The 115,343-nt window shown below is 47.5% G+C and carries 105 protein-coding genes (2 of these 105 cut by a window edge); 58 read left to right on the forward strand and 47 right to left on the reverse strand.

The genetic code is table 11. The features are described 5' to 3' along the window. Positions 1–39 carry the 3' portion of a hypothetical protein gene (locus QXU03_00295; GenBank protein MEM2170188.1) on the forward strand. The gene continues 231 nt to the left of window position 1, outside the view, so the window shows 39 of its 270 coding nt (coding positions 232–270); its start codon lies off the left edge, out of view; it ends in the stop codon at positions 37–39. Here QXU03_00295 and QXU03_00300 read toward each other — a convergent pair. Genes QXU03_00300 through thpR form a run of 3 tightly spaced genes read right to left on the reverse strand, consistent with a single transcriptional unit; the run spans position 2 to position 2,737 of the window. Then, a complete protein-coding gene (locus QXU03_00300) occupies positions 2–805 on the reverse strand; it encodes a serine/threonine protein kinase (GenBank protein MEM2170189.1) in 804 nt (267 codons plus the stop codon). The genes QXU03_00295 and QXU03_00300 overlap by 38 nt on opposite strands. Continuing rightward, positions 748–2,157: a CCA tRNA nucleotidyltransferase gene (gene cca, locus QXU03_00305; GenBank protein ID MEM2170190.1), complete on the reverse strand. Its 1,410-nt coding sequence runs from the start codon at positions 2,155–2,157 to the stop codon at positions 748–750. Before cca ends, QXU03_00300 begins: the two co-directional genes overlap by 58 nt. 13 nt (positions 2,158–2,170) lie before the next feature. Then, positions 2,171–2,737 (reverse strand): RNA 2',3'-cyclic phosphodiesterase, encoded by a 567-nt coding sequence (gene thpR / locus QXU03_00310; GenBank protein ID MEM2170191.1) that lies wholly within the window; start codon positions 2,735–2,737, stop codon positions 2,171–2,173. A gap of 135 nt (positions 2,738–2,872) precedes the next feature. On the opposite strand from thpR, the gene QXU03_00315 reads away from it, so the two are divergent. Continuing rightward, positions 2,873–3,436, forward strand: a complete 564-nt coding sequence (locus tag QXU03_00315) for an AAA family ATPase (GenBank protein ID MEM2170192.1) — start codon at positions 2,873–2,875, stop codon at positions 3,434–3,436. Then, entirely contained in the window at positions 3,417–3,815 is a 399-nt protein-coding gene (locus QXU03_00320) for an RNA-binding domain-containing protein (GenBank protein MEM2170193.1), read from the forward strand. Before QXU03_00315 ends, QXU03_00320 begins: the two co-directional genes overlap by 20 nt. Positions 3,816–3,859: 44 nt before the next feature. Here the strand turns inward: QXU03_00320 and QXU03_00325 are convergent, their stop codons facing one another. The 3 genes from QXU03_00325 to prs are packed head-to-tail and all read right to left on the reverse strand — an operon-like array spanning position 3,860 to position 6,542. Further along, entirely contained in the window at positions 3,860–4,612 is a 753-nt protein-coding gene (locus QXU03_00325) for a ribonuclease Z (protein ID MEM2170194.1), read from the reverse strand. Next, positions 4,612–5,586, reverse strand: coding sequence for an RNA methyltransferase (locus tag QXU03_00330; GenBank protein ID MEM2170195.1), 975 nt, complete (start codon positions 5,584–5,586; stop codon positions 4,612–4,614). Before QXU03_00330 ends, QXU03_00325 begins: the two co-directional genes overlap by 1 nt. A 47-nt stretch (positions 5,587–5,633) precedes the next feature. Then, on the reverse strand, positions 5,634–6,542 hold the full coding sequence (gene prs, locus QXU03_00335; GenBank protein MEM2170196.1) for a ribose-phosphate diphosphokinase: 909 nt from the start codon (positions 6,540–6,542) through the stop codon (positions 5,634–5,636). 55 nt (positions 6,543–6,597) lie between these two features. Here prs and amrS point away from each other — a divergent pair, with 55 nt between their 5' ends. The 6 genes from amrS to QXU03_00365 all read left to right on the forward strand — a co-directional run bounded on the left by amrS (position 6,598) and on the right by QXU03_00365 (position 13,771). After that, positions 6,598–7,689, forward strand: coding sequence for an AmmeMemoRadiSam system radical SAM enzyme (gene amrS, locus QXU03_00340; protein MEM2170197.1), 1,092 nt, complete (start codon positions 6,598–6,600; stop codon positions 7,687–7,689). A 3-nt stretch (positions 7,690–7,692) separates the two neighbouring features. Continuing rightward, entirely contained in the window at positions 7,693–8,478 is a 786-nt protein-coding gene (locus QXU03_00345) for an ATP/GTP-binding protein (GenBank protein MEM2170198.1), read from the forward strand. A gap of 150 nt (positions 8,479–8,628) precedes the next feature. Beyond that, complete coding sequence (locus tag QXU03_00350; protein MEM2170199.1) at positions 8,629–10,452, forward strand: adenine deaminase C-terminal domain-containing protein; 1,824 nt, start codon at positions 8,629–8,631, stop codon at positions 10,450–10,452. A 6-nt stretch (positions 10,453–10,458) separates the two neighbouring features. Then, complete coding sequence (locus tag QXU03_00355) at positions 10,459–11,865, forward strand: IMP dehydrogenase (protein ID MEM2170200.1); 1,407 nt, start codon at positions 10,459–10,461, stop codon at positions 11,863–11,865. Positions 11,866–12,013: 148 nt separating this feature from the next. Further along, entirely contained in the window at positions 12,014–13,393 is a 1,380-nt protein-coding gene (locus QXU03_00360) for an ATPase domain-containing protein (GenBank protein ID MEM2170201.1), read from the forward strand. 39 nt (positions 13,394–13,432) lie between these two features. Beyond that, positions 13,433–13,771 carry a hypothetical protein gene (locus tag QXU03_00365; protein MEM2170202.1) on the forward strand — a complete coding sequence of 113 codons (339 nt, stop codon included), beginning with the start codon at positions 13,433–13,435 and terminating at the stop codon, positions 13,769–13,771. Between the two features lie 38 nt (positions 13,772–13,809). On the opposite strand, the gene QXU03_00370 is transcribed toward QXU03_00365, so the two are convergent. Beyond that, positions 13,810–14,403: an HAD hydrolase-like protein gene (locus QXU03_00370; protein ID MEM2170203.1), complete on the reverse strand. Its 594-nt coding sequence runs from the start codon at positions 14,401–14,403 to the stop codon at positions 13,810–13,812. Continuing rightward, complete coding sequence (locus tag QXU03_00375) at positions 14,393–15,382, reverse strand: isoaspartyl peptidase/L-asparaginase (GenBank protein MEM2170204.1); 990 nt, start codon at positions 15,380–15,382, stop codon at positions 14,393–14,395. Before QXU03_00375 ends, QXU03_00370 begins: the two co-directional genes overlap by 11 nt. 60 nt (positions 15,383–15,442) lie before the next feature. Between QXU03_00375 and QXU03_00380 the strand changes: the two genes are divergently transcribed. Beyond that, positions 15,443–16,855 carry a hypothetical protein gene (locus QXU03_00380; GenBank protein MEM2170205.1) on the forward strand — a complete coding sequence of 471 codons (1,413 nt, stop codon included), beginning with the start codon at positions 15,443–15,445 and terminating at the stop codon, positions 16,853–16,855. On the opposite strand, the gene QXU03_00385 is transcribed toward QXU03_00380, so the two are convergent. The 4 genes from QXU03_00385 to QXU03_00400 are packed head-to-tail and all read right to left on the reverse strand — an operon-like array spanning position 16,794 to position 21,222. Beyond that, complete coding sequence (locus QXU03_00385; GenBank protein MEM2170206.1) at positions 16,794–17,792, reverse strand: ROK family protein; 999 nt, start codon at positions 17,790–17,792, stop codon at positions 16,794–16,796. The genes QXU03_00380 and QXU03_00385 overlap by 62 nt on opposite strands. A gap of 1 nt (position 17,793) precedes the next feature. Continuing rightward, positions 17,794–19,326, reverse strand: coding sequence for a methionine--tRNA ligase (metG, locus tag QXU03_00390; protein MEM2170207.1), 1,533 nt, complete (start codon positions 19,324–19,326; stop codon positions 17,794–17,796). 45 nt (positions 19,327–19,371) lie between these two features. Continuing rightward, positions 19,372–20,850 (reverse strand): radical SAM protein, encoded by a 1,479-nt coding sequence (locus QXU03_00395; GenBank protein MEM2170208.1) that lies wholly within the window; start codon positions 20,848–20,850, stop codon positions 19,372–19,374. A gap of 36 nt (positions 20,851–20,886) precedes the next feature. Further along, complete coding sequence (locus QXU03_00400; protein MEM2170209.1) at positions 20,887–21,222, reverse strand: hypothetical protein; 336 nt, start codon at positions 21,220–21,222, stop codon at positions 20,887–20,889. A 122-nt stretch (positions 21,223–21,344) separates the two neighbouring features. On the opposite strand from QXU03_00400, the gene QXU03_00405 reads away from it, so the two are divergent. After that, a complete protein-coding gene (locus QXU03_00405; protein MEM2170210.1) occupies positions 21,345–22,052 on the forward strand; it encodes a DUF357 domain-containing protein in 708 nt (235 codons plus the stop codon). Here QXU03_00405 and QXU03_00410 read toward each other — a convergent pair. Next, positions 22,018–22,767: a flavodoxin family protein gene (locus tag QXU03_00410; protein ID MEM2170211.1), complete on the reverse strand. Its 750-nt coding sequence runs from the start codon at positions 22,765–22,767 to the stop codon at positions 22,018–22,020. The two genes, QXU03_00405 and QXU03_00410, sit on opposite strands and share 35 nt — an antisense overlap. A gap of 93 nt (positions 22,768–22,860) precedes the next feature. Between QXU03_00410 and QXU03_00415 the strand changes: the two genes are divergently transcribed. Further along, the gene (locus QXU03_00415; GenBank protein MEM2170212.1) at positions 22,861–23,343 is read left to right on the forward strand and encodes an NUDIX hydrolase; all 483 of its coding nucleotides are present in this window, start codon (positions 22,861–22,863) and stop codon (positions 23,341–23,343) included. A 109-nt stretch (positions 23,344–23,452) separates the two neighbouring features. Here QXU03_00415 and QXU03_00420 read toward each other — a convergent pair whose 3' ends face one another. Beyond that, the gene (locus tag QXU03_00420) at positions 23,453–23,881 is read right to left on the reverse strand and encodes a hypothetical protein (protein ID MEM2170213.1); all 429 of its coding nucleotides are present in this window, start codon (positions 23,879–23,881) and stop codon (positions 23,453–23,455) included. 284 nt (positions 23,882–24,165) lie between these two features. On the opposite strand from QXU03_00420, the gene QXU03_00425 reads away from it, so the two are divergent. Together QXU03_00425 and QXU03_00430 are read left to right on the forward strand one after the other, a co-directional pair. Beyond that, complete coding sequence (locus QXU03_00425; protein ID MEM2170214.1) at positions 24,166–24,555, forward strand: hypothetical protein; 390 nt, start codon at positions 24,166–24,168, stop codon at positions 24,553–24,555. Positions 24,556–24,745: 190 nt separating this feature from the next. Next, positions 24,746–25,273, forward strand: a complete 528-nt coding sequence (locus tag QXU03_00430; protein MEM2170215.1) for a DUF488 family protein — start codon at positions 24,746–24,748, stop codon at positions 25,271–25,273. 34 nt (positions 25,274–25,307) lie between these two features. Here the strand turns inward: QXU03_00430 and QXU03_00435 are convergent, their stop codons facing one another. After that, the gene (locus QXU03_00435; protein MEM2170216.1) at positions 25,308–26,408 is read right to left on the reverse strand and encodes a M42 family metallopeptidase; all 1,101 of its coding nucleotides are present in this window, start codon (positions 26,406–26,408) and stop codon (positions 25,308–25,310) included. A 529-nt stretch (positions 26,409–26,937) separates the two neighbouring features. Here QXU03_00435 and QXU03_00440 point away from each other — a divergent pair. Continuing rightward, positions 26,938–27,075: a hypothetical protein gene (locus tag QXU03_00440; protein MEM2170217.1), complete on the forward strand. Its 138-nt coding sequence runs from the start codon at positions 26,938–26,940 to the stop codon at positions 27,073–27,075. On the opposite strand, the gene QXU03_00445 is transcribed toward QXU03_00440, so the two are convergent. The 5 genes from QXU03_00445 to gcvPA all read right to left on the reverse strand — a co-directional run bounded on the left by QXU03_00445 (position 27,069) and on the right by gcvPA (position 33,117). Then, positions 27,069–28,004 (reverse strand): trypsin-like peptidase domain-containing protein, encoded by a 936-nt coding sequence (locus tag QXU03_00445; GenBank protein MEM2170218.1) that lies wholly within the window; start codon positions 28,002–28,004, stop codon positions 27,069–27,071. The two genes, QXU03_00440 and QXU03_00445, sit on opposite strands and share 7 nt — an antisense overlap. Before the next feature lie 46 nt (positions 28,005–28,050). Continuing rightward, a complete protein-coding gene (locus QXU03_00450; GenBank protein MEM2170219.1) occupies positions 28,051–28,707 on the reverse strand; it encodes a hypothetical protein in 657 nt (218 codons plus the stop codon). A 72-nt stretch (positions 28,708–28,779) separates the two neighbouring features. Then, a complete protein-coding gene (gene lpdA / locus QXU03_00455) occupies positions 28,780–30,150 on the reverse strand; it encodes a dihydrolipoyl dehydrogenase (protein ID MEM2170220.1) in 1,371 nt (456 codons plus the stop codon). Beyond that, on the reverse strand, positions 30,147–31,706 hold the full coding sequence (gene gcvPB / locus QXU03_00460; GenBank protein ID MEM2170221.1) for an aminomethyl-transferring glycine dehydrogenase subunit GcvPB: 1,560 nt from the start codon (positions 31,704–31,706) through the stop codon (positions 30,147–30,149). Before gcvPB ends, lpdA begins: the two co-directional genes overlap by 4 nt. Further along, positions 31,699–33,117, reverse strand: a complete 1,419-nt coding sequence (gcvPA, locus tag QXU03_00465) for an aminomethyl-transferring glycine dehydrogenase subunit GcvPA (protein ID MEM2170222.1) — start codon at positions 33,115–33,117, stop codon at positions 31,699–31,701. The genes gcvPB and gcvPA overlap by 8 nt, the downstream gene beginning before the upstream one ends. An 83-nt stretch (positions 33,118–33,200) precedes the next feature. Between gcvPA and QXU03_00470 the strand changes: the two genes are divergently transcribed. The 5 genes from QXU03_00470 to QXU03_00490 all read left to right on the forward strand — a co-directional run bounded on the left by QXU03_00470 (position 33,201) and on the right by QXU03_00490 (position 37,854). Further along, a complete protein-coding gene (locus tag QXU03_00470; protein ID MEM2170223.1) occupies positions 33,201–34,316 on the forward strand; it encodes a glycine cleavage system aminomethyltransferase GcvT in 1,116 nt (371 codons plus the stop codon). 71 nt (positions 34,317–34,387) lie between these two features. Further along, entirely contained in the window at positions 34,388–35,731 is a 1,344-nt protein-coding gene (gene glyA, locus QXU03_00475; protein ID MEM2170224.1) for a serine hydroxymethyltransferase, read from the forward strand. A gap of 43 nt (positions 35,732–35,774) precedes the next feature. Next, a complete protein-coding gene (gene gcvH / locus QXU03_00480) occupies positions 35,775–36,200 on the forward strand; it encodes a glycine cleavage system protein GcvH (protein MEM2170225.1) in 426 nt (141 codons plus the stop codon). A 95-nt stretch (positions 36,201–36,295) separates the two neighbouring features. Continuing rightward, positions 36,296–37,006: a deoxyribose-phosphate aldolase gene (gene deoC, locus QXU03_00485; GenBank protein MEM2170226.1), complete on the forward strand. Its 711-nt coding sequence runs from the start codon at positions 36,296–36,298 to the stop codon at positions 37,004–37,006. A 5-nt stretch (positions 37,007–37,011) separates the two neighbouring features. After that, on the forward strand, positions 37,012–37,854 hold the full coding sequence (locus tag QXU03_00490; GenBank protein MEM2170227.1) for a methyltransferase domain-containing protein: 843 nt from the start codon (positions 37,012–37,014) through the stop codon (positions 37,852–37,854). Positions 37,855–37,860: 6 nt separating this feature from the next. On the opposite strand, the gene QXU03_00495 is transcribed toward QXU03_00490, so the two are convergent. Beyond that, positions 37,861–39,234, reverse strand: a complete 1,374-nt coding sequence (locus tag QXU03_00495; GenBank protein ID MEM2170228.1) for an NfeD family protein — start codon at positions 39,232–39,234, stop codon at positions 37,861–37,863. Further along, positions 39,231–39,980, reverse strand: coding sequence for a slipin family protein (locus tag QXU03_00500; protein ID MEM2170229.1), 750 nt, complete (start codon positions 39,978–39,980; stop codon positions 39,231–39,233). Before QXU03_00500 ends, QXU03_00495 begins: the two co-directional genes overlap by 4 nt. A gap of 265 nt (positions 39,981–40,245) precedes the next feature. Between QXU03_00500 and QXU03_00505 the strand changes: the two genes are divergently transcribed. The 8 genes from QXU03_00505 to QXU03_00540 all read left to right on the forward strand — a co-directional run bounded on the left by QXU03_00505 (position 40,246) and on the right by QXU03_00540 (position 52,479). Then, complete coding sequence (locus QXU03_00505; GenBank protein ID MEM2170230.1) at positions 40,246–41,565, forward strand: MATE family efflux transporter; 1,320 nt, start codon at positions 40,246–40,248, stop codon at positions 41,563–41,565. 102 nt (positions 41,566–41,667) lie between these two features. Further along, positions 41,668–42,795, forward strand: a complete 1,128-nt coding sequence (locus QXU03_00510; GenBank protein MEM2170231.1) for a hypothetical protein — start codon at positions 41,668–41,670, stop codon at positions 42,793–42,795. Positions 42,796–42,902: 107 nt separating this feature from the next. Then, positions 42,903–43,529 carry a mechanosensitive ion channel gene (locus QXU03_00515; protein ID MEM2170232.1) on the forward strand — a complete coding sequence of 209 codons (627 nt, stop codon included), beginning with the start codon at positions 42,903–42,905 and terminating at the stop codon, positions 43,527–43,529. A 115-nt stretch (positions 43,530–43,644) separates the two neighbouring features. Continuing rightward, positions 43,645–45,030, forward strand: a complete 1,386-nt coding sequence (mgtE, locus tag QXU03_00520) for a magnesium transporter (protein ID MEM2170233.1) — start codon at positions 43,645–43,647, stop codon at positions 45,028–45,030. A gap of 372 nt (positions 45,031–45,402) precedes the next feature. Then, positions 45,403–46,689: a metallophosphoesterase gene (locus QXU03_00525; GenBank protein MEM2170234.1), complete on the forward strand. Its 1,287-nt coding sequence runs from the start codon at positions 45,403–45,405 to the stop codon at positions 46,687–46,689. Continuing rightward, positions 46,686–48,011 (forward strand): hypothetical protein, encoded by a 1,326-nt coding sequence (locus QXU03_00530; GenBank protein ID MEM2170235.1) that lies wholly within the window; start codon positions 46,686–46,688, stop codon positions 48,009–48,011. The genes QXU03_00525 and QXU03_00530 overlap by 4 nt, the downstream gene beginning before the upstream one ends. Before the next feature lie 2 nt (positions 48,012–48,013). Next, a complete protein-coding gene (locus QXU03_00535) occupies positions 48,014–50,071 on the forward strand; it encodes a DUF87 domain-containing protein (protein MEM2170236.1) in 2,058 nt (685 codons plus the stop codon). Continuing rightward, the gene (locus QXU03_00540) at positions 50,068–52,479 is read left to right on the forward strand and encodes an SMC family ATPase (protein MEM2170237.1); all 2,412 of its coding nucleotides are present in this window, start codon (positions 50,068–50,070) and stop codon (positions 52,477–52,479) included. The genes QXU03_00535 and QXU03_00540 overlap by 4 nt, the downstream gene beginning before the upstream one ends. 47 nt (positions 52,480–52,526) lie before the next feature. On the opposite strand, the gene cdd is transcribed toward QXU03_00540, so the two are convergent. The 4 genes from cdd to lysS are packed head-to-tail and all read right to left on the reverse strand — an operon-like array spanning position 52,527 to position 58,605. Then, the gene (gene cdd, locus QXU03_00545; protein MEM2170238.1) at positions 52,527–52,940 is read right to left on the reverse strand and encodes a cytidine deaminase; all 414 of its coding nucleotides are present in this window, start codon (positions 52,938–52,940) and stop codon (positions 52,527–52,529) included. Between the two features lie 13 nt (positions 52,941–52,953). Next, positions 52,954–56,130, reverse strand: a complete 3,177-nt coding sequence (gene ileS / locus QXU03_00550; GenBank protein ID MEM2170239.1) for an isoleucine--tRNA ligase — start codon at positions 56,128–56,130, stop codon at positions 52,954–52,956. Positions 56,131–56,176: 46 nt separating this feature from the next. Further along, positions 56,177–56,965 (reverse strand): polyprenol monophosphomannose synthase, encoded by a 789-nt coding sequence (locus tag QXU03_00555; GenBank protein MEM2170240.1) that lies wholly within the window; start codon positions 56,963–56,965, stop codon positions 56,177–56,179. Continuing rightward, on the reverse strand, positions 56,962–58,605 hold the full coding sequence (gene lysS, locus QXU03_00560) for a lysine--tRNA ligase (protein ID MEM2170241.1): 1,644 nt from the start codon (positions 58,603–58,605) through the stop codon (positions 56,962–56,964). The genes QXU03_00555 and lysS overlap by 4 nt, the downstream gene beginning before the upstream one ends. Before the next feature lie 93 nt (positions 58,606–58,698). Here lysS and leuS point away from each other — a divergent pair, with 93 nt between their 5' ends. The 8 genes from leuS to QXU03_00600 all read left to right on the forward strand — a co-directional run bounded on the left by leuS (position 58,699) and on the right by QXU03_00600 (position 71,891). Continuing rightward, complete coding sequence (gene leuS, locus QXU03_00565; GenBank protein ID MEM2170242.1) at positions 58,699–61,626, forward strand: leucine--tRNA ligase; 2,928 nt, start codon at positions 58,699–58,701, stop codon at positions 61,624–61,626. Between the two features lie 65 nt (positions 61,627–61,691). Further along, the gene (locus QXU03_00570; GenBank protein ID MEM2170243.1) at positions 61,692–62,306 is read left to right on the forward strand and encodes a MarC family protein; all 615 of its coding nucleotides are present in this window, start codon (positions 61,692–61,694) and stop codon (positions 62,304–62,306) included. Positions 62,307–62,788: 482 nt separating this feature from the next. After that, positions 62,789–63,031, forward strand: coding sequence for a ferredoxin (locus tag QXU03_00575; protein ID MEM2170244.1), 243 nt, complete (start codon positions 62,789–62,791; stop codon positions 63,029–63,031). Between the two features lie 56 nt (positions 63,032–63,087). Continuing rightward, positions 63,088–64,305 (forward strand): M20 family metallopeptidase, encoded by a 1,218-nt coding sequence (locus QXU03_00580; protein ID MEM2170245.1) that lies wholly within the window; start codon positions 63,088–63,090, stop codon positions 64,303–64,305. 76 nt (positions 64,306–64,381) lie between these two features. After that, on the forward strand, positions 64,382–65,944 hold the full coding sequence (locus QXU03_00585; protein MEM2170246.1) for a biotin carboxylase N-terminal domain-containing protein: 1,563 nt from the start codon (positions 64,382–64,384) through the stop codon (positions 65,942–65,944). A gap of 125 nt (positions 65,945–66,069) precedes the next feature. After that, complete coding sequence (gene ppsA, locus QXU03_00590; protein MEM2170247.1) at positions 66,070–68,592, forward strand: phosphoenolpyruvate synthase; 2,523 nt, start codon at positions 66,070–66,072, stop codon at positions 68,590–68,592. A 278-nt stretch (positions 68,593–68,870) separates the two neighbouring features. Next, the gene (locus QXU03_00595; GenBank protein ID MEM2170248.1) at positions 68,871–70,199 is read left to right on the forward strand and encodes a cyclic 2,3-diphosphoglycerate synthase; all 1,329 of its coding nucleotides are present in this window, start codon (positions 68,871–68,873) and stop codon (positions 70,197–70,199) included. Positions 70,200–70,298: 99 nt separating this feature from the next. Next, complete coding sequence (locus QXU03_00600; GenBank protein ID MEM2170249.1) at positions 70,299–71,891, forward strand: PINc/VapC family ATPase; 1,593 nt, start codon at positions 70,299–70,301, stop codon at positions 71,889–71,891. On the opposite strand, the gene hjc is transcribed toward QXU03_00600, so the two are convergent. Beyond that, positions 71,881–72,336, reverse strand: a complete 456-nt coding sequence (hjc, locus tag QXU03_00605; GenBank protein ID MEM2170250.1) for a Holliday junction resolvase Hjc — start codon at positions 72,334–72,336, stop codon at positions 71,881–71,883. The genes QXU03_00600 and hjc overlap by 11 nt on opposite strands. Before the next feature lie 106 nt (positions 72,337–72,442). Between hjc and QXU03_00610 the strand changes: the two genes are divergently transcribed. The 5 genes from QXU03_00610 to QXU03_00630 all read left to right on the forward strand — a co-directional run bounded on the left by QXU03_00610 (position 72,443) and on the right by QXU03_00630 (position 81,313). Continuing rightward, positions 72,443–74,644, forward strand: a complete 2,202-nt coding sequence (locus tag QXU03_00610; GenBank protein MEM2170251.1) for a metallophosphoesterase — start codon at positions 72,443–72,445, stop codon at positions 74,642–74,644. Positions 74,645–74,713: 69 nt separating this feature from the next. Further along, positions 74,714–75,994 (forward strand): hypothetical protein, encoded by a 1,281-nt coding sequence (locus QXU03_00615; protein MEM2170252.1) that lies wholly within the window; start codon positions 74,714–74,716, stop codon positions 75,992–75,994. 99 nt (positions 75,995–76,093) lie between these two features. Then, positions 76,094–77,866, forward strand: a complete 1,773-nt coding sequence (locus QXU03_00620; GenBank protein MEM2170253.1) for an ABC transporter substrate-binding protein — start codon at positions 76,094–76,096, stop codon at positions 77,864–77,866. A gap of 122 nt (positions 77,867–77,988) precedes the next feature. Next, positions 77,989–80,220, forward strand: a complete 2,232-nt coding sequence (locus QXU03_00625) for an iron ABC transporter permease (protein MEM2170254.1) — start codon at positions 77,989–77,991, stop codon at positions 80,218–80,220. A gap of 10 nt (positions 80,221–80,230) precedes the next feature. Further along, complete coding sequence (locus QXU03_00630) at positions 80,231–81,313, forward strand: ABC transporter ATP-binding protein (GenBank protein ID MEM2170255.1); 1,083 nt, start codon at positions 80,231–80,233, stop codon at positions 81,311–81,313. Between the two features lie 3 nt (positions 81,314–81,316). Here QXU03_00630 and QXU03_00635 read toward each other — a convergent pair whose 3' ends face one another. Both QXU03_00635 and QXU03_00640 read right to left on the reverse strand, forming a co-directional pair. Continuing rightward, the gene (locus QXU03_00635) at positions 81,317–81,907 is read right to left on the reverse strand and encodes a YfcE family phosphodiesterase (GenBank protein MEM2170256.1); all 591 of its coding nucleotides are present in this window, start codon (positions 81,905–81,907) and stop codon (positions 81,317–81,319) included. A gap of 87 nt (positions 81,908–81,994) precedes the next feature. After that, entirely contained in the window at positions 81,995–82,717 is a 723-nt protein-coding gene (locus tag QXU03_00640; protein MEM2170257.1) for a serine/threonine protein kinase, read from the reverse strand. Positions 82,718–83,026: 309 nt separating this feature from the next. Here QXU03_00640 and QXU03_00645 point away from each other — a divergent pair, with 309 nt between their 5' ends. Further along, entirely contained in the window at positions 83,027–83,356 is a 330-nt protein-coding gene (locus QXU03_00645) for a hypothetical protein (protein ID MEM2170258.1), read from the forward strand. 5 nt (positions 83,357–83,361) lie between these two features. On the opposite strand, the gene QXU03_00650 is transcribed toward QXU03_00645, so the two are convergent. Further along, on the reverse strand, positions 83,362–83,745 hold the full coding sequence (locus QXU03_00650; GenBank protein ID MEM2170259.1) for a helix-turn-helix domain-containing protein: 384 nt from the start codon (positions 83,743–83,745) through the stop codon (positions 83,362–83,364). Positions 83,746–83,996: 251 nt separating this feature from the next. Here QXU03_00650 and QXU03_00655 point away from each other — a divergent pair, with 251 nt between their 5' ends. Next, a complete protein-coding gene (locus QXU03_00655) occupies positions 83,997–84,653 on the forward strand; it encodes a DUF47 family protein (protein MEM2170260.1) in 657 nt (218 codons plus the stop codon). A gap of 4 nt (positions 84,654–84,657) precedes the next feature. After that, positions 84,658–85,275, forward strand: a complete 618-nt coding sequence (locus QXU03_00660) for a nucleotidyltransferase family protein (protein ID MEM2170261.1) — start codon at positions 84,658–84,660, stop codon at positions 85,273–85,275. A gap of 5 nt (positions 85,276–85,280) precedes the next feature. On the opposite strand, the gene QXU03_00665 is transcribed toward QXU03_00660, so the two are convergent. From QXU03_00665 to QXU03_00675, 3 genes are all read right to left on the reverse strand, one after another. Continuing rightward, on the reverse strand, positions 85,281–87,032 hold the full coding sequence (locus QXU03_00665; GenBank protein ID MEM2170262.1) for a decarboxylase: 1,752 nt from the start codon (positions 87,030–87,032) through the stop codon (positions 85,281–85,283). A gap of 36 nt (positions 87,033–87,068) precedes the next feature. Then, positions 87,069–87,290, reverse strand: a complete 222-nt coding sequence (locus QXU03_00670; GenBank protein ID MEM2170263.1) for a hypothetical protein — start codon at positions 87,288–87,290, stop codon at positions 87,069–87,071. 132 nt (positions 87,291–87,422) lie between these two features. Further along, complete coding sequence (locus tag QXU03_00675) at positions 87,423–88,127, reverse strand: thioredoxin family protein (GenBank protein MEM2170264.1); 705 nt, start codon at positions 88,125–88,127, stop codon at positions 87,423–87,425. A gap of 72 nt (positions 88,128–88,199) precedes the next feature. On the opposite strand from QXU03_00675, the gene QXU03_00680 reads away from it, so the two are divergent. Continuing rightward, positions 88,200–88,937 (forward strand): winged helix-turn-helix transcriptional regulator, encoded by a 738-nt coding sequence (locus tag QXU03_00680; GenBank protein ID MEM2170265.1) that lies wholly within the window; start codon positions 88,200–88,202, stop codon positions 88,935–88,937. A gap of 2 nt (positions 88,938–88,939) precedes the next feature. Here the strand turns inward: QXU03_00680 and twy1 are convergent, their stop codons facing one another. Next, positions 88,940–90,025: a 4-demethylwyosine synthase TYW1 gene (gene twy1 / locus QXU03_00685; GenBank protein ID MEM2170266.1), complete on the reverse strand. Its 1,086-nt coding sequence runs from the start codon at positions 90,023–90,025 to the stop codon at positions 88,940–88,942. A 163-nt stretch (positions 90,026–90,188) separates the two neighbouring features. Between twy1 and QXU03_00690 the strand changes: the two genes are divergently transcribed. After that, positions 90,189–90,713, forward strand: coding sequence for a biotin/lipoyl-containing protein (locus tag QXU03_00690; GenBank protein MEM2170267.1), 525 nt, complete (start codon positions 90,189–90,191; stop codon positions 90,711–90,713). Here QXU03_00690 and QXU03_00695 read toward each other — a convergent pair. After that, positions 90,708–92,261, reverse strand: coding sequence for an acyl-CoA carboxylase subunit beta (locus QXU03_00695; protein MEM2170268.1), 1,554 nt, complete (start codon positions 92,259–92,261; stop codon positions 90,708–90,710). The genes QXU03_00690 and QXU03_00695 overlap by 6 nt on opposite strands. Before the next feature lie 2 nt (positions 92,262–92,263). Then, positions 92,264–93,439: a beta-ketoacyl synthase N-terminal-like domain-containing protein gene (locus tag QXU03_00700; GenBank protein MEM2170269.1), complete on the reverse strand. Its 1,176-nt coding sequence runs from the start codon at positions 93,437–93,439 to the stop codon at positions 92,264–92,266. A 138-nt stretch (positions 93,440–93,577) separates the two neighbouring features. On the opposite strand from QXU03_00700, the gene QXU03_00705 reads away from it, so the two are divergent. Further along, positions 93,578–94,309 (forward strand): HDIG domain-containing protein, encoded by a 732-nt coding sequence (locus QXU03_00705; protein MEM2170270.1) that lies wholly within the window; start codon positions 93,578–93,580, stop codon positions 94,307–94,309. Positions 94,310–94,411: 102 nt separating this feature from the next. Here the strand turns inward: QXU03_00705 and QXU03_00710 are convergent, their stop codons facing one another. The 5 genes from QXU03_00710 to QXU03_00730 form a co-directional block, all read right to left on the reverse strand. Then, the gene (locus QXU03_00710; protein MEM2170271.1) at positions 94,412–95,104 is read right to left on the reverse strand and encodes a hypothetical protein; all 693 of its coding nucleotides are present in this window, start codon (positions 95,102–95,104) and stop codon (positions 94,412–94,414) included. A gap of 5 nt (positions 95,105–95,109) precedes the next feature. Then, on the reverse strand, positions 95,110–95,682 hold the full coding sequence (locus tag QXU03_00715; GenBank protein ID MEM2170272.1) for a DUF998 domain-containing protein: 573 nt from the start codon (positions 95,680–95,682) through the stop codon (positions 95,110–95,112). A gap of 9 nt (positions 95,683–95,691) precedes the next feature. After that, entirely contained in the window at positions 95,692–96,456 is a 765-nt protein-coding gene (locus QXU03_00720) for a competence/damage-inducible protein A (GenBank protein ID MEM2170273.1), read from the reverse strand. Between the two features lie 13 nt (positions 96,457–96,469). Then, complete coding sequence (gene gyaR, locus QXU03_00725; protein ID MEM2170274.1) at positions 96,470–97,489, reverse strand: glyoxylate reductase; 1,020 nt, start codon at positions 97,487–97,489, stop codon at positions 96,470–96,472. 63 nt (positions 97,490–97,552) lie between these two features. Then, positions 97,553–98,080, reverse strand: coding sequence for a nicotinamide-nucleotide adenylyltransferase (locus tag QXU03_00730; GenBank protein ID MEM2170275.1), 528 nt, complete (start codon positions 98,078–98,080; stop codon positions 97,553–97,555). Positions 98,081–98,680: 600 nt separating this feature from the next. On the opposite strand from QXU03_00730, the gene QXU03_00735 reads away from it, so the two are divergent. The 4 genes from QXU03_00735 (at position 98,681) to QXU03_00750 (ending at position 103,906) form a co-directional block, all read left to right on the forward strand. Beyond that, positions 98,681–100,663, forward strand: a complete 1,983-nt coding sequence (locus QXU03_00735) for a hydantoinase/oxoprolinase family protein (GenBank protein ID MEM2170276.1) — start codon at positions 98,681–98,683, stop codon at positions 100,661–100,663. A 6-nt stretch (positions 100,664–100,669) separates the two neighbouring features. Beyond that, complete coding sequence (locus QXU03_00740; GenBank protein ID MEM2170277.1) at positions 100,670–102,229, forward strand: hydantoinase B/oxoprolinase family protein; 1,560 nt, start codon at positions 100,670–100,672, stop codon at positions 102,227–102,229. 140 nt (positions 102,230–102,369) lie between these two features. Further along, the gene (locus QXU03_00745; protein MEM2170278.1) at positions 102,370–103,065 is read left to right on the forward strand and encodes a phenylalanine--tRNA ligase beta subunit-related protein; all 696 of its coding nucleotides are present in this window, start codon (positions 102,370–102,372) and stop codon (positions 103,063–103,065) included. Positions 103,066–103,144: 79 nt separating this feature from the next. Continuing rightward, entirely contained in the window at positions 103,145–103,906 is a 762-nt protein-coding gene (locus QXU03_00750; protein ID MEM2170279.1) for an alanyl-tRNA editing protein, read from the forward strand. On the opposite strand, the gene QXU03_00755 is transcribed toward QXU03_00750, so the two are convergent. Beyond that, positions 103,889–104,533, reverse strand: a complete 645-nt coding sequence (locus tag QXU03_00755) for a hypothetical protein (GenBank protein ID MEM2170280.1) — start codon at positions 104,531–104,533, stop codon at positions 103,889–103,891. The genes QXU03_00750 and QXU03_00755 overlap by 18 nt on opposite strands. A 331-nt stretch (positions 104,534–104,864) precedes the next feature. Continuing rightward, complete coding sequence (locus QXU03_00760; GenBank protein ID MEM2170281.1) at positions 104,865–105,191, reverse strand: hypothetical protein; 327 nt, start codon at positions 105,189–105,191, stop codon at positions 104,865–104,867. Between the two features lie 144 nt (positions 105,192–105,335). Between QXU03_00760 and QXU03_00765 the strand changes: the two genes are divergently transcribed. Beyond that, positions 105,336–106,532: an aminotransferase class I/II-fold pyridoxal phosphate-dependent enzyme gene (locus QXU03_00765; GenBank protein ID MEM2170282.1), complete on the forward strand. Its 1,197-nt coding sequence runs from the start codon at positions 105,336–105,338 to the stop codon at positions 106,530–106,532. Positions 106,533–106,543: 11 nt separating this feature from the next. Then, positions 106,544–107,509: an NAD-dependent epimerase/dehydratase family protein gene (locus QXU03_00770; protein ID MEM2170283.1), complete on the forward strand. Its 966-nt coding sequence runs from the start codon at positions 106,544–106,546 to the stop codon at positions 107,507–107,509. 369 nt (positions 107,510–107,878) lie between these two features. Here the strand turns inward: QXU03_00770 and QXU03_00775 are convergent, their stop codons facing one another. Beyond that, on the reverse strand, positions 107,879–109,135 hold the full coding sequence (locus QXU03_00775) for an ABC transporter permease (protein MEM2170284.1): 1,257 nt from the start codon (positions 109,133–109,135) through the stop codon (positions 107,879–107,881). Further along, a complete protein-coding gene (locus tag QXU03_00780; GenBank protein MEM2170285.1) occupies positions 109,132–109,848 on the reverse strand; it encodes an ABC transporter ATP-binding protein in 717 nt (238 codons plus the stop codon). Before QXU03_00780 ends, QXU03_00775 begins: the two co-directional genes overlap by 4 nt. Before the next feature lie 76 nt (positions 109,849–109,924). Here QXU03_00780 and QXU03_00785 point away from each other — a divergent pair, with 76 nt between their 5' ends. The 4 genes from QXU03_00785 to panB are packed head-to-tail and all read left to right on the forward strand — an operon-like array spanning position 109,925 to position 113,217. After that, a complete protein-coding gene (locus QXU03_00785; protein MEM2170286.1) occupies positions 109,925–110,623 on the forward strand; it encodes a hypothetical protein in 699 nt (232 codons plus the stop codon). Next, positions 110,559–111,440 carry a thiamine-phosphate synthase family protein gene (locus QXU03_00790; protein ID MEM2170287.1) on the forward strand — a complete coding sequence of 294 codons (882 nt, stop codon included), beginning with the start codon at positions 110,559–110,561 and terminating at the stop codon, positions 111,438–111,440. The genes QXU03_00785 and QXU03_00790 overlap by 65 nt, the downstream gene beginning before the upstream one ends. Continuing rightward, positions 111,430–112,368 carry a 2-dehydropantoate 2-reductase gene (locus QXU03_00795; GenBank protein ID MEM2170288.1) on the forward strand — a complete coding sequence of 313 codons (939 nt, stop codon included), beginning with the start codon at positions 111,430–111,432 and terminating at the stop codon, positions 112,366–112,368. Before QXU03_00790 ends, QXU03_00795 begins: the two co-directional genes overlap by 11 nt. 39 nt (positions 112,369–112,407) lie before the next feature. After that, complete coding sequence (gene panB, locus QXU03_00800; protein MEM2170289.1) at positions 112,408–113,217, forward strand: 3-methyl-2-oxobutanoate hydroxymethyltransferase; 810 nt, start codon at positions 112,408–112,410, stop codon at positions 113,215–113,217. Positions 113,218–113,220: 3 nt separating this feature from the next. On the opposite strand, the gene QXU03_00805 is transcribed toward panB, so the two are convergent. Both QXU03_00805 and QXU03_00810 read right to left on the reverse strand, forming a co-directional pair. After that, the gene (locus tag QXU03_00805) at positions 113,221–114,489 is read right to left on the reverse strand and encodes an ABC transporter permease (GenBank protein MEM2170290.1); all 1,269 of its coding nucleotides are present in this window, start codon (positions 114,487–114,489) and stop codon (positions 113,221–113,223) included. Between the two features lie 3 nt (positions 114,490–114,492). Then, a complete protein-coding gene (locus QXU03_00810; protein ID MEM2170291.1) occupies positions 114,493–115,236 on the reverse strand; it encodes an ABC transporter ATP-binding protein in 744 nt (247 codons plus the stop codon). A 61-nt stretch (positions 115,237–115,297) separates the two neighbouring features. Here QXU03_00810 and QXU03_00815 point away from each other — a divergent pair, with 61 nt between their 5' ends. Next, on the forward strand, positions 115,298–115,343 hold the 5' portion of the coding sequence (locus QXU03_00815) for an alkaline phosphatase family protein (protein ID MEM2170292.1). It continues 1,253 nt past the right edge of the window; the window shows 46 of its 1,299 coding nt (coding positions 1–46); it begins with the start codon at positions 115,298–115,300; its stop codon lies beyond the right edge, outside the window.

The following is a 115,343-nucleotide window of genomic DNA, read 5'->3' on the forward strand; positions in this document are numbered from 1 at the left end:
ATTAGCGCTCGGGAAGTAGAGAATGTAATAGCTCATTGAAGGCCTCTCTGCTATAGGTAGTTTTGTACTCTCTAAGAGCCTTTAACACCCTGTCTCTGCTATACCCTAGTAGCTTTTCGAGACCCTGTGCGTACTTGAACCTGTAGAGGAGGTATGAAGTAAAGGACGTGAGGTTGGTGGGCCTTTCGGTAATCTTCGCGCTCTCCCAGTCAAGCACCTTTACCTTACCATCACAGTAGAGCACGTGCCCGTGGGGCCTATTTATCTCCGTGTGATCTATTCTAAGGGAGTCTAATGCATAGAGTAGCGTAAAGGTACTCCTGAGTAGATTCACCAAGCTTTCTAAACCACCACTAAATATGAGTTCTTCGAGCACGCGCGTATATGACTTACAGGTGTGCGGTGGTAGAAGCTCGTAGAAAACGTAGAAATCCCTGTAGAGGTAGAGATTTGGTGGTAGTCCAGAGGGTTGGGCATTCTTTAACATCTCTGCTTCGTGGACAAGGCTATTACGCCTACTGTCAGTCCTAAGAACTTTTAGCGCGCCAATGCCGTATTTTGCATGATAGGCTACTACGGTAACGGCGCTGTAACCACGTCCCAGGATTCTAATCCCGAAAACGTTCTTACCGGTTTCGAGGAGGTAGATGAAGCCGTCGTTTAAAAGCATCTTCAACCTTTCTTCGAAGCCTCTACACGCTCTACTCGGGTAGCAGAGTACTCTATTAATGTAGGTACTTGGGTTTCTCAAAAAGTGCACTTCTCCATCCAGCTCGGGGTTTTGAGAATGAAGTCTCTGAGCCATCTACCAGCGCCTTCTTCAAGGAGCTTCAAGATCAGCCCTCTGCTAGCTACCCCTATACTTGGTTTTACCGCCTTCAAGTGTGGTGCTACGGTATACTCGCTCCACCTAGACTCGAGCAATTTAACGATGTCGACTTCGCTACGAATGTCCATGGACTCCAAGCAACCTTCGCTCGTGATCCAGGGTCCATAGCCCTTACCTACGTGTTTACGGATGAAGTTCACCAGTCTTTCGTCATCATGAACTATGCAGGGTCCACGATAATGCTTGTAATTCCAGAGAATGCAAGACCCTAATTCAACCACCACCACTCCTACGTCTTTCTCATTAGTCCACGACGAATAGTCTACTACATTTACGCCGAAAACTTCCAGTAGTTTAACGAGCCTAGAAGAAACTCTCTGTACCTCACCCCATATTACGTCCGGTGGTAGCTTTTCCTCCAGGTTATAGGTTAGGAAAAGCACACACCTGTTCTTCAACGCCTTAAGTAGCTCATCCACGCCCAGCTCGGAGGGTTCCTCGAAAAAGACCATGTCGGGGCTCTTCAAGTAGCACTTAGACGCTATAATCAGTGTTGCGAGGCTCCTTAAGCTGACACTAGCTGTAACATTCCTCAACGGGTCTACCGGGTCCGGCATGTAAATGCATGAATCGGGGTACTTCGACCTTAGTGCCCTAATGAAGTCGTCTGAAAAAGCGGTTTCCAGGGTGTTAATAAAGACCGGTGGTTTCCACCTCGACGCTGCTTCTAAAACTTCTCTGAAGCCGCCATGAGCCACGACTAATAGTTCAGTGGCGTAACCACTAAAGCCCCTAGTCTTAACTTCTGCCCCGTATACTCCAATAGCCTTCATGAACTTTTTGAGCAGCCTTATATGATCCCTGAGCTCATCTGTTAAAACGCTGTTAAGGTACTTCGTGTGAAAGGGAGTCCTATCAACAGCCGTTTTAGCTAGTGTGGGGTCTTGTAGCCTTAATCCGGGTACTACATCGATTTCGATATTTTCGACTACTACGTGAATGTAGGGGTGTTCGGCGTATCTTAATTCGTGTTGACCTAGTTCCCGCGTGGCTTCGAGTAGTAGGGGGAATCCCTTCCTCTCGATATCCTCTCTACTCCACTCTTCGGGGAATAGCACAAATACGTCTACGTCTCTGTCACCTGAAAGCCAGGTATCGTGTGCCACGCTACCTTGAATGGTTACTTCCACGTCTATACCGTGCTTCTTTAACGCCGCGTTAAGCACATTGACTACTCTTCTACAAGTACTCCAAATGAGCTCGTACTCTTCACGCGCGGGCCTAATTCTAGAGAGAACTCGTAGCTCTAGCTCCGTAAGCTTGCTCATTATCCACCACTAGCTAGAACAGCTTAACGCTACATAGGTTACTGTATACTGGTCCACTGGGCGTTAGAACACTCCTCTTTACGTAGACCTCTGTCACATTGGAATACCCGAAGTCCGTATCGAGGAGGCTGTTCATTACCTTGAGTAACCTATCCACGTTTCTAGGGCCCTTTACTCTTATGAGTGTTATGTGTGGTACGAACTCCTCTCTTTCGGGCTGTACTCCGAGCTTTCTAGTAATGGTCTCCACGAGTCTGTATAGCTCTACCAGCTTATCCGATCCTTCGCTGACGCCAGCCCATATTACACGTGGCCTAGTGGGCGAAGGAAACGCGCCCAAACCTTTAACGTGTATCTGGAATTGCTGGAACTTCAAACCGGAAATCTCGTTACATAGAACTTTAACGAGTCCAGCGGGTACTTCGCCTATAAATCTAAGAGTCAGGTGTATGTTTTCGTCTTCAACGGGTTTTAAGTCCGTCCCTGTAGCCGCTAGCTGGTCCCTAACCTCTATTAGCTTCCTCAAGACATCTTTATTCTCTACTTCTACTGCTATGAACGTTCTAATGAGCTCGCTCAACTAGACCTCCCTTAGCAGTACCCAGATGTATGTGAACAAAACGGTCTTAAAATAGGTTTAAAAACCATGCTAAGGTTATTTTACGCCTGAACCCCCCATAAGCGTGCGTTGTAAATAGCGCAGTTGGTGCTTAATGTGCCTAGAACATTCATACTTGTCACGGGCATGCCTGGTTCTGGTAAGAGCATAGTAGTGAGCGTTGCAAAGGAGCTTGGTATACCCGTTTACACGATGGGTGATGTTGTTAGAGATGAGACTCTAAGGATGTATGGCACAATTACGCCGGAATTAATGGTCGAGACGTCCAGGCTTCTCAGGGAGCGGTTCGGCGAGGACATAATCGCGTTAAGAACGCTTGAAAGGGTGCGAGAAGATCATCGCGTAGTACTGATCGACGGCGTTAGGAGCCTTAAGGAAGTGGAACTCTTCCAGAAGTACGGCGACGTGGTAATAATCGCAGTACACGCATCCCCTAAGACGAGGTTTAAGAGACTACTAGAGAGGAAGAGGCCTGGAGATCCTTCAAGCTACGAGGAATTCGCAAGACGGGACTTGGCGGAACTGGGCTTCGGCCTTGGTCACGTCATAGCATTAGCAGACCATGTTATTATAAACGAGGACACGCCTGAAAAAGCCCGCGAAGAAGCTAGAAGAATACTGACCAGCCTGGTGGGACCTCATGGTAGAAATTGCTGTTGAAGCCGAGGTAAGGCCCACGGAGGACGTAGAAAAGGTAAAGAAAGCCCTGTCAACTGTGGTAAATGCGAGTGAATTCGTAATAGAAGAGATCGCAGCAGGCTTTAAGGTCATTAGAACTAAGTGCGATAGGATCGAGTGCATGGAGCCACTTAGAAACACCATTAAAATCCAACAAATAGAGCCGGCCGTGAGAGCCTACCTGTACAAGTATAAAAGCAAGGGCGTGTTAACGGTGATGTTACATAAGCAAGTAGCTTACGTAGGTAAAATCTCGCTAGTAGATGATGCACGGGAATCCCCGCTGGGTCCGATAAAGGTCGAAGTCTCGGGTACCGAAGAGGAGATCGAGGAATTAATAGATTACCTAACAGGCAAGTAATGCTATGCCCTTTACGAAGTTAAATAAGGGCCGCGACGGTATTACTATAGCATCACCATCATCCCATCAACCGCCACTACCGTATTTTTGAAAATCCTATAGGCATCGAAAAACGTTTCCTCGACGCCGTGCCTTGCACTAATGTGGAATAAAATCAACATTTTGGCCCCGCACTCGAGGGCGACCTTTGCTGCGTCTACAGAAGTTGAGTGCTTTTGCTCGTGGGCCTCTTTCTCGTATATACCTGTAAACGTAGCTTCGTGTATCAGAATATCTACGCCTTTACAGCTCTCTATCACACTCCGCACTGGTGCCGTGTCGCCGGTATAACATAGTGTCTTTTTGCCCACAGTGATGTGGAAGCCATATGCTTCCACGCCATGATCTACTGGGAAGGGCTTTGCAGAGATCTTCGGATCGACGTAAATGAAGTTCTCGTCTATGCCCAGAAGATCCAGCTTGAAGCCCGGCTTTACGAGCCCGCTCTTAAGCACTGCAACCAGTGCATCCTTAAGTTGCTTCGGCACAGCTATAGTGAGGGGCTCTTTTCTATTTGATAAAGTCATTGACTGCAGTAATCCAGGTAACCCTAAGTAGTGGTCTCCGTGGCCGTGCGTTATGAAAACAACCTTGACCTTTAATGGACTAAGGCCTGTTCTGAACATTTTTGCCTGGCACCCTTCACCGGGGTCCAATAAGTACACATCAGAGTCTACTTTAAGGGCTATGCAGGGTAGTAACCTCGTAATGGGCATTGCTGCACCTGTTCCCAGGAAGTATATCCTGGCATTCACCATTACCACTTCACCACGTTAATAACCCTCGTGAGGGCGCTGTGCACGTAGTCGTAGTATCTTCCAGCTAGCTTTAACCCATGGGTACTTATTATTTCGTCTACGTAGTCCTCGAGCCATAGTGGCGCCATGAAGCACGCATAACCGTTTTTTGATAAGTACTCTGAAAGCCTTTCAACGAACGAGCTGTAAAGCTGCTTGATTTCAGTTCCATGCGTGCTAGCGCCCTTACCATAAGGTAGGTCGGTAGCAACGTGATCCACCGCTTCGTAGGAGAGGTACCGGGAATCGCCTATTATCACTATGGAATTGGACTTGAAGTATTCAACGTTAAAAGACATGCCCTTAACGAGTTTCCAGTCTAAGTCCACGCCAATACCTCTCACGCCCATGGACCACGCCTCGACTAGGATCACTCCTGTACCGGCAAACGGATCTAGAAGAACCTCTCCTTCACGGGCTCTTGAAAGATTGATAAGCACCCTCGCGATATCGGGCGTTAACGCTATGCTTCTCTTAAATGGCATGTTTCTAGTCCTTATAAGCATTGACTTCCTGCTTTGTACGTACTTCTTAATACCGACGAAAACCAGTCCACTGGAAAATATGAGTCTTTTTTCTTCTCCAATCCGGGTACCTTGCTTAAGGCCCACTGCGTCTAGGAATTCCTTGACTGCCCTACTGCTAACGGTAGACTTGTACACGGATAGATGTATAACCCTGTCCCCAACAACTTCAGCAACTTCTTTAGCGCCTGTGAGAGAGTAGGCACTGTAAACGCCGAGAAGTAAGCCGCTCTCTTTAATAAAACCGGCTCTTCTCATGATCTTGGCGGCTACGTCTAGCCCTGCCGTAGATGAGCATATCATCGTGTAGCACTCTAAACTCTCATGTGGACTGTACACTTCGAGGAGTGCTTTTAACTCGCCTTCTGCGAGGTGCTCGTTGCCACCACGTAGTACGAAGTACGTTTTCAAAGGAAAACACCCTCGGCGCGCTTAGCCAGCGTAGCCGCTGTTCTCTATTAAAGGACCTTTTTTAACTCCTCTACTACTCTATGAGTCACGCTAACGTACTCTATTAACCTGTGCTCGTGTCTTATTCCCAGCGTATCTGCTAGTAAAACTCTAAGTGCGCCGGAAGCCTCTAGCTTCTTCACGGCATCGCCGACTAGTAATCCGTGAGTGGCCGCTACGACTACTTTCCTGGCACCGTTTTCGAGCAACATCTTTGAGGCTTCTGAAATTGTGCCACCGGTACTTATAATGTCATCTACCATAATTACATCCCTGCCCTTAATGCTTAGCTCCCTGGGAGTATACATTACTGTTCCCGTGACTCTATCACGTTGCTTAATAAGGTAGTCGTAGTCGAGCCCGTGAACTCTCGCCGCAATAAACGCTCTTTCCAAGGCGCCTTTATCCGGTGCAATTATAACCGGTTTTTCGAGGTAGCTCAAAGCCCGAGCTACCAGAACATCTGATACCACGACGTTAATTACAGGACCTTCAAAGCACTCTAGTACACGTGTACTATGAACATCAACCGTAATTAGCACGTTGGCACCCGCTACTCTGAGCGACTTGGTCACTAGACATGCTGAAATGGGTTCGCCGGGTAGGAAGACCTTGTCTTGCCTAGAGTACGCGAGGTAGGGGATTAACGCGATGACCTTTTTAGCGCCTGCATTTTTAGCGGCATTAATTATTAGCAACGTCTTAAAAAGCCTTCTATCCTGTTCCGGGAACAGCGTTGACACCACTATGACGTCCTGTGAAGCGATTTTCTCGGGAGCTGTTAACTTAATGTATAGTTCACCATCGGGAAACACTTTTTCCTGGACAGTTAAGAGGTCGGCTTCAATGGCCCTTGACAACTCCTCCGTTAACCAGTAACCAGGATAACCAATTATCACTACCAAGTACTTCACCATGAAAATATAACGGGCTAAAGAAGGTTAAATAAGTAATGAGGTGCGGCATTGAGTTATGTACAGACCCGAAGCATTCGATCCTAGTAGACCGGGTATTGCGCTCGCACGGCTATGGAGGGGCTTAGAAGGGGGCAGAGTAACCTGCGATCTTTGCCACAGGAGGTGCATCATAGTGCCCGGTGCCTTCGGTGCTTGTGGTGTCCGCTACAACCATAACGGGGCACTCTACACTACCGTATACGGCATACTCACAGCCGCGAACGCTGACCCCATAGAGAAAAAGCCATTAATGCACTTCCACCCCGGTGCATGTGTATTTTCCATATCGACGGCTGGTTGCAACTTCTACTGTAAGTTCTGCGATAACTGGGTTCTAAGCCAAAGCAGGAGGGACAGGATATTCGGTGAACCCTATGAACCAGAGGATGTGGTAGAACAAGCTAAACGCAGTGGATGCCATGGATTGAGCTACACCTACAACGAGCCAACAATATTCTTCGAGTTTGTACAAGACACAGCTAAGATAGCGAAGAAAGAAGGGCTTTTCAACACTATGGTCACGAACGGCTACATCACCCCAGAGGCGATTAGGGAGCTAAAAGGGCTCATGGATGCCGCCACGGTAGACTTCAAGAGCGGTGGCAACAAGGAGTTCTACAGGAAGTACATGGGTGTACCAGACCCGGAACCCATATTCGAAAGCTTACTAGAAATGAAAAAAGAGGGTTTATGGATCGAAGTAACAAACCTTGTTATACCAGAAGTGGGTGATAAGGTCGAGGACGTTAAAAAGCTCGCAAAATGGATTGCTGAAAATCTCAACGAGGAAACACCGTTCCACCTACTGCGATTCCATCCAGACTACCTATTACGAGACTTGCCATCAACACCTATCTCAACCTTAGAGAAGCTCGCTAAAACGGCCATGGAGTGCGGCTTAAAGCACGTATATGTGGGAAACGTGTGGGGACATCCACTTGAAAACACGTACTGTCCTAAGTGCAGAACGCTAGTCGTAGAAAGGGCCGGTTTCTTCGTGTCCAAGTGGAAGTTAAAAAACGACTTTACATGTCCTAGTTGTGGTTACAGGCTTAATTTCCGTGGGGAATTCCACGGTGTGAGGTATAGGAGCCTACTCTGGTGGTAGTGGATGCCCTACTTCATCGTCGTTCTAGGCACGGCAGGTAGTGGCAAGACGTCGCTGTCAAGCGTGCTACACACGTACTTAACTAGCCACCAGCTAGATGCGATAATCGTTAACTTAGATCCTGCCGTTGAAGAGCTACCATACGACCCTGACATTGACGTAAGAGATTACGTTGACGCGAGGGATATAATGAAGAAAACGGGACTAGGACCCAACGGCGCCTTAATAGCATCCATAGACCTACTCCTGGTAGACATAGAGGACATTAAGGAAGATGTATGGAGCTATAAAGCGAACTACGTGATCATAGATACCCCGGGCCAGATGGAGCTCTTCGCGTTCAGGCACACGGGACCGCTAGCACTTAGAGCTATCATCGGCGATGCCAAAGCAGTCGCCACCTTTCTAATAGACTCAACGTATACGACCGAACCTTCAAATCTCTTCTCCGCATTACTACTGGCAGCATCAACGCACGTGAGGCTTAAACTCCCACTAATAAACGTCTTGACTAAAATAGATCTGCTCCCGCCGGGTGAACTCGAAAAAACCATGGAAATGCTCGAAGACCCGGACGTGCTAGCTGCTAGTATAGCCAATGAAAAAGACCCTAGGTTGATATGGGGGTTTAACGAGGTATCAAGCTTGCTGGATAAGTTACTAGTATTTAGCATAATACCCGTATCTAACGTAACAGGCGAGGGCATAGACGACCTCTACGCATTAGTGCAGAGAGTAGTTGCAGGAGGCGAAGATTACTATACAGAAGAGCCTAGTCCTGTTTTATGATGTAGAACGTAGTCGAAGCCGCTGGTTGCGAAGCCTCCAAGCTACCGGGCAAAAGCCTATTACAGCTGAAGGCTCTGCATCCCGGGACAGGAAGTAAGCTAGTGTAACTAATAGTAAACGCTTTAAATAACCTCTTACTATACTTAACACATGGCTTGTTCTAATCTAATTAGAAACCCGGATTACAAGATCATTAAGGGTTTAATCAGTGTATCTAGAGGGCTGGAGAAGGCCGATATCCTAGTTAAGAACGTCAAGCTCGTTAACGTGTTTACCGGGGAAATACTAGAACCTGTAACCATCGCCATTAGCCGGGGACTAATAGCCACCACGACGAGAAGTATTGAAACGGATAGGTTCACAGGTCAAAACACGCTCGTAATCGACGGTAATGGCGAGCTCTACGCCGTACCGGGATTCATTGACGCGCATATCCACATAGAGTCGAGCTTTCTAAACCCCTTGGAGTTCTCCAAATTAGCTACTTTGCATGGAACGACAACCGTGGTCGCAGACCCTCACGAGATAGCCAACGTATGCGGCCTAGAGTGCCTGGAATGGTTTATCAACGCCTCCCGAAACCTCCCCATGAAAATACTAGTGCAGGTTCCATGCTGCGTTCCACCAGTACCTGAAGAGCTGGATAACCCTGGTGTTACAGTACCGCTGGATACGGTGAAGAAGCTCCTTTCAAGCAGAGAATACTTTGGCTTGGGAGAGTTAATGAACTACTCCGCTGTAGTAGAGGGGGATGAAGGGTACCTTGAAACATCACTTTTTACCATAAAACTAGGTAGTAGAGTCTACGGACACATCCCCTCAATCGATGAAACTCACCTGAACACCTACGCGCTCTCATATGCTTCCTCTTGCCACGAAGTGACCACACTGGGAGAGGCCCTGGAAAAGCTTAGACTTGGATACTACGTCATGCTGAGGACCGGTGGGGCGTGGCGGAACGCCGATGAAGCGCTACCGCTACTTAGGCTTGCGAGGGTGAATATGAGTAGGCTAATGCTGGTAGTCGACGATACTACGGTCTCCCACCTCGTTGAACTGGGTTACATGGATTTCGTGGTGAGAAATGCTATAGAACTCGGGCTCGACCCCATTGAAGCGATACAGCTCGTAACGATAAACCCTGCACAATACCTCGGATTGGATAGTTTCGTGGGTTCGATAGCCCCAGGCAGGATAGCCGATATAGTACTGGTTGATGACTTGGAAAGTATGCGAATAAGGCGGGTAATTTCGTGCGGTGAGATCTACGACGAGGACAGAGTTGGTGAAGTTTACGGGAGGGTTAACATCGTTCCAGCCGTTACCAGGGTCATGGAGATCTCAAACCTAACTTCATGGAGGCAGCTAGTTCTTAGCATCAATGATGGGAGTTACGTAAGGGTAAGAGTGATAGAAGTTACACCGGGAACACCGGTAAGCAAGGAGAAAGAAGCCGTTCTACCAGTAGTAGACAATTATGTAGCGTCTTCTCCCAGCGAAGACGTCATCCACGTAGCTTCTATTGACAGGTACAGGGGCGGCAGGTACATTGGAGTGGGGTTCTTGAAGGGCCTAAACCTGGTTAAAGGTGCCGTTGCACAAACAATAGCGCACGATACACACAATGTACTAGTTTATGGTGACAACCCTTACGACATGTTCACGGCCGTACAAGCGTTAAAGGAGCTTGAAGGCGGAATAGTCGTTGCGTCCAGCGGTAGGGTCTTGGCGAAATTGGGATTGCCGATAGCCGGGCTAATGAGCACTAAAAGCTACAGCGAGGTTTACGGAGAGTTTAACGAAGTAGCAAGAGCTATAAAGGCCTTGGGCTTTACAGGGGACATTCATTCCTTTATACTGACGACCTCTGTAGTATCGTTACCGGTCATACCGGAGATACGGATAACTCCCAAAGGCCTTGTTAATGTTACTGAAAATATAATTGTCCCGCCCCTCAAAGAGGTCTTAGGGTAAGCGCTCATGGCGTTTAAGGATAAGCTTCTCAACGCCGTAAAAATTCCCGACTTCAACGAAGTTTATATCTTACCTTCACTAGCGCCGGTGGAACCCGGTGCTGTTGACTTAACCACGAAGCTCACCACTAACATAACTTTAAAGATACCGCTCGTTTCGTCACCCATGGATACCGTCACTGAGCTAGATATGGCCGTAGCCATGGCACTCCTAGGGGGTATAGGCATCGTCCATAGAAATATGGAACGCGAAAAGCAAGTGGAAATAGTAAAGAAGGTTAAAGAGCACCCTCCGGTTAAACTGAGATTGCTGTACTTGGAGAGCAATGATACGTGTGGTAAGGCACTAGAAGTCTTAAAAAGAACTGGTATTAGAAATATTCCCGTGGTCGAAGGTGGGGTATTTCTCGGCTACGCGAGCGTTGATCTCCTCAGGCAATGCAACCCACTTGAACCTGTAAGGCACGCCGTTAGGCCCGGCAAGGGCTATAGCGTAGAAATGGTAAAAGAAGCCGTGGAAAGCGCTCTCCGTGGAGTTTATGACGCCATCGCAGTGATAACCAGAGACAGCCTGTACTTGGGCACGCTTGTTTACATAGACGTGCTAGAAGACATCACCCCGGCATTAGACCATGAAGGCAAGCTACTAGTGGGAGCCGCAATTTCACCTTTTGATATCGAAAGAGCTAAAATGCTAGACAAGCACGTTGACGTGCTAGTATCCGATGTAGCTCATTTCCACAACATGGAGGTTTTAACAAGTGCTAAAAAACTCGTAGCAGAGATCTCCACCGACTTCGTCGCTGGTAATATAGGGTCCGAGGAAGCCGTTAAAGACACCATAACAGTCATCGAAGAGGTATCGGGGTTCAGGGTGGGCATAGGGGGAGGGTCCATTTGTACCACACCAGAGGTAACGGGAGCATACGCGCCAACGCTCTGGGCCGTCGCATCGGTAAGAGATGCACTTGAAGAGCTAGGACTAGATGTGCCCATCATAGCTGATGGCGGTATTAGGACTGCAGGCGATGTCGTCAAGGCGCTAGCTGCTGGCGCCAATACGGTAATGCTTGGCTACATGCTAGCCGGAACGGATGAGGCAGCATCACCTTTAATAGCTATAGGGAATGAGTACTACAAGCTGTATAGGGGCATGGCTAGTAGGGGTGCAATTGAAAGAAGGTTTGCCGTAGACCGGTACGCTAGGACGGGTAAACGCGTCCCAGAAGGCGTGGAAGGACTTGTACCATATAAAGGTAGCATATACAACGTTGTAAGAGGCCTCGTAGAAGCCGTTAGAGCGGGGCTAGGGTATGCCGGGGCCCGTAACATAAAGGAACTATGGGTCAAAGCAAGGTTCATATCATCGCGTCGCGGTGAACGAGGCATCATTTACAGAGCTCTAGGAGAGTGAGGGGTTATACAGAGTACCTGGAATACGGTTAGGTTATATCGCTAAAAGGTGCGTTGTTTTCAAGATTCATAAGACTGTTTTTAAGATTTATAAGATTCATGTTAGTACTTTATGTACAGCTTTTAGAGTAATTAAGGGTGCACAATGCGTGAAGGGCTTTACTACTGGTAGTAGCGAGCTCGACAAGCTTATTGGTGAAATACCGCCTCGTACGATGCTTTTAATAGTCGGACACCCTGGCTCCGGCAAAACTACGTTAGCATCCCAGATATGCTACGCTAATGCTGTAAGAGGGCACAAATGCCTCTATATGACGTTCTACGAAGACAGGGAAAAGCTGTTTAGAAACATGGGTAGACTTAAAATAAATCTCGCAGAAGTGGAGAATAAGGGGTTTTTAACGTACGTTAAGCTACCTGTAGCGTCCGCAGAGGAGCTCATGGATATCGTGGCGAAGCTCGTTGCCAGCGATCACTACAATGTAGTCGTTATCGACTCGATAAACCCGGCTCTAGAACTAGTTGAAAGGGAAGAGTCTAAGAGGGCTATTGTGCTGAATTTCTTCTACCAGTTAGTAGACATCATTGACGGGTTGCTAGTAGCTGTGGCCGAGATGCCCATCGGAAAAGAGACACTAGAATACGGTTCCATAGAGTTCGTCGCCGACCTAATACTATACTTGAAGCACAGGATAACTCGCGGACTAAGGTCAAGGATACTCGAAGTAAGGAAGGTGCGGGGGGCCCCGTCATCGGTAATCGAGGTACCCTTTGCAATACTCAACGACGCAGGTTTCAAAGTCTACCTACCTCCTAGACCGGAGAGAATGATGAGGGGCAGGGAACATGCAATAAGTACAACAATAAGCTTTATCACCAAGCTCGCTGGGCCTATATACAAAGGCGATACCATTGATATCAGCTTCCCGCCACATGCGAGAGAAGCTTTAACAATCGTGCCTTTGGTAGACATCGCTGTTACAAATAACCTGAAGGCATTGCTCATATCCTATAAGTACTCTCCCGATGAGGTCAAGGAGCTGTTCATCGAGGTATTCGGATCGTACTTCAACCTAGGTAAAGACGTTGTTTTAAGTATCTTAAACAGGCATTTTACCATAGAATCGTTTAACCCAGCCAGTTATGCCTTAACACACCTATACGCAGTAGAAGTAGAACTAATAGAGGATTTAAAACCTGACATGGTCGTACACCACGGGACTGAAATTTTTAGCGCTGTCGCAGATCCCTCGGAGTACTGGACGCTACTCATTAGCATGCTCACTTGGCTTAAAAACAATGGTAAGCTAGTAATACGTTATAGTGCTAGAATAAGTCCTCAATGGACGAGAATAAACGAAATATTGGCAGATATCGTAGTTAGAGTTTACTATAAACGCGAAGGAGGGGCCCTCAAACCGGTATTTTACATTTGGAGGCGGGGCAGGACCCCTCTACTCTTCGACTTCACAAACGAGGACATAACTCAGGCCGCCTTGGAGGCTTCAGAAACTAGCCGCCCTTATTAAAACCAACTCCCAAGAGCTAAACACCGCTGGTAATAATTAATGGCATGCCATCCCGCGGCGGCCGAGATCAAGGAATCCATCAGGAATTACGCGAAGAGCGTGGTGCCCGGGCTTTTCTACACGATCGATCTCTACTGTCGCAAGCTAGCGGGCAAGGACTGCGTTACAATCCTGCTCGAAGAGCCAAAAACCCTGAGAGATATCCTCGTGAGAGTATATGATCTGTCGCCCACGGTCAACCTGGTTGCGAGAGTGTTCCTATACCCTGTAGTGATCGAAACCAATACAGACATACCCGTTGAAGGCCTCGTTAGCTTATTCATGAACAACCCAGACGAGTTGCGGAGAGTTTTAAGCGATATACTATGTAGAAAGTGATTGTAAAGTACGACAGTAACTATTAACGATATACATCGCTACACCGGTGCTTTACATTCTTCAAGCGCCCTGCTAACCGCTAACGAGAACTCTTTATAGTCTGCTACTTTAATGAATGGTATGTGAAGATCCTTTGCAGCTTCCTCGTCGTAGTGAGTATCACCTATAAACACCGGTCGCGCGTTTTGAGAGCTTCTCAGTACCCATTCCAGTTGCTCTCTTCTACTAAGATACTCATCCCTAGTGATAACGTAGCTCACTGCATCGATTAAACCGAGCTTTGAAAGTAGCGGTACAGTTGATGCACTACTCCTCATGGTTACAAGTACTACCTTAACGCCTATTGAAGCAAGGTGCTTCACTAACTCAATGTTTTCTTGTACATCTTCTACTTTTAACCTACCTATTGAATCAAGTTCTGCCCGCTCTACGAGATCCCATGCCTTTCTCTTCAACCCGTCTTCCGCTTGTAGCTTAGCTAGGCTCTCGCCAAGCGGTCTCAATGGGTGATCTACGCCGAGTAGACGCCTTATCTCTGCTCTCAGCTTTTCAAAATCTAGCAGTATGGGTATTAGTGTCCCATCTATGTCCACTACTAGGGTACAACGAGCGCTGGCGTCTCTACTCGGCATTTATAACAGCCACTTTCGGTTCTGGCTTCAGCTCCACCATTACCTCCCCTTTCTTAACGTAGCCTATCAGCATGGCTTCGGTGTTGTACGCGTAAAACATTCTCCCACTCTCGTCCACGCCTATAAAGCCCAGCGTATTCACGCCAACCGTTTTCTCGACGAACTTCACTACGGAATCCAGCGCTTTGTTTAGATCACCATTTCTATACCCGTACTCTAGGTCTATTCTGAGACAGGGCATTGTTCTGACTATGAACTCACCTATGCCTGTGGCGCTACAAGCCACTCTACTAGTGGCGTAAAATCCCGCACCAGGTATAGGCGTATCACCCACTCTACCGGGTAGCTTTAATATCACGCCACCGGTACTTGTAGCTGCGGCTAGGATGCCCCGTTCATCGAGGGCTACCGCCCCAACGGTGTCGTATACGTCTATAATTCTACGTACGAGCTCGGAGTACACGGTATTGCTATCAACAAATTCCCTTATTGCCCTATAGTAGAAGTCCGCTGGTAATTCCTCTTTAAATACTTTCTTCAAGACGTCGCGGTATCTCTCCATGACTAGTGGTGGAGGTGGCGGTAATGGGGGTAAGCTGTAAAGTAGTGCGAGTCGGTCAGCATTTTCGCCTACCAGTAGGAGGTGTGGTGTCTTCTCCGCGACTATCCTTGCAAGCAGTATGGGATTCCGAGTAGACTTGACCGCTGCAACGGCACCAATTAAACCCGTAGAAGTCATTAAACCGGCGTCTAGTTCCCTTTCACCAAGTAGGTTTGGTGCCGAACCGTAACCTGCATTGAGGTACCCGGAGTTCTCCATGCACTTTACCGCGTTAACCACCGTTTCGAGAGAGCTATTTGTGTCGTTGAGTACTCTCCATCCGTACTTCGTGCACTTTTTAACGGCTTCAATGGCGTTCTCTACACCGGGCCTGGGTTTCCAGGCCCCTGCACCCCCGTGAAGCATTAACGCCTTCAACGCATAGTCACCATGTTAGTTTTAAATCTCTAAGCTAATTAAAACTAGTGGTGCATTTACATGGAGACTGGACAAGGTGGCCAGACAACACCGCACTATTTACAGGAGCTAATTAAGACGTTCAGGTTCAGTAAAATGAGCCCCGGCCTGTTACTGTTACCCTCCCTTTTCGCATTCTTATCCCTAGTACTCTTCACAATCGGTTTTTCGCAACTGCTCAAGCTAGGTGAAGAGGCAGTAAGTGGGGGGATTTCACCACTAGAATCACTCTACATTGTGCAGCCAATATTATGGGGCGTAGTAGCCTTACTCGGGTTCACTATAGCGTCGATGATAGCCGTCTATAACCTGTTAAAGAACCTCAAAGACCACTTTTACCAGAGTGGTGTAACGGTATATTACTTCACGGGAGGTCCTAGTTTTGAGGGCGCAATGCAGTACTTAAGATCCATTCTCGTAAGGTCCACGCTACCATCCCCCGTAACGGGCATTTTGCTAATGTTCTTAACCAGTGGGGTGGCCTATCCAGTAATATTGTGCTTCGCGGAAAAGGCTGTGAGAGAGCACGCTATTGTCGAGGAGGAAGCACTGTTTAGGACGAAGTTTACCAGCGAGTACAAGTGGTTTAACATGTTAATAGACTTCGCACTGGTACCCCTGACCCTTGGCCTTTACCTGGCGTACATGGGCCATAGAGTTGCTAAGGTGTTTAACGCGCACGTAAACGCCATTCACAGCTCCCATCCTAACCCACCTACTTTACCCCCGCACGGCACTACCGTTCAGGAGCTAAGGCCCACTTCAAGCTTGCTAATAGGACTTCTCTTGCTATCAATAGGCCTTAACATAGTTACTAGTTACATCGGGCTGTTCACGGCCAGTTACGTTGCCTATTCGTGCGGCATATTACTAAGCGCACTTGTCTTAGCTAGGAGAACAAAAGGGACGTCAGCTTCCAGCGTACTGGTAGTGCTGATACTGCTATACCTACTGGTATTTGGAGGGTTACTGGCCGGCATGACCGGTTACGAGACGTACAGGGTTTTAACCGATACCATACGTAGACAAACGAATGTAGCGAGTTCTATGAAAATGCTGGATCTTGCAACCTACATCTTCGTAAATAACCTCGTAATCTCGCTTCCATCAATTGTACCGTATGTTGGAGGAGTGCTAGTGGCCCAGGGAGTGTACAATGCTGGTTTAGTAGTGGGTACGATAGTCGGTAGCGGGTTAAGGAGCCCCGGTGATGTCGTTTTGGTCCTGGTATACCCGCACTCCATACTAGAGCTCTCCGCCTACGCTATACTACTGACATCGTCTTCGTTCTTAGGTGAGTGGAGGAGATACACCGTGCTAGCTGCGACCGGTATATTGCTCCTCTTCACCGCTGCGCTTGTGGAAGCCCTAACTATAAAGTACCTTCAAGGATCCTCTTTATTAGAGGGCCTTGCACCTCTACAAGGTTCCTAGGAGTTTCAACGGCTATGGCTAACGCGCCGTAGAGACCGGCATCGTCTCCGAGCCTAGTAGGCTTTATCGCAGGCATTCCCGTGACGACGTTTAGCTTAGTTAACGTCACAATCGGCTCGTATAGCACGTCAATGTTATTTAAAAACACACTACCACCAATTATTACGAGTTCCGGGTCATACGCGTTTATCATCGACGCTATGCCTGCTGCTGTTGCCTTGACGTAAAGCTCTATGACCCTTCTAGCTAGGGCGTCCCCCCTCCGGTAGTAGTCGAATACGTCTTTCGCGACGATCACCGCGCCGGAGAGGACGATCCTCGCTAACTCCGAGTCTACGTGCTCTTTTTCGGCAATGTACTTGGCTACTCTAGGTAGGTTAGCAGCGCCCGCGTAGGTTTCCCAGTGCCCTAGACCACCACACCCGCATCTCAGCTCCGAGTCAAAGTCTACTACGATATGCCCCACTTCGTGCGCATTACCCATTTTTCCCATGAGGAGATGCCCGTCTACTACTACCCCGGCCCCCACGCCCGTGCTCAACGTTAAGTAAACGAAGTTATCGGCGTTTCGCGCATCTCCGTAAAGTCTCTCCCCCCATGCAGCTGCTACGCAGTCATTTATAACATAAACGGGCTTTCTGAGGCCTTTTACCAATGGTTTTAATAGTTCGAAGGTGTGCACTGGGATGTTAGGTGTGTACGTGACCTTGCCTTCGGTGATGTCAAGGGGCCCTATACTGGCTACACTCACCGTTACGACTCTTCTTAGAAGATCATGCCACTTGGCCCTAACAGTTTCCAGTATAGAGTTGGCTATTGTAAGCTCATTCCCCTGTCTAGGAGTACTGTACGTTTCTTTCTCTACTATGCCCTCACGGGTGCATAGCGCAATCCTTGTTTTGGTGGCCCCGAGATCTACTGCTAAATAGTACTCCACCCTACTGGGCCCCTTTAATGTTTTCTACCTTTCCTTGGGGCTTCTTGAAGAGTATTGGCGCACCGGTTACATTATATCTCTCAACGGCTTCTAAGCCCGACTTTACCGGGTTTTCAATCGCGAAGCCGAAGGAACGCGCCACCATGGTAGATGCCCTCGGCGTGAAGGGATACAGTAATATGGTGGCCAGCCTAATTGCTTCCAGTACTGTATACAGCTCTTTGCTTGGATCGCTTTTTTCCCACGGCTTAGTTTCGTTTAAGTACTGGTTGGCCAATCTAGCGATGTCCATTGCGTGAACCGCCGCCTTAGTGACTTCGAAATTTTCCATGTTGTCTACGTATGCGTGAAGCTTTTCATTTAGCATCTCAGCTAGGCGCGTTTCGACACTCCTTCTATAGACCTTACCGCCTGTTTTCTTCTGCGCTAATACGCCAACTCTTCGAACTAGGTTACCGTACGTGTCTGCAAGCTCGGTAGCATATATGTTATCGAGGAGCTCGAAGTCAAATTCGCTGTCCTTGTCCATGTTGAATATCCTCATGATCACGTACCTAGCGCCGTCAGAGCCCCCATACCTTTTAAGCATATCCTCTATGGAGACGATGTTACCCACGCTTTTACTCATTTTAGTACCTTTCGACGTGAGGAACGCGTGTACAATCACCTTCCTGGGCGGCTCTAAGTCTAGTGCCCTTAATATCGAAAACCAGACTACAGTGTGAAACCACAGTATGTCCTTGCCAATAATGTGATGTACGTTAGCCCAGTAGTGGTTGAATTTTTCCCGGTCCTCTAAGTAACCTATTGCACTGACGTAGTTGAGTAAAGCATCAAACCACACGTATATGACGTACTTCTCGTCGAAAGGTACCGGTATACCCCACCAAACTCTTTCAATGGGCCTGGCTATTGATACGTCTCTCAACCCTTCCTTCTCGACCTTCGATATTACCTCTTCCGCGTAGCCACGGGGATGCACTATGTCCCTGTTCTTTAAGACCTCGAGTAGGTAATCCTTGAACTCACTTAACTTGAAGTAGTATGTTTCCTCCTCCATGTACTCTAGAGGTTTATTGTGAAGGGGGCAGTAAGGCTTGTTTTCCACTTCCACATATTCTCCGGGACTGTAGTACTTTTCGCAATCAACGCAGTAGAGCCCGGTGTACTTTGCCCTGTAGATCAAGCCTTTCCTGTAGATGTAGTTGAATGCTTCCTTCACCGTCCTTTCATGATAGCTATCCGTTGTTCTAATGAAGTGGTCGTACTCTACGTCAAGGCTCTTCCAGTACCTCTTGAAGACCTCGGCCATCTCATCTGTGAACTCTTTCGGGCTTTTACCCTGCTTTTCCGCAACTTTTTGTATTTTTAATCCATGCTCGTCATTACCAGTTAGGAATAGAACCTTGTAGCCGAGGAGTTTCTTATACCTTGCCATTACATCTGCAAAGACGGTTGTATACGCGTGTCCTACGTGTGGTGGCGCGTTCGGGTAATATATCGGTGTTGTTATGTAAAAGGTTTCCACTTTCATACACCAATAGTATCGAACGCCTCTTCTAAGGGGGTTTAGTTCGCTTCACTTTTTAACCATTTTTTCGAGTAATCCTACGTACTTTTTAACTTTTCTGTCAACATACCAGGTAAAATAGCCAAGAAGGAACCTTATTGGAGCGTATATCGGTGATGACATGTAAATTCCTACTATATCCTTCATCCAGTAAGTGGTGTGCTCGTACATCTTCTTTAAAGCTTCAATGTGTTCCTGCTTTATGTGCTCCCTCATAAACCACTTATTTTTCTTAAACGCGCCCATGGGTACGAAGAACATCGGCACTATGACACTCCTATAAGGCTTTAACCTATCAACGAGCTCGATGGTTTTAACGACGTCATCGGGGGTCTCTTCGGGCATCCCTAATATCACTGTCGCAGCCGGTATGATCATGTTCTCGTGCATCACCCTAAAGGCATCTTCAACCACGCTAGGCCATTGCTCAGGAGGATAGGGTAACGACTTGGCGACCATGATTTTCCTCGCGAGTGCGGGGCTTCCGGTTTCTATACCGACCTCTACGCCGACGAACTTCCTATGATCGTTCAGTATGTATTCCTGCATGAGCTTGGATATTAACCCGTATTTTTCTTCGGCGTACTTCAATGCTGCGAGGCTTACGTGAGCCCACGCTATGTGCTTTTTCTCACCTATTTTACTGAGCACTTCCTTGTGAAGCTTTAAGACGGGCTCTGGCCTGGGCTTTATTCCATCAGCGTAGTAAAGTAGTACGTCCTCGCTGTGAAGTATTATACCGCGGACACCGGCCCTTAGATTCACTTCCACCTCCGCTAGTACTTTTTCTAGCGGTATGAACCTCAAAGGCCTGAGCGTCACGCTACAGAACTTGCAACCTCGTGGACAACCTCTCATCACCTCTACTAGCCCGTTGACACTGGCACCTTTAATAGTAGGTATTTCTTCTATGCGCGGTACGTTATCAACGCCTATATATACGTACCTCGGAAGGCGTTCTCCTTTTAATGCTCTCTCGACGAGCTCTACTACTATCTTTTCTCCTTCTCCATCTACAATTGTATCCACTCCCCACTTGTCCATGTACTCGAGCTCGTAAAGCCATTGCCATGCCGCTGGTCCGCCTGCTATGATCTTCACACCGCGTTCTTTGGCCCTTCTCACCGCTGGACTGTTCATGAACCTGATAAAGCTTCGCCTATTTACAGGCTCTACGCCCGTTAAGCTCCACCACTCACTGCTCGGCGGTCCATATGCAAAATAGTCATGATGGCCTATCATCATCACTTTCATGGTACTTAAGTGCTTATCGATGTGATCCGGGTCTACCACCGCGGCATTAAAACCAGCATCTTGGAGTGCGGCCTCGATCTTCCTCAAGCCATAAGGCGCTTCAACGGGCCTGCCAAGCTCATCTACTTTCACTTTTGGCGCGCAGATCGCCATCCAGAGCCATTCCGGCATGCCTATCGGCGGGCCGGTTGCAACGAAGCCTAGAAACTCCTTACCGTGGTGGTTAGACATCATAGTCCTGTCGGTCGTAATTACTATTTCAAAAACCACTTACAGCACCTCAACAAGCCCTTTCAAATGCCCGGGTAAGTCGTCAAGGAGGACATGCTCGGAAGCGAGCACGCTTACGATGCTACTACCTTCGCGCTCATATATCTGCTTAGCCTGATCGCCACCTACGGTGTAGACCTCAACCGTGAAGGTATAGTTACTGAGTATAAAATCTCTGAGGGCTTCAAGAACCTTCGCGGACGCCGTAGACACCAGGTATATTCTCAACCCACGGGATCCGTAGACCCTGAGTATGCTTTGAAGCCGAGTGACCACTTTCTCGGTTACGTGTCCGAGGATTATTACAGATGAAGATGGATTTCTATAGGTAAGCAACACAGGCCCCTCTCCGTCGTGAACATAGTAATGTAGCCCGGTATATAAGTCTTATTGAAAGCTCTCAACGCACTAAATCCGTAAAAAGCTTTTACATAGTAAGAATGTATAGGGTCTCAGCCGTGAAAGCTACGCTTGCCGAGAAAGTAAGAGCATACATACTGAACGTGGAACAGTTTATCAGTAAAGTGAACGTGGAAGAGCTCGAATCGAACCAAGAGAGGATACTTGAGCTGGCAAGGTCTTACTTAAGTGACGCTAAGTACTACTACGAGGAGGGAGACTACATTACTAGTCTTGCCTGCATCGCGTATGCTGAAGGACTCTTAGATTCGCTGAGAGTCGCGGGCTACGTTAAAGGAATTGAGTGGAGGCCTCTAAGCGAATTACTTAAGAGGCCGAAAGTACTGGTTACGGGGAGCTTTGAGCTAATTCATCCAGGACACCTAGCACTACTAAGAGAGGCGTGGAAACTAGGCGAAGTCTACGTTATCGTGTCCAGGGATAAAAATTTCGAAAGATTTAAGGGCCGGAAGCCCGTCTTAAGCGAGAATGATAGGCTCGAAGTAGTGAGAGGCATTAAGTACGTCTCCAAGGCAATCCTAGGAGATGAAAATGACCTGTTAAAACCACTTGAGGACTTAAAACCAGACATTGTTCTCCTCGGGCCTGATCAGTGGATTCAACCGGAGGAGCTCTCGAGCAGGCTCAAAGAACGAGGGTTAAGCAGCGTGAAGGTGTTAAGGCTAGAAAAACGAGTTGGAGAGTGGAGTTCATCAAGTATATTGAATAGAATTAAGAACGAGGCTTACCCCGCCCGATCCCCCTGAATAGCATCGCTTCCATTGAAGAGACCCTCCTTAATCGCTCCTCCCGCATATTTGCACGGTACTTTTCAACCACCTCCGCTAGGTTTCTCACGTTGACGTCCGCTCTATAGCCCAGGTGCCCACCATAGCTTCTTATAGCCTTAATTGTTTCAGTAACGAGGTAGCCTACATTGTAGGCGTCTTTTAACGCCCCCTCATCCTTAGTTACGTCGTCTAGGTGGGTGTATGCCATACTCCATGGTGCAACTACAGCACCCATGCTGTTTAAAACGGACATCAAATACGCTACTGCCATGAAAACTCCACTGTCAAGTCCTGTGACTATGAAGCCTACAACCTTGCCTTCGAGCAGGCTCCTACCGGCGTGGAAGATCATGTTTTCCATGCTAGTTAACCGGTCGATGAAGTTTTTAAGCATACCGCTCGGTGCATACCAGTAAACTGGAGTCGAGATGATTATGCCATCTGCTTCAAGGGTTTTTTCCGCTACCCCGTTGAAGTCGTCATCTTCTATAATGCATGGGAATTTGCAATACTTCACGTTGTCGGAAACGCAACCTATACACGGCTTAATGTTGTAGTCGTAGATGTGTATTACTTCAGGCGTGCCACCAGCCTCTTTAATGCCGAGTACTGCCACCTCTGCTAGCTGGGCTGACGAGCCGTACTTTCTCGGTGAGCCGTTTATGATTAGTACCTTGGGCTTATACTCCACGATCACCACCTAAGCAAAACCGTGAATACCTCTTATAAGCTCAAGCACTTAAACTTATTTTACTAATTTTTTTACTAAAAAGGGTGCAACAACGTGGAGAGAATCTACCCGCGCCACGCCATAGCGGCCGTTGCGGCTGTCTTAATAAAAGAGGGGAGAATTCTCCTGGTTAAGCGTGGCTATCCACCTGGCCTCGGTAAGTGGTCTATTCCAGGCGGAGTAGTTGAAGCAGGTGAGAAGTTAGTAGACGCAGCTAAACGAGAACTCAAGGAGGAAACCGGACTTGAAGCAGAGCCTCTCGGTATACTCTGGGTACTTAACAACATTGTATATGATGGAGGGAAGAGGGTCATGTATCACTACTTAATAGTAGACATACTATTCGACTCCACAACGACTAGAGGGGAGCTGAGGCCGGGTAGCGATGTTCTAGACACATCTTGGTTCGATCTCGGCGAAGCGTTGAGCTCTCCGAACGTGTCAAGAACGACGAAGAGGCTTATTAAAAGAATTGAAAGATACGGAATTCAGGTGCTACCACTAGAAGATGTAGACCATGAGTCCGTGCAACAATAAGCTTCCTAACCGGCTTTCTGAAAGCTCTCCAGCGACCAGCCCAGTTCACGCGCCGTTCTGACTCTTGGGAAACCAGTGCGGTGCCCGCTAACGAGAATGGTGCTCGAATTTAGAGGGAGCCCTTGCTCTTTTTTGATATTCTTTCTAGGCATCCATCTCTGTATGGTCTAATGTAGCTGTAGTCTCTCTCGAAAACCAAGTTGGGATCTAGCTGTCTCAAGACGTATTTGCAAACGGTTTCGGAAATAACTTTACAAGTGAACTTCGTATCGAGCCCTAGTAGTAGCGTTAACCTCAGTATTGGGCAAGGATTGCGCGAGATCGTTACCAGCTCACTATCAGTTAATTTGATTACCTCTACGTGTTCTGGTTTAAGCCTTAAGAAATCGTAGTAGAATAACTGTAAAATACCCTTCATCGATGAAACTCTTCTGGATATACGCGTCCAGAGAAAACCATAGATGTAGAAGACCACGAGCCCCATGTACACGGGCACAAGCCTAACGACTTGGACTAATTTCCCCCTCACGAGTTTCAATACTACGCCACCCCCGATGGAACCCCGTTAAAGTGATCAAGGCTCTGCCGATCTCCCTTCAATATTTCATTACTGAGCTCCTAATAACCATGCACCTGGGCAGTCTTCTAAGCATCTGGCACGATACGTGCCGAGCTCCTCGCATTCCCTTACCCTGTACGCCGTCGTATAGGCATGTTAGCACGGGTTCTGCGATCTACACATACATAGGCGCGCTGGACATCGTTACTGAAATATAAGGGACTATGACCATTTCAATTGTTGTAATGCTCGGTGCTGTAACCTTGAATAAGTTGCGTTTAATACTGGTAGTCTCTTGGCTTCTGGTGTTCATGGCGTACTTAGCGCCTTGGAGCGAATCTAATAGAGGATTACACAGTGGCTTAGGCTTACTGCCCTTCACTGCCCCGTATTTAGTGGGCTTAGTACTGGGGTTGCTTGCAGTATTTACGAAGACTCGTAGGTTTTCGCTAGTCATTGCACCGAGCATCCTGATGTTCACCGGTATACTGCTTGTCATTTCTTGGTGGTACGGGCTGGCATTACACTATGTCGCCACCGGCGGCGGCATCGCTGAACTTGAGCCGGGAATATGGCTTGCAACAGCAGCTTCATTGGTGTACTTATTATTAAGCATCTACGTACATGCATCCAAGAAGCCAAAGGTAGTCTAGTCACGTATGCTTGGCTACCGGAAACGCGAATACCGTATAAACCGCTACAAGTGGGGTTGAAAGCGCGTGTTCCAGTAGCTGTCAGAGGCCTCACTACACACAACTACGTGTTTCAGATACACGACATCGGGCTTGGAGACTTAGTAACGAGGATTTAGAGAGGAGTGTAATAGTAAGCGGTGGTACGGAGTTGAAGGTAGTTTACAGCGTTGGTTATGGTGGTAGGTCGCTTAGCGAGTTACTAAACCTGCTGAAGTACTACGGCATCGAAGTGGTAGTGGATGTGAGGAGGTGGAATAGGTCTTTAAAAGTCCCAGAATTCTCCGGCAACAACCTCGAGTCAGCCTTGAAAAAGCACAATGTAAGATACTACTGGTTACCCGTACTTGGTGGGTATAGAAAGTTCGGTGTTGACGTAGAAGACCTCGGCATGGCTAAGTGCTTCGAATCCGAGGGTTTTAGAGCTTACGCTACTTATATAGCTACCAAGCCCGAGGTAGTGCCATTCCTGGAAAAACTACTAGAGCTAGCATCTAACAGCACCTCCGCAATCCTGTGTAGAGAAAGATATCCTTGGCTATGCCATAGGAAAATCCTATCGGACTACCTCGTGATTAAGGGACTTAAAGTGCTACATATCGTTGAAAGAGATAAGCTAGTAGAGCACAAGTTAAGTAAATGCGCCGTAGTAGATGGTGGGGAGCTTAGATACATCTAACTAAAAAAAGTATGAAAAGAGAAGACGTTTCCAGCTACTTCAGTACTAGGCCTTTAACTTCTCTAAGCCATTCCGGTGTAACTTCCTCTGCAAAGTGCTTAACTAGCAGTGCAGCGTTGTAAACGTCGTTCAAATCAACTACCTCGACTGGGCTGTGTATATATCTTGTTGGAATGGACACCGTGCCCGCGGGAACCCCCTCCTTGTTCAATGCTATAGCACTAGCATCTGTCGTACCACCTGGTATTATCTCTACCTGGTATGGTATCCTGTACTTTTCCGCAACTTGCACTAGAAAATCGACAACTTTAGGATGGGCTATTAGACCCGATGCGCTTCTACCATCGGCTATTTTTATTGCCGGCCCCTTGCCCAGCTTAGTGTACCACTCACTCTTAGCTACGCCGGGAACGTCACTCGCTATCGTGACGTCAATTGCTAGTGCCACGTCCGGGGAAATGGCGAATGCCGACGTCCTAGCGCCCTTTAGTCCCACCTCCTCCTGCACGGTAGCGACGAAGTAGACGTCTACTCTCGGCCTCTCAAGCATTTGTGCAGCCTTGACCAGCGTTGTAACCCCTACGCGGTCATCAAAAGCCTTACCTGTAACTCGGTCACTGGTTAACTCGACTACTTCCCGGTCAAAGACGAGAATATCACCTACACGGATACCCATCTTATCCGCCTCTTCTTTCGAGGATGCCCCCACATCTACGAACAGCTCCCTGAGTTCTGGCACCTTCTGGAGTTCCTCGGGCTTGGCTACATGTAGTGGTTTTAGACCAACCACTCCACGCAGGAGCTTTCCATCCCGAGTCTTTAACATAACTCTTTGGTACAGTAGGGATCTCTCAGCCACACCACCTATTGGAACTACCCTTAGAAAACCATCATCCTCGATATGTGACACGAAGAGGCCTATTTCGTCCATGTGCGCCGCTATCATTAACCTGCCCTCACCACTAGACCCCTTCTTCAAGCCAACGAGGTTGCCCCAAGTGTCTATCCAGAGCCTGTCTACATGAGGCTTTAGGTACTCCGATACGATCGCCCTTACCGAGTCTTCACGCCCACTAGGGCCAGGTACTTCAGCTAGTTGCTTTAAGAGGTTTAGAACCTCCTGCTTTGCATTCACACGGAACCACCCTTTTACAGTATTAAGCCAGCCGAGTTATAAGCTATGAATAGCCTGCTTGAAATCCACATGGTCTGCACATTAAGTGGCGATACCGTGAACGAGACGCTAATATTTACGGGATTAGTAGCCGCCTGAACGGGTGGAGACCGATGACATGGACACCGATGAAATGGTGCTCCGAGGTCTGTAAAGCCAAGAGTTGGCAACAAACCATACCAACCAACATGAAACTCAAACCCCTTACTTAGACGGATTAATGCCGTAGCCGTATTCGGTGTCTTAACGATGGGATTGTTTCATCCTTGTTCCCCTGCATCCCGCTCGGGTTTTCATCGGGTTTAGGGGCGTTCAGGGTGACTCCTGGTACCTCACGTCTTGAGCATCTCGGGGAGAGCCTTAATGGGCCCTCAAACCCTCATCGAACAACCTCCACATAATACCACATACAGAGTACTTACAAGCATATCCATACACATCAACCAGTATTAACAGACATAAAAACTCAAAACAACTACATGAGGCTGTCATGAACACCATATTCGCGGAAAAGTACAGGTGGAATCCCGAAGCGGTAGCGCTACTAGTACTAGTGGCGTTACTTACAGCAATATTTCTAGTGGTAGTGTTTCCCGTATTTCACCTTGCTTTGCATTTCCTTTACTGAATTTCCTCTACGGCGACTTCCACTTCGACCGTGAACTTGCGCCTACCTCGAACTAGGTCCAGCACAATGTAGCCTCTCTCAATGCTATCTTCAATTACCTCTCTTAATTCGCCTGTTCTCTTCACGGGTTTGCCATTAGCTGCAACTATTATGTCTCCTTCGGTGATTCCGCTCCTCTCAGCTGGGAAACCAGGCACTACTTTTACTACGATAAGCCCTTCCGATAAGGGTAGTTTGTAAAGTGCTGCCATTGTAGGGTTTACCGGGGCCACGTATACTCCGATCCAGGCCCTTAAGGGCCTACCATACTTATTAACCATCTCAATGAAGCGTTTTACGGTATTTATCGGTATAGCAAAGCCTATACCCTGCGCGAACGGGATAATAGCTGTCGTAACCCCTATCGCCTCACCTTCTATGTTCACTAAGGGACCACCACTATTTCCTGGGTTTATGGCGGCATCCGTCTGTATAACGTCCTCTAAAATGATGTTCTGTGACGTTATGGTCCTTCCAGCGGCACTTACAACCCCCATCGTTACTGAGTTTTCCAGTAAGCCTAGCGGCGATCCTATAGCGAGCACGAGTTCCCCTACCTCGAGCTTATTTGAGTCCCCCAACTTTATGGGGGTGCCATGCTCAGCCGTCTCCAAGAGTGCTAGGTCTCTGTGAGGGTCAGCTGCAATTATTCTGGCATCGCTTACGTATCCATCACTAAATATCACTGATACCTTTGAAGCGCCTCGTATCACGTGAGCGTTCGTGACAACGTAGCCCGGTACTACTACAAAGCCTGAGCCATAGCCTCTTACGGGCTCGTAGCCGAAGAAGAGTAAGGGGTGTGGAATCTCGGTGGAAATCGTGACTACGGATGGTTTTACTTGCTTTACTACGGTTGCTATTTCTCTACTAAGGTCTTTAATGCTCAAAACCTCTCACCTCGAAGCACTAATAAACCGGTCTTCGTTATTAAGCTTATGGTGAGGTCTCGAGCGCCTTTAGAAGGGCGTTTAAATTAACCATCTTGCTGTGCGCGTTGAGTTTAACGCTCTTATCGCGGATAAGCGCCGTGAATGCCTTTTTAGACAAGTCCACGCTGTGAAGCACATAAACGGCTTTAACGTTAGCCTTTAAAGATCCACCTTCGTAGCCCAGTCTCGACACCATTTCATCTAGAATGCTCCTTTTAACTAGTAAACCATAGTATACGCCCCGCGCAACGGCCCTATCCGTACGTGCAGGTATAATGAAGCGTAAGAACTGCTCTTTTCCTGAGGGCCTTGCTACGAGGGATCTCGCCTCCTCGACCATCTCGTCTATTGTCTTAAGCGTATTGCGGATGTAGCTTTCAACCTCTTCTTTATCACATGCTACCTCGGGGAGTCTTTTATAATGTAATTGGCTGGCAAAGTGAAGCTGGTATAGAGCAATAGGGCTTTTGAATGCTAAGAGTAACCTCGCATCCGGGTATTCCTCGAACTCTGTCTTTAACAGCTTGTAAAGAGCACAATCAAAGATATATGTGTCGTCACTACCAATCGGGTTTATTAGAACGACGTGATTCCAAAAACATATCTTGTCGTCAGAACAGTGCTTTCTCAGCAACTTTTCATCTACATCAATATAGCTCACAAGACGACACCATGGTAATAGATGAACTTAGTTTCTTAATAAATTGAGCGCCCTCGAGGCCGCCCCCAAGCTCTACTTTTTCAGTAGATGTATAGGTTCTCCAATTATATATTCCGCGAAGTCCCTTAGAGACTCTGATACCGTTAAGTGGGGATACGGTATTCTCGCGGCATCTCTAATAGAGATCCTGTTGAGGTAGAGCGGTAAGTACGCCGATATCACCTCCGATGCGTTTGGGGCGACTATGTGAATGCCATATACCATTTCGTGCTTTTCATCTAGCAGTATCTTGGCAAAAGCGCCCTTGAAGCCCTTGATCTTCACTGCCGAGAGGAAGTATAATGGAATTCTATACTTAGCGTATTTCACGTTCATGGCCGCGAGTTCCTTTTCAGTATACCCTATTGATGCTATTTCAAGCCCGGTAAAAATGGTCATTGGTACGAGTTTGTAGTCTACTTTGAAGGATTCTTCACCGGCAATATTCTTGGCCGCGGCTATGCTCTCTAAGAGCGCTTTGTGCGCCAAAAGAGGACCACCTACTACATCTCCTGTAGCGTAAACATTAGCTGCACTCGTTTTGAGGTCTTCATTCACCTTTATGTACCCCCTCTGATCGAGTTGCACATTAGCGTTTTCGAGGCCTACATTTCCCGTTTTCGGCCTCCTTCCAACGGCAACTACAACCCTATCTACATCCAACTTCTCACCAGTAGACAGCTCTACCAAGTACCTTCCACTAGAGGCTTCTACTTTCTTAATTGTTGTTTTTTCAAGTATTCTTACATTCCTCTGGGTGAGGTGGGCTTTCAGCGCTAACGCTATATCTTTATCGGTAAATGGGAGGATGTGATCCAGAAGTTCCACCAGCACCACTTCGATTCCAAGTGCCGAATAAGCGTTAGCCAGCTCTACGCCAATGACACCGCCTCCCACAATTAAAATCTTCGAGGGCTTTTCTTCGAGAAATAGCGCTTCCCTGTTACTGATAATGCCTTTACCATCAAATCTAGCTACCGGTATGTCGGCTGGATCTGTGCCCAGTGCTAATAGTATCTTGCCCGTTTCCAGCTCAAAGTGCCTCTCTTCCGTGATCACTTCAATTTTGTGCGTGCTTAGAAGCCTCCCCCTACCTCTATACAATGCTATTTCACGTGATTCGAGGAGGTACTCTAAACCCTCTCTAGCATCTTTGACAATTCCCTTAACCCACTCTACGAGGTTATACCACTTGTACGATGTCGTACCGCCAACTTTTTCAATGCTTTTCAGCGACTCTGCGAACTGGTATAAGGCCTTGCTCGGCACGCAACCATAATTTGTACATTCTCCTCCTACGAGGTGCTCCTCGATAACCGCTACTTGCAAGCCCTTATCAGCGAGGTATAGAGCGGCTGGGTAGCCGCCTATACCTGAGCCTATGACCACGGCATCATACTTCACTGTATTTCCCCTTTCACCCTCTTAACATATACTCTCCACGTAGGGGCAACGTACTTCGGGTGATTCGCTTTCACTATGTCTACTCTCTTAACGCTAGTATTTTCAGGAGATTTCTTGAGTTCCTCGGGCTTTTCATAAGCTAAATTACTTATTTCTTTAAGCTTCTCAGCATATCTCTCGATGTTCTCGGGTGTCTCGGTCTCCGTGAACTCTATTTGGAGAGCCTCTTTGACTATTAGTGGGAAGTACATCGTAGGTGCGTGAAGCCCGGCGTCGAGGAGCGCTTTTGCGACATCCTCGGCTGTTATCCCTGTTTCGTCGGCCATAGGCTTAGCGCTGAGAACAATTTCGTGTTTCCTAAACCGGCCCTTACCGTAAGGTATTTCGAAACCCCGGATGTTTTCTACGAGCTTAGCGAAGTAGTTTGTTACTAGTACAGCGTGCTCCGTGGCTTTTTTCAGACCCTGAGGACCCATCATTAGTATGTACACATAAGCCCAGAGCAACGGTACGGTGTTGGCGAAGAACGATCTTAGTAGCCCTGGACTGTGGGGTCCTGGCCACTTCAGCTTGTAAACACCGGTTTTCTCGTCATAGATCACTATTATCCCCGGTACGATGTCCCTTAACCATATATTCCTCTCGGGGTCAACAAGCCTGTCTCTAATGCATATAGGACCAGCACCTGGACCTCCACCGCCGTGAGGTGAACTGAAAGTCTTATGTATGTTTATGTGTGCTATGTCGAATTCCATGTCACCGGGCCTCGCATACCCCATGATGCCGTTTAGGTTCGCGCCATCATAGTACAGTAATGCATCGTATTCATGTACAAGATTGGCTACTTCGAGTATATGCTCTTCGAAGAGGCCTAGCGTGCTGGGATTGGTGATCATCAGGCCGGCCGTGGACCTCCCTATAACGGATTTTAGTGCATCCATGTCTACATTACCGTCACTTGCTGAAGGCACCTCTATAACTCTAAAGCCAGCCATTGCTGCGCTTGCGGGGTTTGTTCCGTGAGCACTATCGGGCACTATGATATCCGTCTTCGTGCTTATTTGCCCCTTCAGCTCGTGGTACTTTCTTATAATTAATACGCCCGCGAGCTCTCCGTGAGCTCCTGCAGCCGGATGTAGAGTGCATACATCCATACCAACTATACTGGCTAGCCACATTTGGAGTTCATACATAATTTCAAGTAATCCCTGAACGGTCTTCTCGTCTTGTAGTGGATGGATTAGGCTTATATCGCTGTTAAACGCTACATCCCACGAGATCCTGGGATTATACTTCATCGTGCAAGAGCCTAGTGGGACTGGCCCGTTGTCCACGCCGTAGGCCATCTGAGTTAGCCGTGTAAAGTGCCGGATCACCTCTACTTCGCTCAGTTCCGGTAGGCTGGGTGGACTGCTTCTCCTGATGCTTTTGGGTAGCCTGATCTCACCTACGAGCTTTTTCACGTTGTCTTCTACTTCAGGCAGTGATATCCCGACCCTGCCTGGAGCTCCGAGCTCAAATACCAGTGGTTCTGTCCACTTTGCTTGCCTAAACATCCTCATCCCCGTTACCCGTAATCTCTGCTAAGCTCTTGACTAAGAAGTCTATGTCATCCTTGAGGTGGAGCTCTGTAAAGGCGAAGAGAGCCGTTTCACCCAGCTCCGGGTAGAAGTCCTTAATGTAAAGTCCTCCATGAACTCCACGATGGAGTAGCTTTTCGTGCACGTTAGTGTACGATAGCCCAGTTTCATTAAATGAAACGAGGAACTCGTTGAAGAAGTCTTCTTCAAACACTTCCACGTTAAGCCCTACCTCTTTCATTTTTTTCCACGCGTAATGCGCTATGTAGTAGTTCGTTTCTGCTAGTTTTACAATACCGTTTTTACCCAACATTGAAAGGTAAACGGCTGCAGCTATCGCTACTAACGCCTCGTTCGTGCATATATTGGAGGTTGCTTTTTCTCTCCTAATGTGTTGCTCTCTTGTTTGCAATATCATCGCGAAGGCTCTCTCACCATCTCTAGACTCAGCCAATCCCATGATCCTGCCCGGCATCTGCCTTAGGAGGTTCGTTTCAAACCGCGTTGCGAAAATGCCTAAATAGGGGCCACCATAGTTAAGCCCTAGACCTAGCGGCTGTCCTTCGCCAACGGCTATGTCTGCGCCGAGCTCTCCCGGGGATTTAAGCAGGCCTAAAGCTATTGGGTACACTCCTGTGATAAACAGAGCCTTCTTCTCGTGAGCAATTTCACCAACCGCCTTGGCCTCGGACTCTACCACCCCGAAGAAGTTAGGGTACTGGAGGTAAATAGCTGCTGTGTCTTCATCCACCAGCTTCTTCAGCTCTTCTAAATCAACCACCCCACGGTGCCTATCGTAAGGCACTGTAACGAGTATAATACTGTGAGGGTGTGTATACGTTTCAACCACTTTCCGATGAAACGGGTTCATGTTCGCCGGTAAAATGACTTTTTTTCTACCCTTGTTCACCCTCAAAGCCATTAACACCGCTTCAGCCGCGGCCGATCCCCAATCGTACATTGAGGCGTTGACCACGTCCATTTCCAACAGCTCTGCGATCAGGCTTTGATACTCGAAAAGCGCTTGCATTAGTCCTTGCGATATTTCAGCCTGGTATGGAGTGTAGGCCGTTAAAAACTCACCACGTGACACGATATACTTTACCAATGGCGGAACGTAGTGCGGGTAGACTCCACCACCCATAAATGGAGGCGAGCGGAGATTCGCGTTCTTGGAAAGCTTCTTTTCAATAATCCTCCTCGCCTCGATCTCGGATAGGGGCCTACCGACACCTATATTCAGCTTTTCCCACAGCTCCCTCGGGATTCTTACTTGTACGGGGACATCGCTAAAGAGCTCTTCAACGCTCTTAACGCCTACTACTCTAAGCATTTTTTCAACTTGTTCACGCGTGAACGAGGGTATCCAGGGGTGTGTGCCATTCAACTCTATGGCACCGTGCTGTTATACGCTGGTTGGAATAAAATATTTTTACTTTCTCACCGTTTACATAGAAACCGGTGTAGTTTATGCCTAGAATAGCTCTACTAGATTTCTACGTCGAGAAGCTGGGCGCGGAGTTGGGCTTGTTTGGGGACTGGGAGGTACCGATGAGGTTTACGAACGCGATAGAAGAACACCTGGCTGTTAGAACCAGCGTAGCATTCTTCGACGTTTCACATATGGGTAGGGTCCTGTTAAGGGGGCCCGATGTCGTACCATTCATACAGTACATTTACACGAAGGATCTTTCTAAGACCAAGCAGAGCTTTATGAGCGGCCCTACCCTGGCCTTAACCGGGTTGGCGAGAGTTCGGGACGACGAGATGTTATATAGGGTTAGTGACGAGGAGTGGCTAGTCGTACCTAACGCGCTTGCCAGGGAAAAGATGTTGAAGTACTTCAACTGGATAATAAACGAGAAGAACTACAAAGTCGAGGTCGTAGACATGACTGACAAGTACTCCATGATAGCGATCCAAGGGCCCGACTCGCCAGGAACATTGGAATCTCTTGGAGCAAGGTGGACCGGTGATCTGAAACCGCTTGAATTCAGGTTAAACGAGGAAATAGGAAATTCGAAGGTATTCTTGGTAAGTAGAAGTGGGTGGACCGGTGAAGACGGGTTTGAAGTATGGGGTGAACATGGAGAGATCAAGAAACTCGTAGATGCATTGTTAGCTAGGGGCGTCAAGCCTGCTGGCCTCATAGCTAGGGATACCCTTAGAGTTGAGATGGGGTTCGTTCTAGGCGAACACGAATACGGCGAAGACCCCTTAAAGTACCCCTGCGCGATCTCACTTAGATACGGTATGGGGGCTATCTCCTGGGAGAAGCGCGGATTTGTGGGCGAAGAGGCTCTAAGGGCCTGTAGAAGGGAAGGCGTTAGATGGATCAGGATTGGGTTAAGGATGGGTAAGGAGGCTGGTAGGCTATTTCCGCGGCCAGGACATGGCGTGTACGTGGACGATGTATGGATTGGCTGGATTACCAGTGGGTGCTATTCTCCGGTATTGAACCGGGGTATCGCGATGGCGTACGTTGACACAAGGTATTCAGTGTTCGGCGAGGAAGTGAGCGTCGAAATACATGGAAGGCGGTATCCGGCTAAGATCGTGGACTTTCCGTTCATAGACAAGAGGTAATCGTGCTCAACTACTGGTGCCTCGAGGATAGATATTAAATTCCCTGTGCTAGCTTAACTTGGGGATTTTAGATGGCGGAATATGGAGAGTCGCCGGGCTTAAACGCGCTAATAGACCTCTACCCAGACCTCAAGGAGGTGGTTGAACTTACAGTAAATCACACGCTATGGAGGAAGAGAGACTGTATCAACATGATTGCGAGTGAAAATGTCATGTCTCCGTTAGCTATGTTGCTGTACATGAATGACTCTATGCACAGGTATGCTGAAGGTAAGCCGTATAAGAGGTTTTACCAGGGCCTGAGATACGTTGACGCCTTAGAGGTCAAGGTGCAAAAACTCGTAGGTGAATTACTCGGAACAGAATATGTGGATTTAAGGCCTATTAGCGGTACAACTGCTAACGCCTCAGTGTTCAGGGCCTTCACCAAGCCCGGTGACAAGGCCACAGTAGCACCTGTACAGGCAGGCGCGCACGTAAGCCACACTAGGTTTGGTACTCTGGGAGCACTTGGAATAGAGCAAATAGAGCTACCGGTGGATCTTGAAAACTGGAACATAGACGTGGAGAAAGCAGTCAAGCTCATTGAGCAGATCAAGCCGAAGATCGTCACGCTGGGCGGATCGCTATACCTCTTCCCACACCCGACAAAAGAGATTTCCGAGGTAGCACATGCTGTCGGCGCCAAGGTAATACACGACGTAGCGCACGTGTTAGGGCTCATAGTAGGCGGGGTGTGGGAAAACCCACTAAAGCTAGGTGCGGACGTCATAACATCATCTACTCATAAGACATTTCCCGGACCGCAGGGAGGTCTAATAGCTACCTCTAATGAGGGAGATTACAAAGAGGTCGGTAAAGTGGTGTTCCCCATGTTCGTGTCGAACCACCACTTACATAGGTTAGCTGCAACGGGCGTAACAGCCATTGAGATGAAGATCTGGGGAAGGGATTATGCCCAACAGGTAGTTAGGAATTCAAAGGCGCTTGCCGAAGCCCTCGCCGCTGAGGGTTTCAAGGTCGCACTAGAGCACCTCGGTTACACGTCAAGCCACCAGGCAGTGATAGACGTCTCGCAGCTGGGTAGGGGAACGAAGTGCGCTATATTACTAGAAGAGGCGAATATCATCGTTAACAAGAACATGCTACCCTATGATAGACCCGAGGACGTTAAAGATCCCAGCGGGCTTAGATTAGGAACGCAAGAGCTCACCCGGTGGGGCATGAAAGAGGGTGAAATGCGCGAAATAGCGAGGTTTATGAAGATGATTTTAATAGACAAAAGGGACCCCGCTGAAGTGAGGCGCAAAGTCATTGAATTCAGAAAGGAATTCCTGGAGGTGCACTACGGTTTTAAGATCACTAGAGAGGATGAAGTCAGGTTGCTAAAAACAATGCTACACGCCGAGGAATAGCTTTTTTATGCGCATCATGCATTTACTCGCACGGTGACGCCCATTGAGCGACATACTGGTCAAAGTGAAAGGTAAGGAGTACGTTGTGAAGGTGGACAGAAAATATACCGAGACGGATGAATGGGCGCTTCTAGAAGGTAGAAGAGTCCGCTGTGGCATAACGGACTACGCTCAGAAGGAGCTTAAAGACATCGTGGCGGTAGAGCTACCCACAGTGGGAAGAGTAGTTAGAAAGGGAGAGGAGTTAGGTATGATAGACTCCGTAAAAGCTACTGCACCGTATTGTGCACCGGTATCTGGAAGGATCGTCGAAGTGAATAGACAACTGGAAACATCACCAGAGCTCCTCAATAAGGATCCCTATGGAGAGGGCTGGATCATCGCGATAGAGCCCACAGACCTTTCAGAATACGAGTCTCTACTTACACCCGAAAAGTACGCCGAGAAGATTAAGGAGAGTAAGAGGTAGCTTTTTACCCACACCCCCCTTCTTAGCTAAAAGCCAATTGCACAGGAAAGGCGTACTTAAGTCGCCTCTACAGTAATACGTAGAGGTGGAAGTGTATGTTGTGGAGCATCACGCACGCTCCAAGTCCAGGGGAACTCGCGAAGGTAATAGATCACACTTTCCTACGGCCTGATGCAAGCTACGAAGCACTGGAAAAATACATCGAAGACGTTAAGAAGTACGGGTTTAAGCTGTTAATGGTTCCGCTATCGCTTGCCGAGAAGGTGCTTGAGATCGCAGGTAGAAGCATTGATTTAGGGGTCGTCGTAGGCTTTCCGCTGGGCAACACTTCCACGAGGGCCAAGGTCGCGGAGGCCATCGAGGCGGCAGAGCTAGGCGTAAGTGAAATAGACATGGTTATGAACATCAATGCCTTTAAATCCGCTGATTACAACCGGGTCTTACTAGATATTAAGAGCGTAGTACAAGCCGCTAAAAGCCGCGGCGTTAAAGCCGTCAAGGTGATCATCGAGACCGGTCTTCTCGGAGACGAGGAGAAGGTTAAAGCCGTAGACATGATTGTAAAGGCGGGGGCTGACTTCGTCAAAACATGTACAGGCTTTTTAGGGCCGGTTGTAACCGTTCACGATGTATCGTTGCTTGTCAGGGCTAGTAGAGGCAGGATAGCAGTTAAGGCGTCGGGCGGCATTAGGCATGCATTAGATGCACTAGTGATGATCAGTGCAGGTGCTAATAGGATTGGGACTAGTAACGGAGATAAGATTATGGAAGAGTACATTAGATTGAGAGAAGAATTAGGGGGATAGTAGACATGGAGGGAGTATACGTAATAGAGCCCGCTGGCATGCACTTAAAGCTGTTGCTTAAGGTTAACAGAGTATTTGCGTTAGAGAAATCGCCCTACCAGGAAGTAGTGTTCGCTGAGATCGAGGGTTTTGGCAAGAGCTTACTACTAGATAAGTTCATACAAAGCACAGAGAAGGATGAGCACATATACCATGAACTCTTGGTACACCCCGCCATGGCTCTCCACCGAAACCCCGAGAAAGTACTAATACTAGGCGGTGGAGAAGGTGCTACTCTAAGAGAGGTTTTAAAGCATAATACTGTTAAGGAAGTGGTGATGGTCGACATAGACCCGGTCGTGGTAGAATTCTCGAAGAAGTACCTTGAACACATGCATCAAGGTAGTTTTGACGATCCCCGTAGCAAGGTCATTATAATGGACGGTAAAGACTACATTAAGCGGGGACCGAGTAGCTACTTCGACGTCGTAATCATGGACTTGACGGACCCCTACGCGAGCGAAGTCGCCCGACCGCTTTACAGCTCGGAGGCGTTTGCCGAGATTAAGAGGATATTAAAGCCTGAAGGCGTCGTGGTAACTCAAGCTGGTAGTAGTTACTTCTACCCAGGAGAATACAAGTACGTGCTAAACAATGTTAAAAGCTCGTTTAAGCACGTTTCGGAGTATTGGTTCTGGATACCGAGCTTTGGGTTAAACGTAAATTTCATCGTGGGATCTAATGCATACAGATTGGAGGATGCCGTAAACTACATCGATGAAAGGTTAAGAGAACGTGGTGTCGTAACGAAGCTGGTTTCAGGTAGGCTTATTGAAGGGCTGTTAAAGATCGGGGTCCTTTACCCGTAAGACTCCTTACTCCATAGTTTTCTTTTCCACAACTAAAACGCCATCGGATTTCATGGAGACAACCACCACTCTCTCCCCCGCATTGATCTCCTTGCTGGATGTAGCCCTCCAATACTCACCTTCTATTTTAACGAAACCCACCTTCCCCGGCTTTATGTCTTCCACTACTATGCCTTCCTTCCCCTCCGGGGTGTACAATATTGGTTTCTTGCGCTTCACTTGAATCACTTTGAATAGTACTATGCCGAGAAATGTGCCCAGAGTTGTCGCCATTCCAAATATAAATGCCCTTAAAGCCATTAAGTACTCTCCTTGCGGCACTACACCGGTTGGTATATACATGGGTAACAGCGCGAAGCCGAGCGTTATCAGTACAATACCGCTTATTCCAACTACGCCGAAACCTGGCAGTATAAAGAGCTCTACTGCTAGTAAAATAGCACCTAGCAGCATGAAGAACACCGATACCAAGTTGGGGTTTACTCCCGTGCCCACGAGTCCAAGTAGTATCAGCGCTACTGCGAGTGGGAGTACAACAAGCCTACCTGAGGCTAGGGCAAAGATGGCTGCCAGAACACCTACACTTAGCAGGGCATTCGCCAAGTAGGCGTTAGATAGTAGTGACAAGAATCTAGACCTAACGCTACACGTATAGCCTTCAATGAAGCCTTCAGGCACCTCGAGACGGTACCTTACCCCTCTCTTTTCGATTACAAGCCCATTTAACCTCGAGATGAGCTCCTCGAAATTAGCAACTTCAAAGTCCCCGACTCCGAGCGAGGTAGCCGTAGAAGAGTCTACGACCTTTGCGTTGACAATGAAATCCATTATCAATGTAACATTGCGTCTTCTCGGCTCACTGTAAACTTTGGCTTTACCAATGATCGGCTCAAGTATTTTCGACTCATTTACAAACGTTACTTCTCCGGTAACAGGGTTCACCATTATGGGCTTCATTGCCCCTATAATTGACCCCCTTTGAAGCGCAATGATGTCTGCTGGGAGGATTATTAGCGTACCTGCGCTGAGAGCCTTATTTTCAACGTAAGCAACTGCTGGCACGTGAGAGTAGTAGACTGCATCCCCCATGGCGAAAGCTGCATCGAGATATCCACCGTAAGAGTTAACCTTGTACAGTAGCATAGCACCTGCAGACTCCGCGTACTTAACAGCGTCAAGGAAGCACTCCGCCGCCCCGCTGTCAATGGTATCCCACGGAGGGGCTATCTCGACGACAACCGCCTTAGAAACCACCCTCTCCTCGCCGAAATCGCTAGAGGAGTATGTTAAAAAACCGAAGTTTGAGGCTAGCGTAAAACAGGCTAGAACGCTCAGAACCATGAAAGCCGATAGCACTACCGCTAAAAGAGGTATTTTCACCCAGTACCACCGGTTCTCTTTTCATGCTCCTTTAGCGCCTTCTGAGCCGCCACAACTTCGCCGAAAAGTCTTCCACCTGCTTCTGTTACCACGACGAGAGACTTTTCCCTCGCAACTTCGATCAGTGTTTGAAGCTCCCTGAGTCTCAGCGCAACGGGGTGCTCTTCGTAAAGTCTAGCAGCCTCCGTTAGTATCGTTGATGCTTGCTTCTCTCCTTCAGCCTCGATTATCCTAGCCCGCCTCCACCTCTCCGCTTCAGCCTGCTTGGCCATGGCCCGCTTCATTTCCTCCGGTAATTCAACCGTCTTAATCGTTACAGCTGCAATTTTTATACCCCATGGAATGGTCATTTCGTCTAGAATCCCGGTTATCTTCTTATTTAGCTCGTCTCTTCTCTGTAAAAGATCATCGAGGTCGGCTTGCCCGAGAATGTCTCTTAAAACGGTCTGCGCTAGTAGACTCACGGCATAGTGGTAATTAGCTAGCCTGGTTACGGCAGCTATGGGGTCTATGACCCTGTAGTAGACAACAGCATCTACAGTCACGCTCACATTGTCTCGCGTAAGTATTTCTTGCTTTGGTACGTCAACTGTGACCACCCTTAAGTCAACCTTGTTAACGGTGTCTACGAAAGGCATGACAAAGACGAGTCCAGGGCCGATCGCGCCACGTAGCCTTCCCAGCCTGAAAACCACGAGCCTTTCGTACTCTTTGACGACTTTAATAGCGGACACCAGTATAGGCATGCCTATCAGTAAGACAACGAGTAGGAGTACTAATTGCCATAGCTCGGGCAAGTTTAACCCACCACTTGTAGATAACGTGAAACGCTGTTATATACGTATTACTTGTTACGTGCACACACATATACAGCACTCCTCGACACCAAGCACGGTGATAAAAACACGCAGAAGCCCCTAAGGGCACGTATTTCGTGGACCTTTGAGGAGAGTTAGGGCCTGGTGACGCTTTTAATTATCATCTACGTAAAGTAACTGGTGTGGCGGGATCTTGAAAATTGATAGCGAACTCCGAGGTATTTTGAAAACAAGCTTACCATTAGTAGTTGTGGAGCTGGTTGCGAGCTTATATTCTCTCACCGACACGTACTTTGTTAGCGGGCTCGGTGCAGAGGCGCTTGCCGCGCTCGGAATATCGGGCTACATCATCATGCTCCTTCAGACGTTTAACACGCTCTTCGTAGTGCCTCTCATGGTTTTCACGTCGCAGTGTATTGGCGCAGGTAAACGCGATCTGGCCAGGCTAGTAACTGGTGAGGTGATTTTTCTCGGACTCGTTACGGTGATAGTGCTTTCTCTTGCATGGTTCTCCTTGGGGGATAAGATAGTAAAGCTTCAATCGGGTGCCAGCGGTCTTACATTCATGTACGCTACGAGCTACCTGCGCATAAGGATTGCTGGTTTTGTTGCCTTATACCTAACGATGTCGTTCGACTCCATGATCATAGCTTCGGGAGCCACGGTTTACTCCATGATAGCGAATAGTGTGGGACTCGCACTAAACGCTGTATTAGATCCGCTAATGATCTACGGTTACTTCGGGCTACCTGCACTAGGTGTGAACGGCGCCGCCCTGGCGACAGTGGTATCTAATGCTGTTAGCATACCAATACAACTCTACTTCCTAAAGGGCCTGAAGCTAGTACCGCTATTCTCCATGCAGCCATCTACGTGGAGGAAGTCACTCGACCTAGGAATACCCGCCTTCATAGAAAGAGCAGTGTTTGCGCTAGGCAATAACGTATACGCGGGTATAATTGCAAGGCTAGGTAGCGTTGTAATGGCCGCACATAATATAGGTTTAAGGATTGAGAGCCTCATATACATGCCGGGTTTTGCATTCTCCATGACGGCATCCGCACTTGTAGGCAAGTACGTGGGGTCTGGACAATTAAGTGAAGCTAAAAGAGCAGGGTGGAAAGCTATAGTTCTTGGCACACTCGTTGTGGGCGTTCTAGGCGTCATAGTAGGTCTAACTGGTTACTACCTCGCGCAGCCCTTCTCACCGAGTGAAGAGATCAGAAAACTAGCTTCGCTGTACCTAGCACTAGCAGGGTTCAGCGAGTTCGGCCTAGGTGCGGCAATGATCACTAGCGGGGCTTTCCGCGGAGCGGGCAATACACGCATACCAATGCTCGTTAACGTATCTTCCCTGCTCCTAATTAGAATAACCCTATCGCTACTTCTTGCAGGGCCTCTGGGAGCACTAGGACCCTGGTTAGCGATGTTCATAGACGTCTACGTAAGGGGCGCAGGGCTACTTACCCTCTACAAATGTACATTCGAAAAGCTCGCAAAGAAAATTGTTTAATTCCATTAATTCCATAGCAGTAGCCTTCCGTAGCGACATTGCACTGAATTTATAGGCGTGTAGCAGATATTAAAGAGATAGTGCACTCGAGCAGGGGTTCGTATGGGGCTTCTACGCAGTTCACGCACAATACTGTTCGCCGTGCTGGTAGCTCAACTAATACTTCTGGGCTTGTTAACGCAACTCGTCGTAGTCGGTAGCGGAGACTGCCTATCAACCACTTTCTTCTACGTTTACGGCTCTACTCAGTGTCCTTATTGCAGGTCCCTTGACGCCTTCTTCAACCAGAGCTTCCCAGAAAAACACTACTTCTGCCCGGTGAACCTTGACGAGAAGTGCTATAAGGAGTACGAGGTGCTTGTAACGTCCATAACGGGGAGAGATGCTGTACCTCAAACACTGGTTTTAAGGAATGAGTCGGGGAGACTTGTAGCAACGGCAATAGTTATTGGGGCCGTGATGGAGCAGTCCTTCTGGGAGCAACTGGCGTGCGGTAAGCCGGTTAACGAGATACCCATATATAGCGGTGTAAAGCAAGTTGCATCCGCACCAGCTAATAGCGTTATCAACTTCATTGACACGATAAGTGGTTTAAGCTATAGTTATAGTAAACCGGGAATCAGTGGCACATCCACTACAGTCAATACTGAAGGATGCCTTTCAAACGTGTTATTTTACATGTATGGCCAGACTACTTGTCCTCACTGTAGTAGCCAGGATAATTTCTTCAAACAATACTTCCCCCACAATTACTTCTACTGCCCGATAGATAAGTACCGGGAATGCTACGATGCCGCTTCGCGGTTTGTCTCATTTTTGGCAAGTAAAGGTGTGCCTTTAGATATTGCTAGAAGCATACCCCAAATTGTAGCCTTAAAAAACGACACGGATTCACCTTCAATACTCGCAGTAGTGGTTGGCGAGCTCAGGGAGAGGTCCTTCTGGCTACAACTAGCGTGCTCTGCGCCTAGTACCGTGATCCCCGTATACGTAAGCACTGGTTCAAGTGGGTCTCCAATAGCGATGATAGATGTTAATACAATGAACCATTCCGGATTAATCAATAATTACATAGTGTTTCCAACAACCCACAGCGAGGCGCTAAACTCACAGACCTTGGGAGTTATAGTTGTGGTTACCGTGCTCACCGTGACGCTTGGAGGTTACACGATCTACGCGCGTACTCGTAGGCGCGTGAAAAGGCCGGCTTCTAGTAGAAGGGGTTCCTGAAATTTGCCTAGAGGATCACCTCATCTATATGAGTCATCACTACTTAGCGTCCTCTCTGAAGTTTTTAAGATAAGCTGTAATATTCAGTGATGAGAAGGTGGGTTTACGTGAGCACAAAGGATACTGTGAGGAAGGCCCTTGCAAAGGTAATACTATACGCGGTACTAGTAGCGGTTATAATGGGCGTATTACAGTGGTTCTTCTCGCAGGGACTAGATTTAATAGTGGTGTACACCAAGCTCGAAGGGCTATTAGTGGCTAAGGACTACGCGGTGTACGTTTACATCATTGTGCTACTAGTGCTTGGCTGGTTAGTGGTAAACGCTATTGCATCAATGTTCTACACCATGCTGAAACCAAAATACGGGTCTCAAACAGCTGTGGCCGTTAAGAGCATGATCAGCATATTAGGGCTCGGCGCGCTTCTAGCCGGCATCGCCGGTGGAGTGGCCGGTGGCGCGGCAGGGGTGGCGTTAGGTGGATTTATAGGATTAGTCATAGGGTTTGCCACGCAACAGGTGCTCGGCCAAGCGGTGGCGGGAATGTTCATCCTACTAGCGAGGCCCTTTAAGATCGGCGACTTGATAGACATTGCTGGCGAGAGTGAAGTTCAAGTAAGGGACATCACCACGTTATTCACCACGGTAAGCAGGAAAGACGGATTAGATGTTCTAATACCTAACTCTGCGATTATTGGCCAGAAAATAGTGATTAGGCGGCGCAGTGAGAAGTAGCTTAGACATGTAATTACCTGTCTATTAGCCTGCTTCCCCCGTTCAGCCCTTCTCCATATTAACCCTTCTTTTAATTCAGTGTTCAAGAAGACCTAGACAGCAAAGGTGGTTACCGGTGAGTGCTAATAGCTTATCTGAGAAGCTCATTGAACTCTTAAGTGCAGGTAGGTTGAGCGAGACCGTTGAACTACTAAGGTCGCTTCCATCACACGAGGTGGTAGAAGCCCTGCTAAGGCTAAGCAGCGGGGACAGGACTCGATTATTGACCGTACTAGACCTCGATACGATCTCAGAAGAGCTCGCCAAGCTACCCGTGGAAATAATTCACGAAATCGCACGTGTCAAGGGCTTAGACGACATAGTAAAGGTTATTAAAAAGCTCCCAGTAGATGAAATAGCTGACATCGTCGCTAAATTGCCGCACAAAATGAGGATTGAAGTCCTAAGGTCTATACCCGGCGATCTCGCGCAAACCGTTGCTAAGCTTGCAAAGTTCCCTCCTGAAAGTGTTGGCGGTGTGATGACAACCATGGTACCCGTCTTTAGCGGCGACCTAGCGGTTGGTAACGCCATTGAGGAGTACATACATAAGTCTAAACAGGGGCTTTACGAGAGTAGCCACTACGTTTACGTAGTCGACCACGACGGTAAATTAATAGGTTATACTGATGTGAAGACCCTGCTTACAAAGCCACGAGATACTAAGCTTTCTAAATGCACTCTACCGGTTAAGGTGACTGTAACGCCTTTTGACGACCGCGAAGTCGCCGCTAAGGTTGCCATAAACTATGACTTGATGGAAGTCCCCGTTGTAGACTTCGATGGGAGGTTTATGGGCATAGTCACGCTAGACGACCTACTTGACGTTGTCGTGAGCGAGTACTCGGAAGACCTGCTAAAGTACGCCGGTTTCGTTGAAGCAGTTAAGGGAAGTTACGTCACCGAAAACCCACTCAAGCTTGCACTTAAACGAGTTCCAGTACTCATCTACCTGTACCTAGTAAACACTATTACAGGCAGTGTAGTGGCGTCCTTTACTACCGTAATCGAAAGGGTTGCCGTGTTGGCTGCCTTCATGCCGATGTTGGCGGATAACTCCGGTAACATTGGTGCGCAGGCATCGGCGCTTGTACTAAGAGGCCTTGTAACCGGCGAAATAAGGCTCTCTAGAAGGGACTTAGCCATGTTACTCATAAAGGAGTTTACGGCAACTACGGTAATGATTACCATACTAGCGCCGATAGCATTCGCTATAGGGTTTTTAATACCCTTCCTAGCGGTTGGAGGGCTGTTCAGCGCGATTAGAGTGGCTAGTGTGGTCGCGATTGCACTAGTAGTATCCTGTTACGTAGCAGATGTTGTGGGAGCGTTTCTTCCAGTAGTATTGGCGAAGCTTAGAATAGACCCGGCCACAGCGTCAGCTCCACTCGTTACCAGCATAGCAGATATAATAACGGTAACGGTGTACTTCATGACAGCTGCTCTACTGTTCATGGTTTAATGGCCTGAATATAGACTGTAAATAAACATTAACAAGGAAGGTGGTGCACCGCTCGCCCTGAATGTTTACCCCGGGGACCTCCACCACCCAGCACCCCCCGAAAACACTGAGAAAAATGCCCTTCAACTTGTGTAGCTCTATTTTGGGGCCGAGCAGGGAACGTCATTATGGTACTGTAACTAAGTGGTTAATAGAAGTGTGCGGCTCTTCCGGAGATGTCGTGATCAGTCAAGGCCGATCATATCACCAGTCAATGCCACCTGGGCTCATCACCACGATTATTGAGTATCTCTTAAACTAACTAATAAAACATAGTATATTTGGTCTATGCAAGCCCATATCTATATATTTCCCATTAAGGCGTATTTGTGCTTGGGGACGCGCACTTTGCAGATTATTCATACAAGCGACCTTCACCTCGTACCGGAGATGTTTGAAAATACTCCGGTGGAAGAGGCATTTTATAACGTGTTTGGTGAGATAGCCGAGAAAACCATTGAGAGTGGAGTTAAGTACCTGCTTATCGCTGGGGACATGTTTGATAAGCCTAGTCCGCCCCTCGGTATTGTGATGAAGGCTGTTAGTGTTCTAAGGAGATTACGTGAGAACGGTGTTAGGGTCGTAGTAGTGCCGGGCAACCACGACGTATCCCGCAGTAGGCCCGGCGTTTTAAACTTACTAGCAGAAGCCGGTTTAATTCATCTACTTGAATTTTCCGAGGAAATGGGCTGGCTACTATTAAATCCACTCGTATTCGAGGACGATAAGCTAGTTCTCTACGGCATACCCGGTTTTCCGGGAGGCGGTTCGCGCGAAGTGAGGTTCTTGAAGCAGGGACTCGTAAAGTTCAAGAACTTATCCACTTACAAGAACTACAACGTAGTCGTACTAGCTCACATTAACACGAAGTTCGCTGGTTATGACCCCTCAAGGTATTATAACAGATATGGTAAGCTATACCTGGAATATGAGGATCTATTACGCCGATTTCCTGGAAATACCATTTACGTTGCTCTGGGTCACATTCACCTCCCTATACCACTAGACACGGCTTTCAGGAGTAACATTGCATATCCCGGTGCACCGATCGGGATGAACGTAGGGGATTTACTAGAAACAGCCGAGCTCGAGAAGCTCGGGGCCTTTAGGCGCTCACTCCTAGTGGATACTTCAAGTACGCTGCCACTAGTAAAGTCTATTCGGCTTGAATCAGCCCTCTCAGTACTTCACGAAAACGTTACAGTGAAAGGTATTGACGAGCTAAAGGATCGACTGGCCGAGCTTGTAGGCAGAGCTGAGGGATCAGGATATACTGCTTTGATCGTAGACGTTAATGGCATGGATAGGCTTAATAGCGAGATAGAGGCCTTTAGGAGGGACCTCATGAAGAAGAAAAACGTATATATCAAGCTAAGACTCGTAGATGCCGTGAAGGCCCTTCCCATACCGGTAGTAACTATAAATGCGCAAGCACGCCAGGACCTTTCAATACCCGAAATCGAGCTCAACGTCTTGAAGGAATTTATCTCTAAGCATAGACTAAATATGACGGCTGACAAGCTTAAGCGAATTATAGACCTCCTGGGTAGCCCGTATGATGTGTCTCCCGAGAGGCTTCTAGAGGAGGTCATTAAGGAACTAGGTGAACTTAAAAGTTGAACTACGTTCTTAGCGAAAACTACGAAAGACTTCTCAGTGTCATACGGCATGTTGTGAAAGCAATGAGGCAGGATTATGTTGCCTCGCGAGAAAGCAGTATTGTAAGGGACCGGGAAGAGGTTTATAAAGCATACTACAAGGTCACACCTCTTACTCCCACTACCCAGGAGAGGCCCGTAGTATTCGTAGACGCCGGCTATCACGTAGCGGAGTCCGATGTCGCTTCCCTGATCTTCGTGAACATCGGGGGTTGTGTCAGGGACGAGGAGGGCAAGCTACGATTTGCGGGGGATATCGGGGATTACCCCAACACAGAGTCCTATTTCATATATGGCAGATGGCTCGAAGTGGCGGGGGAACCTAAATACTCGGTCCGGGTAATTCCCGTAGAGGAGTCTGCTTTACTGTTTAACGAGGAAAAAGCCTTGAACACCTCGGAGGAGTTAACGGAGCTTGTAAACAAGGGCTTTAGCAGGGCGCTCTCCAGAGAAAGGGCCATTAAGCTCTTCAAGCGCCTCGTCAAGTACATTGAAAGCCTCCTCGAAGTGGCATACACAGTTAAGCTCGCTAAACGCGTAGGTGTGAACAGCATAAACGTGGTGGACGGGACTCTTGCGAGGTGGTTTGGAGTGAGGCAAGTTAAGTTCTTCGGCTTTGAGGGACTAGACATACTTAAAGTGCTTACTTGGTGCACCAAAGAACAGTTATTAGACACGCTTACTAGGATTTATGGACTGGTAAAAACAACCAAGTTCACTACTGTGGCTAGAGCTAGGTGGTTGTTTAGAAGCAGCATCTCAAGCCCACTAGGACTCTACACGTCAACCGGTGCAGATCTCGCGAAGAAGGCCGCCCGGTTAATTGATGAGGGGATCAAAAAGAAGTATGGCGAGGACCTTGCACAAGAGACAACTTTGTTGTTTAATAGAAAAGTACACCCGAAAACTGGTATTTGGGCCGTGAGATTTCCTCTCACAACGGACGGCACCGTAGTACTGCACCTGGAAGCACATTCACTGAAACCCGTTATTTGGTACGATGAAAGTAGTAGAAGCATAGTAGCAGATCCGCGGACAGCAGACGAGCTGGGCATTCTCGTAGCGGGTATAGTGGAGGAGATAATGGCTTATAGGACGAATTCCCACGGGCTTCTACCGCATGGATTCATGGAGATAGACGAGAGGGTGCGAATCCCGCTTAGCTTCTATCACCGGCTCGAAGACATATTCGTGCAGGTAATTAGAGAAGAAACGGGTGAGGAGGGGCACCCGTTAGAACATCTGTTCGGTGCATTCAAGAGAATAAGGCTTGGTTACGCTTAGAGGTGGATACGTTGATTAAAGTAGGCTTCGTTAGGGGCTGGGAAAACGACGTTGTTCATGTAGCTGTAAGCGAGAAGTACATTCCCGAGTTCGGCGACCTGCTCTATGCGCGGGAAAGGCAGGACAATACCGTCAGGACCATACTGATGGAAGTCGTAGGCTTCGAAAGCCAAGCACCAGGGGCTTTAGGGCCCGTGGAAACTCAGCCCACCATACTCCGCGTACAGGAAAGGGTGATCGTGAAAGCGAGGCTTTTCATCGAGATCTCCAAGAGCGGTAGCGAGGTAATGCTAGTTAAGGCTTCTAAACCACCTTCGCTACTCTCACCGGTGTACCTCATTCGCCGAGGTGATGCGGAATCTGAAGAGATTATGAACGATATAAGTCGGTACAGCTACATGAGACGGGGTTCTAGTAGTAAGGGGATCGGTGCCGTTGTTCTCCGCTCAGGTGTGGCTCACAACGAGCTCCTCGCGCAGGAGAAGCACTTCATGAACGCCTCGTTCAGCGTGGAGTTACCTGAATTACTTAGAAAACACGTACTTGTCGCCGGCCAGACTGCCTCAGGCAAAACCAGTGGCGTTCAAGGGTTGCTACTGAAGTACGCATTAGAGTCCTCCGATAAAATAGGCTGGCTGGTGATAGATAGGCACGGCGAGTACACCCCCTCGGAGGGCTACGTAAAGGACCGGTTTATTGGGATGCTCGTGGATAGCATTGCATTAAACACCGATCTCGGAGACGATGTTAAGGTCTATACGTACAGGCTTATACAGGCCTCTCACAGTAAAAAACCCCTTGCAACCATACCTGGACGCTTTGACGTAAAGGAGTTGCCCATAAAGGCCAGTAGCGTCACTTTCTCGGACTTCGCAGCACTAGAGGAAGTGGGGCTTGAAAAAGCCTCGTTGATTGAGGAGTTCTTGAACATACTCGTAGATGTATTCAAGTACATTGAGCTAGGTGGTGCCGAGAAACTGCACTCGAGCAGGCTTCCAATAGTCAAGTCCGTAGATCTCTTCATGCACGCCGATCAGCCGGAGACTTCTACTGCAAACATGCTTGCATTAATACCATTATTAGCAGATAACATGGTGAGGTATGAAGGCGTGGGGTTGCCGAGGAAGGACAAGAAAGGCCTACATAAGGTACTTGTAGACAGGGGTATTGATGCCCGTATTACACGAACGCTACGCAGGCTAATACTATCGATAATGGGCTGGAGGGTTAGAATCGTAAACATCGATAAGGAGAAAAGTGTGGTTGTTCTTGACGACTCCAGAAGCATAGTGAAAGTGTCACCCACACTCAAAGACCCCCAGGAACTACCATGCCTCCTAGAAGCAATAAGCCATACACTTGAAAGGCTCGAAAAGGCTGGTGCAGCTAACTATAAGTGGAAAGGCATATGCAAGAACGATATTTTAGAGGTTAAAGGCGAAGAAGGCCTAGATGTTGATGAAATCGTCGAGCACGTAGATAGAGGGAACGTGGTGATACTGGATGTGTCGTCGCTTAGTACAACCCAAGCCGACTTACTGGTGCTTACCGTTGCTAGAAGGCTTTTCGAATACAGGCTCGAACTCGGTGTAGAAGAGTCGAAGAAAAGGCCAGTTATATCAATCGTCTCGGAAGAGGCCCCGCTTTACTTAAGCCCCGAAAAAGTCAAGAGCCCCTTCAACCCGTTTGCTAGAATTGCTCGCGAAGGCAGAAAATTTGGTATAGGGCTTCTCGCAATAACGCAACTCGCTACAATGATCGAGAAACAATTACTAGGCAACTTTAACACATTCATAGTTATGAGGACTAGGAGTAGGGGCGACATAGAGTTCTTCAGGGACTTGGGCATACGGGGAGAGACATTGCCGTTCCTCGGTGATAGGGAGTGCTTCATTTACACCCCTGACCTACCTATAAAGGAGCCCATACCAGTGTACATGCCAGCGTGGTTTGATGAGGAATACAGGAAGCTCGTGGAGGAGAGACGCGGGAAAACGAGTCAGGAGATTAAGGTCAGCGGAGAGCTTGCAAAAGTGCTGGAACTGGGTTTTGAGCGATGAGAATACTAGGAGTCCTCGTAGAAAACATCAGAAGCTACAAGAAAGACGTAATCATTCTACCTCCAAACGGTATAACGGTAATCTATGGACCTAGTGGAAGCGGTAAGACAAGCCTACTAATGTCCATCAACTTCGCCCTCTTCGGCATGGCCACGGGCTCGAAAAGCGGAGACCTCTTTGATTCCTACAAAACCCCCCATGGAGTAGACCTCTTGAGAGTGGACAGTGCTCGCGGAAGGGTAAAACTGCTTGTAGCACTAGGTAACAAGCTCTACGTCATTGAGAGAACCCTCGAAAAGCAGGGTAATAGGTTCTCATCGGGAACTGGAGCCGTGGAGGAGTACGCCTTAGATGACCGCGGGGTTTTAAAGCTCGCTAAAAAGAGGGTATTTGAATCTAGGACGGAAATGGATAGCTATATCGCGGACATTCTCGGTGTTCGTGAAAAGAGATCTGAACGGGGCGTTGCAACACCTCTAGTGTACACAACTGCACTTTACGTTCCACAATTCAAGGCCCACGAAGTAATGGCACTCGAGAGTAAGGAGAGAATTGAAATCGTTGAGAGGGCCCTTGGCCTTGAAAAGTACAAGTTATTCAAGAGTAATTACGAAAAAATCCTAAAGGTCCTCAAAGACAGGCTTAAGGAAATTGAAGTGAAAAGTAGCGAGTACTCGAAGAGGCTTAAGGAAAAGAATAAAGATAAATTGCTTAAAGATAAGGAGCAGCTATTAGCAGAGCGCAACAAGGTTATGCAGGAAAAAGACGTGGTTGAAAACGAGTACACTAAGCTAGTAGAGCAGGAAAGGGTGCTTCTGGATAGGCTGAAAAGCCTTGAATTGAAAAAACAGGAGTTGTACAGAAAAGTCGAAGAACATAGAAAGATCGAGGATAAACTGATGGAGGTGGAAAAGAAAATTGCCGAGTTACTCAAGATTGAAGAGTACAGGGGCCATCCAGCTAATAAAGTCGTTGAAATGCTCCAAAAAAAGCTAAGAGAGCTGGAAGCGGAAAAAGGCGCGTTAGAGGGCGAGATCACCAATATAGACGTAAAACTGGCTACCGTAGAAGATGAGCTCGGAAGACTTAGGGCTAAGCTAATATTGCTCGAGAAAAACGCGTCGGAGCGTAAGAAAGAGGCTGAAGTAGTCGGCAATGTCTTAGCTGAAACGGAGAAGGAGTATAAGGAAATAGAAGAGCTGGTTAAAAAAGGCATATGCCCCGTTTGCAGGCAACCTATTACCCACGAACACGGGTTGAAGCTCATCATGGAAAAGAGCAAAAAAATAGATGCTGAAAAAGCTAGGCTTGAACAGCTTTCCAGGGAGCTCGAAGAACTGACCAAGGAGATAGAGGAGTTCAAGAAAGCCGAAAAAGCACTCGAAGAAGAGAAGAGCCGGCTTAGCGAGGAAAGGAGCTCTGTAATGAAGCGGCGAGATGATGTGTTCGGAGAAATCAAGAAATTGTCGGAGTTACTTACCGTACTCAACGAATTACTTTCGCTTAGAAATAGCCTAGTAAGCGAGATAGCGAAGATCAGCGCAGAGGAGATAAGACTTAGCTTGAAGGCTGTGGAAAAGGAAATACCCGGTATATACTCTGAGCTGGAAAAAACACGGCAGCGGATTAAAAGTATTCTAGAGAGGAGAGAGAAGTTAGCGAAAGAGCTGGGTAGAATTGAGGAAGCCCTAAAAGTCGTAGAAAGGGATTTAAGAGAAGTTGAAAAGTTAAACGAGGAGCTCACAAAGATTCAAAGTAAACTAAATACCATGAAAAGTGTAGGCGAGCTCCTCGAACGGGCTTCACAGGCCATAGAAGAGGTCGAGATAAGTGTTTTAAAGATCCTAGCAAGCGAATTCCGCCGCTACTTCTACGAGTACATTGCTGCTCTGATCCCCGATCAGCCGGTGGAGGTTGCTGTAATGGACGATTTTAGCCTGTCACAGAAAATAAAGATCGGTGGGTCTTTTTACGATGTATCATCTCTCAGTGGTGGTCAAAGTACGGCAATCAGCCTCGCGTACAGGCTTGCTTTAAACCAAACCGTGAGAAAGTATTCTCCCACGCTCAGAAAAGGTGTACTAATACTCGATGAGCCTACAACAGGGTTTAGTAGGGAACTCGTAATCAGGCTTAAAGACCTGTTGAAGGGCATGAGCGGCATTGAAGGACAGGTAATAGTTGTAACGCACGATGAAGCACTGATAGAGGCCGGTGACTGCAAAATCAGGCTTAGCTTAGACGTGAACGAGCACAAGACCTTAATAGATTACGAGGATTGCGCTCTCGAAGAGGATTACAGAAGGCTTGTGGAGGATCTACTTAAAGGCAGGCACGAGATCCAGCGAATGGAAGTGCCGAGATCAGCTGACGAGTTTGAACCCAAAGTCACATTCACTACCAGCTAACAAGGAAAAGTTGAGAACATTTGAGTAGCCCCTGCTATAGAAGGGAGCTAGAAAAGCGCGGTAGAATACACCAAGTCCTGACGCAACTTGAAAGGCTGAGGAAATAGCTGTTTTAGATCTGCAATAATGTGCTCGCGACTTTTAGTACTGTAAGATATAACTATAATTGACGGGTTGAACTCCGCTAGGACTTGTCTGCAGGCTCCGCAGGGAGGTATGGGTTTTTCTGCGTCTGTCACTACTGCTATAGCTAGTGGTTTTTTATCACCAGCTGTGATCATCGCCGATACAGCCACCCTTTCAGCGCACATCGTTAACCCATAACTCGAGTTCTCCACGTTTACACCCAGGTGCACTTTATTGCTCTCAGATAATATTGCAGCGGCTACGCGTACACCGCTGTAAGGTGCATAGCTATTTGGTAATACACGTTCGGCCTCTTTTACAAGCCTCCATAGCATTTCTTCGCTGATATTACTCAGCCTGCATCACCTCTATGACGTATAATTCATCATCGATGTCCCACTCTTCGACGAGGCCTCCGAGACTGCCTGCGAACTCCCTGCTACTTGTGATCATTAGTTCGACTGACCTAGTTTCATTCATAATGTACTCCCGCTTCATCTCTAGAAGGCTGATCCGGTCTGCCGGTGCCACCACAATAACCTTGATCTTAGCTAGCAAGGGTAAATTGAGTTTTTTCCTCATAACCTGTATCCTTCTAATAATGTCCCTGGCCAGGCCTTCGGCCACTTCCTCGGTTGTTAACCTAGTGTCCAGCGCTACTACACCGTGCTTGAAGTCCTCCACTAAGAAGCCTTCTACATAATATGGAACGATCTCGACATCCTCTCCCGTGAGCTCTATTTCAACGCCAGCCACAATCGTTCTGTGGACTCCTCTTTCAATAATACACTTTGCCACACTATCGGCATTCATCTCCACGTACTCTAGGATCCTCTTCACTAAATCCCTATACTTAGGTCCCAGCGCTCTGTACTTGGGTTTGACCTTGTAGCGCGTGATGTCGGCTATTTTCTTCGCCTCCGCGATCTCCACCATTTTCGCATTGCACATGAATCTAACTATGTCACTTAGAGACCTCAGCGCTTCCCTGACTTCTTCATTGTCCGTGTATATGGTGATTTTTCTAACGGGTTGTCTTAACTTTAAACCGGCTTTCATGCGTGCGCTTGATGAAGCCCTGTACACCTCGCGAACAATGTCCATGTACTCTTCCAGCCTCCCATCTATGAGCCTGGAATCCACTTCAGGTAGCTTTAGCACGTGCACGCTCGGCGCCCCATAGTAGTCTCTAAAGAGAGCCTGATAGATGTACTCTGCGATAAAGGGTGTTATTGGAGCTATGAGCCTTACTAACCTGTCAAGTACATAGTAAAGTGTAGCATACACAGCCATCTTCTCGGCTACATTTTCCTCGATCCACACTCTAGGCCTGGCCAGCTTAATGTACCAGTGGCTGAGGTCCTCAACGATGAATGACCTTGTAAGCCTAGTCGCTCCTGCTACATCGTAGTTACGCATGTAGCTGTCAAACCGCCGTACCAACGTATTCACTCTGCTAAGAATCCATTTATCCTCCGGTTTCAAGACTTCCATGTACTTTTCTAGCGGATGTTTAGTGGGATCGTAACGGTCAACGTCCATGTAGGTCTTCGCAAAGACCGAGATGTTCCAGAGTATGGTAAGGTCTCTTCGGGCCTCATCGAGCTCTCTCCACGAGAACCTCACGTCTTCCCATACCGTATTGCTCAGTAGCCAGAGCCTTAAGGGGTCTCTACCAGCTTTTTCGATTGCCTCGTCCAAGCCTACGTAATTGCCAAGACTCTTGTGCATTTCCCTACCTTGCTCATCTAGCATGAAACCGTGCACTAATACTGCCCTATAAGGAGCTACATTGAAGCCTAGTACTCCTGATCTTAGTAGCGAGAAGAACCAGCCCCTGATCTGGTCGTGGCCTTCGACGATGAAGTCTAGTATTACGTCTTCTTTTCCAAGCTTGCTGGGGTGCCCCCGCGAAGCGTAAAACGCCACGCCACTATCGAGCCACACGTCTACTACATCCGGTACTCTCTTCATTTTAAGGCTACAGTAGGGGCACTCTAACGTGACTTGGTCGATCCACGGCCTATGAAGCTCTTTGGGCATTGTACCGGAATACCTAACTAATTCCTCCATACTACCTATTACAACTCTATGACCGTTAGGACACGTCCATACGGGTAGCGGTGTTCCCCAGTACCTTTGCCGGGATACAACCCAGTCTTGTACGTTTTCAACCATATTCATTAATCTCGTGAGTGCCCAAGAGGGTATCCAATTAACCTTACTAGCTTCCCTCTTGAGCTCCTCTTTTAACTTGGTAACTTTAATTACCCACTGCCTCGTTGCCCTGAGTATTGTGGGTGTTTTACACCTCCAGCACACAGGGTATCTATGAACTATTGTATCGTGGTGTATTAGCGCGTTTTTTTCTTTAAGGGCATTGATGATGTGCTCGTTAGCCTCTCTCACGTTCATTCCCGAAAACAGTCCAGCTTCTTCGGTAAACTTCCCTTCTTCGTTAACGGGGCATACCACTGCTTCTCGCAGGTTATACCTCAACGCCACCTCGTAGTCTTCAAAGCCGTGTCCCGGCGCTGCGTGCACTAGTCCTGTACCTTCGTACATTGATACGTATTCAGGTGCTAGCAAAACTTTGTGGTAAGCGCTAAGTTTCTCTTGGAGCGGCACGATCTCTTTGAGTGGATGTTCATAAGTATATTTAACGAGCTCTTCTCCCGGAATCTCTTCTACGACTTCGTAGTTCTTGACGCGGCAATCCTTCATGACGGCTTCGAGCCTCTTCGCCGCCATGATCCATGTTTCACCGTTAACTACGACCTTGACGTAAACTTCGTCGGGATGCGCCATTACGAAAACATTGGCGGGAAGCGTCCAAGGCGTGGTAGTCCATACAACCAGGTACGTGTTCGCCTCCTCTCTCAGGGGGAACTTAACATATATGCTTGGATCTTCAATATCTTTATACTCTACCTCGTATTCGGCTAGCGTGGTTGAGCAACGGGGACACCAGTGTACGACTCTATGCTCGGCTTCGAGTAGTCCGCGCACATCAGCTTGTTTAATCAACCACCAAGCTGCTTCAATATATTCATCTGTAAGCGTTAGGTAGGGGTTTTCCCAGTCCATGAATACTCCAAGTTGTTTGAACCATTCAGTCATTACACTCAAGTTCAATACTGCGAATTTTTTGCATTCCTCGATGAACCTATCAATGCCTATTTTTTCTTCTATTTCCTTCTTTAGCTTTATACCTAGCTTCTGTTCAACCTTGACTTCTATTGGAAGGCCGTGGCAGTCATATCCCGGTCTATCGTTTACTCTATACCCCTTCATTCTCATGTATCTAAGTATGGCGTCCTTGAGGGATTTGTTCCACGCAGTACCTATGTGCGGTACGTCACCCGTTGGATAGGGTGGGCCATCTATAAAATTGAAGAACAGAGTGCTTTTACTGGTTTCTCGCTTTACCAGCTGGTATACTTTATTATCCTCCCAGAACTTTAGTACTAGTTTTTCCAGTTCGTGAGGATCGTAAGACCCCGCCATCCTCCACGAGGTTGACATTCGAATTCACCATTCCAAGACTAATTCACTCTGATACGCTCATGGATTAAAATATACTTTTCGCACAGAGCCAAATTAAGAGGGATAATAAAAGCGCTACTAATATGGTAAAGGCCGTTACAAGTGAGGGATGCAACTTAAAGAGTAGCTTAATGTGCAGGAGGACGACCCTGCTACCTAGCTTGGACTTACCGGAGCTCCTACCTTTAAACACATAAGGCTCCTCGCATACCCGCCTAGGCTTCGCCGTACTTAGTATCTCCACCAGTGCTTTGTAGCCCTCTGGTACAATGGGCTTCCACCGTGAAATCACCTCCCTGCGCGCGGCGAAAAACCCGCTAACGGGGTCTTTGACCCCCCGGCACTCCTGAACGAGAAGTCTCGTTACTAGGACTGCTCCAAGGGAGATCAGCTTCCTGGTCAAGTTCCACCTCTCTATTCCGCCCTCCTTCGAGTACCTTGAAGCGATCACTACATCGCATTCTTGAATTTTTGAGACTAGCCTAGGCACGAGGCTTGGAGGGTGCTGTAGATCCGCATCCATTACTACGATCACATCGCCTGAGGCGTTTTTTACACCGTCATATATGGCAGAGGTAAGCCCCATTTTTCCGGGCCTTCTCACGACTTTAACGGGGTGTTTGAACGAGTACGATTCAGCCACCTCGGCTGTTCCGTCAGGACTGTTATCGTCTACTACCACTATTTCGTAGTCGTGTTCCTTGAGGTACTCCGCAAGCAGCTCTATCAGCTTGCCGATGTTTTCTCTTTCATTATACGTGGGGACTACGATTGAAATCCGGGGCTGCGAGGTTTTCATACCCTGTTTTATCATCTCATCCTCCTAGACGCTATTGCCATATAAGCCATCGCTTTGTCTTTGCCAATTAAGGCTAGGAGCGGTGCCGCGCGAGGACCGCTGGGCTTACCAACCAATACTTGGTAGAAGTGCTCATAGAACTTCTTGATGGTCGCGTTTTGGAGCCTTGAGGTGACCGATACTAAGGCCTCCTTCACGGTTTCTTCGCTCCATTCGCTCATAGATTCTAGGTTCTCGTATACACTCTTAAACACGTCCATTAGCTCTACCGGTATCTTCTCGGCCCACTTTTCTGCCTCATCAAGCGTGTTTAGCCTGAATTTCAAGTCGGCGGGACCATACTTCATTAGCCAGCTGTATGCTCTAGGAACGGTTTCCAATATTCTTCGAACACCGTATTCTGTCGGCTCCTCTGAGACGTGCTTACTTGACTTTAACCTCATAATAGCCTCCACGTTCCACTTATCCGGTGGAATGATCTGCGCTAAGATCGCCAAGTGCAGGTATGGTACTTGTTCAGGTGGTTTCCGTGGTGGCGATCCGCGCGGATAGCTAAGCTCGTAGCTTCTGGCGAGTAATACCTCCTCCTCGGGATTGGTTGCTTTTTCGAGCCCATAGTAAAGCCTCTCGGCTTTGAAATAGTTGTTGTAGTATTGAGGAACTTCATGGAGACCTACAGTGAGCTTTTTCATCGGCGGAGTTTTTAAGACAAGAAACCTATAGACATGCGGATGCGCGACTTCTAACCAGTCTCTCGGAGTGAAACCGAGGAAATCGCTACTGCCCATGTCGAACACCCTGCCTTCAATAGTCCTCCACTCTACCCACTCGTATGGTAGCCCTTCTGGCGGTTTCATTGAGTAAACATTTACCGCGAGGTCGACACAGCTATCGCGACTGCCACCAGGCATTGCGTGGTCCTTACCATAAGGCTCAAAGTCTACTTTAAGACTCCACCAAACCCCAACCCACTCTATTCTCCACATTAACTTGCCTTCGCTAATATGCGCCATTCCTCTATGCCTGCAGTTCTCGCACACGTACTCCACATGTTCGTCACCAACCAGCTTAATGGCCTCTGTAGTGTCTATTCTGCCACACTTCTCACATATGGGCTCGAAGGGTATCCAGCCTTCTGAGTAGGGCTTTCTACCACGGTATTTATTCACCACTCTTCTCACATCCTCTCTTCTCCTGATCGTCATCTTCGCGAACTCTAGAAGCCCTTCTTTATAGAGGCTTGTAGTAGTTACTACTTCTATTTCACCATCAGTGAATTCGCCTATGAACGGACCGAACTCGGCCCAGTAGTGCTCGACCCAGTTCGCGTGGCAGGAGTGGGGGTCTGGAACCCGTATTAAGGGCCACCCCGCGTACTTCTTTCCGCGTTCATGATCGCCAAATACGGACACCTGTGCGTCTTTAGCTTTCCACGCGTCTTGTGTGTAGAGGGTGAGGTACTGCTTGATCTTAAGGCCTTTAGATGTCAGTATCTTCCTCAGCGTCTCAGTTATAATGATCTCTCCTCGCAACCTCCCAACATGCTGTAACCCGGATACCGATAGCCCTCCGTTGAATACATAGACTTCTTTTTTCCTCGCCACCAGCGCTTCGTAGAGCTGGTCTGCTAATTCATCTATCCAGTGGCGTGCCATAGATACCTCCACGCGTTGTGACGCTTTACTACTATATACAAAGAAACAAATACTTTTAAGTACCAGTTACAGAAATCCATATAGTGCTGCATGGTGAATTGTTTGTCTCAACGTAGACAGGAGTTCCTGGAGTGGCTTAGGGGCGTTGAAAGAAAGTGGCAAAGAATTTGGAAAGAAAAGCGCGTCTTCGAAGCCGATAGTAAAGAAGGCGTCTCAAAGTACTTCATAACGGTACCCTACCCCTACGCCAACGGCCCTCTTCACATAGGACATGGCAGGACGTACACCATAGGGGACATAATAGCGAGGTATAAGAGGCTCAAGGGCTTAAACGTGCTTTACCCGATGGCATTCCACATAACAGGCACGCCAATAATAGCCTTCTCGGAAATGATTGCGAGAGGCGACCCGAAGACAATAACGCTGTATAGAGAGTACATCAGGCTTTATGCGGAAGACGAGAAACAAGTAGATGAGATATTAGAGTCCTTTAAAGATCCACTTAACCTGGCTGTTTTCTTTGCCGAGAAAATCCAGAGAGACTTCGAAGAGCTCGGTTACAGCATTGATTGGCGCAGGAAGTTCCACACGGGTGAACCAATGTACAACAGGTTCGTTACCTGGCAATATTATAAGCTGCTGGAGCGAGGTCTAATAACTCGGGGAGACCACATAGTAACCTACTGCCTCCTGCATAATCAGCCGGAAGGCGAAGACGATATACAAGATGCCGATGTAAACCCCGTTGAAGTAGTGGAATACACCGCGGTGAAGTTTAAACTTGTAGGTACCGGCGAATACTTACTAGCGGGAACGCTACGTCCAGAAACACTCTTTGGAGTAACTAACATCTGGGTTAACCCGGAGGCAGAATATGCGGTTTTCGAGTGGAATGGGGAAAGATACGTTGTAAGTAGCAAGGCGCTAGTTAAGTTTATGCATCAGTATCCAGGCGAAGAGGTGAGACTAGTCAATTACATTAAAGGAGCAGAGCTTTTAGGCAAGTGGTCTGAATCGCCGCTTGGAGATAGAGTGATCGTGCTCCCCGCCTGGTTCGTGGACCCGGACAACGCCACGGGAATAGTATATTCAGAGCCAAGTGACGCTCCTTACGACTACGTAGCCTTAATGGAATTGAAATCAAATCCGCAGTTACTTGAAAAGTTCAACATTGATCCGAGCTTGGTCCTAAGCATTGAGCCCAGGAAGATCATCGGGATCGCGGGAGTTGAAGCGCATCACGCCAAGTTGGCCGTAGAGAGGGCGGGCATAACCTCGCAACTAGATCCACGACTCGAAGACATTTCACGAGAGGTCTACAAAGAGCAGTTTTACGGGGGGGTGATGATTATCGACAACCCAGAGTTTAAAGGCCTTTCAGTTAGAGAGGCGAGGGAAAAAATCAGGGTCAAACTGTACAATGAGAACAACGCGATTCCATTTTACGAGCTCAATAGGAAGGCATGGTGCCGTGCCGGAGGGGAGATCATAGTAGCCAAGATTACAGGCCAGTGGTTTATAAATTACAACGTAAAATGGCTTAAAGAACGGGCTCGAAGAGCGCTTGAAAACGACGAGGTAAAAATTATACCGGCAAAGTACAAAAAACTATTCCTCGACACTATCGACTGGCTTGACAAGAGGCCGTGTGCTAGGAAACGTGGAATCGGAACCCGATTGCCCTGGAGCACCGAGTGGATCATTGAAAGCCTCAGCGATTCGACAATATACATGGCGCTTTACACCATATCTCATATTATCAGGGAGCACAACATACCTCCAGAGCTCCTCATACCGGAGGTGTTCGATTACATATTTCTCGGTCACGGATCGCCCGAAGATACGTCATCCAAGAGCAACATACCGATAGAACTGCTTAGCAAAATGAGGCAAGAGTTTACCTACTGGTATCCCGTGGACCACAGACATACAGCCATGCCGCACATTACAAATCACTTGACGTTTTACATACTGCACCACTTCGCTATATTTCCCGAGGAGTACATGCCGAGAACGATTTCCCTTAACGAGACTGTAATAAGAGAAGGTGCCAAGATGTCTAAGAGTAAGGGTAACGTTATACCCCTCAGGCACATAATCACGATGTACTCCGCGGACCTCTTCAGGCTTTACATATCGTGGGCGGCGGGCTTGGACAGCGTACTGGACTGGCGCGAGGCCGAAGTAGACAGGGTCGTAAACAGCCTGGTGAAATTCACAAATATAGCTAAGGTGGCGGTTGAGGCAGAGTGCCGTGAAGTACAAGATAACGTTTTTACCGAGTGGTTCATTAGCAAGTTCTACGAATTGCTGGCCAAGGCCTCAAGCGCTATTGAAAACCTCGAAATCAGGGACTACGCTCAGGCGGCGTTCTTCGACGTGTTGGCTTTGATAGATAAATATCGCGATATGGTGGGTGAGAAATTCATCTGTGGCGTGAAGAGAGTATTACCAGACTGGATTACCGTCCTAAACCCAGTTATACCTCATATCACCGAGGAAATAAACAGCTGGTTGGGCAGAGAGCACCTACTTTCAACATCTAAATGGCCCGAGATCGGGGCCGTGAAGGAAGAGATCATCACGTTGATGGACTCCGTAGAATCGCTGATCTCGGACATCAAGGAACTACTAGAACTTGTTAAGCGGCCCGAAGCCAAAGTATATGTCATTGTTGCACCCGAGTGGAAACGCGAAGTAGCGAGAATGGTGCTTGAAGGCTTGCCACTCAAGGCTATAATAGACGTATTGAGGACAAAGTTTGGTTTGAAGGGCCGTGAAGCCGAGATCGTAGATGCGTACAACGTTTACAAGAAAACGGAGAGAAGCATGCTTGAAAGCATCATTAAAACCAAGAGTAAAAGTGAGTACACCATGTACGTGGAAACCATGAACTACATCAAGGCTAGGTTGCCCGGAGTTAGAGAAGTAGTAGTTCTCTGGGAGGATGAAGCAAGAACTAGGAACATTCCTAAAGCAGAGCGGGCACTACCCTTGAAGCCGGCAATATATCTGGAGTAAGTATAAAAACTTAATTTCACTCCTCGAAAACTCGTTATATTAAGTGCATCGTGGTGTGACCGGAAATGGAGCACCTAATAACATTATTAGCGTATTTCACGCAACTATTTGCAATAATGAACCCTTTTTCGGTCTTGCCGTTCTTCGTATCGGTTGTAGAGGGGCTCGGTAAGCGCGAAGTAGACTCCATAGTGCGAAAAGCCATGGTCGCGGGGTTACTGATAGTCGTGACGTTTACTATAGCGGGCAAGTATATCTTAGAGGCATTTAACATATCTATAGCGGGCTTACGTGTAGGAGGCGGTATTCTACTCATTGTACTGGCACTCGACATGCTGGGCGAAGAGCCGAGGACTAAGAAAATGGATCCACGCGATATCGCAGTAGTGCCTATAGCAACACCTCTGATCATCGGACCTGGCACCATTACGACAATACTGTTACTGGTTGCGGCCAGGCCTGGCGATCTACTAAACTTGCTACTAGTGCTAGTTGCTGGAATTACGGCGTGTTTAGCGTCCTTCACGATCTTGAGAGTCGGTAACATGCTAGTGAGGTTCTTGAGGGTTTCTACCGTGAGGGCGCTAGGTAGATTCATGTCGCTAATCATAGCTGGCATGGCTGTGGAGATGATTGCAGGTGGTGTAAAGATGTACTACTATACATTGTTTAAAGGTTAACAACAATAATGAGGCCTCTATAGAGGGGCCCCTCTTCAGCACGGTTAGGGCGGGTCGTTCACGACTTTATGAATACTTTACTGTGTTATCCCCCTGAAGGGCTTAAGAAGCTTATACCAGTTTCAGGATAAACGACCTCAGCATCCATATTTAGCTGTAAAGTACGTGGAGGCGTCATGGATCCCACGTCCTTGGGTTTACTGGGGAATATCGAAGTATCCGAGCACGGACAGGGATGTTTAATGATCAACAGAACCCACTGTTTCCCTAAGGCGCGCTCTTAGCCAACCTAGTTTAAGAGCTATTAGGTCTAGGGGAAATAGTTCTAGTAGGGGAATGATGAAGAACCTTGGGCTAAGACCCGTAAATGAATTAGGCCCCGCATAGCTGACCGCGAGCCTACTAATAACCAGTGTGTAAAGCTACTAACTACGATCAATGCTTTTATACCGGTGCCCTTAATACCTTACAGTGGTGTAAACATGGCAAAGTACAAAGTTAAAATAGATCCCAGAGAAAACTGCATTTCAGACATGGTATGTGTATCGATATGCCCAGACGTCTTCGAAATGAACCCTGATGACAATAAAACGCAGATCACAGCCAAGTACAGAGAGGGAGAAAACATTGGGGTAGGCGTTGTACCGGAAGACCTGCTCTCCTGCGTGCAAGACGCCGCGAATGCGTGCCCCATTCAAATAATTCACGTCGAGAAAGTGGACTAGACGCGGTCTTCACGACCGTGCTTTTTTATCTTAACATGCCCCCTCTGGGTGTTCCTTTGGACTTCAAATCACTTACCGAGCTGGCCGTTAAGATACTTTGCGAGAGCGTGAGGTTCAAGACAGTACTTGGAGAAGCATACGAGAACATCGTGGATTACTATAGGGAGATTCTCAAAGACTATGGCATACACGTAACCACTCACAGGGTGCCAGATGAGTATGTGAAGAGAAATCTGCCACTGCAATTTAACCCCGATAAGCCTAGATACATATTACTCGCCAGGGTAGGCTATGGTGAAAAGGTACTACAGTTTAATGGGCACTACGACGTTGTACCCCCTGGAGAAGGGTGGACGAGGCCTCCTTTCGAGCCATCCATAGATAGTGGAAAGCTGTACGGTAGGGGGGTGAGTGACATGAAAGGTGGCATAGCCGCAATTCTCGCAACGCTAATACATTTTGCGCAGACACGCGAGCCCGAGATAGTTCTAGAGGCTGCTCTTGTACCGGATGAGGAGATAGGTGGAGTAACTGGTACAGGGTATCTCGTGAGAGAGCTCGGTAGTAAGCCCAACTGGGTCGTTATAGCCGAGCCCTCCGGTATAGATGGGGTTTACACTGGACACCGTGGTAATATATGGTTTCTTGTGAAAATTCACGGTAAACAAGCACATGGATCTTCGCCGTGGCTAGGAGACAATGCATTTGAAAAAATGCTTGTTTACGCTAAGCTTTTCATAGAGGAGTATAGAAGAATCTTGGAATCTAAAACCAGCAATTACGAGTATGAAGATCCTAGGGCGCGCAACCCTACAATAACACCTGGTGGAGTCTTAATCTCTCCGGGAGCGGTCAACGTCGTACCCGGAATGTGCGGGTTCAGCGTGGATAGACGGCTCGTAGTAGAGGAAAACGTGGAAAATGCTATTATGGAAGTGGAACGCCTTCTAGAGGAGCTGAATAAGAGAACGGGTATTCGGGCGGAGGTCGAGGTGCTAGATGCGTCTAACCCAGCATATACTCGAAAGGATGCCGAGGTGGTACAAGCGCTTGCAGAAGCTATTAACAAAGTTGTGGGGAAAGAGCCGCGGCTAGTAGTGTGTGCTGGAGGGCTGGACTTAAAGTACTATGCCGAGAAAGGCATACCCGCAATTGCGTATGGACCTGGAATGCCGGGCACAGCCCATAGACCCGATGAGTATGTTCTAATAGAGCACTTGGAGAGGGTCATAGAAGTTTACATAGAGCTGGTTAAAATACTTGAGAAGAGATGAAAGGCTTTTATACAAGTGCTTTCATTGCTTTTAACAAGTGCTCGGCTGCGTGCTTAGCGCTGAGGAGTGAATAAGTGTGCCGGTTAAAGTACTTATTGCTAACAGAGGAGAAGTAGCTATTAGAATAGCTAGAACACTTGTGGAAAGCGGCTATATTCCCGTAGGGATATATACAGCTGACGACGCTGATTCCCTGCACAGACGGTTTCTAGTCGATGATACCGAAGTCTCCAGTTACCTAGATATAAAAGACGTGGTCAACGCCGCAGTAGAGCTCGGTGCCGAAGCCGTTCATCCCGGTTACGGGTTCCTCGGTGAAAACCCCGAGTTTGCGCACGAGGTTGCTAGAAAAGGTTTAGTATTTATAGGTCCTCCACCAGGTACGATCACCCTCAGCCGCGATAAGTTGGCATCTAAAACGTTTGCTGAAAAACTAGAGGTGCCGACGCTTCCGTGGGTGGAAGTGCACGAACAGGAGGATGTCATTGAGTTCGCCAAGGTGCACGGATATCCAGTAATAGTTAAAGCTACTAGTAGTGGGGGTGAGGGAATCGGAGTTGCGTGGAGCGAAAAGGAAGTAGAGTCCGCCATCAAATCGGCTAGATCGGGGGCAGAGAAATCATTTAAAGATGTGAAGCTCTATGTAGAGCCTTATATCGAGCACGCCAAACACATAGAAGTACAGGTCCTAGGCGACGGCGATAACATAGTACACTTATACGAGCGAGAGTGTAGCATTAGAAGGAATTTCTACCAAAAGATAATCGAAGAAGCGCCCAGCCCATTCCTTAACGCCGCAGAACGAGGAAGACTTTATGAGTACGCCTTGAAGTTGGCGAGCGGGCTTAGGTACGTGAACGCTGGAGTAGTAAAATTCGTTTTTGACATCAAGAAAAGAGAGATGTACTTTACAGAAATCGGTACAGGACTTCAGGCAGGGCACTCCGCGACCGAGATGATTACACGTATCGACCTCGTCAAAAAGCAGGTAGAAGTGGCACTATACAAAGTACTAGGGCTGAAACAACACGATGTAATGCGTGAAGGTCATGCAATAGAGGCGTGCGTATATGCAGAAAACCCATATACGGGTGAGCCGTCGCAAGGTATAGTCAAAAAGTACAAGGAGCCTGGCGGCCCTGGTGTACGGGTTGATTCCGGCATTGCCGAAGGATCGCGGATTAGCGGCCATAATGACCCATTAATAGCCAAGGTAATTGCATGGGGTTCTGACAGGTACACATCAGTACAGAGGCTTGAACGGGCACTCAGAGAATACGTAATTGATGGCGTGCCCACAAACATACCATTATTGAGGTATTCGGTACAGTCGCCAGAATTTATCAGCGCAAATTACACTATAAGGTACTTCGAGATAGGGCTGTCCAACGTATACAGTAAAATGCTTGAAGATTCCCGAGTACATGCTGTAATACTTTCAACTCTCTTCGAGTACGGTGATGCATCCGTTAAGGCGTACTCGAAGAAGGCGAGCTTAATAGAACATGTATTAAAGAGCGAGAAGGTTTCCTCAATAAAGAGGCGTGCATGGTACTATTACGTTAGCCTGAAGACCGCTCTTGAAAGGTCTTATAGCGGTAGGAAAAGCCGTGTAAGGGAAGAAAGATCTAAACGCTGATGAAACCGTTGTGATCGCCTGAAAACGTTGAACCCAAGTATATACGAGTATATGTTGTATAAAGCTCTTTGTAAATAGTCTTTATAACCCCCTTAGGCTAGAAACCCCTTGATAGGGTGAATGGGTTGAACGGCAAGGAAACCAGGTTCGTGCTCTGGCTAGAAGAGGTCAGAAAGGAAGATACTCCTCTAGTTGGTGGTAAGAACGCAAATCTAGGAGAAATGCTGGCTGCAGGTATTCCAGTGCCTCCAGGATTCGCCGTAACGGCATACGCATTTAAATACTTCCTCGAGAAGACGGGGCTTGGCCAGAAAATATATGAAATGTTGAGAAAACTAGACGTTAACAACACAAAGGAGCTCGAAGAAACAACTAGGAAAATTAGGGAAATGATCCTAGCGCAACCTATGCCTCCCGAGGTCGAGGAGGAGGTTAAAAACCACTACTACGAACTAGCTAAGAGGCTCAACATGGATCCGAATAACCTCCGCGTAGCTGTTAGGAGCAGTGCCACAGCCGAGGACCTGCCCGAAGCTAGTTTCGCCGGGCAACAAGACACCTACTTAAACGTTTACGGCGCCGAGAAGGTAATAGAGCACGTTAAAAGGTGCTGGGCAAGCCTATTCACCGCGAGAGCGACATTCTACAGAGTCGCGCACGGCATACCACATGAGAGAACGCACATGAGCGTCACAGTCCAGAAGATGGTCAACAGTAGAGTTGCCGGCGTAATGTTTACACTGCATCCCGTTACAGGGGATGAAAGCGTAATCGTAATCGAAGGTAGCTGGGGTCTTGGAGAATCAGTTGTAGGAGGCAAAGTAATACCGGACGAATACGTTGTTGAGAGAGGCAGCATGAGGATTGTCGAGAAGAAGATTAATAAAAAGACTTATATGATCACATTCGACCCCGTTCTAGGGAAGAACATACACTTAAAGTGGGACGAGGAGAAAAAACAGTGGATTGCCGAAGAAGGCGTTGAAATAAACACCCCACTAGTCAAGATCGCTGAGCCCGAAACGCAGGCTCTAACAGACGACGAAATAAGGAAACTGGCCGAGCTCGGCGAGCTGATATATGTGCATTACGGCAGGCACATGGACATAGAGTGGGCAATCGATGCCGATCTGCCGTTTCCACAAAACGTATTCATAGTACAAGCAAGGCCCGAAACAGTCTGGAGCCTCAAGAAAGTGAAAGAAAAGGAAGTGGAGAAGAAATCGGCTGAAACAATCATCGCAGTAACGAGAAAAAGCGTTAAGCTATCAGAAGCTAAAGTGCTTGCAAAAGGGTTGCCGGCTAGTCCGGGTGTAGCTGCAGGCGTTGCTAGGGTGATCTTCGACCCGAAGAGCCCCGAGGCCATGGAGTTTAAGCCGGGAGATATACTGATAACTAAAATGACCGATCCCGACTGGGTTCCACTGATGAAGAAGGCGGCTGCCATCGTCACGGATGAAGGTGGAATGACAAGTCACGCTGCCATCGTTAGCAGAGAGCTCGGCATACCTTGCGTAGTGGGAACGGGTAACGCGACGAAGACCGTTCAAACCGGTATAGATGTCACCGTAGATGGCGGTAAAGGTATGATTTACGAGGGTGTGGTAGAAGAGCTGGTAAAGCCCAAAGTAGAAGTAGCCGCTCCGGCACCAGGAGTTGTTGCAGCAGTCGGTATCAGCCCAGAGCAGTTGCTACCATTGTACCCGGTAACGGCCACCAAGATCTACATGAATCTTGGCGAGCCAGACGCCATTGACAGGTATAAGGACCTGCCCTTTGACGGTATCGGGCTAATGAGAATAGAGTTCATATTCACTGACTGGATTGGATATCATCCAATGTACTTAATAGACAGCGGGAAGGAAGACTTCTTCGTAAGTAAGCTGGCAGAAGGCGTTGCCAAAGTAGCTCAGGCGATATACCCAAGACCTATAGTTGTCAGGTTTAGTGACTTTAGAACAAACGAGTTCAGAGGATTAAAGGGAGGCGAGAAGTACGAGCCGGAAGAGAGGAACCCGATGATCGGCTGGAGAGGAGTATCTAGGTACATACATTCAAAGTATGAACCCGGATTCAGGTTAGAGTGTAAGGCTATAAGAAAAGTCAGGGAGGAATTCGGGCTAGCTAACGTGTGGGTGATGTTACCATTTGTGAGAACCACTTGGGAGGTCAAGCGCGTTCTAAAGATCATGGAAGAGGAAGGACTGAGAAGGAGCAAGGACTTCAAGGTGTGGATCATGGCAGAAGTTCCTAGCGTATCGCTATTAGCAGAAGAATTCGCGGAGCTGGTGGACGGTTTCAGTATCGGAAGCAATGACTTGACGCAACTAGTCCTAGGAGCCGATAGAGATAGTAACATACTAGCCGAGATGGGTTACTTCGATGAAAGGGACCCCGCGGTTCTTAAGGCTATTAGCATGATTATCAGGGGTGCCCACGCAAAAGGCGCCACGGTCAGTATCTGTGGGCAGGCACCAAGCGTCTACCCGGAAATAGTGGAATTCCTGGTTCGAGAAGGTATAGACAGCATCAGCGTTAACCCTGATGCAGTAATACCAACGAGGAGGTTAGTAGCGAGCGTTGAAAGGAAGATAATGTTAGAAAGGCTAGAAAAGGTGCTCGAAAAATTAAAGAACACCAACTTCTAGTAATGACCGTGTAGAAGCGTGGCTTAGCCTTTTAAGTTCGGTTTCTCTTTTTACCGAACGGCATTAATATTAAGTCTCTCAGAGACCATTCATGGTGCTATTGTCCGATCACTAAACCAAATAATAAAACTCTCGGGCAGCTGAACCAGCTTAACCTCTATTAAAGTTAGCAGTTCGTGCATAAATATTAGCTTATCATGTATATACATAATCATGTCCGCTGCCACTAAACTCGCGGAAACTAGGCCTTGTTAGTGCACTACAGAGGTGATCCCACGTTGAGGAAAGTAGTCATTATAGGTGCCAGCGGAAGGGATTACCACAATTTTAACGTAGTTTTTCGAAATAACCCAGAATATAGGGTTGTTGCCTTTCTACAGACGCAGATACCCGGTGTTGCTGGAAGACGATACCCGCCGTCACTGGCAGGGCCCTATTATCCCGAAGGCATACCCATAATCAGCTTCGAACTCCTCGAGGAGATCGTTAAAAAACAAGGAGTTGAGGAGGCTGTGCTCGCATATAGCGACTTGACATATGAAGAGCTAGGCCACGTACTTTCACGCGTAGTCGCTACCGGTCTTTCATTCAAAATAATAGGACCCCTCGAAACCGTTTTAGAGGCCTCTAAACCCGTTATAGCGGTTTTAGGTGTTAAAACCGGTGTTGGCAAGAGCACTGTTTCAAGAGAGGTTGCACTAGAATTAAGGAAGAGAGGCCTTAGAGTAGGTATTGTAAGGCATCCGATGCCCTATGGCAACCTCGAGAAAGCAGCTATACAGGTATTTCATGAGCCTGAAGACCTGGAGAGATACGAGTGCACGGTTGAGGAAAGAGAGGAGTATGAACCTTACTTAAAGATGGGCCTTTACGTCTACGCTGGAGTCGATTACGGTAAGTTATTACAAGTTGTGGAAAAGGAGAACGACATAATACTGTGGGATGGTGGAAATAACGACTGGTCATTTTATAGGCCGGATTTCTCAATGGTGGTAGCAGATGCTATGAGGCCCGGCATAGAGGTAAAAGCCTATCCTGGTGAAATAAATCTACGCATGGCCGATGCCGTGATAATAAACAAAGCAGATCAAGCGCGCCCCGCCGCCATCGAAGAGATAAAGAAAAACGTTCACTCGAGAAACCCGAAGGCCATGATAACCGTCGTTGCCAGCGAGGTAGCAGTTGACAACCCGGACTTGATTTCAGGAAAGAAAGTGCTAGTAATCGAAGACTCTCCAACAGTTACTCACGGTGGGTTGCCCTACGCCGCAGGCTATGTTGCAGCAAAAAGGTATAACGCCGAAGTCGTAGATCCGAGGCCCTATGCAAGGGGGCTTTTCAAAAAAGTTTACGAAGAGTACCCGCACATGGGACCTGTACTGCCAAGCACCGGGTACACTCCAGAACAGCTTAAAGAGCTCGAAGAGACTATCAAGAGAGTGCCCGCAGACGCCATAGTGCTGGGAACACCGTCTGATATAACTAGGTTAATTAGCGTAGATAAGCCCGTTGCTAGAGTAACATACAGGTTGAAAGTTATTGAAGGGCCAAGTATTAAAGACTACGTGGACATATTCTTAGAGAGATCAAGGAAAAAGCTCGTATAGTTGCATTTATAGGCGCTAAACCACGCAGGTACAGTAATGCAACAATAGTAACGCAGTGATAATAATGCATAAAATACTCTTTATGATTCCATCCTCTTGATGCACATTAGAACGCGGTGTCTATTCGTGAGAATAGCCGGTGAGGTCATCTACGTGCCCGACTACTCTGCAATAGTTCAAGGGGGAGTCAGTAAACTCGTCGAAGAAGGAGCCATAAGTGGTAGAGTAATAGTGCATAGAGCCGTCATATTACTACTAGAATTGCTGGCCTCGAAGGGGCACGGTATAGGTCACGCCGGGTTAGAAGAGCTGAGTAAACTTAGAAAACTTCACGAAGAGGGAAAAATCACACTTGAATACTCGGGTGAACGGCCTAGGTTTTATGGTGATGAGGCTGAGGATGTGGCAATTAGCGAAGTCAACAGCGCCGTCAGGGAACTCGCCATGAGTGTCGGCGGAGTAGTCATTACAGGTGACAACATAGAGTATAACGTGTGTAGAGCTATGGGGATACAGGCGTTGATCGTCGAGAAGCGGGGTGAAGGCGAACTTAGCTTTGAAAAGTATTTTGATGACAGCACGATGAGCGTTCACCTGAAGGAAGACACGGCCCCCATAGCTAAGATAGGTAAACCAGGCGAGTGGAGGTACGTCAAACTGGAGGACAGAACTCTATCGCGTGAAGAGGTAGAGAGAATTGCTAATGAGATAGTTGAAAGCGCGAAGAGGAGGAGCGACGCGTTCATAGAGATGGATAGAGCAGGGTCTACAATAGTGCAACTTGGTCCATACAGGATAATCATAGTGAGGCCTCCACTTAGTGATGGGTGGGAAATCACCGTAGTTAAGCCCATCAAGAAATTAAAACTCGAAGACTACAACCTGCCACCAGAACTAACTAAGAGGCTAAATGAGAGGGCTGAGGGAATTTTAATAGCCGGTGCCCCCGGCATGGGTAAAACCACTTTTGCACAAGCACTCGCAGAGTACTATATGAGAATGGGTAAAGTAGTGAAGACCGTTGAATCGCCTAGAGATATGGTCCTACCGAACGAGATAACTCAGTACAGTAAACACTATGCTAACATGGGCGAGTTACACGACATATTGTTATTGTCGAGGCCTGACTATACGGTATTTGATGAGATGAGGACGGACGAGGATTTTAAACTCTACGCCGATTTGAGGCTTGCGGGAATAGGCATGATCGGCGTAGTGCACGCCACTTCGCCAATAGATGCCATTCAGAGGTTTATTGGAAGAGTGGATCTCGGCATGATACCGTCAATAGTAGATACCGTCATCTTCATAAAGAAAGGGTGGGTTGAAAAGGTTTACGAGATCAGAATGACCGTTAAGCTACCTACGGGTCTGCGCGAAGCGGAGCTCTCCAGGCCCGTTGTCGAGGTAAGAGACTTCCTGACGGGAGAACTAGAATACGAGATATACACATTCGGTGAACAAACAGTTGTAATTCCCGTCAAGAAATTGAGGGCAGGGCCCGGTAAGTGGTATAACCTACTGGAAAAGGCACGCTCTGCCTTGCCTGAAGCGACTATAAAAGTCAACGAAGACGGTATAGTAATAGAACTCGATAAGAACCAGCTCAAGACATGTAGGAGGAAAATTAACCGCTTGAGAAAGATGTGCGAGAAACACGGCGCACAATTAAGGATAGCCATTAAGGACTAGTCTCATGTCTGCTGAACTCTGATAGCTTCTTTACGCCTTTAATCAACGAGATTAACGCCTCTAGCCTTACGCCTTCGTTTATGGCATCTTTACCGAGTTTATATCTTCCGCTCTCCATCCTTTCCAGCTTCGAAACGGGTATGAAGAACCATTCGCCTGTACCTACAACTTTGAGTGCGATGTACGCTTCGGCGCCAGCTCTATTGGCAAAATCTAGCAGCTTCTCGATCTGCCTGGACTCGATGTACACCGTCCTGGTCTTTCTTGTAGTCTTAACTTCTGCTACGATGACTTTGCCTTTGTATATGGCCACGACATCTGGGTATAGAACCCTTTTGGCTTTACTACCACTAGCTGGCGCTCTCATGACTGCCAATCCATGGTTCCACAGCTTCTTGAGAAGGTCCCGTTCATGTGCAAAACCACGAGACCTCTTAGAAGGCACGTCCCTTAACACCCTTAGTGTTCACGGGGGAAAGACCTCATAAACATTATCCAGATCAGTGCATTAATAAAGCCTGGTGATTCCATTATATCTAGGTGAAGAGGAGTTGAAGCTGAAGACCACGTTGTTCGCGATAGTGTTTCTACCACTTCTGCTAGGGCTTTTGCAAGCGCCTACCACACTTCCAAGTCCATATATAAGCACACTGAGTTACATAGATGTCGCTAAACCTTTACCCGTTACTACTATCGGTCCTGCCGCACCGGTAGTAGTTGCGCCTGGTTCCTGCTTTAACGTAGTTCTCGGAGAAGCCTTTGATGTGTCGACTGGTTACATGTGGCAGGTAGCTGAAAACGGTAAAGGATTATTGGTAGAAAACTACACAGTAGTAGTCAATAAGCTAGAAGCCAGAAGCCTCGAGATCTGCGTTCCCCCCAACGTCGTTGAAGGCCTTTACGACCTCGAATTGGTGGGATCGACTCACCACAGTATTCCAAGATCTATATGGGTCTTGGAAAAGGTGCCAAGAAAGATTAGAGTAGTCATTATGAGCGACCTGCACTTTGGCGCGGGACCTCAAACACTGCTCGAGGGCGATATCTGCAGGTTTTCAGCAGCTTTTCTAGCGTCATCTCTAAATTCTACATTCATGATCTGGGCCGGCGACATAACTGACAGCGCCTCGGAGAGCGAGACCATCCAAGCGCAGGTTTACAGATATTTGTTCTTGTACAAATACCCGGTTCTAAGCGTTCCAGGAAACCACGATAATCCCGGCAACTTTTATGCCAAGTACTTGGGCCCCGTTAGGTGGGTACGGGTACTTGGAGACCGGCTACTACTCGTTGGAATATACACGAACCCCTATAGAGAGGGAGGCATAGGGGCATGGGAAGAGATCTCTTTCCTGGAAGAAGCGCTCAAAAACTATTCTCATATACCACTGAAGATCGTTGTGTTCCATTACCCCCTGTTCTACTATCAGGGTGAAGTAGTAGCAAGGTATGATGACGAGGAAACCCTAAAACCCTACGAACCGGGTGTCGAAACACCTGTCAGTAGCTACTGGAGCAGTAATATGACCAGTTTTCGCTACGTACTAAAGCTGATCGAGGACTACAACGTTACGGCAGTAATATCGGGGCATGTTCATAGAGATCAGTTCGTTAAGTACACCAGTACTAGGACGAATACAACAACGTACTTTATAACAGTAACAGCTACTGGTATGGGCGCCGCAACTTATCAGGGCATCATCTCCTTTGAAATAGATACCGAGACTGGCGATCTCTCATTTCCCGTTACTCCGCCGAGCTTCATAGGCTTCAAATATAGTTCAAGTAAACTATCCTTGAACTCTATACCTGTCAAGAGCTTGCAAACTAAGCTAGTTAAGTCATCCGTATTCTACAAGCTCGAGGTGAAGAATACCGTTCCTTGGCTTAGCGTGAACAGCACCCTCGTAGTGGCACTACCGTGGAACCGGGATTTAACACCTAGGTTTAAGAATTACGCATCAAGCCCCAACTCTTCCATAACGGTGTTGAACCATATAACCACGGGCGACATGTTGTATTTGAGCATGAAGCTTTACCTAGGCCCCGGAGCCACCGACGAGCTAATGGTCATGGGTTTAGATGACACATTACCGCCAACTATACTGCTAAAAAAGTACATCCCAGCAATACCAACAATTAACAGAACCTTGACGATCTACATGGAGATCGTAGATGTCGAATGGGGTGTGGATGTTAGCAGCGTATCGGTTAAGTTTAATGGAACCTCTATATCGGTTAAGTACGCGCCAGAAACGCTAATGGCAGAATTTAATACTGTAACTCTTACCATGACTCTCTCGCTAAAAGCTGAGGAAACCACCCCAACCCTATTAGAAGTCTACGCAAGAGACTACTACGGGCACGAGGCTTTAAAGAAGTTTAAAATACTATTCTATCCCCCTGGTGTAAAGCCTGGCGAAACGCCCGTAGAGGAAATCATAGAAGTTACGGAAACGCCTACAACTACATCAACGATCGGAGTGCCGACAGAGACCACTACAATTACCCCTACTACGGCGGTAACTCCCATTACGCAAACGATTACATCTACGCCTGTACTCACGCCTACAACGACCACGCCACTTCAGAGCACGGTGATAGCAACCGAGTCCACCCTACTACAAACAACAACACGCCAAGAAACTACACCACCGAAAGGCATGGATTCTGTGGTCGTTGTAATTATAGTAGCAATAATAGCGGTTTTCATCATTACCTTCCTATCTTTAAGAAGAAAACATACTCAGTAATTGGTGCATACCCGCATAATCTTTTTTAACTCTCGTCACTTTACTTACCTCGTAGAGGTGTATATTGCCGTGAAGAAAGCACTCTTTCTAGCGCCATTAATCCTATTAACACTGCTAGTAGCCATTAAACTACCAGTGGCAACTAGCAAGCCTGAAACAGTAACGATAGCCGTAGACCTGGCACACGGCGAGAGTGATAAGTACTTGAATTTTATTCAGGGCAACATTACGCAGGTAACAGTCAACAATAGGGTGTACTCAATAAAATGGATTAACATAACGACAGGCATGACAATTACGCAAGAACTACTATCTGAAGTAGACATATTGCTAATAGGCCAGCCCACGACCGGTCTTAGCCCAGATGAGATGGAAGCCATCTTAGACTGGCTTAAAGGAGGAAACAAGGTGCTCTATGTCGCTGGAGACAGCGATTACGGCCCAGGGCCGGACAGGATAGACATCGTTAACAAGCTACTAGAATACATTGGAGCAAGGCTTAGGCTGGAACAAGCCTCTGTATACAGTGAAGTAGGTAGAACGTACAAGTATAAAGGTACCGTGTACCCAACGGTGGCAGCTGCCTACTACAGGGTACTTGTATTCGTAGAGCCTGATTCTACTACGCTACCACATCTCGATACATCCATACTAGCCGAGGGTATTACTAAGCCTATACTAATGCACGGACCAACCTGCGTAGTATGGGTAGATGATGAAGGCCATTACCACGACCCCGTCACCGAGGTGTTTCCGGGTTTAATTAGAATAGCGTGGTTTAGAAATTCGTATATAGGAGATAACAACCCGCCACCGGCATACGTATATGACCCGATGTTCTACGGCCTCGGCGCGCCTAGAGACAACTCCAGCTTCGTGGGCTACGCGGCTGAGTACTGGCTCGACGTAAACTCCTTAATAACGGTAGCTGGAGAGTCCCTTTACGGTGACTACGAGCCGGCTTGGGCGTCATCTTACTATGGAGTAAGCTTAGATGGCCCCGCATTCGTTGAAAACCTCATTAGGTGGTGGATTAGAGTAGTGACGTACACGCCCCCACCTCCTCCCACGTTAACCGTTACCGAGACCGCCACGGTCATGCAAACTATTACTCACACGGTCACCAGGACCTTGACGCAGACGGTAACGGAGACTATGACGCTCACTACAACTCAGATGCAGACCATGCTTCAGACCATCAGAGAGACTACTACGAAAGTCAGCTTAGAGACCCTTTCTACCACAATTACTGTTACGGCACCAGACTATACGGTGGCTGGAGTGGTAGGAGGAGTTGCACTAATCATCATCGTAATACTTGTGATCATGCTATTTACTAGGAAGAAGTAACTAGTGGAAAGAACTTTAAACATGCCCCTGATTTTTATTTTGGCCTTAACCATTCAGGTATTTAAACCGCGTTGAGAGTTTTGTGTACGTGGGGAACTCATGAAGAGTCTAATTGCTTCCCTATTAGTAATTTCAACCATTCTAGCGCTACCCGCTATTAGCCCTATAAGCACAGAGTGGCCTTGGACTAGTAATGAAGAGCCATTTCCATGGCTTGATTACTTAGCCAGCTTGACGACAGAAAGGAATGTAAGGCTGGTTATCTTGACGAGACACGAACAATCAATACAAACCCTTACGAGAATAATGTTCTTGAACTCGCCGGTAGCCAAGAAACTAGGTATAACCGAAGTTCAGTTTGTGTATTATCCTGCCGAACTGTGGCCCGATCGCATCGAAAGCGCTAAGAAGCAGGGAATATCAATAGATGTGGCGTGGGGTGGAGGTCCAACGCTATTCAACATACTCGATGACGCCGGTTACTTAATGCCCATAAACCCACAACAGTATCCAGAGCACTATGCGGTAACGTACGAACTGAGTAAAGTGCCCAAAACAGTGGCGGGCGCTGAGACCTACAAGGTTGACCTTCAAGGTAATGTAAGATGGATTGGTGCAAGCATAAGTAGCTTCGGTTTCACTGTAAACCGTGATGTATTAGCGAGGTATGGATTGCCAATGGCCAAGTCGTGGAGCGACCTCGCAGATCCTGAGTACGCTAGGTATCTCCCGGCAGTACCGCTAATAGGCATAGCAGATCCAACTCTCAGCACCAGTAACTTGAGGATCTTCGAAATAATACTGCAGGCCAAGGGATGGGAAGAAGGGTGGAAGATACTAACACTAATGGCCGCCAATTCGAGAGTTTATCCAGGCAGCGGTGACGCCAGAGATGCGGTAATAAAGGGAGACGTGGCTATCGCCACGACGATAGACTTTTACGGCTATATGGCGGTGAACATAAACCCTGATTGTGTTTACATCGCACCGGAAGGGGAAACTATAGTGAACTCTGATCCGATAGCGATCATAAGCATTACCAAGTACCCCGTTCACGCAGCCGCCTTCGTGGCGTGGGTTTTAAGTGAGTTTGGTGGACAACAAGTATGGCTTAACAAGGACATTAACAGAATACCGATTAACCCGAAGACGTTTGAAACTAGTGAAGGGGCCAGTAGGCCGGATTTGAAGAAGGCATTTGAAACTCTCACCACGCTCAGGGGAATAGTGTTCAATGAAACCTTGTCATCTAGCTGGGTTAACTCCGTAATGTACTATTTTAAAGCAACACTGGTAAACGCTCACGAAGATCTACAAGCTGTATGGGCACAGGTGGCTAGTGCGTATCTTGAGGGAAGGATTACAAAAGAATGGTTTGATTACCTGGTGTATGAGTTGTCAAAGCCATTAAGATTCACTGATCCCGTATCCGGCCAGGAAGCTAAGTTTACCCTAGAGTATGCAATACTTGTAAATACCAAGTTGAAGGAAGGCCCCGTGTATCAGGCGTTAATGTCTGCATGGGAGTCCGGTGCGAGGACGAAGTATAAAAACGTTCTCACGCTACTTAATAAAGCAGTTAGCGGAGAACCTATACCTACAGTAACGACAACTACTACGCAGACAGCTACTACGACGCCTACTACGACCGCAGAAACCTGGACATCAATCACAACGACACCTACATCCACATCTATCGCTCCCGAAACAACAATAATAACCTCTCCCGCGACACCGCCAACAGCGCCCATCACTACACCGCCTACCACACCACCTACTGGACAGCCCGAAGGGATATCACCAACGTTATTAATACTTGTAGGCGTACTGGTAGTAGTCATCATTATTATGGTACTATTGAGAAGGAGGTGACATTGCCGCTTAGACATTAGAGTCCACGTACCCGCTTTTTGCCTAGTCCTTACTGCCAAACACGAAGTTTTAAAGCCGTTATCGGTAGAGACTCTAAGGGTAGAGTGGGGTTTGTTTAGGCCTTGAAGAGCCCTGGATTTAAGGATCTTTCACTAGGCGGGGTGTTACTGGCATTACTGTGTTTAATTAGCTATGAAATATTACCCGAAGTAGAGGCGGTCATGTACTCATATGTACTATGGGTTGTTGCCCTAGTATACGGGCTTTTGCTACTAAACCGCGGATTCAATTATTATAGGATCAAGTATAGCTTCTCACTTACATTCATAGCCGTGGTAATCGCGCTCTACGAGATCATCGTTTTATTGACTGGCGCCACGGAGTTACTACAAGCAATAGCTATCGGTTTAACACCGTATTTGAGTGTAGCGTTATTCGGTTCCCTACGTGAGAGGATCCAAGCGACGAAAGAGCGAATTAAAATCATGAAAACACCTGTTCCGCTTTTGAGACGCATTAAAGCCACTTTATACCAGCTTGACACAACATTATGGTCTTTCATGATCTTCGGATTTGCTTACTTAATGGTGTTTATGCTAGTGCCGATATTACTCGTCCTACTTCAATCATTCACACCGCCAACTGGAGGTGAGTGGTGGATGAACTTCTACAATGTTTTAAGAACTAGCAGTTACGTGAGGTTCAAACCGCTAGTTACTCAACCCTACTCGATCGTTAACTTGCCTGGAGGTGAATGTATTATTGTACTGAGAGGCATCGATTACGGCCCAGTACTAAATAGCCTAATAGTAGCGTCCGTGGTCACAGCCGTTGCAACCGTATTGGGTGTCTTTATAGCATATGTCCTGGCACGTTACAGGTTTCCTGGCCATACTTTAACCAGGATATTGGCCATAGTGCCGTTATTCAACACACCATTTGTGAACGCATATGTAGTTAAGTTACTGTGGAGTGAGGGCGGCCCCGTTTCAATACTACTAAGGCCTGTTTTAGGTTGCGCTTTAAAAATAGATAGTCTTCTAGGTGTCATGATAACGCAAATAATGTCGTTTTACCCGATAGTATACCTTAACGCGTATACCGCGTTCATAAATGTAGATCCCTCAACGGAAGAGCAGGCTGAAAACCTTGGAGCTAAAGGCTTTCGGATTTTCAGGACGGTCACGTTACCACTAGCACTTCCGGGTATAGTTGCAGGTTCGACGCTCGTATTCGTGTTCAGTCTCGAGGATCTGGGTGCACCAATAGTTTTCAACGAGAAACGTCTCATGAGCTACAGGATATATGATGGACTTATCACCGCTCATGGGGTTATATCACCGGAAATAGCGGCACTGGGCGTTGTCTTGTTGTTAGCGGCTCTCATAGCGTTTCTAGCCATTAGGAACTATGTGAGTATGCGTAGCTATGCCATGATAAGTCGCGGAGGTAGGTGGAATCCGAGGATAAAAAAGCCAGGGATCTCCGGTTCACTATTAATATACCTCGTAGTAGTACCATTAATACTGTTCGCTATGCTTCCACAAATAGGCGTCATCCTAATGTCCCTTGACATACTTAAACCATATGTTCGTGGAGGCAACCTCGTAATCGAGCTGTCCAGCGATCCCCTGAAATACATTAAAAAGGCACTTTCGGACCCGGCTATTTACAGGTACATTATCAACACGCTTACGTACGCCGGTATATCAGTCGTCATAGCTGTTTTCCTAGCTGTCTGCGTTGGCTACAGCGTTAACAGGCTCAAGGTAAAATATGTACCCAGTATACTGGACTCCCTGGCAACCGCACCGCTTGCAATACCTGGACTAGTGTTCGCGCTAGGGTACTATGTAATGTTTACGCGTTTTGCTGAACTGTTGCCTCGAGACATGGCCGTGAGGTTCAGCCCCGCTAGCGTGGCGTTCGAAGCATGGATTATATTTATATTGGCCTTTAGCGTAAGGAGGCTTCCCTACGTTGTACGATCGGTGTTTGCTGGATTCCAGCAAGTACACGGAAGCTTAGAGGAGACGGCCATGAACCTTGGCGCGTCGAGGTATAAGGTAATATTTGGTGTAATAATGCCGTTCATCATAGGCTACGTACTGAGCGGTGCTTTAATAGGCTTCATATACATGGCCACAGAAGTAACAACAAGCATTACTTTTGGGGGTATAAGAGAAGATCAGGCGCCACTAACATTCTACATGAAGCAACAATTCATCGGTGGCGCGGGTGAGGGGCCTTACTTAGCAGCGGCTATGGGCACGTTGCTAATACTGATCCAGTTGATCGTCGTCGTGATCGTGGTGTATATATTTAAGCAGAGGTACGCGTTTGTAGGCGTATAGGGTGCTTTAAATGACACGGGTAACCCTTGAAGGGGTATCAAAGTACTATAGCAATGTAGTTGCGGTCGAAGAAGCAACCTTCACTGTCGAGAAAGGCGAGTTTTTCACCCTTCTCGGGCCTAGTGGTTGTGGCAAGACGACAACGCTTAGAATCATAGCCGGGTTTGAAGTGCCAGATAAAGGTAGAGTTTACTTCGATGACGAGGACGTTACGTTCTTAAAGCCCTATAAAAGAAACACCGCAATGGTTTTTCAGAACTACGCCCTATGGCCTCATATGACTGTTTTCGAAAACGTTGCTTACGGGCTCAAGATAAGGAAAAAAGAGCTTGGATTAACAAGCGAAGAAATCGAGAAAAGGGTTAAATGGGCCCTTGAACTGGTTAAGCTCGAAGGGCTGGAGAACAGGTATCCCTTACAGCTTAGTGGTGGGCAGCAGCAAAGAGTTGCACTTGCTAGGGCGCTTGTCGTCCAGCCGAGAGTGCTACTTTTAGATGAACCTTTAAGTAATCTTGATGCCAAGTTGAGAATAGAGATGAGAGAAGAACTTAAGAAGTTACAAAAATCCCTCGGGATAACGACAATCTACGTCACACATGACCAGCTAGAGGCCATGAGCATGTCAGATAGAATAGCCATTATGAACAAAGGTAAAATAGTCCAGATAGGTGCCCCTCGCGAGCTGTACTTCCAGCCAAGGTCGCTCTTCGTAGCGGACTTTCTCGGGAGGAGCAGTATTTACAGGGGCAAAGTGCTCGAACAACGTAACCACGAAGTAAAAGTTCACCTAGAAGACACGGATATCGTCTTGAAGGGTGTGGTGTTCGAAACGCCGCTACCGGAGAAGGTCGCGGTTGTAATCAGGCCTGAAATAGTAAGAGTGGGAGACAGCGTAACGGATGTCGAAGATACCGTTATAAAAGGTGTCTTGGAGTTTGCCATGTTCACTGGCGAGAAGATTGAAGGAAGACTTAAAGTAGGCGAGCTCAGGTTACTGGTCTACATACCAAACTACATGAACGTTTCAGTAGGCAACGAGCTTGTAGTCACGATACCCTGGAGAAACACGATCGTGCTTCCTCTCGTAGAGTAGTAGCTAGGCTAATTTCTCCGCCGTCCAGCCTCCATTACTGGTCCTAGTAGCTCGGTGAACGCTCTTTTTTAAGTACACGCCTTCAGCCCTATAAGTTGTGATGTATATCGTTTCGCGCGTGATCTCCAATACCACGAACGAGGGCATATAGCTACCTCCACCACCGCCCCATACACCAGTGAGGGAGCCAGGGTTTATCAGGAGCTCCTTGCCGGTAGACCCCACTTTGACGAAGTCTGCATGGGTATGTCCTGAGATGAGCACGCTTACACCTAGGGAATGTGCGATTTTAGTAAGCCTTACTACGTCCCCACGGGGATAGAAACCGTCTCCGTGATGTACGCCTATCGTGCACTTTTCGACCTCAAAAATGGCTGTTTTTGGTAATGGTAAGTAATCCATGTTACCCCTGACAACGTAGACTCGGTTACTGAGGCTTCTAATCCACTTTAAAATGCTTTCACTGGTAAGGTCACCTGTGAACACTACTGCATCCCATGGCATGGAGGAGTCGATGACCTCCTTTAGAGCCCTCGGTATGTCGTTAGCTCTATCAGGTATGTGCGTGTCACCTATTACAAGTACGCGCACCACGCTAATCAGCCGGGTAAGTAATCTTCACCGCTCAAGCCGGAGGTAACTCATCACGTGCATTTGATAAAGTGATTTTCACTTATAAGTCTACTTGATATACTCCTCAGCCTTCTTCGCGAACAAGTAGTTTAGTGGAAACGGCACGAGAAGATACAATAGCGCCTTAAAATCGCTAGTTCTCAGCGTCTTTAAAACATTTATACCATCCCCATTGCCCTCTAGGTAGCCTTTTAGAATGAACTCTATTACTCTTCCACTCATATCCGTATTCAGTGCTTTAACGTAGCCTTCCATGAACAGCGTTGAGGCTAAAACCAGCAAATCCCAGGCAGCGTATTCGGGGTTATACTCGTTTATGGCCTGTTCGGCGTCTACGATGTAGACACGATCACCTTGGTACACGAAATTAGATATCTTGGTATCGCCTAGAACCCAGCCACTTTCATGGCATGAACCCATACCACGACCAAGCTCGAAGTGTACGCTACAAGGAGCATTATAGTTATACACTTTACCCTTAACAAATTCTCTTACTATTTTCACCCTTCCATAGTCAACTAGTAGCAGTTCAGGCCTGTGAAAGCACTTAAACGCCCTCCTCATGAACGAGACTTCGCGCTTTAACCTCTCTACAGGTTCGAACTTAAATGGGTATATTCCCATTGCAATATTAGATAGCGTAACAATATACCACTTTAGTAAACCGATTTCAGAGGCATAGTCCTTGACCACGTACATTTTACCATCAACAACAACTAATCTTGACTGCTTCGATAAGGTGTCCAGCACGTTAACTAGATTAAGTTTCATGGAAACACCTAGAGATAACGATGCCCAGTCATTCCTATAAGTATATAGGGGTTCACAGGATTTAACTTTAGTGGTGGGTGAAGAGGCCTAGGAGAGAGCCTTTGCTCATCCGCTCCACTTCGGGAGTGTTGCAAAGGCATCATGTTTGAATATTTCAGCAAGAGGGCTATATATGTCTGTACTAACTGTTTTTCCATAAAAGTTTTTGTATTATATATAGATCGTTAGAGTTGCATAAAAACATCATTTTATTTTTGTATAATTAGTATCATGAATGGATAATTTAAGTAATGGAATGGTATTACTCACATGGTGAAATTGTTGACAACGCTTTTTGATAGTTCAATCAACAGATCCACTACTAGAGGTATTATTATTGAGATACCACTAAAGCCGCGAAAAAGGATGATTTCGCTTAGAATAGACGAAGACGCGCTCATGGCAGTTGACAAGTTCGTTGCTCTCACAGGTGAATATTCGCGAACACTGCTCATAACCAAAGTAATTGAGGCCCTTGCTGAGGGTCTTAGAAGAACAGGTTATAACGCCACTAGCTTAGAGCTGAAGTTTACAGCAAAAAATCCGGTTAGCGGTGAAGATACCGTTATAAGTATAGTGTTACCGTTGAAGAAGAAGTAGTAACCCTATGCCTGCTTCTTGGACTTTATGAAACCAAGTATTATCCTGACTATATCGGCTGGTAGGCTTATCATATGTGCTAACTGCTCGGGTGTTATGGAATCTCCGTATAGGCTGTAATACTGCTGGACGGCATATATGGGCTCCATGTAGTATATTCTCCTACCTTCCTTGATCTTCGCTATTATACCCAGTTTATTTAGCTTAGCCAGGTACCTTGACTCTATTGTTCTCGCCCGTCCAGTGTACTTGGCTACATCGTCTGCTGTGACCCGCTTTAAAGCGATAACTGCGTCTAAGGTCTTCAACGTAGGTGGCGTTATTATTATTCCGCGCTTAACTAGAAACCTTATGTCATATATGCCGCAGAATTCCTGTGCTTCAGACACGAACATCACCTGTCCCTGATAACTTGCCCGAGGTTAATAAACCCTTAAATGGATATTTTATCGAGTAATTGAACATGGCTCTCAAAATACGCAACATTGCCGTTCATCAATTAGTTACAGTACTCAAGTACTTTCCGGGATTGTTATGCTCGATGACGCGTCAGTACGGCAAAAGCTACTCAATTCAACGTTTAAACACTATTAAGGTACATTAATAGGTACAACTATATGTAGTGCTTGAGGTGTTTGTTGTGCGTATTGCGGGTGGCAGGCTTCTCGAAGAAGTAATTAGTGAAATAGAGATTCACGCTTCACTAATTCAAACTGGCGTGAATATGCTTGACAAGATAGTTAAAGAGTATTCTACTCTGAGCCCAGACGAGTTGGGCGCACTCTATAATGAACTAGATAGCCTGGAAGAACAGGGCGATGAGTACAAGAGGAGGTTGATGAACTTTCTTAAAGCAAGTCACATTCACCCAGAAGATAGAGAGGACTTTCTCCGCTTAGTATTTACAATGGATGAGGTACTTGGCCTTTCTAAGGCCGTTGCTAAGAAGTTTCTGGTATTTAAGCACTTGAACATTACTATTCCTCAAGGCGTATACGATCAGCTTGTTAGAATCATTGAGAAGTCCGTGGAGGCTGTAAACAACGTTAAAAAACTCATTGAATCGCTTCGAGGAGAACACGCAGAAGTAGTCGAGCTCGCCCATAAAGTAGAAGAACTCGAGGAGGAAGTAGACGAAATAAGGCTTAATGCTCTCGAGGAGCTTTACAAGGTGTGTTTACTAGGCTATGATGTAGTGTGCATAGCGTTACCGGTAGTGATAGATGACGCCGAGACTATAACGGATAAGTGCGAGGAGGTTGCAGATATATATAGACTCCACCTGGTTTCAAGGTGAGGCCTTGATCTACTGCATAGTACCGGCAGCGGGTAGGAGTACCAGGTTTCCCTGGAACAAGCTGCTTTACATTTACAGAGACAAGCCCCTCATCGTGCAAACGATCACAAATATCCTGGAATCGGGTTTCGTTAAGAGAGTGGTGCTGGTAACCGGTTACCAGCACCAGTTAATAGAGAGCATCGTGAGGAAGTTCAATCTCGAAGTAGACATTGCGTATAACCCGGATTATGAGGCCGGAATGAGTTCTTCCATCAAGGTCGGCGTAAAGTATGTTGTAAACCACGCGAACAATCCCGCGGGAATAATGGTTAATCCTGGCGATGCTGCATGGATTCACCCGGGCGTATATGCTCTCTTAACCGTGAGGTACTTCGAAAACGTCGATAACTACGACATAGTAGTTGCCTCCTACGAGGGGAGGCGCGGCCATCCAGTAATCTTCTCGAGTAGGCTCATCAACGACCTTCTCTCTATTTCGGAGGAAAAGCATGGATTGAAGGAGGTAATTACAAGGTATCAGAGTAGAGTACTAGCAGTGGAGACGAATTATCCCGGAGTGCTATTAGACCTCGACACGGTAGTAGACCTGCTCAGGGTTAAAAGCACAATATATGTTTAGTTGCGTTACGTATACAGGTCTTCGTGCTTTAAAAAATTGATTTTTACCTCCCCGTTCACCTGGTCTATAATGATCTCGGGAGCTCCGTATATCAGGTTGTGTTTCATTGCGAGCGTGTCTTGGTATGCACCGGTATCGAGGAACACTAAGTAGTACGACTCGCCGCGAACCGGGAGATGTAGAGGTACTCCACGTAGCCTTAGCTTGATACCCGGGACTGCGATTAGCTTACTGTCCAGTAAGGTGAATACCGGGGAAAGACCTTTAATTGTATTTCCAGGGCTTATGTACTCCGTGATCTCGCCCATGCTATCGCACGTTAAGTCGCTGAGAGAGGCCAGCACATTTGGCTTCTCGTGAAGCCTCTGCGCTGGCACTACTTGGAAGTATTGATCAACTAGAACAACATCGGGTATGTCCGCAAAAATGGACATGTTCAGTATAAAGCGCTTGGTTGGGGTGATCATGATCCTCAGGATCTTGTGATCGCAAACTAGTTCGCGGACCTCAACCTTACCGGTACTGACAAGCTCTGCGATCTTCGCTGCCAAATCCTCTCTAATTAAGGCAACTATGTCTTCGTACATTTCCCTGTTATTATTGTTTGACGTGATGTTTAGCCGTAACTCATTTAATGTAATCTCTAGTTTCGATAACAGCGCCTTAACATCTTCAAGGCTGTGCACTTCGCTTACCTGCTCATAGTGCTCTCGTAGAGAGTGAACTGCAGAATAAGACCTCACATCAACGACCTTTGCCACCACCAAGCGGTGCGATGCTACTATAAACCTTCCCCCTTCGTAAACTAGGTGTGGTTTTACTTGAGACCTAGTAAACGTTTCCAGTAAGGCCTTAAAGTAATCTACTATGGTGTAGTTAGGCGATTCCTCACTACCGTTTCTCACGTCTAAATAAGGATACGCCATGCCACCTCCGGGGTCGACCACTGAGATGCTTTCAAACCCCATATTCCTTAGCTCTTCATAAACGAACCTTACTTCGTTAAGGTAGTTCTTTACATCCTCGTACTTGTACACCTGTGAGCCGGGGTGCATGTGTAACAGTGTCGTACGCTCGGTTAACCATCTAAACTCCTGCTTCAGCCTAGTTAGAGCATTCAGTGTTAAACCAAACTTGCTGCCTAGCCCCACGGATCCTGACCACTTACCGTGCATTTTAACCATGGGCTTAACGCGTATACCGATCTCTAGTTGAGGGTACTTGGAAAGAATCTCGGCCTCGTTTTCGCTTTCAACATCAACGAAAACTCTCCATCCTTTAGATAACAACTTTAAAAGTTCCTGTACAGCTTGCTCGGAAACCACGCCATCATATATGAGGACTCTGGGAGAGTACTTCTCTGCGATCTTTTGTAGCAATTTAACCTCGCCGAGCGAGCCGGTGTTAAAACCCCACTGGTACTTCTCGCCATGCTTTGCAATGGTCTCAACAACTATTGGCGTCGGGTTGACTTTCATCGGGTAAACCAAGATCGGGTTCTTATCGTAGCCAATAACTTCCGCTACTGCCCTATAAGACTCGTACACGGTGTCCATAGACTTTTTAATTGCAGGTAGTATTCTGATGTATGCTATATCTAGGTTGTACTTGTCCATCAGGTTTTTTACTCTAAGTTTTTCTTCGTTAAGCTTTATTACGAGGAAACCCTCTTCGTCTACGTCTATAATATCTCTTCTAGCGTAGTTTTCAAGTCCATAAACCTTTCTTGCGATATCTATCGTCCACTCGCTACTCATCTTCGGTTTAGCCCTGCTAGACTATTATCGTGTTTACTAGATGCGCTTAAAAACATTTACCTCACTGCAATCCTCGAGGATGCCTGCCTTGATTCCTTCGAGCAGACTTTTAAGCTTAGATTTAATTTCATCGTCTAAATCACTCACTTCGATATCTGCTTCTAATTTTATTATTTCTTCTACGAGTTCAAGATACTTAGCCGTCATGGAGTTGTTCAGCTCGCTCGCCCTGTGAATGATCCTGGCGAGGCCCTGCAAGCAGCCCCTTATGTTTATGATACAGTAATATTTTAAAGCTAAGAGGGCGGGGTCGAACGGTCCGTGAACCGCTCACCGCTCGTCTAGGAGGGCTGCTTTCATCCCCTAAAAATTAGTGTTCAGCTATGTAGCTTAAAGCCTTTTACCCTTCAAGCTCTTCTCGGCTCTCTTAATTGCCTCTAAAATTTCCTCGTAAGAGACGTATCCGGGAATCGCCTCTAAAGGCTTAGCACCATATATGTCGTAGTCTTCAACCCTATTTATTGAAATAAACGGCACGTACTGTACGTAGTATTTGTCTGCTTCATAGGGGTTTTCAAACGCTTCAATGGTCTCTATCAGCAAGTTTTCATTAACTAGTCCTGTTTGGTTAAGGAAGTCCACCACTATGGGGCAGTAAGGACATTCAGGCGTCACGAAGACTTTTATATGTAGTGGTGTTTCGATCGTCTCTATTTCCTCAACAACGCTTCTAGGTAGTTTAATGCCTTCGGAGATGTACTCGTGGATGTATATGAACGGCACGAATTCCTGCCCACTCGGTAACCCGTAATACCTTATATTCCTTTTCCGGGTATCATAAATGAATGCTGGAAGATATCGTGGTTTGTAAACCTTACCCTCCTGTGAGTTTAGTATTTCAAAAGAGAGTTTTCCCCTCGATATCTGTGTGAGCTCCTCTGCGAGAAGCTTTGCCTCGGAACAAGTATTACATCTGCCGGAAGCGCCGGGCTTCTCGGCCGAGTCTACTATTAGTATATCCTTTAAGTTCTTTCTAAGCGATTCAAATATCTTTTTGAGTTCCTCTACGGTTTCTTCATCGAATACCTTACGCATCACTGTTCACCGAGTACCTATTCCGTTAGGAAAATAAGCCTGTTCAGAGGTTTTTATACCTGGAGGTTACGCGTGAAGAAATCTCTCCAACACCGCCTTCTCGAGGTTCTGAAAGGCAATCCAGGAGTTTCGGTAAAAGAGCTTGCATCGATTTTAGAAGTAGATGTAAACAAAGTCAAAGTTGCCGCTTACCGGCTAAAATCAATGGGTTACATCGAGAAGGCAGGCAGAGGCTACATAGTGACTAAGCGAGGTTTACAGTTTCTTAACTACTTAGAGTCGAGGTTAGCGTCAAAAACAGACGTTGAGAAAGCGAGGAAGACCTTAGAAGAGAAACGCGAGGCTTCAACGGAGGCCCCTCCAAGTAAAGAACCCGTAAGAGAAATGCCCCGGGGTATGGGTACTCCACAGGTTGTAGAAGATACCATAAACACCCTTATTGAAAAACTCCAAGAACTCGAAAGACGCATAATTAGTCTCGAAGCACGCGTTAGAGGCCTCGAAGGAGTTGTAGCATCCACGCAGAAAAGACCCGATATCACCTCGCTACTAGACCCGGTAATGTATTATAACGAAGCGGTCACGAAGTACGGCTCTCTCATCGAGAAGATGCTGTCCGACAAGAGGCTCATTAAAATAGGCTCTTTGGTGGTTAATACGGAGTTCTATGCGCATTTTAAGTCCAGGTTTCCGATCAAGCTATCAGATGTAGAGAAGCTGTCCCCCCACGAGAAGATTCTCTTAGAGGAAATGAGAAAAGAAGCTTTAATAGTGCTACATGCAGGCAAGGAGTACAGAATGGTAGAGTAATACTAGGCCTCTGCTTCCTCGTATTCATCCGTTATTACAGGAGCGTACTTTTCAGGGCATTTAATGCCTTCAACGCAACCCTTGCCATGTCTTAGTGGCTTTTCAATCCTGCTCAACAGGACAACTCTGCTTGGTATAGACTCGCCAAGTAGCGTATAACCCGTAAGCTCAGAGAGCTTCCCAGCAAAGTCGCGTACTTCCCGGTGTAGTGGCATACTACTCTTAGTTAGCCTACTCTTACTAACGCCGAGGTACATGTAAGCCTTAACCTCGACGTAGTGAGGATTACCTTTTTCAACAAACTTCGCAAAGCTCTTAAGAGCCTCTTCGCGGTCATTGAAGCCCTTAACCAATGTTATCCTAAAGGTTACCGGTGATTTAAACGATCTAACGTACTCTAGGGTTTCTTGGAATAGTTCCCAGGCTCTAGGTACCATGGGCCTGTTAAAGTACTCGTATGAATCTTTATTCCACGCCTCAAAGCTTATATAAAGCTGTGTTGGTTCTTTATCTAGGTTCTTGAGAACGTCCGGCCTGGTTCCATGTGTTACCAGGAAGGTAGTTAAACCCCTTCCGTGGTATTCGTTTATCAGCTCGCCAAGCCTTGGGTAAAGTAGCGGCTCTCCGGATAGGCTTATCGCGACGTGTTTCGGGTTCATAGCTTCTTCGACCATTTTCAAGTCAGCTTTCGGATTGCCTTTGAAACCCGCCATTATCTGCCTGTGCACCCTAATACTTTCCTCTACCAATACCCCAGGATCATCTGTTACCGGGGGGCGGGTGTCATCCCAGTGCATTCCTACATCTTCTGGCTGTATTCTCCAGCAGTGTAAACACCTATTCCAACACCAAACAACTACAGGCGTCATCTGTATGCATCTATGACTTTCGATCCCGTACCATAAACACTTGTAACAGAATCTATGTCTCAGAACGGCTTCCCTTGTCCAGTGACACCGCTTAACGGCACCTACAACGCCAATGATGTGATACCCCTGCTTAGAGAGCCTTTCATAAATTGCCTTATACACCGGGCTACTGCCCCAGAATTCTTCGCGCCTTAGCTTAACTGCGTGATTGGTGGACACCTACACCACCGCCACCACATTCTCCGTAATAAAATCTAATAACCCTACCGCTGTGGCCGCTCGAGGAAGTCCTTATTACCACCGTCAAAGATAGCTATTGTTGTGATGAGCGAACCCGTGACGGATAGATGAAGATGGTTGGCGTTGCTGAGGATGATTTGCCTTGCCCAAGGTTTATAAGGCAAGATCTGTTTTAGGAGTAGGCATAGAGCTTGAACTAGTTGAAAAAACGAGAAACATCTTGGTCTTCAAGGACACTAAAACAGGTAATTTGTACAAGGTCAGTGTGAAGAAGGCTAGTAACGGTAAGTACATCATAGACGTGAATGGTGTTGAGCACCACGTGCTCTCCCACGGTAACGGCGAGATCTTCATAGACTCCTCGCAGCCCCTAATACACGAGATCGTCTTCGAAGTCGTGCACAGAGAAAAAGAGCTCAAGGAATCTGGACGAGTTATCCAGGTAGAGCCGAACATCCTGCAGTCTCCAATATCCGGTAGGGTTATCGAAGTAAGGGTCAAGAGCGGTTCAACGGTTAATATGGGGGATACCGTGATCTTGTTGGAGTCTATGAAGATGATCATAGAAGTCAAATCGCATATAGCCGGTATTGTTGAAGAAGTATACGTGCAGCCAGGAACGGTGGTGAATAGGGGAGACAGATTATTAAAAGTTAAGCAACTATAAGGGCATGTTTGTGTGCTTTCTTAATGGAGGTATTTCGGCCCTCTTGCCAGACAACGCGACTAACGCTTCATATATCTTTTTCCTCGTTGATGCGATATCTATTACATCGTCAATGTAGCCTAACTCAGCCGCTCTAAATGGGTTAGCGAATAACTCTCGGTATTCTCGTAGTTTTTCTCTGAACATTGCTTCAGGGTCAGCTGCTTTATCTATTTCTCTCCTGTGCAGTATTCTGACTGCTCCTTCAGGGCCCATCACGGCGATCTCGGCCGTTGGCCATGCGTAGTTTATATCGCTTCCCAGCGAAAGGCTACCCATTGCTATGTATGCTCCACCATAAGCTTTCCTCATTACAACGGTAATCTTGGGAACTGTGGCCTCGGCGTAAGCATGGAGAACTTTCGCACCGTGCTTTATTATACCTCCGTGCTCCTGATCAACACCTGGCATGAAACCCGGAGTATCCACGAATGTTACTATGGGTAGGTTAAATGAATCGCAGAATCTAACAAACCTCGCTATTTTGTTACTTGACTCTATGTCTATCACGCCTGCGTTCACAGCCGGTTGATTGGCAACTATGCATAGAGAGTGACCTCCTATTCTTCCGAAACCCACTACGGCTGATTTAGCGTAATTAGCGTGTACTTCGAGGAAGTCTTCGTTATCGACTACTAGCCTGATCACGTGCCTTACGTCAAAGGGCTTCATAGGATCTGTTGGGACGATTTCGTAGAGCTCCTCTAGCCTCCTATCTACGGGATCATCCGTAGGCACGTAGGGGGGATCTTCCGTACTATTGCTGGGTAAATATGAGAGGAGCTTCCGGGTAATCGCAAATGCCTCCTCCTCTGTTTCCGCGACAAAGTGTGCACATCCACTTATAGACCCGTGTATCTCCGCACCGCCGAGCTGTTCAAACGTGACGCTCACACCAGTAGCAGCCTTTACAACCTCGGGACCCGTTATGAACATGTAAGAGCCTTTGACCATTATTATGAAGTCCATTAAAGCTGGGCTGTACGCGGCAGCCCCTGCGCACGGACCAAGGATTAGTGCTATTTGCGGTACTACACCACTTGCCTTTACATTTGCGTAGAATATTTTCCCACAACCGTGTAGTGCCGCGACACCTTCTTGTATTCTAGCTCCGCCCGAGTCGTAGAGCCCTATGACTGGTACCCCAATCTGCGTGGCCTGCTCTATGAGTCTTGCTATTTTCTCTCCGTGCGCTTCGCCAATACTGCCTCCCAGAACCGTAAAGTCTTGCGCATACACGTAGACTACTTTTCCATCTAGTTTACCGTAACCCACCACTACCCCGTCACTATAGAACTTCTGCTTGTCGAGACCAAAGTACGTGGATCTATGCGTGCGCATCCATTGAAACTCTACAAAGGAGCCGGGATCAAGTAGCTTTTCTATTCTCTCCCTAACCCACAGCTTGCCCTTCTGCTTTTGCTGTTCTATCTTGTCCTTGCCTCCGCCAAGTACCGAGAGCTCTCTGTACTCGTTGATCCTCTTTAGTAGTTCCTCGTGAGAACCCATTATCATCTAACCCGTTTAAAGACTGCAATGGCGGCTATGGTACTGATGCCTCCAATATTGTGTATTATTGCCGTCTCAGGGCTACTCGCTTTATAGCCTGGAAAGTCCCCTCTAATCTGCATCACTGCCTCCGAGGCTTGATATACGCCAGTAGCACCGACGGGGTGTCCGCGTGCCTTTAAACCACCGCTAAAGTTTACCTCCGGTTTATCACCCTTCTGAAACCTCCCCTCCCTGTACAGTTTTACTGCAAGCCCCTTGGGCGCGAAGCCGAGATCTTCAAGCGATACGTATGCCGTTATGTGGAAAGCATCGTGTAGCTCGACGTAATCTACATCCCTAATTGTAAGCCCTGCCTTGCTTAGTGCTTCCCTAGATGCTTTAACCGTGGACTCCATTGTAAGTAGATCATTTCTTGAAGCTAAGTCAACGCTGTCCGTGGATACGGCAATACTCGGTATTTCTACGAGCACGTCTCTTCCGGTTGATTTGGCAATTTCTCTGGCTTTCTCCTCGCCGCGAACAAGCAACACCACTGCTGCCCCATCTCCTAGGGGGGCTGCGTGGAAGAGCCTTATGGGGTCAGCTATCATTGGGCTTTCAAGTATCTCTTTTACTGCCGCTTTGCGTGGTAGTTGTGCGTAGGGATTGTAACTGGCATATTCGTGCATTTTGAGGGGCCAGTATGAAAGGTCTTCATCTGTATAGCCAAACACGTTCATGTAAAGCCTCGCGAGCATTGCATTAAGCCCTGTAAATGTAGCGCCATAGAATACCTCGTAATCGGCGTCTGCCGCCTGCGCAAGGGCCCTTGTCGTGACCTCCGTTACAGCTTCTGTGAGCTTTTCCACTCCTCCAACAGCAACTACGTCTACTAGGCCCGATTTTACGAGGGCATACCCAGTATATAGTGCTACTCCGCCACTACCACATGCTCCCTCGACTTTGAATGCGGGTATGCCGCGGAACCCAGCGTAGTCTGCTACGAGCGCTCCTAAGCTATCTTGCTGCATTAATACGCTTGACGTCATATTACCCACAACTATTGCCTGGGGTTTAAGGCCACCGGCATCATCAATGGCTTTCCAAAGCGCCTCGGCAAAGAGCTCCTTGGCGTGCTTGTCAAAGTGCCTACCGATCTTAGTCATGCCCACTCCCGCAACGAATACCCGATCCACCACTAAACACCTGCATGTCTAGGTAGTAAGTATAGCTTGCAGAGGGTATAAAAATCGAGATTAAACCGCGAATTTAAAGTCCAAGCATTAAATATAGCACCACGAGGTGGTGCTCAGCAATAAAGGTGTACGAAGTACATGTCACTCAACACTCTCAAAGAGCTTGCGCATGGAATAAGTGACAGAAATATCAGGAAAATCGTACTTGACATCTTGGAAAACCCCGTTCTCGGCTTCACTGACGTAAAGCCACTAATAAGGCTAGAAGACTCACCGGCCGCACCTAGAAAGCACCATTTCTTTACGGGCGGCCTCATTGTTCACACATACTCTGTCGCAAAGATAGCCCTTGCACTAGCTGACATCATTGAGGAGGTTTATGGGGTAAACATTAGCAAAGACGTGATTCTAGCTGCCGCTATATTACACGACGTTTTCAAGTATTACCAGTACACACCAGACAGGATCAACGGCGGCTACAGAGCACGAGAGGATTGGTATCTCAGTCACGACTACGCCATAGTAGCTGAGCTCTCTAAGAGAGGCGCCCCAGAGAAACTTATACGTGCCGTGTCTGAAGCGCACGGTCAAGTACTCTTTTCAACCATGGAAGGCTTCGTGGTTCACCTAGCTGATAGCGTTGATGCTAGATTTGGTGAAATTATCCAGAACATTTTATTATCAAAGGTGAAGGAGTACGAGAAAACGTGCACGGTCTACAAGGCACTGGACTACGTGCTGATGAAGCACGGTATCAGAAATATGTTACAGCTAGCGTTCCACGACGTGGATTCGTTTAAAAGAGTGTTCGAAGATGTGTGCAAAGAAATGCAGAGTAACGATAGCGCGTTGAAGCCAAACAACGCGTAGAATAGAACACCACAGCTTTACTGCAATAAGATTAAAGAATGCCGTTCCGAGATAGTAGGAAGGGATTTGCAGAAAATCGTGTAGAAGTGTGTAAGGACGCTGTTATACAGTTATCCACCAGTGGAGAGCGTGCTCTTCTGGTGCGCAATCTGCAATAAACTTCTTGTACTCAAAGTCTCTGATTAGCCTGGCGTAAGCCTCCGTGAGGTCCTTGCTCTTGACGATCATATCACCTACGTACTTGACGGCCCAGTTAACTATATCAAGTAAGCTGCATTCCCACTTGATGAAGTTTTTAGCTACTAGTGTTAGTAAGTCTAACGGTGTCGGTGCAAACACATCTACAGCTATTAACCTGTCTACGCCATTGAAGAGCTTGATTAGTAAAAAGTAGTCTACGAATCTATCAGTTACTAGTAATCCATTCCAGTCGGTAAACCTTAACTCCAGCTTCCTAGGTAGTAAAGACAGCCACTCTGAGACATCGACTTTGCCATACGCACGTGCTTTTACGACTAATGAAGCCAGTTTAACGGCAACGTCAATGTTTTTCTTCAATTCTTCTAATTCGAGGTAGCACTCTGTTACAACCTCACCGCTATCGATGAGATCGAGTACGGGCTTCCAGATCCTCAAAAGACTTGCTGGTACGTGGCCGATCGGAGAGGGGCCTCCCTCACAAAGGGCTCTCGGAATGGGTAACAGGGTTAACACGCCCTGCGCGTTCTTTCTGAGGAATTTTGCTAGCTTGTAATAACCCATTTCCGTGAGTGGTACTAGCACTAGCCATTTCAACGGGATCACTTTTCTCTGCACAAGGTAGAGGCAGACTTGCGGGCCAAGTGCAAGTAAAAGGGTATAGCAGTAAATATCGATATGAGTTCCGGTACTGCTGCGCCTCTAGGAACTCTTATAGCGAAGTGCAAAGTCCATACAACGATGTTTAGCGATACGAGAATGGAAGCGAGCACGACTATTCTCGGATCCCTTAAGACGAGCCCGTATCCCAGCACTAATAGTAGTATTGAAACAAAGAAGAGTACCGAAACCACAAAGTGCAGTGCACCGTAGACTTCATCAAATACCCCTACTAGTACCAGCGCGTAACCCGCAATCACCACTAAGAGCGCGATTACGCGGCTGAACGCTTCAACGTACTTCACTGCAAACAAGATCATTAGTACCCCTCCGAGTGATAGTCCTGTATTAAATAGCGGTGCTACGTTGCTTTTAATTGCGTGGCCTAGGTCGCTAAGAGCGTTACTGTACAGGTTAAACCAGCTAGATAACGCGGCAGCCAATCCTATGAGCATTAACGGTACACTGAAAGACGCTATTGCGAGGACTAGGGCTCTTAAGGCACACTTACCCAAGTGACCACCCTACTCTGCTTTGATATCTCTTATTTTAATAACCTTCTTTAATTCTTCAATTATACGATCAAGCTTCACCTGTAGGTCTTTTTGAGAGGAGGATGACACCAGTACGCTTAAAACTACTGGTACGGTTGCGTGAGTCTTGAAGTATACATCGCTGTGCTTCTCTCTCAATTGAGCTACTAGAGAGTCCACTTCGCTCTCCTTCGTGTAGTCAGTCGTGATGGTGATCCTCGCCATGTATCCTCGCGACCTGCCTTCAAGGAGAGGTTTCACCCGATCTTCAAACATCTTAGTCATCTCGGCCGGGACACCGGGTAGGAAGAACAGGTCTTTACCGTTGATTTCCAAGTAAACCCCAGGAGAGATCCCAACCTGGTTGTAAAGCGGTTTACCGCCCTCAGGAATGTGTGCTGCTTTGATATAGTATTGCACTTCCTCACCTTTTACTTTTCTTTTCAGCATTTCAACAGCATCTTCGCTCAGTACTAGTCTTAGACCCAGGGCTTTCGCCGCTGCACTTAGAGTTATATCGTCTTTCGTAAAGCCAAGCCCTCCTGTGACCACAACAACATCTGCTACTTCGAGAGAGCTCTTTAGCGCCCACGCAATTTCACCCTCGTCGTCGGGAACCGCAATAATACGAATGACGCTGAAGCCCATCTCCGTGAGCTTTCCTGCGAGCCACCAGGAGTTGGTGTCTTGTACAAGTCCCCGCAGTATCTCGGAACCTATTACGATGATCGAGGCTTTGCGCATCCTTAGTAACACCGCCTTACCGCGATTACTTGTAAAATCCCGGCGGTTTCACGTTAACTACATTCTTGTTTACTAGTTCGGGAGGCACTCTACCCTCATAAAACGCTATTAGGTTTTCGGCCACGATCTCGGCCATGGCATGCCTAGTTTCGTATGTCGCGGATCCTACATGTGGTGCTAGAACAACCTTTTTGAAAGCCGTTAATGGGTGATTCGCCGGTAAAGGCTCTTCTTCAAAGACATCTAATCCGGCGCCAGCTATCCAGCCCTCTTTTAAGGCCTTGACTAGCGCCTCTGTGTTAACTACTGCACCACGTGACGTGTTAATGAGTATTGCAGTTTTCTTCATTTTCCTGAGCTGCTTCTCGCCGATCATGTGCTTGGTTTCCGGTGTCAGGGGAACGTGTATGGTGACGATGTCTGCTTCCTGGAGGAGCTGGTCTAGGTCCTTGTACTCCGCGCTCAGTTCTTTCTCTAAGTACTCATTTCTAGACCTACCGTAATATATCACCTTCATTCCGAAGCCCCTAGCCCCAATCTCCGCTACCCGAGAGCCAATCCTACCTGCACCTATAATGCCGAGTACCTTGCCCTTTAATTCAACCCCGATCATCATTAATGGGTGCCACGCCGTTCCAGTCCTTTCCCACTCACCCCACCTGACGAAGTGGTCTGCCTCCACTATTCTCCTGGCAACTGCAAGTATCAAGGCCCACGTCAACTCCGCTGTAGCCTCTGTTAAAACCCCGGGCGTATTTGTTACATACACTCCATGCCTAGTAGCACATTCGACGTCTATGTTATCGTAACCTGCAGCCATTTGTGCAATGATTCTTAAATTTTCAGCCTGCTGTACGAGGTTGCAGTCTATCCTGTCAGTTAGCAACGTTATAAGCGCGTCTACGCTCTTCGCCTTCTCTACTACGATATCATATGGTGGCGGCTGATAGTTCTCCCACACCTCGATATCATAGTACCGTGCAAGTCTTTCTATAATATCTGAGAAAAGCCCGCGCGTAGCGAACAGTCTAGGCTTATTCAACACGCTCACCATTAACTATTTTTGGAGTACCCATTGCAGATAAATATGTTATGAAGGTACTTGACACTAAAACCTCTCACCGGGCATACCTGTTCTCAGCCTCCAGAGCAACCTCACGCGGTTAACACCTCCTATTTCCTCTATAAACCTCGCTACCTCTTCAGGGACTAGATGCTTCCACTCAAGTCCCTCCCCTATCGCCCTTCTAACGGCAGTTCCACTAACTCCAGGTAATAGTGGGGTTTCGTGGACACCTAGCCCGTAAGCGCTGAAAAGTGCCCTCACAAACTCGTTATTACTGAAGACCGCCCTTATTCTCGGGGTATACGAGAGAACGTGTCTTGGCCACTCATAGTTACTGGGTACATTGTCAACTGGCACTATGTACGTCCTCGCGTATAGGTCTCCAACACCAAGCCTCACCATCTCCACACGTTCACCAGCGGTGAAGGGGTTTTCAGCCGTGTAACTGTATTGCGCGGCCGCTATTACTATTACCACTTCATCGTAGTGCGCAAGAATGTGCTTTACCGCGTAGAGGTGTCCATTATGGAATGGCTGAAACCTTCCGATAAATAGTGCCCTATTAGCCACTAGAAACACCCTACTTACTTCTTACGTTACTTAACTTAATTAGGACTGTGGATTAACTGTATAGCAGGGCTACCATTAAATGAAGGAAGCAAGTACCCGTATTAATCTAATAGGTGTAGGAACTGCGAATTCTACTACTTCATCGACGCCTGCAACTCGCCAAGTAAATGCGTAGGTTGACTCGCCTACTACTGGGCATGCTCTCACAATGCCGGGTACATCGTAGAAGAGGATACCGAGGACAAGCTCGTGGAAATAACCGTTGACGGCATTTAGGTAGTGGTTTCCAGCAACTTAACGGTGACTAAGGCGCTTGAAAGGCTGGGATTTAAGTTCAGCGAGCTCTGTGCAAAGAAACCAAACCTCTCGTGTAGAACCGGTGGTTGCCGGGATTGTGCAGTGTTGGTGAATGGAGCTGTTTTCTTCTTGATGTTCACGCGAGTTGCTTGCGTGCCTTGTCCTAATTCATGCGAGCTTTAGTTTCCCAACAATATCCGGGTTTTCCAGCGCTACAACGATAACGCTGACTCGCGGTTTCTAGCTTTTAGTCTCCTCAAGGTAATTATCGCTTAGTAGTTCATTGAAGCCAAAGGTTTGCTGGTGCTCGAATTGTACGTAGTAGGAATTGATGTTGGTGGAACGTTCACCGACATCATCTACGTGAAGCCTGATGGTTCACTGGGCTATTTAAAGGTGCTTTCAACCCCTCGAAGCCCCGAAGTTGCCATTGTTAATAGTTTAAAGTTTATGGGGCTGCAAGATTTCCTAGTGATACATGCAACTACTATTGCTACTAATACCTTGAGAGGACAGATAGGGCTTGAACTACCAAAAACTGCCCTCATTACAACACGCGGTTTCAGAGATGTCATTGAGATAGCGAGACAGAATAGGCCTAAACTCTACGACCCGTTCTTTGAAAAGCCTCCTTCACTCGTTCCGCGCGAACTCAGGTTCGAAGTAGACGAGAGAGTTGATTATACTGGTAAGGTACTTAAGTCCCTGGATCCTTCAAAGCTGAAAGAGGTGGGCACGAAGTTAAAGGAGCTAGGAGTAGAGTCCACCGCTATAGTTTTCCTCCACTCGTACGTTAACCCCGTTCACGAAGAATTGGCGGAGAGAATATTGAGCGGGTACGTTAAGTATGTTACGGCTTCTTACAAAATTTCACCAGAACCCAGAGAGTATGAGAGGACGTCGACGACAGTGGTTAATGCTGTACTAAAGCCCATAATCTCAAAGTATATTGAAAGGCTATGGAGTAGTTTAAAGTACCTTGGAGCACGGGAACTGTACATAATGTCTAGTTCTGGGGGCTTAGTAGATGTTAACGAAGCCCGCGAGAGGCCTGTACAACTCGTTGAGAGCGGGCCTGCGGCAGGAGTGGTCGCATCAGCGGAGTTTGCAAAAGTGCTTGGCATAAGTAATGTCATAAGCTTCGACATGGGTGGTACAACCGCTAAAGCAGGCACAATAGTGAACCTCGAGATTGAAATAACCTCCGAGTACGAAGTCGGAGGAGAAAGCCACCACGGGCGTGTAGTTAAGGGCTCAGGCTATACCGTAAGGTATCCCTTCATAGACCTCTCCGAGGTATCGGCTGGAGGTGGCACTATCATTTGGAGAGACGAGGCGGGTGCCCTACGCGTAGGGCCCATTAGCGCGGGTGCTGATCCGGGTCCTGCGTGCTATGGCCGCGGAGGTAGTGAACCCACCGTGACGGACGCTAACCTCATTCTTGGAAGAGTAAGTGAGATCCTTGCCGGTGGGGCAATAAGGCTGAACAAAGAGGCGGCGGTCAGGGCTTTCTCAAAGCTCGGAGACCCATTGGAAGTTGCTACTGAAGCCGTCGAACTCGTGAACTTGGAAATGGCTAGAGGTATCAGGTTAGTTACAGTTGAGCGGGGAGTGGACCCTGAAGGATTTACATTAGTGGCCTTTGGAGGTGCGGGTCCTCAGCACGCCGCTTTCATAGCCGCCGAGCTTGGGATCAAGCATGTAATCATACCGCCACACCCTGGGCTGTTTAGCGCCCTCGGCCTATTATTAGCCGACTGGAAGTTCGAAGCCAGTGCCTCATATCCTAGAAACATCGAGGAGGCATATTCGCACCTGGAATCAATGCTACTAGAAAAGCTTAACGGCAAAGTAGACTACTTCGTGAGGTATGCTGACGTGAGGTATGCAGGTCAAGGCTGGGAGTTAACGGTGCCCGTCAAGAAGCCCTCCCTCCTTGAAGACATTAAGAAAACCTTCGAAGAAAAGCACTTGACCGCATTCGGCTTTAAACTAGATGAAGATGTCGAAGTCGTCGTTATCAGAATATTTGCTATTAGAGTGAACAGGTTTAAGCCCGCTCTCACGACCCTGCGCGCGGACATTACCGAGGCGAAGCCTATTGCGTATAGAAAAGTCTTCTTCGAAGACTGGGTTGAAACACCTGTCTACGCTAGAAACCAGTTGCCAGCATGGTTCGTTGCTGAGGGCCCTGCCGTGATCGATGAGTACAGTTCCTGCACCATCGTGCCACCGGGGTGGAGGTTTCAGGTTGGTGGATTAGGGGAACTAAGGCTTGAGAGGTGAAAATGCGTGGTCTCGTGGGAAGTAGTGTTCAAGGCAACTAGTTTCGTGGCCGAAGAAATGGGCGCAGCCCTTAAGAGGTCTGCCCTCTCACCGAATATAAGGGAGCGGGTAGACCTGAGCTGCGCGGTAGCTGATGAGAACGGTAGGATAGTTGCGCAGGCCGAACATATACCCGTACACTTAGGGTCTTTTAGGATCGGGGTTTTCAATACGCTGAAGTACGTTGAAGGGGAAGGCATGGTACTAAGTGAGGGAGATGTGGTGGTTCTCAATGACCCCTACATTGCCGGCACTCATTTAAATGACATCATGCTATTAGCACCTGTATACTACGAGGACAAGCTGATAGGTTACGTGGTAAATAAGGCCCACCACGTAGACGTCGGAGGACCCTTACCGGGTAGTATTAACCCTTACGCGAAGACTATTTACGAGGAGGGCTTAATAATACCTCCGGTAAAGCTCGCCGAGAGCTGGAGTATTAAAAAGGAGGTAGTGAGTTTTATAGTAGCTAATGTCAAAACTCCTCAAATCACGCTAGGAGACCTTTACGCACAATACGCCGCTATACGTGTAGGCGTAGTAAAGGTCAAGGAAGTGGTGAGCAAATACGGTCTGAACACCGTACTGGAGTCATGGAGCAGAGCAATAGAGTACAGTAAGTTGCTCGCACTGAAAAGTATCGGAACGTGGCAACGTGGAGTGGCCGATGCCGAGGACTACTTGGAGCTCGAAGACAGAGACATAGCCATACACGTCAAGATCAGCATATCGGAGAATGGTGTACACTTGGACTACACGGGGACATCTCAGCAAGTAGATGTACCACTGAACGCTGTACTGGGCGTTACATACGCTGCCTCGAGTTACGCTATCAGAACCCTACTTCCCGGAGACATACCAGTAAACGAAGGCTTTTACAGCACCATTAAAATCCACGCACCTGAGGGTACAATCCTAAACCCGAAAAGGCCAGCACCTGTTGCCGGTGGTAATTTAGAAACCAGTCAGAGAGTCGTAGACGTGGTACTACTGGCTATATCAAAGCTCATGCCGGAGCGAGTTCCAGCTGCAGGTTCAGGGACCATGATGAACATAATGCTCGGTGGCTATAACCCCGCGAGAGGCTACTGGGCCTATTACGAAACCATTGGCGGCGGAACCGGTGGCAGGCCCGGTAAGCACGGCGTAAGCGGTGTACACGTAAACATGACCAATACCCTGAACACACCAATAGAGATGGCCGAGCGAGCGTACCCGATACTATATGTCACTTACAGAATTCGTGAAGAAAGTGGTGGAGAAGGCCTGTACCGTGGCGGTGACGGAGTAGTGAGAGCATTCAGGGTATTAGAACCAGCCACGCTCTCAGTACTCGCAGATAGGTTTAGGCGAGGACCTTACGGACTTGCTGGTGGAAAACCAGGTAGGCCTGGACGCGTTATCATCAAGAAAAGAGATGGCAAGGTGTTAGAGATGCCGAGCAAGTTTACAGTGCAACTCGAACCAGGAGACGAGGTAATCGTGGAGACGCCTGGTGGAGGCGGCTGGGGTAGTTCCCATTGACCGATTTTAAAACCGTGGTGATCATTCGAAGTATAAGAGGGCTGCCGAGGAGTACCAGTAGAGCTCGTTGAAATTAAAGTTTAAGATAAGGAGAGGCGCTTCTAAAACACAAAGTTGTTAATTAATGCAGGTGGCACGTCGTGGATCTGTGCATAAACCTCGAAGATCTCGTACAATTAACCGATGATGTACGGAACCTGGGCGTTCACTTAGCCTATACGGCTTCATGGCTCGAATGGCCTATGGTCCCAAAAGAGTACGCTTTCGAAGAGGAGGTTTTTAGGTTAATGGAGTACATCAAGTCCAAGTACACGCTTAACGGCTTAAAGAGCGACAAGGCCGTGAGGGCGTATCGTGACTTCTACTGGAAGATTGGAATAGACCCAACGAAAACCAGGCCTTCGAGCGAGGCTCTTGTGAGGAGAATTTTGCGTGGAGAATTCCCTAGGATAAACCCGGTTGTGGATGCGGGTAACATCGCATCAGCATATACAATGGTCCCGATAGGAATGTACGATCTGGACAGAATAACTCCACCCCTGGCACTTAAACTCAGCGCTGGCGGAGAGCCGTTTAAGCCGCTCGGCGGCCGCGAGGAGATCTTAGTACCGGGATACCCAGTACTAGTTGACGGTAAAGGATTAATAGTGCACGTATACCCTCACAGAGATTCCTCCGAAACCTGCGTAACCAGCACGACGAAAAAAGTACTCGTGGTAGCAGCTGGAGTACCTCGCGTGGAGAAGGAGCTACTAATTGAAGCTGTGAAAACTGTGGTTAGGCTGATGGAGAAGTTAGCGTGGAGATCCTGCGAGAAGGTAGAGTATAAGGCCTAAACACAACTGGCCGAGGAAGCACGTTGGCATGAAGTTTATTACTACCGCGGTATTAGTTAGAAATCTTGTGGTGTATATATTGGTTAATTTACACGCATGGACTAGGAGCATGAAACCTACTCTTAGAGTATATTTAGAAGACCCTTATGTCAGGGAGCTGTCTGCAACTGTGATTGATTACGTGCACGAGAAAGGTGATCGATACTACGTAGTCCTAGATAGGACCATATTCCATCCACGAAGCGGCGGTCAACCCAGCGATACAGGTGTAGCGATGGGGCATAACTTAGAATTCTCTGTCCTCAAGGTTCTCGAAATAGACAATGTCCTAGTACACTACGGTAAAGTCGTGAAAGGCGCGCTTGAACGCGAACTCCCTATAAAGCTACTGGTGAATTGGGACTTCAGGTATCTCGTCATGAAGCTACACACAGCCGGGCACATACTAGACGGAGCCGTCATGAGGGTTTATGGCAAGGTGCTAAATACTCTGGATGCCCATCACGGGCCACCGGAGGCATACGTAGTTTACGATGCTGGAGACGTGCCAGGTATTGACAAGCTAAAGCTCATTGAGGAATACGCAAACAAAATTACCCAGGAGTCTAGGCCGGTTAAGGCGTACTGGGTTAAACGCGAAGAGCTACCATTAAGAGCGTACAATGCGCCAAATCTCCAGAGGTTACCGGTGAGGGACGCCTATAGGATAGTTGAAATAGAAGGCATTAATGCCATACCGTGCACAGGTACACACGTTAAGGATACTAGTGAAGTGGGTAGAATAAAGGTACTCAAAGCAGAGCCTCACTCCCGGGGCTTCAAACTAGTATACAGCATCTAGTCGGGGAGCGGTGCGATTTACATTACTACCACTATTAGCAACGTGTTCACAAACGCTCTTTGCCATCACTTCCGGGTCATTAAAGCTCTTCAAATTTCCTTTAGTCCACCTATTGAGCCTAGAAGGCAGTACTTTCACAACATCTGTTGGAAGCCCTGTATCGGTAAGGATGTATACCTCCTTACCCTCATTGTGTGCTGTTATCACTTCCTCCAACGTACCCGAACCGCCCCCAAGCGCCACGAGGAAATCCGATGCATGCACGAGTATAGAGCTTCTAAGAGTTGCCGTTACCCCGGTCTTGATGATTATCGCTTCCTCGGGGAAATCATCGCGCTCCCGTTCCGCGGGAGGCAGTATTACCACTTTGAAGCCTCTTTCAAGCGCTTTATCAACGAATATCTTCATGAGGCCCTCGTAACCGCCAACCAGGAATATTATTCTACCGGAAACCCCTCCGCAATAATCCTGTAACTTTTCAACGAATACATTAACTTTTTCCACGGCATGTAGAGGCGGCGTACCTGAATACGCCGCGATACCTACGTATACGGCCATCAAGACACCGTCTGAGGCTTTAACGTAGAGCTTTCTGGCACTTTCCTTTACGAGGCTTGAACCAGCCATTAGCGCTTGAAGGGGTCACTGGTGGCTGTGCGCACTCCGGCAACTCGTAGCGTATAGATACCACCCGCTCGGTCTTTCTATCTTTGAAGGTACTTCATTCAGGGTTTTAATAAATAATAATTTGAGGACGCGTTTATGTAGCTTCCAAGGGTAGTTCGTGTTCTAACTCGGCAGCGGAAAAGTAGGCTTTTCTAAAAGCACTGCTAAGTGTAGCTAGTAGGCCATGGTGGTGAGCCTGTTGCGCAGGAAACCAAGTGCCAGAATCGACGGCCCTTTACGCGTAGAATACAATGACATGGAGACCGGGTAAATGATTACGTGGTTTACCCCTCTAAGGCTCTCGCTTCCCCGCATTTTCACTTGCGAGTACCAAGCCCATTGTCTTATTGTAGAGGTCTGCTGCGAGAATGTCTAGTAGCGCTAGTAGCGCTAATTCCTCTTCAATGCTTTTATTGTCTTTAGTTAGCAGTTTAGTGGTCAGTTCTATCACCTTGTTTACCAGCTCTCTATTTTTATCTGGGTACATCAGCGCTTCTAGATACCTGGAGGCTATGTCGTTGTATAGGCTGTCTAGCTTGTCGTAGAGATCTAGCATTTCATCCTCTGAGAGCGCATTGTACCTTGAGATCTTATTCACTAGTTCGCTAAGCTCGCTCACCCGGGTTTCACCCCACGTTTCAGATGTGCCTTTAAACAGTAATATATCGTATGACCACGCGCTGTGAGCAGTAAGTATTCATAAATATGCTATGTTCAAATATAGATAGCTTAAAAACCGAGTCGTAGTAAACTTGTTAAGGGGGTGTCCTTGGCCAAGTCGTGGGTTAGAGAAACGTATAAAAATAAGTTAAAAGAGCTTTACGAGCGCGGCGAGTTCTGGGAGATCAGGAGATTAATGGGGCCCGCTGGCCCCCGAGTAGTTGTTGAGGGTAAAGAAGTGGTAATGCTGGCATCAAACAACTACTTGAACCTAGCTAATGATCCCAGGCTTAAACGGGCCGCCCTCGAGGCCATGGAAAAGTACGGATGGGGTCCCGGCGCCGTTTGGGCCATTGCTGGCTATCATGAAATATTAGCAGAACTGGAGAAGAAGATAGCGGAGTTCAAGAGGACAGAGGCCGGCCTCTTCTTCCCCACAGGCTTCGCCGTCAATGCGGGTACGATACCAGCTATTGCTGACCAGGGGGACCTAATACTCTCAGATCAGCTAAACCACGGAAGCATAATCGATGGAGTGAGGTTGTCGAGAGCCGAGAGAATGATATACAACCACTGCGATGTAGCGGACCTCGAAGACAAGTTAAGAAAGGCTCAGGGCAAGTATAACAAAATACTCATAGCGACTGATGCCGTTTTCTCAATGGACGGAGACATCGCGCCACTAGACAAAATAGTGAAGCTTGCAGAAGAGTTTAATGCAATGCTATACGTAGACGACGCACACGGCGACGGGGTGCTGGGGGAGGGCCACGGCACGCCGGCACACTTTAACGTGGAAGATAAGGTGGACTTCCATATGGGCACATTCTCTAAGGCGCTAGGCTCGAGCGGGGGCATGATCGGCTCGGACCACGAAATAATAGAATATATTAGAAACAGGGCAAGAACGTGGCTACTAAGCACAGGGCCACCGGTACCGGTAATAGCTGCTAACATTAAAGCCATTGAAATAGTCATGAGTTCCGAAGGCAAAGAAAGGGTCAGGAGGTTGCACAGCAACGCAGATTACTTTAGAAAAGAGCTTCAATCCATAGGTTTCAATACTGGTAACAGTCAAACACCAATAGTACCCGCCATAATCGGGGACACTAAGAAAACCCGTGAACTAGCTAAAGCACTATTTGAAGAGGGGGTGTTCGTCGTACCAATAGTTTACCCAATGGTCCCTAGAGGCACCGAGAGGATAAGGAACCAGGTTAACGCGGACCACACGAAAGACGACTTAAACAAAGCCTTAGCAGTGTATGAGAAGTGGGGTAGGAAACTAGAAATAATTTAGGTGTTTCTCTATTGACGAGAATACTCGTTATTGGTTCAACCGGCCAGATCGGTGCAGAGCTCGTACCAGCGTTGAGGGAAATTTACGGGAGGAACAATGTCATAGCGGGATATCACTCGAAGCCTCCTACCGGGAGGCTAGCAGAGGGTCCTGTAGAGCGCGTGGACGTCACTAGTAGGGAATCCGTTGAAAGCGCCATTAAAAAATACGATGTAACCGAAATCTACAACCTCGCTGCATTACTCTCTGCTGCAGGCGAGAAAAACCCGCAACTGGCGTGGAAGGTGAACATGATTGGGCATTACAACGTGCTGGAACTAGCTAGAGAGTACGGGTTAAGGGTGTTCTGGCCTAGCACGATAGCCGTTTTCGGTCCCACAACACCCAAGTACAATACACCGCAGCATACAATAATAGAGCCCATTACGATGTACGGTATAACTAAGTATGCTGGCGAGCTTCTAGCTAGATACTACGTGAACAAGTACGGTATCGACGTCCGCGGGGTGAGGTGGCCCGGCATAATAAGTAGTGAGGCGCTACCAGGAGGAGGCACTACGGACTACGCCGTGGAGATATTTTATTACGCCGTAGAGGGTAAACCGTACACTTGCTACTTGAGGGAAGATACGATGCTGCCAATGATGTATATGCCTGATGCTGTAAAGTCCGCCATCCAATTAATGCAGGCGGACAGATCGAAGTTAAAACTATTTGTAGGTTACAACGTAACGGCATTCAGCTTCACACCAAAGCAGTTAGAAGAGGAAATTAAGAAATACGTACCGGACTTCAGAGTGGAGTACAAACCAGACTTTAGGCAACAAATAGCTGACTCGTGGCCCAGGACGATAGATGATAGCTCTGCCAGGGAGGAGTGGGGCTGGAAGCCGGACTGGACCTTCGAAGTGATGGTCAAAGATATGCTAGTAAAAATAGGCAGGAAGCTTGGTAAGCCCATAGAGGTAGTGGAGTAAAGGGTTCAGCGATCCGTTTTCGGCCCTATGGTAGTGCGGGGAACAATGTAGAGGAATTAGTAATATTTTTTATTTTCCCTTTGTTTACCGGATGACCACCTTGTGCAACTGTTTCGGTTTTCGTATTTGTTCGTATTGGTTGATATTGATAGAAATGTTTATAAACACCTTTATACAGCAATATGCGGAGGTACCTCGATGGGGGATCGAGAGCTCTCAACAAGGGCTCTCCTCGAGACACAGCAAGATGTGGGGTGCTCGGGGTCGCCCTGAACACCCCAAAGGGTAATGCAAACCCAAGACCAATGCAGGGGAACAGAGATGAAGCGATGACACCAACCAACATAAACCTATATAAGAGCTGAACCCCTAACCAGCTAGTAAGACCTTCTCCCTCTCCAACGTTCTTAGTGAAATGGTCATTACCGCTAACGAGAGCATCACTAGGAAGGAAACACTCGCCGCCACCATATTGTAGTCCCCGTACACGTAGCTTTGAATAATGAGAATGCTGTGAGCGTATGGGACTGCCAAGAGGGCTGTGAATATTTCACGTGATAGCTTGTAGAAATCCACCATCCAGCCCGAGACGAAGAATGCAAGCCCTACAATCGAGAGAAGTCCTGCAATGTTACTTGCGGTTTTAATACCACGTGTTCTTGTTATGAAAGGTATTGAAATCGACACCGTTACTAGTATCGTCAAGAACGCTGTGAACGCGTGTAGTAGTACAAGTCTAGCATCGTACACGGCCATGAACCAGCCCCCCAGAGCGGTAACGAGCACTCCAAAATACGCCAGCAAGCCGAGAATATCGGCTAGGGAAGCTATCAAACCTATTACCGACGCAGCAACGATCTTGGCTACTAGCATGTCCCATAACCCCGCGGGAGATGCCAATAGCATTTCCATGGTTTTCCTCTCGCGTTCGCCTACGATACCATCAATTATGAAAGACGATGCCGGCGTAACTATGAAGGAAAATGAGAGGATCAGTAACCTAGCGATGAAAGGTCTTACGATGTCCTCGGGCTTAGCAGGCTCGCCCTTGGGAGTGACGTATACTGGAACTTTGATTTGAACGGGGTTTCTAATGGCCTCCACGCTATATTCCTCCACACCGGCCTTCTCGGCTAATTCGCGTATCTTCATCTCAGATAAACTCAGAGATATGCTCGTAATAGTGTTTCTAACATCCTGCTCGACTCGGTTAACCCTTTCTTCCGAAACTCCAGCGCGCCTGATTATCTCTACGTATGCTACTTTATCAAAGCTCGTTGCGTTTTCGTGAAAGCCCCCAGGAATAATCAGGATCAAGTCTATTGTGGCGTTTCTCAGCGCCGATTCCAAGTCATCCACCTCGACCACGGAATGGCCTGCCGAGGTGAGTGCGCTGACTACGTTCTCAATAAACCAGCTAGTAACAGTACTTGGGCCGGCGTCCTCGTTCACTATAGCGATTACTACTGGCTGGTAGTAAAGGAGCAAGGCGGTGAGAAACCCTATAGCCGGTAATGAGACCAAGGGAAACAATATAGTGGTCGCCACTAGTTTCTTATCCCTTGAGATCTCTTTCAACTCCTTCCATAGCAGGATTCTAAGCTTCTTGGCGAGCTTCAACCTCAATCACCTACAACAACTTCGAAGACTTCTTCGAGGTTTTTAGCACCGTATTTCCCTAGAAGCTCATCCACGGCACCCTCGGCAATTATTTTACCTCCATATATAAGCCCTACCTTATCGCAGAGGTACTCTATTTCAAGCATGTTGTGGCTACTAACTATGACCGTTGCCCCCGTTTCAACGACGTATTTCCTAATGGCTCTCCTAACGGAGAGGCTTGCATGCACGTCCAGCCCCGCCGTGGGCTCGTCGAGCAACGCGACTTTAGGTCTCCTCATGAGCACTAACGCTACTAGAAGTCTACGTTTCATGCCCTTACTGTAGGTCTTTGTGAGATCGTACAGCCTACTACCTAGGGCGGCTAGTTCCACCCCGTACTTGATACTATCGCTTGAAGCCCCATAGAGGTTTGCGTAGAGAACTAGGTGCTCGTACCCGGTTAATAAGTCGTACGTATTTGCGTCCTCAGGTAAGTATCCGATATATCGACGCGCCTCTTCGTAGTTCCTGTAAGGGTCTAGTTCACAGACCTTCACGGATCCTTTAGCTGGCTTTGCGAGCCCCGCCAGTATCCTCAAAAGCGTGGTTTTGCCCGCACCGTTAGGTCCTACGAGCCCGTAGACCTGGCCTTCCTTCACTGTTAATGAAGCCCCTCGAAGTGCCTGAACCTTACCGTAGTTTTTGTAAACCTCTTTTGCTTCGACTACAACACTCACAGTAATACCCCACTAGAACTAGTAGTGGAAAAGAGTTATATCCTGTAATACTACAATATAGTATGCGGGTGTTTTATTGCAGCAATTAAACGTAGCTGACAGGGTACGGCTATTCCTGGAAAGATTCGGTGAAAGAGGCTTAGTGGTACTTAAGGCTGCGTACGAGGTGGCGCAGGACCCCAATATAGACCATAGATTCGGGGATTTTAGCTTTAAGCACCTAGTGCTAAAGTTGAGCTCGGCGGGCTTCGTATACAACCCCGCAAATGTACTCAGAATCCTTGAAAAGGAGTACGGTGTAGTAGAGAAATCATATTCTTCATCCAGCCAAACCTGGTGGAAATTTGTAGATATGGAGGCTACCAGGAGCGTTCTCAACGAGTACCTCGGCATGTCGGTGGAAGACCCTAAGTTGAAAGCATTATTGGTAAAGTACAGGTGCATGGAACCGCGCAATACACTCGAAATGTTACGACGCCTAGCACTCAAAGAGAGCCTCACAAACGGTGATAGAGAACTATTTAAGAACTTCGTTTTCAATAAACTTGACAAAATTGTAGAGCTCATAGTAGAAATGGAAAAGTACGAGGAGGCCTTCGCCGGCGAGCTCGCAATCCTCAGGGAGATCTTGAATTTCGCCGACATGGTATCAAGCAAACTTGAAAAACCCCGTTATACTGTAAGTACTCGTGGTGCCGGTGCACTAGCTAATGTTAATACACGAGCTAGTTTCATCAAAAATACTACCAGCTATGAGGGGAATACTAGCACATAAACTAAGCTCAGCCGGGATAAGTCAGAGAAAAATAGCTAACTACCTCGAAGTTACGCAGCCCATGATCAGCAAAATCCTGCGAAAACCACTAGAGGAATATTACGCGGGGCTCGCGAAGCTGGGGCTTTCTCGTGACTTTATCGAGCACTACGTGAATATTCTCGTGGAGATCGCCATTAGCGAGGACTATGAGAGGTTCATCTCAACGACCTTCACCGTAGTAAATCAGCTTGCACTCAGAGCTATATGCGGTACCCGGAAAGACCTCATACAGCTCTGCATAACGGGGGTTTTCAGGGACCCCGAAATAGAGTACTACAAGGGGCTACTTTTTACAGTGCTAACAATTCGGGGCCTCGAGAAACTAATTCCCGAAGTTGGGTCTAATTTAGCGTATGCACCGAGGACGCCGAAAAGTGTGAGTGACATAATAGGCCTGACAGGGAGGATAATCAAAATAGCCGGAGGCGTGACTTTCTACGGTGAGCCGGCTTATGGTGGTAGTAGGCACGTCGCCCGTGTACTGTTAATGGCCACGAAGAGTAATCCTAAGTTGAAGTTCTGCTTTAACGTTAAGTGCGCCAAACGGGTTAAAAACACACTTGCAGAGATGGGCATGCACGTCGTAGATACAGGGCCGCATCTTCGAGAAGACGATTTCTGGGTCAGCATCGAAAAAGCCCTTCTCGAGAAGCCACAAGTAGTATGCGATTTCGGGGGCCTAGGGCTTGAACCGGTAGCATACATTTTTGCAGAAAGCTTTCATCAGTTAGAGTCATACTTGAAGAACATTGTAGGTGGTATTCATGAGCCGTGATGACGGTATCTGCATCATCGGCGGAGGCGCTGTGGGCGGGGTGCTCGCATACTTCCTATACCGTAGTGGCATTAAACACATACCAGTATACTACGCCTCCGAAGAGAGCTACAAAGAAGTAAAAAATCAGGGAGGTGTGTATGTGTATGATAAAAAGCTCAACGAAGAATTTTTGGTACCGGTCGTGCCAAGGCACCATGAAACCCCCATTGATAGGTGCTTCTTCGTATTCAACGCTGTTAAGGCATACGATGTACCAGGGAGCCTAAGGCTCACGCAGAAAATAGCTATTCGCGAAGGACTAGTCATAATGCTTCAAAACGGGTTCGGGAGCCTAGAATTAGCCGAGGAAAGTATTCACGGAACTAAAGTGGCTGGGGGCGTGGTGTATTACGGCGCGGAAAGAGCAAAACGTGGCAGAGTGATCTATCATGGAGGGAACGTAATGCTGGTTGGATGTAGAAAAGCGCTGTGCTTGGAGCTCTTAGAGCTCACTAGAGTCTTCAGGTTGGGCGGCTTAGATTTCAGGGTTGTAAGTGACATTGATTACTACAGGTGGCTAAAGCTCGCACTAAATGCGGTCGTCAACCCCATGACCGCAGTACTAAGGGCACGTAATAAGGTTATCTTGGAAGAGGAAGGCCTTGAGCTTGCCAGGCTGATCTTAAGAGAGGTTTGCGAAGCCGCAAAACTCCAAGGATACGAGCTAGACGAGGAAAGGCTCTTAGCTTACGTTAAGAGGAACGTGGAAGCCGTAGCGGACAACATCTCCAGCATGGCGCAAGATGTCGTTCACGGTAAAACGACAGAAGTAGACTACATTAACGGATATGTGGCTAGAACACTAGGTAAAGGCACCTCTGTTAATCACACACTCACGTTGCTAGTAAAGCTCGCTGAAAAGGCGAGAAATGCACTTATTGAATGAATTTTATGGTTTCCTACACTAATTTGATGCGGTGGAACTATGTCGAAGAAAACGGTGCGAGAAATCCTCAAGATGAAAGGCCGCGAGAAAATCGCCATGATTACCGCGTACGACTACATCACCGCGAGACTTGCCGATGCAGCGGGGGTAGACGTGTTACTCGTTGGTGATAGCGCCGGAATGGTCGTGCACGGTTTCGACTCCACGCTACCTGTCACCATGGAGATGATGCTTCTACACGTTTCGAGCGTTGCAAGAGCAAAACCCCGCGCTCTTGTTGTAGGCGACATGCCATTTCTTAGCTACGAGGTTAGTGCTGAAGATGCTGTTAAAAACGCCGGCCTGATGATCAAGGCGGGAGCAGAAGCCGTCAAAATAGAGGGCGGTGCTGAGATGGCAGATGTGGTAAAAGCCCTTATAAGAGCTGGCATACCCGTAATGGGGCACATAGGATTAAATCCTCAAAGGGCATTGCTAGTAGGTGGTTACAGAAAACACGGTATTAGCGAGGCGGAAAGGGAAAAGATTATTGAAGACGCGAAGGAGCTAGAGAAGGCGGGCGCCTTCTCCCTTGTTATAGAGTATACAGCAGCTGACGTGGTGGAAGAGGTAACACGGGAGCTATCTATACCGACCATATGTATTGGGAGCGGCCCGTACTGTGATGGTCAAGTACTAGTTCTACACGATGTTCTCGGCCTGTACGAGAACATTCCGCCATTTGCGAAGAAGTATGCCGACTTGAGAAGCATCATCATAGACGCCATTAAAAAGTACGTTGAAGATGTAAAAAGTGCTGCCTTCCCCTCTAGAGAGCACTACTTCTACTCCCACGAAAAGAGGCACTAACACTCACTCGCGTTTTAGTTTTAACCTAAGGCCCAGCACTACGATATCCCTATTAAACAGGAATACGGATGTCGCAATTAGAAGCAGACACGTTGTTACCGCTATTGTTATTGAAATAGTGACGTAGGAAAATTCCCCTACTATTAGCGATAATATGTAAATGGTCGGTATAGGCATTACCGCAATACCGGCAATTATAGAAAGCGGAATACTCAGTTGTATTCCCATAAACATGAACACAAATGCTATTCCGAAGTAAAGTAGCATTACAGGGGTCGTTAATATGCCGGCCGTCCTCTCATCGGGAGCTAAAGAGCCAAGCACTATGCCAATGGAACCCGAAACAAGTAATCCGAGAACAAGCGATATTATTACCGAGAGCGCTATGTGGGGTGCCAAGTCCACTCCAAGTTGCCGTGAGAGCTCTGAAAGGATAGCTGAAGCCATTGTTTGACCGGACTCTATGGTACCTGTCGGCGCCATGCCAGTAAACATGGCAAACAGCCCTACCAGGTATATTACCGAGAATATCATAGTTGCTATTGATGCGCCCATGATCTTCGCTAGCACTATATAGCTTCTCCTAATAGGCTGTGCTAGGAGCATTTCAAAAGCCTTTTCGGCTTTTTCAAACGCAACAAGTTGCGAAGCGTATGTTGCGTTAGATCCAAATACTATTGCCACCAGTAACGGCAACATCAGAATAAACGAGAAGAAACCCGTTAAGACGTAAACATCCACTTCTTTGTTGTAGAAAAGCGCCGTTCCCCGGATCACCACGTCTACTTCTTTAGAGGGTCGCTGACCATAAATAGCGCTGAGAACTAGCGGGAGTATTCTCTTTATAATGTTTTCTATTTGCGATATCACAGCTGTTTTGGCTTGTATAATGGTTGTAGAGAAGCTGTCAACCTTAACTATACTATTCAGCGAAATTTTACCACTACCGGTAGCGTTCGCCGTGAAGCCCATGGGTATTTGTATCCCAATACTGGCTTTTTCCGCTGCTTCTCTTAACGAGCCATGCAGACTAACGCGTCCTTGTAACGTTACATTGAGCGCATTGATTAACTCACGTGTTAGCGGTGTGTCTTCCTCCAAGACCACTCCAATACTAGTCTCCACCACGGCTTTCTGCGCTTCTTCAATACCTCTTCGCATCATGCCGCCTAGAGCGGCGTAGAAGACTACAAGTAATATGAGGGTGCCTATGAATGCTGGATTCTTCAAAAATGCTTTTATCTCCCTCTTAACTAACTGCGCTAGAACCATGCTTTATGCCCTCTCCTTAAGCCTAATGAACACCTCTTCCAGGTTGACGGCGCCAAGGGCTTCTTTAAGCTCTTTGGGCAATCCCTCACCTATTAGCTTGCCCGCATACATTATTCCAACTCTGTCCGCGAGGTATTCAACTTCGAGCATGTTATGACTACTTAGAAGAACCGTTATGCCGTATTCCCTATTATACTTCCTTATTAAATTCCTCACGAAAAGGGCCTTCTCCACGTCAAGTCCTGCCGTCGGCTCGTCGAGTAGTAGTAGCTTGGGCTTAGATGCGAGTACCGCGCTGAGCGCGAGGATCCTCTTCATACCCTTACTATACGTCCTAATAGGTCTCTTCAAGTCCTTACCGAGTCCGCTGATCTCAATGGCCTCCTCTACGGCCTCTTCAAGCATGCGTTTACTAAACCTCATAGACAGCATGAACCTTAAGAAGTCCTCGCCTGAGAGATCCCTGTAGGCACCGGCCTCTTCAGGAAGGTAGTTTATCAATGAGCGAACCTTAAGGGGCTCTTGAACGACGTTTATACCATGTACTTCCACCAACCCCTTTGTAGGCTTTATTAAGGTAGCGAGTATTCGGAGAGTAGTAGTTTTGCCACTACCGTTAGGGCCTATTAGCGCGTATATCTCCCCATGGTTTACAGTAAACGTAAGGCCGCTGAGCGCCATTGTCCCTCTACTGTATATTTTAACGAGGTTCTCCACTCTAATAGCATACTTTGAAATAATTGCCACCTCTGGTCTTTCAGTAAAGCACGATTTCTTAGGGTTATATATTTTGGCTTCTAGCTAATAAATGCCCTGGGAACCGGTGCGAGGCTTGAAGTACAAGTTACTCTACC

Source organism: Desulfurococcaceae archaeon (assembly GCA_038845865.1).
GTDB lineage: Archaea > Thermoproteota > Thermoprotei_A > Sulfolobales > Desulfurococcaceae > UBA285.

What these genes read in the sequence shown, in the direction of transcription:
- QXU03_00300 (MEM2170189.1), bottom strand. Translation starts at nt 805, where the DNA reads ATGGCTCAGAGACTTCATTCTCAAAACCCCGAGCTGGATGGAGAAGTG.
- cca (MEM2170190.1), bottom strand. Translation starts at nt 2,157, where the DNA reads ATGAGCAAGCTTACGGAGCTAGAGCTACGAGTTCTCTCTAGAATTAGG.
- QXU03_00320 (MEM2170193.1), top strand. Translation starts at nt 3,417, where the DNA reads ATGGTAGAAATTGCTGTTGAAGCCGAGGTAAGGCCCACGGAGGACGTA.
- QXU03_00325 (MEM2170194.1), bottom strand. Translation starts at nt 4,612, where the DNA reads ATGGTGAATGCCAGGATATACTTCCTGGGAACAGGTGCAGCAATGCCC.
- prs (MEM2170196.1), bottom strand. Translation starts at nt 6,542, where the DNA reads ATGGTGAAGTACTTGGTAGTGATAATTGGTTATCCTGGTTACTGGTTA.
- amrS (MEM2170197.1), top strand. Translation starts at nt 6,598, where the DNA reads ATGTACAGACCCGAAGCATTCGATCCTAGTAGACCGGGTATTGCGCTC.
- QXU03_00345 (MEM2170198.1), top strand. Translation starts at nt 7,693, where the DNA reads ATGCCCTACTTCATCGTCGTTCTAGGCACGGCAGGTAGTGGCAAGACG.
- QXU03_00350 (MEM2170199.1), top strand. Translation starts at nt 8,629, where the DNA reads ATGGCTTGTTCTAATCTAATTAGAAACCCGGATTACAAGATCATTAAG.
- QXU03_00355 (MEM2170200.1), top strand. Translation starts at nt 10,459, where the DNA reads ATGGCGTTTAAGGATAAGCTTCTCAACGCCGTAAAAATTCCCGACTTC.
- QXU03_00365 (MEM2170202.1), top strand. Translation starts at nt 13,433, where the DNA reads ATGGCATGCCATCCCGCGGCGGCCGAGATCAAGGAATCCATCAGGAAT.
- QXU03_00370 (MEM2170203.1), bottom strand. Translation starts at nt 14,403, where the DNA reads ATGCCGAGTAGAGACGCCAGCGCTCGTTGTACCCTAGTAGTGGACATA.
- QXU03_00380 (MEM2170205.1), top strand. Translation starts at nt 15,443, where the DNA reads ATGGAGACTGGACAAGGTGGCCAGACAACACCGCACTATTTACAGGAG.
- metG (MEM2170207.1), bottom strand. Translation starts at nt 19,326, where the DNA reads ATGAAAGTGGAAACCTTTTACATAACAACACCGATATATTACCCGAAC.
- QXU03_00395 (MEM2170208.1), bottom strand. Translation starts at nt 20,850, where the DNA reads ATGATGTCTAACCACCACGGTAAGGAGTTTCTAGGCTTCGTTGCAACC.
- QXU03_00440 (MEM2170217.1), top strand. Translation starts at nt 26,938, where the DNA reads ATGAACACCATATTCGCGGAAAAGTACAGGTGGAATCCCGAAGCGGTA.
- gcvPB (MEM2170221.1), bottom strand. Translation starts at nt 31,706, where the DNA reads ATGTTTAGGCAAGCAAAGTGGACAGAACCACTGGTATTTGAGCTCGGA.
- QXU03_00470 (MEM2170223.1), top strand. Translation starts at nt 33,201, where the DNA reads ATGCCTAGAATAGCTCTACTAGATTTCTACGTCGAGAAGCTGGGCGCG.
- glyA (MEM2170224.1), top strand. Translation starts at nt 34,388, where the DNA reads ATGGCGGAATATGGAGAGTCGCCGGGCTTAAACGCGCTAATAGACCTC.
- deoC (MEM2170226.1), top strand. Translation starts at nt 36,296, where the DNA reads ATGTTGTGGAGCATCACGCACGCTCCAAGTCCAGGGGAACTCGCGAAG.
- QXU03_00490 (MEM2170227.1), top strand. Translation starts at nt 37,012, where the DNA reads ATGGAGGGAGTATACGTAATAGAGCCCGCTGGCATGCACTTAAAGCTG.
- QXU03_00500 (MEM2170229.1), bottom strand. Translation starts at nt 39,980, where the DNA reads ATGCCTATACTGGTGTCCGCTATTAAAGTCGTCAAAGAGTACGAAAGG.
- QXU03_00510 (MEM2170231.1), top strand. Translation starts at nt 41,668, where the DNA reads ATGGGGCTTCTACGCAGTTCACGCACAATACTGTTCGCCGTGCTGGTA.
- QXU03_00540 (MEM2170237.1), top strand. Translation starts at nt 50,068, where the DNA reads ATGAGAATACTAGGAGTCCTCGTAGAAAACATCAGAAGCTACAAGAAA.
- cdd (MEM2170238.1), bottom strand. Translation starts at nt 52,940, where the DNA reads ATGCTATGGAGGCTTGTAAAAGAGGCCGAACGTGTATTACCAAATAGC.
- ileS (MEM2170239.1), bottom strand. Translation starts at nt 56,130, where the DNA reads ATGTCAACCTCGTGGAGGATGGCGGGGTCTTACGATCCTCACGAACTG.
- QXU03_00555 (MEM2170240.1), bottom strand. Translation starts at nt 56,965, where the DNA reads ATGATAAAACAGGGTATGAAAACCTCGCAGCCCCGGATTTCAATCGTA.
- lysS (MEM2170241.1), bottom strand. Translation starts at nt 58,605, where the DNA reads ATGGCACGCCACTGGATAGATGAATTAGCAGACCAGCTCTACGAAGCG.
- QXU03_00570 (MEM2170243.1), top strand. Translation starts at nt 61,692, where the DNA reads ATGGAGCACCTAATAACATTATTAGCGTATTTCACGCAACTATTTGCA.
- QXU03_00575 (MEM2170244.1), top strand. Translation starts at nt 62,789, where the DNA reads ATGGCAAAGTACAAAGTTAAAATAGATCCCAGAGAAAACTGCATTTCA.
- QXU03_00600 (MEM2170249.1), top strand. Translation starts at nt 70,299, where the DNA reads ATGCACATTAGAACGCGGTGTCTATTCGTGAGAATAGCCGGTGAGGTC.
- QXU03_00620 (MEM2170253.1), top strand. Translation starts at nt 76,094, where the DNA reads ATGAAGAGTCTAATTGCTTCCCTATTAGTAATTTCAACCATTCTAGCG.
- QXU03_00630 (MEM2170255.1), top strand. Translation starts at nt 80,231, where the DNA reads ATGACACGGGTAACCCTTGAAGGGGTATCAAAGTACTATAGCAATGTA.
- QXU03_00640 (MEM2170257.1), bottom strand. Translation starts at nt 82,717, where the DNA reads ATGAAACTTAATCTAGTTAACGTGCTGGACACCTTATCGAAGCAGTCA.
- QXU03_00645 (MEM2170258.1), top strand. Translation starts at nt 83,027, where the DNA reads ATGGTGAAATTGTTGACAACGCTTTTTGATAGTTCAATCAACAGATCC.
- QXU03_00665 (MEM2170262.1), bottom strand. Translation starts at nt 87,032, where the DNA reads ATGAGTAGCGAGTGGACGATAGATATCGCAAGAAAGGTTTATGGACTT.
- QXU03_00675 (MEM2170264.1), bottom strand. Translation starts at nt 88,127, where the DNA reads ATGCGTAAGGTATTCGATGAAGAAACCGTAGAGGAACTCAAAAAGATA.
- QXU03_00695 (MEM2170268.1), bottom strand. Translation starts at nt 92,261, where the DNA reads ATGGGTTCTCACGAGGAACTACTAAAGAGGATCAACGAGTACAGAGAG.
- QXU03_00705 (MEM2170270.1), top strand. Translation starts at nt 93,578, where the DNA reads ATGTCACTCAACACTCTCAAAGAGCTTGCGCATGGAATAAGTGACAGA.
- QXU03_00755 (MEM2170280.1), bottom strand. Translation starts at nt 104,533, where the DNA reads ATGGCTGGTTCAAGCCTCGTAAAGGAAAGTGCCAGAAAGCTCTACGTT.
- QXU03_00790 (MEM2170287.1), top strand. Translation starts at nt 110,559, where the DNA reads ATGTTAATACACGAGCTAGTTTCATCAAAAATACTACCAGCTATGAGG.
- QXU03_00795 (MEM2170288.1), top strand. Translation starts at nt 111,430, where the DNA reads ATGAGCCGTGATGACGGTATCTGCATCATCGGCGGAGGCGCTGTGGGC.
- panB (MEM2170289.1), top strand. Translation starts at nt 112,408, where the DNA reads ATGTCGAAGAAAACGGTGCGAGAAATCCTCAAGATGAAAGGCCGCGAG.
- QXU03_00805 (MEM2170290.1), bottom strand. Translation starts at nt 114,489, where the DNA reads ATGGTTCTAGCGCAGTTAGTTAAGAGGGAGATAAAAGCATTTTTGAAG.